We start from the raw sequence: 115,343 nt of genomic DNA, 5'->3' as shown, positions 1-115,343 counted from the left end.
TCAGGGCGGTAGGCGGCAATGCGATCGAGCAGCATGGCCGCTGCCCGCTGACTGACGTAGCGATCCTGAGTCCAAATTCCCTCAAACCGGCGGGTTTGGTCAAGGTGGGGCCCATCTATGGCCGGAACCGGCGATCGCTCTCGACAGATCAAGCAGGCGCTGTAGTCAGCTCCCACCACCACTAGATGCCACTCCTGGGTCAGGGTATCGTCGGGTTCAAAGGCAATGGTTTCGTAGTTCTCAGATCGGCTGACAAAACTAGTACCCAGAGCCGACAGCACATAGACCTGATCGGTCAGCTCAGCAATGCGCAGGTAGCGATTGGCTTCCTGCAAATAAAACCGCTCCTGCTGAAAGCTAGCGATTACCAAAAACTTCGCCGTCCCCGCCAGCACGTGATCTTCCATCGCGTGGGACAACGCGGTTAGAGAGGTTTTAAAGTAGAGGCTAGGTCTTAGCTGGGGAATTGCGGTCAGCAATTCTTCCACTACAGAGGTGGAATGGCTCATGGTTCAGTTTGGGGAGCCGTCGATTCAAGGGTTCTGGCCTGGCGCTCTCTAAAGAACCCCCAGCAGACCCGGTCGCATCGGCAGCAGTTACTCCCACCTAGACTACCAGTTGCCCCCTTTCCCAAGAGACATATTGTAACCATTTGCCAAAATCAGCCCTTGTTCGCGCAAAATCCTTGTTCCAAGTAGCCCGATCGGCGACTAAAAAGCACCCGCACGTACCGCACGGGTGCCTACAACACTATGGCTCTAAACCAAGGCGTTAGCTTTTGCCTTGGAGAAGGCTACATCACACCAGTCATATCGCTGGTGTCCTTGAGAAAGCCACTGTAAGCTTCCATGCCGTGCTCGCCAATGTCGAGCCCTTTCATCTCTTCTTCGGCGCTGACCCGCAAGCCCAGAACAGACTTAACCACCAGCCAGAATATGGTGGACAGCACTACTGTAAACAAACCAACGGTCAAAATGCCCAGGATTTGAATCCCTAGCTGACCTAGGCCGCCACCGTAGAACAGACCAGCAATACCCTCGCCCCCTTGGGTGAAGTTGTTAGGGTTGGCAAACAGACCCACAGCTAGGGTGCCCCAGACACCGCAGACCAGGTGTACAGAGGTTGCACCCACGGGGTCGTCAATTTTGATGCTGTCAAAGAAGCCGACGGCAAACACCACCAGGATGCCGCCAATCAAACCGGCAAAGAAAGCCCCTGCATAACCAAAGACAAAGCAGCCAGCCGTGACCGATACCAGACCAGCCAAAATACCGTTGATGGTCATAGACAGGTCGGGCTTGCCGCTCATCACCCAGGAGACCAGGGTAGCGGCTACGCCACCGGCAGCAGCTCCCAGGTTGGTAGTAACCGCAATATAAGCCGCCGCCGGATCAGCTGCTAGCTGAGAACCGGGGTTAAAGCCAAACCAGCCTAGCCAAAGAATCATGCAGCCCAGAGTTGCAATGCTCAGGTTGTGACCCGGCAGAGCATTTACCCGGCCATCGGCGTTGTACTTACCCATGCGGGGGCCCAGAAAAGCCGCCCCCATAAGAGCTGCCCAACCGCCCACAGAGTGCACGATCGTAGACCCAGCAAAGTCGTGGAAGCCAAGCTGAGCGAGCCAGCCACCACCCCAGAGCCAGTGGCCTGTGATGGGGTAAGCAACAGCGGTCAACAACACGCTGAAGATGAGAAAGTCAACAAACTTGATGCGCTCGGCCACAGCCCCCGACACAATGGTGGCAGCAGTACCGGCAAAGGCAACCTGAAACAGGAAGAACGTATCCTTGGTGAGGTTTATGCCATCAGGCCCTAAACCGTATAGCTCAGGGGCACCGCCGAGGAAGAAGCTCCCCCAGCCTACCCAGCCATTGCCGTTGGCACCAAACATCAGCGAAAAGCCAATGAACCAAAAGGCTAGGGTAGCTAGAGCAAACACAATCAGGTTTTTGGTCAACACGTTGACGGCATTCTTTTGCCGACAAAAGCCAGTCTCCACCATGGCGAAGCCAGCATTCATGAAAATGACCAAGAAGGCACAGACCAACACCCAAATATTGTTGAGGGTGACTTGCACATCGGCAGCCGTTAGCTCCTCTTGAGCGTGAGCCGCTACTCCCCAGGTGGCCAAAATGATCAACGCCAACGGAATACAGGCTACCCAAGCCCAGCCGCCAACTCGGGCGAACAGACGCTTAAACACCTGGTCAAAGGGCGGCACATTGGCGTTCCAAAAGCTGGGTTTAGACCGCCTCCGGAACTTAGAACGATTACGCAACACTAAATTAGACATCTCAACAGACGTTCCTTCAACACAATCAGACAGTGAACACGGCCTACCGCTTTTCGGATCTGTGCTCTCAGTCGCATGGCGCTGAGACAAATCCGCATGGGAGCTAAGGCCCACAGAATAGATGCATTCTGCGAACCACATACAAAAGTTGCAAGTTTCTAACGGCAGCTACGTCAACCGAAAAACACCTTTAGAAACCCACACCGATCTGCCTAGACATTTTTGACCTTACAGGCAGAGGAATTTGCGCGTAAATAGAACAAGTTGATTCCATCAATTCTGAGGCAAGCAATCTGTATCAAGCGATACACAACACCCCATAAGGCGGCTACATTCCTCAGGTAGTCCCTAAAACATAGGCTTAATTAAGTACAAATTCATTGTTGTCAAAGACGTTTTAAGGAACATTACAGTCAAAAAAGGTGCCGGTATCTTCTAAACCTGATTCGCTAAGTAGCTTTGAGGGCCAAGCTGGTCGAGTTTTTGCTGTTTGGCGAGCACCGAAGTTTCAAGAGCGCGGCGATAGTGGGCGACTTGATCGAGTAGGGCTGGGCGATCGGTGGCCAAAATCTGCACTGCCAGCAGCCCAGCATTCGTGGCGTTGCCGATGGCGACTGTGGCCACCGGAATGCCCGCTGGCATCTGCACAATCGAGTAGAGCGAATCAAGCCCCTGCATAGTGCGGCTGACCACGGGGACGCCAATCACCGGTAGCGGGGTGAGGGCGGCCACCATACCGGGCAGGTGGGCGGCCCCTCCGGCCCCGGCGATGATCACCTTGAGGCCGCGATCGCGGGCAGTCTGAGCATAGGTAACCATGCGCTCGGGGGTGCGGTGGGCCGACACAATGGCTACTTCGTAGGCGACTCCAAACTCAGCACAAATCTCAATGGCGGCGGCCATGGTGGGCAAGTCTGAGTCGCTGCCCATAATGATGCCAATTTCAGGGCTGTTGTCAGGGCTAATTTCAGAGCCAATCTCAGGAATAGTCATCGCCTTTGCTGCCGTCGAAAAGTGCCTACCCATCATGCCACCGGAGGGTTTTAGGCGATGACCCCAGAGGCAGTGGGGAAGGTTGAGTTTCGTTGCGGGTCGTTTTGGCGCAGCAAAACATCATAGAATTTTACAGAAATTAGCAAACCCCGAAGTCTTCCCCATGACTGCCACTGACGATAAAACCGTAGTTCGTGAATACTTCAATGCCACTGGCTTTGACCGCTGGCAGCGCATCTACGGCGATGGCGAGGTCAACAAGGTGCAGCTCGACATTCGCAAAGGTCACCAGCGCACGGTAGACACGCTGATGGGTTGGCTAGAGGCCGACGGCAACCTGGCTGGGCTCACTTGCTGCGATGCGGGCTGCGGCGTCGGCAGCCTGACGATTCCTTTGGCTCAGGCGGGCGCTCAGGTCTATGCCAGCGACATCTCCGCCAAAATGGTCGAGGAGGCCCGTCAGCGGGCTGAGGTCGCCCTAGAGGGCAAAAATTTGCCTACCTTTGAGGTCAAAGACCTAGAGGAATTGGCCGGTCGCTACCACACAGTGATTTGCTTAGACGTCTTGATTCACTATCCCCAGGACAAAGTACAGGGCATGATTAACCATCTCGGCTCTCTAGCCGAGTCGCGGCTGATCATGAGTTTTGCGCCCAAGACGCTGTTCTATAGCGCGCTTAAGAAGGTGGGTGAATTTTTTCCGGGGCCGAGCAAAACTACCCGCGCCTACCTACACCGGGAAGCCGACATTGTGAAGGCGCTGGAGGCCGACGGTTGGCGGATTGAGCGGCGCACGTTGACCAAGACCCAGTTTTACTTTTCGCGCATGCTAGAAGCCGTCAAAGACTAGAAGCCCGCTATAGGCGGGAACGAGACCATGATTGTAGAGCGGCTATGGATTGCGATCGCAGCAGTGCTGGGCGGCACCGCTGTAGCTGCTGGAGCCTTTGCCACCCATGCCCTTAAACCTCAGCTCAGCGATCGGCTGCTGACCGTGTTTGAAACCGCAGCCCGCTACCAGATGTACCACGCCCTAGCCCTGCTGCTGGTGGCCCTAGTGCGGCACCAAGGGCTAGGGCCACCAGGATGGCTTGCCGCCTCAGCGTGGGCCTTGATAGCCGGTACGGTCGTGTTTTCGGGCAGCCTCTATGCCCTGGCACTGACCAATCAAAGCATGCTGGGGGCTGTGGCCCCGATTGGCGGCGCGGCTCTAATGGCGGGCTGGGCCTGCTTGGCCATAGCCGGGCTGCTGGGAACAGGTGAAGGGTAGGGAGTGAAGGGGGGAGACTCTTACCCCCTCACCCCCTACCCCTTACTCATCCACCCCCTTACCCAGGCGGGCAGGCTATGATAACCCTGTGTCACGCCGGGCCGCTATGTTTGAATACCTATCGCCGCGATCGCTGGCTACGCCCCAGGAGGTTATTGAGTACCTGGAACTCCAGCAAGCCGCCCAAGATTTTCGCCTAGAGGTCGAGCACCGGGTCAAGCTGGAAGCCTACTACCAGTGGTATGACCAGGTTGCCGCCGAGAATCGGCGCGATCTGGAGCAGATGCGATCGGAGGCAAACCTCCTGACCTGGTTTAGCCGCCGCCCCGTTTAGGAGAACGACAGGCTAGGAAAGCAGCAGAGCCGACACCAAATAAATTTTTGAGTGATTTGCACCCAGGACTAGAGCGTTTCTAGCTCATCTTGCTTGAGGTGGGCGCGCATGGGCCGCTTGGCCCCCTCGACCTCAAACTCCACCTGAACTGGAAAGTTGGGGCTGATGGGACGGCCTTTGTAGTCGGTGAGAATAGTCACAACGACTCCCTCCAGACCTTTGGCATCGAAGGCTTCGTTGCGGTGCAGCGGGTGGTGATAAAAAATAACCGATTCTTTGATTCGGACGCGTTCGCCAACATTCATAGCACACACTCGCTCTTACTCAATCCTCCCTAGCGCCTGGTAACCAGGTGGGAACTTGCTTTTTTGTAGCCTTATTATCTTTGCACAGGATGGGCGCTTGCACGTGGCTGCTGCCGATTAGGTCGAGCTATTCCCTGGCTGAGAGCCGTAGGGCTGCATGATTTCATCTAGGCGCTGGGCCATGGCGGCCATTTCGGGGTCACGGCGGGCGACCGATTGGGTGCGGTCTTGAAACGCCTGGCCAATTTCGGTGTCGTAGAGCAGGTGGCGGGCCTGGTTAAGGAGTTCGGGAGCACGCTCTAGGGGCTGAGGCTGCTTTGACATCAGCACCTCGTCGATCTGCACAATCAGCTGAGAGATGGGCCGCAGCCAGCTAAATTGCTCGTGGTTGAGCACCAGACGCAGGTAGTCGCCCTTGTTAGCGATCGCCCCGTGGTTGGCCTCGTAGCGGTCTTTCTCAGCATCCATCAAAATTTTGTGGGCCTTCAGCAGCAGCGGTCGAAACTGGCGCAGGGATTCAAAGGCTGGATCAGAAGCAGGATTACCAACAGTCATGTAACTCTCGCGCAGGCGTGCAGTACTCCCTTCACCATTCCACGAATAGAGAGCGATTTCAAGCCGCCCGGTGCTGAGGGGCGATCGCCCCCATGGGGTGACTGGGTTTGGTGTCACAATAGCCCTACGTTCCTTTTACATGGTCATGGACTTTACCACCGTTCGCCCTGGGCAGCTTTCCATCATTGCTAACGATTTCGATGCCCGTCCGATGAGCTTTGTGCAAGACGGCGATCGCCAGGGCTACGAACCGGCTGTGGCGCGGGCGGTGAGCGAGGCGCTGGGGCTGGTGCCGGTGTGGTTTGACTGCCCACCCGAAGCGTTTTACCCCACCCTTAGCACTGGTGATTACGACGTGGTGTGGTTTAGCCAGGCTATTACCCAAGATCGCCGCGCCTGGGCCGATTTTACCCGTCCCTATGGTCGCTTCGACGAGGCCGTGCTGGTGCGCGAAGACAGCCCCATCCATACGCTGGAAGACCTAGCGGGCAAGCGGCTCGGCTCCTTGGCGGGCAGCAGTCCCCTGATTCTCACTGAGGCGCTGCCCGACCTAGAATGGGTGCCGTTCGAAGGGGCCGACCATACCCGGCCTACCCTGCTGACGGCCCTGGGCCAGGGCGCGATCGATGCCCTGGTGGGCGATGCCCTGCTGCTGCTTACCGCCGAGGCCGACACCACTAGTCTGCGCGTAGCTTTTCAAATCCCCACCCAGCACCCCTTTGGCATTGGTGTATTGCCGGGCAACCGAGAACTGCTGGAGGCCCTCAACCAAGCCATCAATCAGCTGATTATGAACGGCACCCTGGCTAAGCTGTGGGCCCAGTGGATTCCCTACAAGCCGTTTCCGTTTTAGCGGAGCCAGGGCTGGAATCAGGCAGTTCGGCAATGAACGCCGTCGCATCCTCCACCGGGAGGGGCGACGAGAAGTAATAGCCCTGCCCCCCCTGACACTGGTGGGCTTGAAGGTAAACCGCCTGCTCGGCAGTTTCAATGCCCTCAGCCACCACCGTCAAATTGAGGTTGGTGGCCAGGCTGATGATGGCTTTGACAATTTCGTAGTCGCCTGTGCTGGGGCCAGAGCGATGCAGGTTGGTAATAAACGACTTGTCGATTTTGAGCACATCAATGGGAAACCGATGCAGATAGCTGAGGGATGAATAGCCGGTGCCAAAGTCATCCATACAGATTTGGATGTGGCGCTGGCGTAGCTGCTTGAGCAAGTCAATGGCCATCTGAGCATTTTGAATCAGCACGCTTTCGGTGATTTCGACCTTCAGATGCTGCCCCTGTAGGTGATGGCGGCTCAGGGCGGCATCAATTTGCTGAATTAGGTCAGGACGCACAAATTGCTTACCGGAGAGATTGACGCTGATGGTGAGGGGGGAACTGTGGGGAAGCTCCTGATGCCAGTAGCTCAGTTGACGGCAGGCCTCGTTTAGAGTCCACAGGTCAAGGGTAGTAATCAGCCCGGTGTTTTCGGCGATGGGGATGAAGTCGAGGGGAGGCACCAGCCCCCGGCGAGGATGCTGCCACCGCACCAGCGCCTCAAACCCCTGCAGGGTGCCGGTGGCCAAATTGATGATGGGCTGGTAGTAAAGTCGCAGTTCACACCGCTCTAGGGCGCGGCGCAGGTCGTTTTCAAGCTCCATCTGCTGCACCACCAGGGTGTGCATGGGGGCGTCAAAGATGGCGTACTCGCGGTTGCTGCCCTTAGCTTTGTACATAGCGATATCGGCATCGCGTAGCACTTGGTTGGGGTCGGTGTAGGTGGTGGCGCTCAGGGCGATGCCGATGCTGGCGTGGATAAAGACTTCGTGCCCTTCGAGCAGCACTGGGCTTTCGAGAATGGCGTGAATGCGCTGGGCCATAGTGACGGCAACGGCAGCATCGCTGAGGTTAGAGAGCAGCACCACAAATTCGTCGCCTCCCAGGCGGGCGGCCACATCGGCTGGACGCAGGCAGGTTTGCAATCGCTGGGCCACCACCTGAAGCAGCCGATCGCCCATGGCGTGGCCCAGGCTGTCGTTGATCACTTTGAAGCGGTCGAGGTCGAGAAACAACAGGGCAAACTGGCAGTCGCAGCAGCGATCGGACTGCCGCGTGGGCGTGGGGGGAGCCAGGGGCGTGTGGTTCTCGCAGTGGTCGTGTAGCTGATCGAGCGCCTCGGATAACCGTTCTAGGAACAGCGTGCGGTTGGGCAGCCCGGTGAGGCGATCGTGGGAGGCATCGTAGCGCAGCTGGGCTTCCAGGCGCTTGCGCTCGGCCAGCTCGACCTGAGCCTGGGCATAGAGCTCGGCCTGGTGAATGGCGATCGCCAAATGATCGGCCAACCGCTTGATCAGCTTGATTTCGGCCTCGCTCCAGCGGCGGGGGCCAGGGCACTGGTGCACGCTCAAAATGCCCTTGACCACCCCCCGATAGCGAATGGAGACGGCCAGAATTGCCCCGATTTTCAGCTCTTGAGCCAGGGCCAGGTTGGGCAGCAGCATCGATTCAGCCCTGACATCGTCTACGACCACCGGCAGCTCCTCAGCCAGCACCCGCTGGGCATGGGGGTTGCCCTCAATGGGAATCACCTGCCCCTGCAAACTATCGAAACCGGGCATGCTGGCCGTGTTGGTGTGCACCAACACCGGGTCGGTCGCCTGACAGAGAATCACCAGGCCGCGACTAGCGGCAAAAGTGTGCAGCATTTCAGTCGCCGCCCGCTGGAGCAGTGTCTCTAGCTCTAGACTGTCGCTGATAGCGCTGATGATGTTGTTGAGCAACGTTTCCTGTTGGGCCAGGGTGCTGGTCTGAGCCAGCAGATGACTTTGCTGGAGGGCGATCGCCACCTGGTCAGCTAGCTGCGCCAGCAGGGCGCGCTCCTTAGGTTGCCAATCGCGGGGCCCTCGGCAATGATGCACGCACAGCAACCCCCACAGATTGCTGCCACAGTTGATGGGCACCACTAGATTGGCCTGCACTTGAAAGCGGGTCAGCAGGGCACGATAGCAGGGGTCAATATTGGCCTTAGCCACATTGTCGATGTAGTGGGTGCGGCCTCGGCGGTAGCGGTGAGCCAAGCCTGGCTTAGTCAAAAAGCAAGTGTCTTCGACGGTGATGCCTAGGGTTTCAACCCAAGGGGGCAGCACCGCCTCGACCACCATCGTGCCGCTGAGGTCAGGATTGAAGCGATAGATGAGCACTCGGTCGGTCTGCAAAAACTGCCGCACTTCGGTGACTGTAGTCTGCAAGATCTGCTCGACCTCCAGCGATTGGTGAATGTGCTGGGTAATCGTGCGAATTAGACGCTCTTCTTCAGCCTGGCGGCGCTGCGCCTCCTGAGCTTGGGCTAGAAGCGTAATGTCGGTGGCCACGGCCCCCAGAATGGGGGTGCCATCGGCCTCTACACTGACGGGGAACAGTACCGAGCTAAATACCCGTTGCTCCCCCTCAAGGTGCAGCGTATCTTCTACCGTTAGGGGAGTTTGAGTGGTGACGATGTGCTGTACCCGCTCCATAAAAACGCTCAGCACCGAGGGCGACAGCACATCGGCAAAGGAACGCCCCACCATATCCTCAGGACGCAGGCCAAATTGGGCCGCCGTGGCCTGATTGACCCGCCGATAGTGCCCAGTGGCGTCGAAAATGCTGACCAAAACCGGAGAATTGTCGATAAAGGCCTGCATCTGCTGGTTAGCGCTGACCAGTGCCTGCTCGGTTTGCTGATGTTCGACGTCAAGCCGCGCCCTTTCGCTGATATCGAGCACGACAATATCCCAAGCAGTGTCGCCGTTGGCCAGACGTTCGGGGTGGCCCATGCCCTGGAGCCAGGCCTGTCGCCCCGAGGGAGCGAGCAGACGCCACTCGCCAACCCAGGGAGTCAGGGTAGCGCCAGAATGCTGAAGCAGCCCCTGCACGGTGCTGCGATCGTCGGGATGAATGGTCAACCACAGCCGCTGCGGTTGGCCGCACAGCTGATGGGGCTCTAGCTCCCACAGGTCAACACAGCCGAGGCTGACGTGGGTGATGTCGTCGGCTCCATCTGGGTGGCGCACGTAGCGCAGCACAACCCTCGCCAGGGCCATGGTTTTGATCACCGCCTGAAAATGCTGCTCTGATGCCTGTAGATCGTCGACCTGGCCATCCCCTGATCGGGCATCGGGGTCACCCGCTAGGGGATTGGGGTCAGGCACAGGGCAAGCATCGGTCATTACAAGACGTGTTTAGGGGCGAAAGCAGCCCGTCAGGGCTACGCAAACCAGAGGCATTCCCAGCTCATTTTTCCCACCCCGCAACCGTTTACTGGGGTAATCGTTCATAGGTCTTAATGATTCTATGGTAGCTAACCCTGGGTGACTCTGGTGGCTGCCAGGGTTGGGCGATCGCCAGCATAGAGTGGCCCTGGGTGCGATCGCACCCAGGGCCACAATCCCAATATCTTTACCAATGGCTGGGGCAGGCCGCCCAGGCGCAGGCTAGAGAAACTGCTGCCAGTTTTCACTACGAAACAGGGCGCGCTCAGCCTTGCGGCGGCGCTCCAGGCCAGGCATGATGTTGCCCCCAGCGTAGATCCACTTGGCAAACTCCTCCGATGCCCCGGCTACGTCTCCGGCATTGAGCTTCTTGAGCAGGGTAGAGGACTGCAAATTGCCGGGGCCGACGTTAAACGTAAACGACACCAGTGCCGAAAACTGATCGCTGGTCAGCGTCCGAGTCACGGCATCGGAGACGGCCTTTTCATACTTTTTGAGGTCGCGCTTGAGAATCTCCTCGGCCTCGGCTCGGGTAATGGTGAGCCCCTTGTAGACCTGCGGTGCCCCCGCCGAGGAAGTATGACCGTAGCCAATCGTCCAGGGTTCGCCCCCCGTGCCGGGATCGGGGTAGGCGCTGAGGCTGAGACCCTCAAACCCCTTAACAATGGCTAGACCCGCCGCGTTGATGGCGCTGCCCGGTAGCGGTGGGGGTGGCGGGGGCGGCGCTGGCGGCATGGGCTGGGGTTCTGGCCCTCCGGCACCGATCGACACCGTCATGGCACGGGGGTAATCATCCCGCTGAAACCATGTCTTGATGCTGCCAATATTGACCACCTGCTCCTTCGGGTTTTTACTCGACGGATATTTGGTGATGCGAGAGATCCAGTAGCCTCCCTGCATCAGGTAGATTGCAATGTCTGTTTCTTTAATCCAGGTTCCCATTTGACCTCCCCGGAGCAGTCCGCATAGCAGGAATTTACAATACTTTCGGAAGAATGGGCCATTGAGTTTTGACCAAGTGCTACCATTCTGCCCACTGCGTGACATGATTTAACCCCTCTAGCCTGGCAATTGCTCTAGACCGGGGGTGCGATCGGTAGAAGCTATGCCCTAGCGGTTTAGTTCGGTATCTAAAAGTTCGCCCCTAACCAACGTTTCAACCCCTGACCCCGCCGACTCAGCAGCATTTTTTATCTACCCCAAGCTGAGGTGGCGATTTGCCCTGGGCAAGGCTGAGCCAACACACCCTGACAAACCCAGCGGAACGTTTCTCCCAGGCAGACGATTCAGTCGTTAAGATATTCAAAGCTTAGTACCTTTGAGCTTAGTGTTTTTTCTGGTGGCTTGTTGTCTCTATGGCTTTGCTCTCAGCAACCGCAGATTTGCCCTCGCGCCTGGTCTCTCCCACCATTCGTCGCCTACCTAACGGCCTTACGGTCATCGCTGAGCAAATGCCCCTAGAGGTGGTCAACCTCAGCCTGTGGCTGCGGGTAGGCTCAGCGGTAGAAAGCGACGCCATCAACGGCATGGCCCACTTTCTAGAGCACATGATTTTTAAGGGCACCCAAGAGCTGCAATGCGGTGAGTTTGAGCGCCAGGTGGAAGAGCGCGGGGCCTTGACCAATGCCGCTACCAGCCAAGACTACACCAAGTACTACATCACCGCAGCGCCCCAAGACTTTGCTGCCCTGGCCCCGCTGCAAATTCAGATGGTGATGGCTCCGCGCCTCAGCGACCACGACTTTGAGCGCGAGCGCCCGGTGATTTTAGAAGAAATTCGCCGCGCCGACGACAATCCCCGCCGCCGCACCTACTCGCGCACTATGGAGCTGGTGTTTGACCGGCTGCCCTACCGCCGCCCCGTTCTTGGGCCAACCGCCGTGGTTGAGGGACTCACCCCGGCACAAATGCGAGAGTTTCACAGCACCTGGTATCAGCCCCAGAGCATGACGGCAGTGGCGGTGGGCAACCTGCCAGTAGAAACTCTGATTGCCACGGTGGCCGAGGGCTTTGAGCAGGCTATGGCCCAGCGCCCCACACCACCAGATATTGCCAATTCCACTGAGCGGTTCAAGCCGCTGTTACCCGACGACCTAGAGCCTCCCTTCACGGACGTGCGGCGGGCGACGCATACCGATCCGGCTATGACCCAGGCGCGGCTGGTAATGGCCTGGAGAGTGCCAGGAGTGACCCACCTCGAAGACACCTACGGCCTCGATATCTTGGCCTCGATTTTGGGGCGGGGGTTGACCTCGCGTCTGGTGCGCGACCTGCGAGAAGATCGCAAGCTGGTGACCAGCATTAGCTGTAGCAATATGACTTTGGCCCACCAGGGAGCGTTTATGGTGTCGGCTCAACTGCCCGCCGAAAACTTAGACCAGGTAGAGGGGGCGATCGCCCAACACATCGCCACCGTGATGGAGGAGCCTGTCAGTCTTGCAGAACTGAGCCGGGTGCAAACCCAGGTGGCCAATCGGTTTATTTTTGCCAACGAAACGCCGAGCGATCGCGCCGGGCTCTACGGCTACTATCACACCCTGACGGGCGGCATCACTGAAGGGCTTAACTACCCCGCCTACATTCAAAAGCTGGGCGTGAAGGATGTATTGCAGTCGGCCCAGCGCCATCTCTCCAGCGATGCCTATGGAGTGGTTGCCCTCCAGCCAGCAGCTTAGGACGGGCGGCTATGTGGACTGCGATCGCTCAGCACATCGGCGCTAAAACCGGCACTGCTTTCGCTATTGAAGATCGGCGATCGGTGGGGGGCGGCTGCATCAACCAGGCCTACCAGGTCAGCGACGGCAGCCAGTCTTATTTTCTCAAGCTCAACCAGGCGTCGCAGGTGGCGATGTTTGAGGCCGAGGCCCTAGGCCTCAAGGATATGTATGACAGCCAGACGATTCGCGTACCCAAGCCGATCTGCTGGGGCACGGTGGACGGGTCGGCCTACATCGCTATGGAGTGGCTAGAGCTGGGCAGCGGCGGCGGCGACGCCTGGGGCCGCATGGGTGAGGCATTGGCGGCCATGCACCGAGTCACCAGTGAGCAAGGGTTTGGCTGGCATCAGGGCAACACGATCGGAGCCACCCCCCAGCCCAACCCCTGGACGGCGACCTGGCTGGAGTTTTATCGTGAGCACCGACTGCGGCATCAGTTTCGCCTGGCAGGCCGCAGGGGTGGACGGTTTCCGCGTCAGCACGAGCTGCTGATGGCGCTGCCCGATTTGCTGGCTGGTCACGACCCGGCCCCTAGTCTGGTTCACGGCGACTTATGGTCGGGCAATGCGGCGGTGACTAAAGACGGTGAGCCGGTGATTTTGGATCCAGCAACGTACTATGGCGATCGCGAGGTAGACATCGCCATGACTGAGCTATTTGGCCGCTTCCCCAACGCCTTCTACGACGCTTACAACACCGCCTACCCGCTCGACGCAGGCTATCAGACCCGCAAAACGCTCTACAACCTCTACCACATCCTCAACCACTTCACCCTGTTTGGCGGCAGCTATGAATCGCAGGCCAACCGCATGATCGACCAGCTATTGCGGTGAGCTGTCGAGCATCCTTGCTGACCCGACAGGCTGTTTTTAAAAGGCTAAAATCGATCGCTTGTAGTAAGCCAGCTTTCAGGTTTCAAAAATTTTGGCTTTCCACTCCAGCAAGAGGTCGGCTATCTGGCGATCGCGCTCCCGATTATGCCCCAACCCCATCGACTGGGTCGCAACTTCAGTGAGGTAGTCTGCAATCTCGTCGGCTCCGGCCCCAGCCTTGAGCAGGCTAAATACTTGGGGAATGTACGCATCATACTCATCCCGCGCCCCTGGAATGCCTGCTACCCCGACGGGATCCCAAAGGTAGTGCAGCACTTCATCAGTTCTGCGATAAAGCTCTTCGTCAAGAGATGACATATTTCTATCCACCCAAATAGTCATGCCACTAGCAGCGGATGGTTGAGCTTCCGCGATGCGTACATTAGGGCAGCTTTGAGATCATCTGCTTCCAGATTTGGCATTTCTTCTAATATCTCTTCTGCACTCAAACCCACTGCAAACAGGTCAAGCACATCTGACACTCGAATTCTCATACCTCTAATGCAGGGACGTCCACCGCACTGCTTAGAGTTAACCGTAATTCTAGCGAGCAGTTCAGACATGCTAAGAAATCTCATATAGCCTGGACAACGAAAAAATCAGAGCTTGACGAATATCCTCATCTTCTAGCTTAGGAAACTCTTAGCGCAATTATTCACGACCCAGATAAGTAGTCAACAGTCACATCTAACAAATAGTAAACTACTGCGCTAAGACTGTAATACTGCAAACAGACCCGCAATCTAAGCCGGGAGAAATTTTGTCACAATCATAGGCATTATGTCCTCAACTTCCGTTTTAGTTGCAGAACCTAGACGCGCTTCTATGTTAACAAGAAAAGGAGGAACTATGTCTACTTTATAGGGCTGCCGTCTTAACCCGTTTAAAATATTAAGTCGCTGGCCTTCCGGCGCAAGCTGCACAAGTTCTGCCAATCTCTCAAAGCCGAAGTCAAAGGAAAGCGCAAATTCGACTCCATCAGGAGCTAAATTCATAAGTATAGAAAGTGTTTCATCGGTAACTCGATCTACGTGATCAATCGGGAGATTGTAAAAGAAGTGATCAACTTCTTGATCGGTATAACCTAGTTTATACAAATGCAAGCCATAGTCAGGATATAGATTTTTGGGCTTAGGGCGGTAGCTGAGAACTGTGTAGGGAGATAATAGATTCTCAACTTCTGGCCACTTGCTCTCAATGTCTCGTAAATCGATTTGAAGGATTGGTTCGACGTGACCGATGTGAAACACAGCCAACTCAGATCCATTGCATAAAGCGTATAAGTTTACTCTTACTTCGGGATGAATAGCATAACTGTAGACTTGCTCAACATTAGTGTCATTGACCACCTTTTGATTTGGATGCTTTGCATCCAGAACCCAAGCAAAATTATTTTTAACTCGCAGTAAGCAATCTGGAACTATGTTGATTTTATGTCTTTTCGAGCCAATCATCACAAATGGATGTGTCAGTGACTTGCTACGCAAAATTTGAAATTCACCACGAACTTGATAGCCCAAGGCATGTAGCAACGGTGTTATAAGTTCTTCACGCACAGAGTCTTCTTTAAAGTCTGGCGAATCAAGAAGATTGAAATCAAAATTTTTGAACAAGCCTGGTGCCATGTACTAATCTCCGCAAAGTAAATCTTTATTTTGACGAACTGATTTTAGTTGGCAATTAGGGATAATATGCCTATTTTATCGTTAAAGATTTAGCAGCAAAAATCATTATTAAGTAATAGTTCAGTCTGATGTCTTGCAAGTAGACTAGGTAGAAGTTTATTTAATTAATCATGTAGAAAATTTAACACGATCTCCTCCTTATCCAATGTTTTTTGTGCACAGTATTTATTCCCCGATTGATATAGCTATGGCCAAAGAGATTAGGACGTAGACTAAACGAGAGAGTCTCATTGTGTGGGAGTAAGATGGCCAAACCCTACAGCCTTGATTTGCGTCAGAAGGTGATCGACGCCATCGAACTCGATGGGTTGAAGAAGCGTGAAGCCAGTGCGCTGTTTCAGATCAGCCGTAACACCATCGACCTGTGGCTGAAGCGCAAAGCCGCGACAGGTTGCCTTGAGCCCACCGTCAGGGTAGCGTCTCCGGTTCAGGGGAAGATCCAGAACTGGGAGGCGTTTCGAGCCTTTGCTGAGCAGCATCGCTCCAAAACCCAGGCCGAGATGGCCGAGCTTTGGCCCAGTGATGTTAGCCGACGGACGATCTCACGAGCGCTGAAGCGGATTGGTTTTACGCGAAAAAAAAGACCTACGGCTACCGCCAGCGCGATGAGACAAAACGGAGCGCGTTTCTAGCTCAAGTCTCTGACCCCCAAGCGCCTCATTGGGTCTACGTCGATGAGTCTGGAATGGATGAGCGGGACACGTATGGCTTTGGCTACTCGCCAGCAGGCGAGCGGTGCTATGACCTCAAGTCGGGACGGCGGCAAGGGCGGGTGAACATGATTGCCGGGTATCGGGGGCATCAACTGATTTCCCCGTTTACCATCGAAGGAGCGTGTAACCGGACGGTATTTGAACTCTGGCTCGAGACCTGCTTGATTCCTACCCTGCGGCCTGGGGATGGGGTGATTCTCGATAATGCCACCTTTCACCACGGCGGTCGGATTGTTCAGTTGATTGAGGCCGCAGGCTGTCAGGTCGTTTACCTGCCCCCCTATTCCCCCGACCTCAACCGCATTGAAAAGTGCTGGGGGTGGTTGAAAAGCCGGATTCGAAAAGCCCTCCCCCATGAAAATGGCTTGCGGGCTGCCATTGAGGCCGTCCTCAAGCAAGCTGCGTCCTAACCTAGATGACCACAGCTATAACGTTTTAGAGGATGTTTTAAAAGGGTCAGATTGAGCAACAAAAGTTACCTGTACGGATAACCTTGATCCTTAAAACCCTCATTCCTTCGTAGTAGTTCCTCGGTGGTCAAGGTAGTTCAGGCTACCCTATGGGACTTTTCAAACGCCCTCCTAGCAACCTTGGCGCAGCAGTAAGGAGTTGACCACTACTGCCACTGAGCTAAACGCCATCATGCCTCCTGCTGCTGCGGGGCTGAGGCTAACTCCGGCAGTGGGCAGCAGCACCCCGGCGGCTAGGGGAATTGCCACCAGGTTGTAGGCAAACGCCCAGGCCAGATTTTGGCGAATTTTGTTGAAGGTGGCGCGGCTGAGGGTGAGGGTTTCGAGCAGGCCCGAGAGGTGGTCGCCCATGAGAATGACATCGGCGGTTTCCATGGCAATGTCGGTGCCGGAGTGGAGGCTGATGCCGACATCAGCCTGGGCGATCGCAGGCGCATCATTTATACCGTCGCCCATCAGCGCTACGGTGTGCCCCTCGGCCTGGAGCTGGCGAATCGCGTCAACCTTGCCCTGGGGAGAAACTTCGGCAGTGACCTGGCTGGGGTTGAGGTGGAGTTGGGCCGCGATCGCCTCTGCCACTTCCTTTCTATCGCCCGTCAGCACCCGCACCTGGAGTCCCTGATCTTGCAGGTTTTTGACAACGGCGGCGGCGTCGGGGCGCAGTTGATCGGCGATCGCCACCAGCCCCACTACAGCATCTCCTAACGCCACATACACCACCGTCTGTCCCGCTTCCGCCAGCGCCTTCGCTCGGTCTTGCACATTGGCATCCAGCACCATCTCTCGCTGGGTCATCCACTGCTGGTTGCCCAGGGCGCAGGGCTGCACGGTGTCTTGCCAGGTGATTTGAGCGGCGACGCCGAGGCCGGGGTGAGTATCAAACTCGTCGGCTTGCACCAGGTCGAGTTCTCGCGCGGTTGCCGCCTGGTGAATGGCCTTGGCCAGGGGGTGGCGGGTGCCGCTTTCGACCGTGGCGGCGAGCTGCACAATGTCGGCCTCGCTCAGCCCCTCGGCAAGGACGTGGATGGCTGTGACGGTGGGCTGACCCAGGGTGAGGGTGCCGGTTTTGTCGAAGACTACCGTGTCGAGGTGGTGGATGGTTTCGAGGCTGTCGCCGCCACGAATCAGCAGGCCGCGCTCGGCCCCCAGCCCAGAACCAACCAGAATGGCGGTGGGGGTGGCCAGTCCCAGGGCACAGGGGCAAGCGACGACCATCACCGCGATCGCTAGCTTCAGACTCACCAGCAGGGTCGAGGAGGTGTAGGTCATGGTGTGACCCATGTGGGCCATGCCTAGGGCCGAGTGCATCACCTGAGGCCAGTGGTGCAGGCCAATGAAGTACCAAAACAGAAAGGTGAGTGTGGCCAGAGACATCACCCCGTAGGTGAAGTAGCCCGAGATCAGGTCGGCCAGCCGCTGGATGGGGGCTTTGCGGCTCTGGGCCGTTTCTACCAAGCGAATCATCTGGGCCAGCACGGTGTTTTGGCCGGTGCCGGTGACTTGCAGGGCGATCGCCCCACTTTGATTAACAGTCCCCGCCGTCACCCCATCGCCGGGCTGCTTCAGCACGGGCATCGACTCGCCGGTCAGCATCGACTCATCTACAGTGCTCTGGCCAGAGACCACCGTCCCATCGGCAGAAATTTTCTCACCGGGCAGCACCTGCACCCACTCGCCCACCTGTACACAGCGGGCGGGCACCTCGACGCCAGTTTGGGCAACCCCAGCGGTGGCGGGGTTTGAGATCAGCCGGGCCACGGCGGGCTGGAGTTCGACCAGCGATCGCAGCGCATCTGCTGCCTGGTACCGCGCCCGCTGCTCCAGAGTGCGACCCAGCAAAATAAACGCCAGCAGCATCACCGGCTCTTCAAAAAAGCACTCCCAGCCCAGCCCGGGGAACACCAGCGCCACCACGCTAGCCAGGTAGGCGCTGACGCTGCCCAGAGCCACCAGCGTATTCATGTTGGGAGCCAGCCGCCGCATACCGGCCCAGCCATCCACCAAAATTTCCCGCGACGGAAACGCCAGCGTCACCGTCGCCAAAATGGCGTGGAACCACAGGTCGCTGAGCACAGGAATCGTCAGCCAGCCGAAGTGGTTCAGGTGGCCAATGGTAGAGAGGATGAGCAGGGCGATCGCCACCCCTAGCCGCTGCCCCTGCTGCTGCTGCTCGGCCCGCTTGGCTTCGACCCAGGCTGTCAGATCATCGCCGTCGCCATCGGTGGCTCTGGGCGTTGCCGCAAAGCCCGCCTGAGTTACCTGGTCGGCCAACTGGTCGGCGCTCACCACGCCAGCCTCGGTCTCGACCACCGCCACCTCGGTCACCAGGTTGACTGTGGCCGATCGCACCCCTGCCACCTGGGCCAGGCGATTTTCGACGGCCCGCACGCACCCGGCACATTTCATGCCGCTGATGTTGAGCACCACGGTCTGGCGGCTAGATGGCTCTAGCTCTGTTTCTGAAGCAGTGGTCTGAGGCGAAAGAACTTGCATGGGCGCAACGCTAGGGGCAGTAGTGGATCTAGACTACCAAGCCCCTTCTCTCCTGCGTATCTCCCTGCTTAACGAAAAATCGAACCGGCGCTTCCCAGTGGCTCAAATTTTGCCAAGGCCAGAACCTCGCAATTCCCCGTTTGGTGCGGGTTAAAGGAATAATTGAGCAATGGCTTTAGCCGTAAACCGCCACTGCTTTGCCCATTAGCGCCTTCAAATGCCCCAGCAATACTCACAAAGATCATAGAATCTTGCCCTGCATCTCTCCCTAGGCATAGGCCTATGCCCCTGGGCAGTTGTTGGCCTAGGGCCAGATATCTAGACTGGCTACGTACATAAACAGCCCGCTTGAGCGACTGTTTCCCCAATGTGGCAACCCTGCCTGAGGATTTTTCCCTTTGAATTCAGCGCAGCGGTACTAGAAAACTGTCTTACTGGCGATCGCAAACCCCGACCCCTCAAAATTCATGCGCGACCTGCAAGCCCTCACCAGCCAGCCCTTCGACTTGATTGTGATTGGCGGCGGTATCAACGGTGCCGCCACAGCACGCGATGCGGCCCTGCGCGGATTACGCACCATTCTGCTTGAGAAGGGTGACTTTGGTGGCGGCACCACCAGCTGGTCGAGCCGCCTCATCCACGGCGGGCTGCGATATTTGGAATACTTTGAGTTTGACCTAGTGCGTGAGTCGCTCCACGAGCGCGAGGTGCTGCTACGCAATGCCCCCCATCTGGTCAAACCATTGCTGCTGACGATTCCCATCTATCGCGGCGGCGCGCGCAGCTACCGCATCGTTCAAGCGGGCATGGTGCTCTACGACCTGCTCAGCTACGACAAGTCGCTACCCAACCACCGCATGCTGTCGCGCCGCAGCACCCGGCAGCTATTTCGCGCCATCGACGCCGATGGGCTGGCGGGGGCCGCCCAATACTACGACGGCCAAGCCGAGTACGCCGAGCGGCTGTGCTTAGAAAATATTCTCGATGCCCAGCAGGCCGGGGCCACGGTGCTCAACTATGCCCAGGTCGAAGACATTCACCTCAGCGAGCAGCGCATTACCGGGTTGACCTGCCGCGACGGGCTCAGCGGCGACTCTTTTGCTGTAACGACCCACGATCGCACCGTAGTCGTCAACACCTCTGGCCCCTGGGTGGACGAGGTGTGCGGCCTCAGCCAGTCGCCGGTCAGCCAAAACCGCAAGATTGGCGGCACCAAGGGCAGCCACATCATTGTCGATGCCTTCCCCGGTGCGCCCGACTCCGCTCTCTATGTCGAAGCCAAGTCAGACGGACGGCCCTTTTTCATTTTGCCCTGGCTGGGCCAGTACCTAATTGGCACCACCGATGAACGCTACACAGGCTCCCTGGATCAGGTCAAGACCGACGATGCCGAGATCGACTACCTGCTCAAGGAAACGAACGCCGTGCTGCCCGCCGCTCACCTGACTCGGGAGGACGTGCGCTTTACCTACGCCGGGGTGCGGCCCTTACCCTACGCCGAGGGCAAAAAGACCGGCAGCATTACCCGCGCCCACATTCTGCACGACCACAGTCAGGAGGGGGCCAAGAATCTGATCTCGCTGATTGGCGGCAAGCTCACCACCCATCGTCAGGTGGGCGAAGAGCTGGTGGATGCCGCCTTTCGCCAGCGCGGTGAGGCGGTGCCTGCCTGCCCCACCCACGATCGCCCCCTGCCCGGAGCCCTGCTGCTCGACGACCCCAGGGTGGGCGAATGGCGCGATCGCTACCACCCCCACCTTCCCAGCCTTGACCACCTGATCAACCTCTACGGCGCTCGCACGGGCGACCTGCTAGCGCTAGTCGATCGCCACCCGGCCCTGGCCCAGCCCATCGTCGGCTACGCCCCCGACATCCAGGCCCAGATTGTGTTTGCGGTGCAGACCGAACTGGCCCATACGTTCGTCGATATTCTGCGCCGCCGCACCACTGTAGCCATGCACCACAACTACGGCTTCGAGGCATTACCGGTGGTGGCCCAGGTGCTACAGGAGTATTGTGGATGGAGTGAAGAGCTGTGCGATCGCAACATCCGCGCCTACCACCAGTTCATGGCCGCCAACTGCATCCCCGACTATGCGCTGGGGCAGGAGAGGGCGTCGTTGCAGACCGCATAGTCAAGAAAGTTTTGAGTTTTGAATTTTAAGTTTTGAATTAACGTCACAGGACAGAAACTCAAAACTAAACACTCAAAATTCAAAACTTCCCCCCTACACCCCCCACCCCCATGCCCGTCGCCCCAGCCGCTCAGCAAACCATCGCCACCTACAAAAACCGCCCGATCACCCTCGCCATTTTGGGATCTGGAGCCTGGGGCAGTGCTTTGGCCCACATTGCCGCTACCAACCACCACACCGTGCGTCTGTGGTCGCGATCGGGCAGCGTTTCTCTAGCAAATGCCGTCGCTGGGGCGGAGGTAATTTTGTCGGCCATCTCCATGAAAGGGGTGCTGAATCTGGTCACCCAGCTCAAAGCGCTGGATATTCCTGAAACCACGGTGCTGATGACGGCGACCAAGGGCTTTGACCCCGAGACCACCCTGACGCCCTCGGTCATTTTTCAGCAGGCGTTTCCCCACCACGCAGTGACCGTGCTCTCTGGCCCCAACCTCTCTAAGGAAATCGAGGCCGGGCTGCCCGCTGCTACGGTGATTGCCTGCGCCAACGAAACCGCCGCCGAGGCCGTGCAGCACGTGTTTGCCTCTGACCACTTTCGCACCTACACCAGCACCGACCCTCTGGGGGCCGAGCTGGGCGGCACGCTCAAGAATGTGGTGGCGATCGCCGTCGGGGTCTGCGAAGGGCTCAAGCTGGGTTCTAACGCGCGATCGGCCCTGATCACCCGCGCCCTGCCGGAGGTTATGCGCATTGGCACCCACTTGGGCGGCCAGCCAGAAACCTTCTTGGGCCTCTCGGGTCTGGGGGATATGCTGGCCACCTGCACCAGCGCCCTCAGCCGCAACTATCGGGTGGGCTACGGCCTCGCCCAGGGAAAATCTTTAGGACAAATTCTAGAAGAATTGGGCAGCACCGCCGAGGGCGTCAACACTGCCTACGTGCTCCACGATATTGCCCAGCGAGAGCAGCTTTCCGCGCCGATTTCTCAGCAGGTGTATTTGCTGCTCAAGGGAGACATCTCAGCCGCCGAAGCTGTCGCCGCCCTGATGGAACGCAAGCTCAAGGCCGAAGACTATCAAGAGGTCTTGCAGTGCGACTGAGTTGTTTCTCTAAACGGGCTCCGGAAACGTAGAGGGCGAAAACATCTTCAGCATGGCAGTGTAGTGTGGTTCGTAGTGCTTGACATGGTTCTCGCCGACGCAGGCCGACAGTTCTTGGTCAAGCAGGTTGACCATCAGCCGCACGAGGCCCCAGTTCACCTTGAGCGTGGGGTACAGCATGACGCAGAGGGGGAATAGCTCCTGGGCGATCGCCGCGATGTTGTTCTCTAGCATGCAAGTCCACAGATAAATCTGAAACATCTCCACATCGCGAACGCTGGAGGTGCGCACTGTGGCCGCGCCGAGTGGCCCTGTGTAGCTCGTGTAGTCAGGGCACAGCGCAATTACTTGATTCACAATGCTCTTAGCAATGCGGTTGGTGGCTGGCAGGGCTAGCCGCACCGTCTCTAACCGTGGGTCATCATAGTCGTAGTTCGCGGCAGCGGCGTAGGCCCGGTGCAGCGGCATATACAACAGATCGTCAACCACCTTAAAGTAGCTTTGCAGGGTCGATTGCTCGGCCTCAGGGGCTTCCGCCGAGAGCATCTGACCGCAGTAGTGAAACTGCATGCTGACAAACCCAATCACCCTCGGGTCTACCGCCGTGTGGGTTTGGCGAATCGCGCCCAACTGCTTGGAGGCCGCCACCGAAAACCGTTGAGGTGTTACCCCCTTGGCGTAGGCCGCCAGCGCTTCTTCGTAGACCGAATGCACATCTTTGGAAATGATCCAGGGGTCAATTAGGCTAGGGCTAATCTGGTGCCGACGAACTTCGTGGGACAGTAGCGTTTCCGTTTTATTCCAGGCTCGAGCGCTGATAGAGCGCAGGATATCGACGAGCTTTTGGGCAACATCCGGTCTAGATTGGGACTCATCTAAGCTCAGGAGCACCTGATCTTGACGATGCAGGTCTTTGATATATTTCTTTGCCCAAACTTCAGACAGAGAAAGCACTTCGGCCCTGTCTAGAGCACCAATTTTTTCTGGACGGCCCACTTTCAGGCTGGTCGATACCGAGCAGTCTGTCACCATAGGAAGACAACCACAATGTTAGGGAAACTGGAACGACGTGACGTAAAGAGACATTTAAAAGCCATATTAAGCCCAGGCTGGTCAGCAAACTTGATAACCCCCCGGAAACTGGTGAACTGAATTCACCAATCTTTATTCTTCGCAACGGTTCGCAAAATAAGCAAGTTTTTCCATGGAATCTACGCAATTCTAACGATCCTAGGTTTGGAGCAGGTTTTGCTCTCTAACGGTTTGGGATGAGTAGCCATAGGTGTTGAGCTGCGCTATCAGCGGTGGCGGCCCTGCCGGAGCGATCGTAGGGGGCTCCTGGGCCGCTAGCAGCCGCAGCTCGTCATCGGCTTCCACGGTGCCCAAAATCGATCGCGTAGGGCGAAGCGGTTCGCGCGGCACTCCCGGCAAGAATCAATTTTGTTTGTCGTCCTACCAGGCCTGACCTCAACACCTCATTCACTATTGTTTACGCTTGAGTGGATTAAGGGTAGAGGGGCGATCGCGCCCTTAGCAAGCCAGTCCTACAGCCAACGCGTCAGTCATTAAAAGGATGGCTTGGCTCGTGTCAAACCCACTGAGAAAATAGATTCTTAGCTGCTAACCCAATCGAACAGCAGGTTAGTCGGGTAGCGCCCAATACCATTTGCTCATCTTTAGAAAATAGCCTCACCATAGTTAAAATCACTAACCATTGATGCTTAAAAACTCTTTCTCAAGCGAGATATTGCAGCAAGCTTTCTACTCCATTTGACTCAGAAAACCATCAAAGTTAAAACAACTGCACAAATATTTTTGAATTTATGTTGACAGCAAGAATATCGACAATGCCTTGCCTGGCAACGAATTGGAAAGAGATGACTTGTCTGAAACTCCACCTTGATAACTTTTTTGTTCAAGAAAGAATATATGCCGGTTGGCGGTTAGCGGCTTTTTTGGGGATTATGCCCGCTGGTGGATGAGATTTTGATTCCCACCCAGTAGCTTGAAGTCATTGATGCTGATAGAGGTAATCTATGACTAATTTTTCTGAGCAAGCCGATAATTTTGCTAATCAGACTGCCGACCAAGCTCAAAGCCTGACTGAGCAAGCAGGAAACGCTGTCGGCCAAGTTCCTGAGAAAACCGAAGAATTTGCGCGCAAAGCCGATGATGCGTCCCATGAAGTTTCTGATCAGGTTGAATCGGCTAAGGCTACAGTAACTAAGCCCTTGCCCAAGCCTCCCGCGATGTCGGCTAACCAAGCCCCTGCCGAAGAACTGCTTAAGCGCCTGCAATGGGGCGAGCCAGCCCTGACGATTATCGACGTGCGCAGCCGAGAAGACTTTAACAACGAGCGGATTACTGGCGCTGTGCCCATGCCCGTTGAACAGCTTCTAGGCAATGCTGAAAATGCCCTAGAGCACAAGCGTGATATCTACATCTATGGCGACAGCGCTGACAACGCCGCTAGCCAGCTCCGTCAAGCGGGCTATGGCAGTGTAGCTGTATTGCAGGGTGGGCTTTCGGCATGGAAGGCCGTTGGTGGCCCCACCGAAGGCGTCTACGCTTTTTCGTCGCCGCTCAAGGATTAAGCGTTTTTGGCAGCAATTTGAACCCAGAGGAGTGCTTTGCGGTAGGGTGATGCGATCGCTCTCCTAGATCACTCTTACAGCCCAGGCCCGTTCACATTAGCCCTGGCAAAAATCAAATCCAAGCAAGTCCATAGCCCTGATTAACCAGTTCCCTCATGCTTTCTTCAGTGGAGAAAAGTATGGGGGAATTGGCACTTTTGCACATAACCTAGAAAGCCAGAAACGACTAGTACGCAGCAGCAAAAATGACCTGACTGTTCAACATGCTTGAAACACCTCTACCCTAAGAATTTTTCCCTTTGAATTTTGCATTTTGCACTCCGTGTAGCGGTACTAGGGTAGGCAGTCTAAATAGTTCTCCATATCCCAGTTAGTGGTGGTGGCCAAAAACCGCTCCCACTCGTCGCGCTTGTACTGGTCAAAGATGCGGTACATTTCTCCCGGCAGCGCTGACTGAATCACCTCGTCGGTGGCGAGACAGTCGAGGGCTTCACCCACGTCGGGCTTGCCGTCTGGCCCCTTTTTGAGCCACATCATCTCCGGTTCGCAGCCGTGGCGTAGCTGTAGCCCATGTTTGGCCTGAAACTCGGCATGAATGCGCTTGAGGTTGCCCCGACAGTCGCCCGTCAAAAATGCCGCTGCGTCTTCCTCCTCTTCGCGGTTGCGGAAGCAGACGCAGTAGACCCGCGCCACCCGCTGATCCCACCGCAGTTGGCAGAAAGTTTCGGGGTCGGGGATGACGACTAGCTCTGCCGCTTCGGGGCCGTAGCCGAGGTACTGGCTGTGGCGATTCATTGCCAGGTTAGCGGTGGCCCCATAGACCAGCTGAAAGCCTTTCTCGGCAGTGACCTCCCAATAGTCGGCGGGGATGCCCTTACCCACAATGCGCCCCGTCACGGAAATGAACTGGTAATAGATGTATTGAATGCCCAGCTCGTCGATTTTGGCTCGCACCTGCTTGACTAGCTCATCGCGCCCCTCGGCGGCGACGTAGCGCTCTAAATCTGTCGAGGTATCGACCCGTGTTAACACTCAGTCACCGTGAGACCTCCTAGTTTGCAGCGCAGCGGAATGGTCTTAGTAAAGTCAACTTATTATGACAAGTTTGTAGCCATTGATAGTGTACTAGAACTCAGCATTGCAGTTAGCCCTACTCTTTCCCAGCCGGCCACCCAAGGATTTGTAACAAAGCTTCAGCGGTGGCTCGGTCAAACGTTGTGCGATCGCATACTCTAAGAGTCCGGCGAGAGCTAACTATTTATTTAATAAAGCGCTGGGGTGCGATCGTACTCTCCCGATCACTCAGGGCTTAACCTGCGGAACCTACAATACCTGTAGCGTTTATGCAGCCCAACTATGGATTTTCTCTGCCAGGCGATCATCTTTGATGTCGATGGGGTGCTGATTGACTCAGACCCAGTTGCAGAGCGCCATTGGCGAGCTTGGGCCGATCGCCACGGGGTTGATTTCGAGGCGATCGCCCGCATTCACCACGGTCGCCCTACGGTCGAAACCATTCGCCAGGTTGCACCCCACGTGGATGCTGCTCAGGAGGCTCATCTCAAAGAAACCGCTGAGGCCGACGATACTGAGGGGTTGAGACTGTATCCGGGTGTGAAAGAGCTGTTGGCTGGGCTGCCGCGCGATCGCTGGGGAGTGGCTACCAGCGGCACCCGCCGCACCGTTTCCCTGCGCTTCCCCCATCTAGAGTTGCCAGAGCCCTCGGTGATGGTGACCGCCGACGATGTGCAGCGGGGGAAGCCAGCGCCCGATCCCTATTTACTGGCGGCTGAACGTATGGGATTAGCTCCGGCTGACTGCTTGGTGATTGAAGATGCTCCCGCTGGGGTGGAGGCAGCCAAAGCTGCGGGGGCAAAGATAATTGCGGTGACGACAACAAATAGGGCCGAAGATTTGGGGTTGGCCGATGCGATCGCCCCCGCCCTAGACGCCCTTCAAATTACTGTTGGCCCACAGGGACTACGGGTTCATGTGAACGGTGCAGTATAAAACTTGACCGCAAAAGCAGTTTCAGTTTTTGTAACCATCCTGAGTTGGGCACCCCCATCGCGTAGGTTAGGGGCATAGCTTTGCGAGGGCCTGAGGATGGAACACCGCTGGAATGTTTGGTTACTGGGCGCGATCGCGGCAGGAGCCCTGCCCCTAGCCCTCGCGGCCCCAACTCAGGCCTGGGACCCGATCGCGCCCAACCCTAACGCCAATGCCAATGCCAACCCGACAGAAAGCTCTCCTACGCCACCAATCGTGCAGCGCCAGGCTTTTGACCGCTACCGACAGGTGATCGAGCGCACCCAGGCCATGGTGCAAGACCCCATTGCTCGTCAACTGGCAGAATCTTTCGATTTAAACGTGCTCAACGTCACCTGGGAAGACACCGGGCGCTTCTACGGCTCCTCCGTTGGCCCCAACATCAGCGATATGACCATTCAGGTGCAGCAGCAGGATCCTGTGACCCGGCAGTACCAACTGCATCTGATGCCGGTGATTCGCCATCCCAACTTTGAAGACATCAGCGCCGACATTCCCCTGGAGAGCTTTTTTCTTCAGGTGGGCAACGAGAACGGCGAAGACCTGCGCCGGGTGGCTCTGAGCGAGGTCCTGGGCGATCTTCGCAGCTACCTCAGCACCCCAGACTCTTGGAGCGGACGGGGGCTATCGCTCCTTGCCCCCCAGCGCGATAGCCATGTGCTGGTCAGTGCTCAGGCCTGCTTTTTGCCAATTCCCCAGGAGGGTTCGGCCACGTTTAACCCGGTGCTGTTTAACTATCAGTCTCGACCCGGTGACCCAGCGGTGCTGACCATTCTCGCCACCCGCGAAGGCACCAGCGTCACGGTGATCGACAACCAGCGCGACGGTTTTGAGGCCGGGCAAACCTGGGGCCAGCGCCTGTTCTTCAACAAAAATGGCGAACGAGCCAGCTTCACCGGCCAGCGGCTCAGCGATTTTCAGGCGGTGGAGAATCCTCGGCGACCTGGAGAAACCGCTGAGGACGACACCGAGGGGCTGAACATGGTGCTGCTGATTCAGGTGCCTCTCAAACAGCGGGCGCCCATGCGGCAGCAGTCATCGTTTGACACCATGGCTCCGGCAGCCCCCATGGCCGCCGCCCCCCTGATGGAATCCCGTGGGGCTAGCGATGTGGAGGCCGCCGTCATCGGCCACGGCGCGGTAGAGGGCCCATTCACCGAAATCGACAACTTGGCCATTGAGCGCGACCCAGACTATCCGATTCGGGTCACGGTGCAGTTCTACAAAGCCACCAGCAACGGCGTAGTGTCGGAAGCCGACATGGCCGAAATTCGCGAGCAGATCGATCGCGTCTATGCCGAGGCCGATTACGTGGGCAGTCTGGTGGTAGACGGCCCCAGCGATGGTCAAGGACCGGCCAGAGGCCAACGCCCCACCGAGCACGACGGCCCCAAAGATGAGCCCGCCGACTGGTGGCAGCGCTTCTGGGAATTCCAGCGCAACCTGCGCGATCGCTAGGACTGCGGGGCGTAGATCGCCTGCACAAAGCGATCGCGCCCCGCCAAATCCAAACAAGTTTGAATATCGCGATAGCACCCCTGCGCCTCCAGCAGTTCTCGGACTGCATCTCCCTGGCCCACCATCATTTCCACCAGCCAGAGCCCGCCCGGCACTAGAAATTCGGGAGCCAGGGCGGCGAGCAGGCGGAGATCATCCAGGCCATCGTTACCCCCATCCAAAGCACTGGCAGGTTCGTGGTTGATCACCTCAGGTTGCAGCGTCGGCAGCAGCGCCGAGGGAATGTAGGGCGGGTTCGACACCACCGCGCTGATCTGTCCACGGTAGGACGTTAGCGGTTCAAACCAAGAGCCTTGGTAGAAGGTGATGCGGTGGCTCAACCCCGCCCTGGCAGCATTCTCCTGAGCGATCGCCAGTGCCTCAGCGCTAAAATCCACCGCCAAAATTCGAGCGAACGGCAAGGCTTGGGCGAGACCTAGTGCGATCGCGCCACTTCCCGTTCCCATATCCACCCAAACGCCCTGGGCTAGCTGATCTCCAATGGGACTGCGGGCGATCGCCGCCTCAGCCAGATCAATGATTAGCTCGGTTTCAGGACGGGGGATCAGCACCGCCGGAGATACGGTCAGCATCAGGTCACGCCAAGGAGTTTCGCCCACCAGGTATTGTACGGGAGTGCGCTCCGTGAGCCGCTGCTGCCAGCGACGCTCCAATTCGGCTAGAGAATAGCGAAGGGTGATGTGCGATCGCTGTCGCAACGTACCCAACCGCAGCGACAGCCGATCCACATTCGCCACCGCCATCAGCAGCCAATCGACTTCGCCAGCGTCAACCCCCGCTGCCTGGGCATCTACTAATGCCTTATCGCGCCAAGCCCACAGCTCAGTTCCTGCAATGGAATCGCTTTCTGCCATTGACTTCGCAAGTCTCAATTGATGTGCCAAAGACAACGCCAGGTTGCCGGTACTCCCTACCCCCTCACTCCCTACCCCTTACCCCCACTCCCCTAACGCGTCCACCGCGCCTTAGCCCCCCGCGCGTCCAAATGCACCAGTGCCGGAAACTGACTGTAGCGCCCCAACCCTCCCGGCCACCAGGGATCCAGTGCCCAATAGACCTGGTTCCCAGTTAGCCCTGTGCAGTAAAAGTCGATAGCGTCACCTACGATGTGACGGCTCTCGGAGGCATCACCGACTCGACTGTCGATCGCAGCGGGGCGATACCAGTTGGTGATCATGAACGGGCGGCCAATGCGATCGCGGGCCTGCTGGGCCAGGGCGGCAATGCGCACAATGGCATCCACCGTGGCCTGGTTAGAGGGCATGCGGGCACCGCCACGAGTTGCCTCTGCCCAGGTAAAGTTGCCGTTGGACACAATGCTGGCGTCGAGCTGAATATTGTTAGGCGTCCACTGGGCGGGGCGCGGCGGCGGCGGGGCAGGCACCGGAGCGGGCATGGCTTCAGGTGACGGGAGGGCCGATCGCTCCAGCCGCCGCAGATCTTCAAACAGCGACTGAATCGCGGGAATCCGCCCCTCCAGCCGCCGCCACAGCTGCACCAAGCGAATCAACGCCTCCCGCTGGTCTTCGCTGGGAGTGTAGGTGGTGGGAATATGGGCAGCAAAGTCGAGCAGGGCGCGATCGAGAGTGCGAGCGGTCATCACCAGGGCATCTGGTTTGTCGGCAGTTTGCGCCAAATCATCGGGGTTGAGCCCCAGCTGCTGAATGGCGGTGGTGCGCGAGTCGAGGCCAAACCAGCGGCGGTAGCCCTCGGTCAGCGCAAAGCGCAGATCGCCCTGGCCGTTGTAGAGATTGGGTATTTTTTGCACAAAGGCAAGCAACGCTGGGTCGAGAGTTTCCAGGTTCGTTTCATGGGCAAAGGGGTCGTTGGTGAGCAGCCAGGCGATCGCATCTTCCCGCGCATCCATCGCCCGCCACAGCTGCACCAGGCGAATCAGCGCCTCCCGCTGGTTGGGGTAGCCCGTGTAGTAGCGAGCCACCGACTGCATAAAGCCCACCAGCGCATTGTCCAGAGCCGCTTCGTCGGGCACTTGGTCAACCACCGGCACGCTCAACACGTCGTATACCGCCGCTGCCGTGTCAAGCTGTCGCCATAGCCGCACCGCCTCGACCATGGCCTGGCGCTGAAAATCGAGCCGTCCGTAGTTGGGTGGCACCCGTTCGGCAAAGGCCAGCAGGGCCGGATCGAGCTGGCCCACCGTTTGGGGCAGCTGCGCCCCGCTGTAGTCGGTACTGAGGTCTTCGAGGTAAGCCTGCAAAAGGGCGGCAGCATCGCTGGGTTCGAGCTGGGCGGCATCGCGATCGCCCTCCGTCGGTGTAAAGCCATTGGCTACCGCCTGCAGAAAGCGATCGCTGTAGCGTCCCACGCTGGCATCCCAGATGTCGGCCCCGCTCCAGCCCTGCTCAACGAGGCCATTGGTGAGGCTGCGCAGGGTATTGGCCGCGTACTGCACCTGGGCCGCAAACGTCTCGACCTCGGCCATATCCACCTGGTTCACCGGGGCAATGCCCAGGCCCGTTTCGCCCTCGGTGAGCTGGGGCTGGTTATGCACGGCATAGAGGGCTGCCAAAATAGGCTTGTGCACCCCCGCTCGGCCCCCTTCCAGTAAGTAGTAATAGTTGCGTTGATCGGGTGCTAACGTGCTCATAGCGTGCATTCAGCCACAGTGACCTGTCCACAGTAACCACAAAGTGTAAACTCGATGGGCGAAGTTCAACCATTACCCAGCCACGGGTTTTCACCCCGGCCCCAGCTACTAGCCACCGACATGGATGGCACCCTCACCCGCCAGGGCAAGTTTACCCCTGCCCTGCTGCAGGGGCTAGAGCAGCTCCAGGGGTTGGGCCTGCCGGTGATGATTGTCACGGGGCGATCGGCGGGCTGGGTGAATGGCCTGGCCCACTATCTGCCCGTAGTCGGAGCCATGGCCGAAAACGGCGGCATCTACTTTCCCCACAACGGCCCGCCAGAGCCGCTCGTTGACATTCCCAACCTGGTCGCCCACCGCCAGCTGCTGCAACAGGCCTTTGCCCAACTCCAGTGGCGGTGGCCCCAGCTGCGCGAATCAGACGACAATCGCTTTCGCCTCACCGACTGGACGTTTGACATTGAAGGCCTGACCCAGGCCGATCTAGATGAAATGGCGCAGCTCTGCCAATCGCTAGCCTGGGGGTTTACCTACAGCACCGTGCAGTGTCACCTGTTTACGCTGGGCCAGTCTAAGGCGGCGGGCTTGCAGCGGGTGGTCGAGCGCTACTTTGCGCCGATCGCCGCCACTGAAGTTTTAACCGTGGGCGACAGCCCCAACGACGAGAGCATGTTTAACCCAGCCCTGTTTCCGCAGTCGGTGGGGGTGGCCAACGTGACCGACTATTGGCCTCGGCTCACCTATCACCCCACCTACGTCACCCAAGCCGCTGAAGTGGCAGGATTTTTAGAACTGATAGAAGCCCTAGTGCAGTTTTTTTAGAATTGGCCGAGGAAAGACTCGTTTTGTAACAAAAAAAGATGTTATTTCCTATCGCTGACAACCGCCCCCCGTAACGTTGTCAGACATAAAATATTTTGGAAGTTTTGACCCTTGGGGGTGGGCGATACTTTTACCATGCCAAATAATGGACGGAGATTTTCTGCCAATGCTTTGCCAGGGGATCGCACCCTGAAGTGTTTCATTTTGTTGAAATCAAAAAACAATCTGAATATCTAGACCATCTAGGTCAATAGGGGAGATCGTAGTAGTCAGCAGAATGGGGCAATTTTGTAGAAAATCCATGTAAAACCAGGCCATTTAGACTGATTAACAATTCTGGGCATTCCTTAGAAGCCGGGGTTGTGTGGCAGCACAGCCCCTTTGCCACTGCCTGAAACCTTTAGGCCTCGACCGTGCAATTCCCTTTGAGACGGCAAAGCCGATCGCCCCTCCCACAAACAACTTCACTGCCTCGCGCTCGCTGAGCCTGACGCAAAATTTGACTCTCTCTCGATCCCGTTTCCCTAGCGCTAAGGTTGGGATCTTTTTTATCGTTATTCTCCCGTCTACCGCCTGCGTTTTTGTTTAAGGCCCTTTCCCTCGAAACTCCCTATGACCATTGCAGCACCCAAAGACAATTCTGTAGCCGCTCCCCTAGATACCGCCCCCACTGGGCTTAAGGTGGGCATTCCAAAGGAGGTGTTTGCGGGCGAACAGCGGGTCGCCGCTACCCCCGAGACTGCCAAAAAACTGCAAAAACTAGGCTTTGAGGTCTTGGTCGAAACCCAGGCCGGAGCCGGAGCCAGCTTTACTGACAGCGCTTACCAAGCCTCTGGCTGCACGGTGATGGTCGATGCCGCTAGCCTGTGGGAGGCTGCTGACGTGGTGCTCAAGGTGCGATCGCCCCAGCACCATCCCACCCTCGATCGCCACGAGGCCACCCTACTCAAGCCCGAGCAAACCCTGGTCAGCTTTATCTGGCCCGCCCAAAACCCCGAGCTGCTAGAGCAGCTAGCCCACCAGGGCGGCACTGTCCTAGCAATGGATTCTGTCCCCCGTATTTCCCGCGCCCAAAAGCTGGATGCCCTCAGCTCGATGGCCAACATCGGCGGCTACCGAGCCGTGATCGAGGCCGCCAGCCACTTTGGCCGCTGCTTCACCGGGCAGATTACCGCCGCTGGCAAAATGCCCCCCGCCAAAGTGATGGTGATTGGGGTTGGCGTGGCCGGGCTGGCGGCGATCGGGGCAGCCAAGAGTTTGGGGGCGATCGTTAAAGCCTTTGACACCCGCCTAGTGGTCAAAGAACAGGTGCAGAGCCTGGGCGCAGAATTTCTAGAGCTGCACTTTGAAGAAGACGGCAGCGGCGAAGGCGGCTACGCCAAGGTGATGAGCCCGGCCTTTATTGCCGCCGAAATGGCTCTCTTTGCCCAGCAGGCCAAGGATGTTGACATCATCATTACCACAGCACTGATCCCCGGCAAACCAGCGCCGCTGCTGATTACCCAAGAGATGGTCGAGAGCATGAAGCCAGGCTCGGTAGTGGTCGATCTGGCCGCTGAACAGGGGGGCAACTGCGAAGTCACCGAGCCCGGCCAGGTGATTTCGCACAACGGCGTCACCATCATCGGCCTGACTGATCTACCCAGCCGCATGGCCTCCCAGGCCAGCCAGCTCTACGGCAACAACCTGGTGCACCTGCTCAGCGACCTGGGCGGAGCCGAAAATTTCATCGTCAACATGGAAGACCAGGTGATTCGCGCCACCACCGTGATTCACAACGGCCAAGTCACCTGGCCCCCTCCCAAGGTAGAAGCCCCCGCTCCCAGCGTCTCCCCCACCTCCCCTACCTCCCCAACCGCTGAGGAAATTCCCGCTGCTAAGTCCTGGTTTAGTCAGCTGCTCTGGCCCGTGCTAATTGGCCTGGCCTGTGTGGCTATCGGCCTCTGGGCTCCCGCCTCGTTTATGACCCACCTGACGGTCTTTGTCCTCGCCAGCTTCCTCGGTTGGAAGGTGATTTGGGACGTGTCGCCCAGCTTACACACTCCCCTAATGAGCGTCACCAACGCCATCAGCGGCATCATCATCATCGGCGGCATGCTGCAAATTTCTAACAACATCGCTTCACCAATGACGATTTTGGGAGCGATCGCCCTCTTCCTCGGCACCGTCAACATCGCCGGGGGCTTCATGGTGTCGCAGCGCATGTTGAACATGTTCCACAAGTAAGCCGTGAAGGGTAGGGGGTAAGGGGTAAGGGGTCTTGAGTCCCAAACCCAAGCGTCCAGCAGAATTCCCTACTCCTCACTCCCCACCCATCCACCCCTTACCCTTCCACCCCATTCCCCCTCGTCCCTTCATCTCCCCAGCAATGGAAAACAACCTCGTAACCACCGCCTACATCGCCGCCAGCGCTCTCTTCATCCTCAGTCTGGCGGGGCTGTCGCAGCCAGAAACCGCTAAGCGGGGCAACCTGCTGGGCATTCTCGGCATGGCGATCGCCTTTGGGGCCACGGCGCTGATCTGCCAGGGCTACCCCGTCCAGATTGGCTCCATCGGCCTCGGTGTGCTGGTGGGTGTGCTGGCCGCTGCCCGCGTGGCAATGACCGATATGCCCGAAATGGTGGCGCTGCTCAACAGCTTTGTGGGCTTGGCCGCTGTTCTAGTCGGCTTTGCCGAATACCTCCAGCCCAGTGCGGCGCTCACGGGCACAGATATTACCGTTCACCGGGTGGAAATCTATATTGGCGTGTTCATTGGCATCGTCACCTTTACCGGGTCGATGATTGCGGTGGCCAAGCTGCGAGGCTGGGTGCCCAGCCGGGCGGTGCTGCTGCCCGCACGCCACGTATTCACGCTGGGAATGCTGGGGGCGATCGCCTACCTTCTAGTACCCTTTCTCACCGCTACTGGCAACCCAGGGATGTGGATTTTGGCAGCGATGACGGCGATCGCAGGCGTCTTTGGCATTGTGATCGTGATGGCGATCGGCGGGGCCGACATGGCGGTGGTGATTTCGCTGCTCAACAGCTACTCGGGGCTGGCTTCGGCAGCAGCGGGTTTTATGCTCAACAACGACCTGCTGATTATTACCGGGGCACTGGTGGGCAGCAGTGGAGCCATTCTCAGCTACATCATGTGCAAAGGCATGAACCGCTCCTTCGTCAACGTGCTGCTGGGGGGCTTTGGAGAAACCGCTAGCTCCGGCAAGGCGGCTGCCCTGGAGGGCAGTGCCACTAGCACCACCACAGGCGAAGTTGTCGAACTGCTGGCCAACGCCCAGAGCGTGGTCATCGTCCCCGGCTACGGCATGGCCGTGGCCCAAGCCCAGCACCCCGTGGCGGAGATTACCCGCCTGCTCCGCGCCCAGGGCAAACAGGTGCGGTTTGGCATCCACCCCGTGGCGGGCCGCATGCCTGGCCACATGAACGTGCTGCTGGCCGAGGCCAACGTGCCCTACGACATCGTGCTGGAGATGGATGAAATCAACGATGACCTGTCCCACACCGATGTGGTGCTAGTGGTCGGTGCCAACGACACCGTCAACCCCAGTGCCAAAAATGACCCCAATAGCCCGATCGCCGGCATGCCCGTGATGGAAGTCTGGGAAGCCGATACCGTAGTGGTGCTCAAGCGCGGCATGGCGTCGGGCTATGCTGGGGTAGAAAATCCGCTGTTCTTCAACGACAACACGCTGATGCTGTTTGGCGACGCCAAAACCAATGTCAACGGCATTCTGGCCCAGCTCTCTACCTCAACGGCTCCCGCCCCCGCTCTCGCCGCAGCTTAGTTCATCTCGGATATGCTCTGAGCCAAGTGCATCCGAGATGAACAACATCGGCTAGTGACAGATAAACCTCGATACAATCAGCCTCCCAAGTCGTAGGATGGATCAGCACAGCAGGATTTATCCTACGACCTGGGAGTTTTGGTGAGCGGGTATGAAGCTTAAGCGCAGTACGGTAATGCTGGTCGGGGTGGCTTTTTTGCTGGGGGCCGGGGTGCTGATTGCTGAGTCGCAGCGATCGCAATCCCCCGAATCAGCTACCGAAACCGAGTCCACCGCGCCTATCTTCACCTTTGAAGAAGCCGATGTCGCCACCCTCACCGTCGATCGCGGCAACGAAACTCTGGTCTTTACACAGGGCGACGACGAAACCTGGCAAATGACAGCGCCGGACAAAGCCTTGGCTGAACCGGGGGCGATCGCCTTCCTTCTCAGCCGCCTCAACACCGACTCGCCCCTACAAACTGTCACCATGGGGGCCGATCAGGCTACCGACTTTGGCTTCAACGCTCCCCTCGGCATCGTCACCGTCACCCTCAAAGACGGTACCGAGCACGAGCTGATTTTGGGTGGCCCCGACTTTAGCGGCAGCGCCAACTACGCGGTGGTTGATCCTGATCCCTGGCCCCCTGCCGGAGAGTCAGAATACTCCGTGCTCGTCGTCACCCGCGATGTGGCCAACGGCATCAATCGCCCCCTTGCCGAGTGGAAGATGCCGGTAGAAACCCCAGCCCCAGCCAATCCGGGAGCCAGTTCAACCCCAGAGAGCAGCACACCAGCGGCAGCGCCGCCCGCCCCAGCCCCCACTCCGACACCCGCTCCAGCACCTACTGTAGAGCTCCCGGCGGGTGAAGCTCAGCCTACGCCTGCGCCTACTGCCAGCCCTGCTCCTGAAGCTGCAAACTGAGTGTGTCGCGGGTGCTAGGCTAAGCCAGCAATTCTTTTTTCTCCCCATGGGCTCTCCCACCGCTATTTTGCTGTTCTCTTGCCCCGACCAAAAGGGTCTGGTGGCCAAGATTGCCAACTTTATCTACGCCAACGGCGGCAACATTCTCCACGCTGACCAGCACCGCGACCCTGAGGCGGGGTTGTTTTTATCGCGCTTAGAGTGGGAGCTAGAGGGGTTCAACCTGCCGAGGGAGATTATTGGAGCGGCGTTTGGGGCGATCGCCCAACCTCTCGGCGCTACCTGGCAACTTCACTTTTCTGACGCCGTGCCCAAGCTGTCAATCTGGGTTAGCCACCAAGACCACTGCCTGCTCGACCTGCTCTGGCGGCACAAAGCGGGCGAGTTCAAGGCCGAAATTCCGCTGATCATCAGCAACCATCCCCACCTCAAACCCGTCGCCGACCAGTTTGGCATTGCCTTCGAGCACCTGCCCATGACCAAAGACACAAAGGCTGAGCAAGAACAGCGGCAGCTAGAACTCCTCAAGAAATACAACATTGACCTGGTAGTGCTGGCCAAATACATGCAGGTGCTCAGCTCCGGCTTTCTGCATAAGTACGATCGCGTCATCAACATTCACCACTCGTTTTTGCCCGCCTTTATGGGGGCCAACCCCTATCAGCGGGCCTTTCAACGGGGGGTAAAAATTATCGGGGCCACTGCCCACTACGTCACCTCCGACCTCGATGAAGGCCCAATCATCGAGCAAGATGTGGTGCGCATCAGCCACCGCGACGACGTGAAGGAACTAATCCGCAAAGGCAAAGATGTGGAGCGCATTGTGCTGGCCCGCGCCGTGCGGCTGCACCTGCAAAACCGAACCCTAGTCTACGGCAACCGCACCGTGGTGTTTGCGTAATCGCCACAGCGTGCTGTTGACTACTCAATCTTCCCAAACTATGGTTTTGTCTAGATTTAGAAAGCCATCTCACCCAAGTATTGTCAATGCCTACCGTACTTCAGGTCGGGCCTTACAGCTTTATCTTCTTCAGTTCTGATCGAGGTGAACCCGCTCATATCCACGTTAAGCGCGATCGCCAGATCGCCAAATTTTGGCTCAGCCCAGTTACATTAGAGAAAAATCGTGGTTTCAAAGACCACCAACTCAACAAAATTGCCGAAATTGTCGAGGAAAACCAAGACATTCTTCTAGAGGCTTGGCATGACTACTTTAATCCTTGAAACTGAACCACTAGCTACCTCCGTAGTCATAGACCAGGAAAAACTGGTGGTTGAGTTGGCCGACGGTCGCAGCCTAGCAATTCCCCTAGCTTGGTACCCTCGGTTGCTGCATGGGTCTCCCAAAGAAAGAAGCGACTGGCAACTGCTGGGCGACGGCTATGCCATAGAATGGCCGCAGCTAGATGAACATATTGGTACCGAAGGCTTACTGGCTGGCAGGCGCAGTAGCGAAAGCCAGCGATCGCTAGCCCGGTGGTTAGCAGCTCGCCAAGCTTAAATTGTGCCTGGCTGGCCTGCCCTACCGATTTTGCCCGCCACTGAGCCAGGTTTGAATTTGATTCCATATGGCGTCGGGGCCGATGCCAAAGAGAAAGTAGAGCGCCAGCAGCAAAAAGGCCACCACCAGCACCGTTTGAATGGTGTTTTTAATCAGCTTAAACACCCAGCCAAACACCACGATCGCAATCACGATCGCCCCCAGTACAATCAGCAGTTCCACGGGTATCCTCCTATCCCATTGAAACGACAGTGGCTGGGGTCAACGACTCGCTGACGCTGGTGGCTTCGGCCCTGGCCCACTGGTCGGCAGCGAGAATGTCGGCCAGCACTGGCTGGGTGACATTGTGGGAGCGGTGGCGATCGCACACCCCTTCAATCACTTTCGGAATCTCCAAGAAATGGATCTTCTCGTCTAAGAATAGCGCCACCGCCTGCTCGTTGGCGGCGTTGAGCACGGCGGTCATCGTGCCGCCCGCTCGACCAGCGGCGTAGGCCAGATCCATGCAGGGATACTTGGCGTGGTCGGGCTCGCGGAAGGTGAGGTCGCCCGCTTTGACCAGGTCGAGGGGTTCCCAGTCGGTGTAGATGCGATCGGGCCAGGAGAGGGCATAGAGCAGCGGCAGGCGCATATCGGGCCAACCCAGCTGAGCCAGCACCGACGTATCTTGCAGCTCAATCAGCGAGTGAATAATGCTTTGGGGATGGATGACGATATCGATCTGGTCGTAGTCCATGCCAAACAGGTAGTGGGCCTCGATTACCTCTAAGCCCTTGTTCATCAGCGTGGCCGAATCGACCGTGATCTTGCGGCCCATCGACCAGTTGGGGTGCTTAAGGGCGTCGGCCACCGTCACCTGAGCCAGCTTTTCCACCGGCCAGTCGCGGAAGGCACCGCCCGAAGCGGTCAGCAAAATTCGCCGCAGGCCATCCCTGGGCACTCCCTGGAGGCACTGGAAAATGGCGGAGTGCTCAGAGTCAGCGGGCAGCAGTTTCACGCCGTGCTTTTCGACCAGGGGCAGCACGGCGGGGCCACCGGCAATCAGGGTTTCTTTGTTGGCTAGAGCGATGTCTTTACCGGCCTCGATCGCCGCCAGGGTGGGCAGCAGCCCGGCGCAGCCCACAATACCCGTCACTACGGCCTCAGCGTCGCCGTAGCGAGCCACTTCCACAATGCCGTCGTCGCCCGCCAGAATCTGAGGCATCGGATCCATCCCTGCCAGGGCATCGCGCAGTTCACCCAGCTTCTCAGGGTTGCAGATGGCGACGATCTCGGGCTTAAACTGGCGCACCTGCTGGGCCAGCAGATCTACGTTGTTCCCTGCGGCAATGCCCACCAGGCGAAACTGGTCGGGGTGGTGCTCCAAAATGTCGAGGGTCTGGGTACCGATAGACCCAGTTGATCCAAGCAGGGTGATGGCTTTCACAGCAATCCTCAGGGTGGGTGAACGCTATCTTTAAGAATCTCACGGCGGGGGCCATGGCCCAAGGTCTTGGCAAAATCTCGTTGCCTGAAGTTCGATTAAACCCCACGGGGATCAGGGCTAAGCAATTGACAAGATTTGATGACTGTATCGCTATGCATAACTGCAAAAATACAATAGTTGTTAAGATTACTGAGAATCGTTCGCACACACCCGAGCCTACCCCCTAAACCCCGATGGACTCTGTAGAACCGGTTTCAGTTGAAGTTGTGCAGCAGGTAGCGGAGTATTTCAGCGTCCTCAGTGAGCCGATGCGGCTACGAATTCTCAACCTGCTGCGGGAGGGTGAAAAATGCGTGCAGGAGCTAGTTGAAGCCACTCAAACCAGCCAGGCCAATGTCTCTAAGCACCTCAAGGTGATGCTCCAGGCGGGCATTCTCAGCCGCCGCACCGAGGGCACCTCCGCCTACTACAGCGTTGCCGACGAGCTGATTTTTGACCTGTGTGGCCTGGTGTGCGATCGCCTCGCCTGCCGCATTGAGGCCCAGGCCCAGCACTTTCGCAACTTCAGCCTGGCCAGCCGCAGCTAGGGCGCTGCCGCAGTCTGGTTGGCTTTGAAGTAGGCTTCTAACACCTTCAACACCATGGGGGCTGCCACCTTACCGCCGCCGCCGCCCGAGTGTTCGGCAAAGGCCACCACCACCACCTCGGGGTTTTCCATTGGGGCGTAGGCCCCAAACCAAGCGTGAGAAAGGCCGGGAGGGGCTTCGGCGGTGCCACTTTTACCTGCCAGGGGAGGCAGGTGGGGTACGTTGAGGCTCTGGCCTGTGCCGCCTGTAATCACCTGCCGCAGCCCCCGGTGCAAAATATCGATGGTTGCATCGCTCAGCTCCAAAGACTCTTTCCAGTTGCGGTGCTCTTCATTGTCTTTGAGCAGGTGGGGCTTGATGTTGTAGCCGTTATTGGCAGCCACCGCAAACATGTTGGCCACCTGTAACGGGGTAGCCTGCATGAACCCTTGGCCAATCGACATGTTGATGGCATCGCCAATCACCCAAGGGGTATCAAGGGCTTCGCGCTTCCAGGCGTCGTCGGGCACCAAGCCAGCGCTCTCTTCGGCCCCTAGCTCAATGCCAGTTTTGCGGCCAAAGCCAAAGCGGCGGGTCATTTCAATCAGGGTGGGGCCACCCAGGCGCATGGCGACCTGGTAGAAAAAGGTGTCGCTACTCCAGGCCATCGCGCCAGGAAAACTCAGGGGGCCGAAGCCCGCCCGGTTCCAATCGCCGAACTGAATGCCCCCCACCTGAATGTAGGGGTAGGTCGGCAGAACCGTGCCCGGATCGTATTTGCCCGACTCCAGGGCCGCTGCCGTGGTGACGATCTTGAACGTACTGGCCGGTGGAAACGCTTGCAGCGATCGGTTGAGGAAAGGGTGATCGGCTCCCTGGAGCTGCTGCCACTGGGCCTCGGTAATGCGGGTGGTAAAAATATTGGGGTCGTAGGTGGGCCAGCTAGCCATGGCCAGCACCGCGCCGTTGCGCGGGTCGATGGCGACGATCGCCCCCTCGCGGTTGCCCAGGGCCGCCTCTGCCGCCCGCTGGAGCTCAATGTCGATGGTGAGCTGAATGTCTTTCCCCGCAACGGCAGGTTTATCGCCCAAAATGCTGATGATGCGTCCGGCGCTATCGACCTCCACCTGCTGGCCGCCCCAAGCCCCGTGGAGCGTGCTCTCAAAGGCGGCCTCGGCTCCCATCTGCCCCACCACATCCCCCAGGCGGTAGCCCTTCTCGCGGCGGGCCTTGAGCTGCTCGTCAGTGAGTTCGCCCGTATAGCCAATCACATGGGCAGCTAGGTCGCCGTTGGGGTAGTTGCGCACCGCCTCAGCCTCCAGACGCACCCCTGGCAGCTCGTTGGTGTATTCGGCCAGGGCCGTGGCCTGGGCAGGGCTAATGCCGCGAGCGATGGTAATCGACTCAATCGATTCATAGCCCGCCTGCTCTAGACGCCTTTGAATTTCGTCGGGGGGCATGCTGAGCACCTTGGACAGGCGATTGATCACCATTGGCCATTTGTCGCGGGGCAGGGCAATGGGCCAGATTGACACGGTGTGCGACAGGCGGCTACCGGCTAAAATCTTGCCATTGCGGTCAAAAATAGTGCCTCGGGCCGGGCGCTTGGGCACCAGGCGAATGCGGTTGGTGTCGGCTAGCTGACGATTGCGATCGCCCTCCACCACCTGAAGCTGAAATAGCCGTAGCCCAAAGGCCCCTAGCAGCAGCACCGATACCATCGCCAGTAGAAACACCGCCTGGAAGCTGCGCCCAACGGTGCGTCCGCGCAGAGTATCGGATACCTGAGGTAAATTTTGGAGTAGAGCCATAGGTATGTATTTAAACCCAATCCAATTCCAGAGGTAGAGTTCCGCCGGTGGAAAAGCTATCAATCCTGAGCTGGATTTGGGTTAGCTCCCACGGCAAAATTGGCCAATCCCCATTTTATATCGGCCCAGGAGATCTATGCAGGGAAAGCTTGTCTTGCCGGTGGTGGTGCTGAGTCTAGTGGGGGTGGTGGCCTCGGCCTTTTTTTTGGTGCGCGAGCACACCCGCACCTACCGTCTGGTGCTGGCCTCAGGCGGCAGCACGGGCGAATATTACGCCTTTAGCCAGGCCTTTGCCGAGGTGGTGGCCCGCAACCACCCCACTATTGCCATTGAGGTGCTCGAAACCAATGGCTCTCTGCAAAATATGGATTTGCTTAAGACCAATGCGGCCCAGCTAGCCCTGGTGCAGAGCGATACGCCGGTGCAACCACCGGTGCGGGCGGTGGCCTTGCTCTTCCCTGAACTGTTTCATCTGCTGGCGCACACCGATGCCGATATCAACGGCGTAGCCGATCTGCGGGGCAAGCGGGTGGCCCTGATGCCCGAGGGCAGCGGCTCCTATGCCCTGTTCTGGCCGCTGGTGCAGCACTACGGGCTGGGTGCAGACACCATGACGGTTTTGCCTATGCCCGCTGACCAGGCCCACGCCGCTCTGGCCGCTGGGGAGGTGGATGCCCTGTTTCGGGTGATTACCCTGGGCAACCCCGCCGTGGGGGAACTACTGCAAACCAGCACCACTCGCCTGATTCCTATTGATCAGGCCGACGCCCTCCAGCTATCGCTGCCCTACCTTGAGGCTCAGATAATTCCTAAGGGCACCTACAACGGCGGTCGGCCTGTGCCCGCCGCCGACCTGCCGGTGGTGGCGGTGAATGCCCTGCTGGTGGCCCACGAGGCTCTGCCCCCCAAGGTGGTGAATGCCCTCACCCGCACCCTGCACCAAAATCGCAACGAGCTGGTGGCTCTATACCCACGCGCCGCCAGAATTCGTCTGGATACTTCGGGAGACTTGGGCCTGCCGCTGCACTCAGGGGCTGAAGCTTTCTACAGCCAGGGAGAGCCGGAGTTTTTGGTGGAGTATGCCGAGCCGATTGGGCTGCTGCTGTCGGTGGGGGTGCTGGCCATGTCGAGCCTGTGGCAGCTGCGATCGTGGCTGTTGGGCAAGCAAAAGAATCGGGCCGACACCTACAACCTAGAAATTCTGGCGCTGATCGATGAGGTTGACAAAGCTCAATCGCTGGAAGAACTGAATGCCCTGAGAGAAAAGCTGTTTGACATTCTCAAACGGGTGGTGAGCGATCTAGATGTCGATCGCATCACCAGCGAGTCCTTTGAGTCGTTCACCTTTCCGTGGGAGATCGCTAACAACACGCTTCGCCACCAGGAGATGGTGCTGCGCAGCAATGCTGGCGAGGCCGATCGACGGTAGAGCCATGGGTCAGCGCTGAACCCGGTCATCAATACCCGTTGATCAATATTCGGGATCAATATCCGGCGTAAAGCGCTCCCGAAACCAATACGTCGGTATTGTGACTGGCGGCAGGGGGGAATCCCATCGGCGCACGGGTCAGGAATTCGGGCTGGGGCTGGGCCGATATGACTGGGGCTATGGGCTGCGTCGCCTGGGGTTCCCCAGCGGGAGCCGCCGCCGGATCGGGCATGAGTTCGAGGGGTGGGGGGGCTGGGGCTGAGGGTGCCACCAGCGGTGGGGGCGGCATCGCTGATGGTAAAGGAGCCGGAGCGAGATCCACCGGGTTGGGTTCTGCCGCAGGAGCAGTGAGAGGCTGGGGCGATCGCGGCAGCTCTGGGGCTCCTGCCTCAGCGGGAGCCGCTGCGCCAGGGACGGTGTCAATGCGATCGGGCAGGGGGGACTGCGGCCAGCGCGAGTCGGAGGTGGCTGGTGCGGGGGCGATCGGTAGGCCCTCTTCGAGGGGCGAGGTCGTCGCCTCCTCAAGGGAGGCTTCAGCGGCAGTCGCCTCCGTGGCCGCATCCTCTTTGGCCGCTAGCGCCTCGGCCTGACGGGCGGCGGCCCGCTCAACGGCGCGCAGACGAGCCCGCTCAGCGGCGGCGATCTCTCCCTGCCAACCGGCGATCGCGGCTCTGGCTTCATCGTAGAGGGCGCGTCCGGGCTTGACGCTGCTGGCTTCGACAATGGCCTGGGACAGCTGGCCCCGCTGGGCAAGCGATCGCGCCCGGTTGAGCAAAGGCCGGTCTTCCATCACCTGGATTTCGCTCGTCCAGATATAGATCCAGCTCTGGGCCTCGCTGCGCAGGGCTCGGTGGAGGGCAATGCCGCTGGCGGTCTGAATCGCCTCCTGCAAGCTTTCAAAGGTTTTGGCGCTGGCCAGCTCGTGGGCTTTGACTAGCTGGGGGCGATCTTCTAACCGCTCGATCTCCTGTCGCCAGTGGGCCACCATCGTCTGGGCCTGCACCCGGCGGGGATGCCCCAGGGGCACCTGGGCGGCCTGGCCAATGGCCGATTTCAGCGTGTCTTTAGTGCGCACCTGGCCCATAGCCTGGGCGGTTTGCAGGCGGGCCAGCTCGCCCATGTGGCTGCGCCAGCTCACCACGCTCGACTGGGCCTGGGGATAGTAGGGGCTGTCGGCGGGTAGGCGGTTAGCCAGCAGCATAGCCTGGTAGAGCGTCACCAGCTGGTCGGGGGAGGTGCGCCAGGTGGTCAGGCTTTTTTGAGCCATCTGGCGGGCCTGGCTAATCCAAATCAGCTCTTGGGCGGCTTTGGCACGGCTGGGGTTGAGGGCGGCGCTACGGCCTAGGGCGATCGCCGCGTCGAGTTCCGAGGCATACCACTTGTCCTGACCCAGCTTGAGCAGCAGATCGCTCCAGCGATCGAGGTAGGGCTGCACCTGCTGGCGGGCGTAGGTGCTCTCATCGATCTGGCTGGCGGTGCGCAGAGCGGCGGCGAGGCGATCGCTGCCACCGGGGACAGCAGTGGCCACTGCCTCACCCAGCAATTCTTGAGCCCGACGCTCCAGGCGAATTTGGCGCGACAGAGCCTGTACCTGGGCCACCCGCCAGTGAGAATTATTCAGCTCGCCCAGGGCCAGCACTTGCTGAGACGCTGTGGCCCAATCTTTTTGCTTCAGCGCGGTTTGGGCCGTAGCCATAATCGCTTCGCCCTGTTCCCACTCGCCCTGCCAGGTCTGCATGGTCTCTTGGGCGGTGGCAAACACCGGACTCTCGACTGGAATGTGGCTGACCAGCGCCTGGGCCTGCTCCATGCTGCCGTTGCTGCGCAGCTCCTGCTCAGCGGCCTTGAGCACTACCCAAGACCACTGCTCAATTAAAGGCTGCACTTCATAGTAGAGCGGGTGTCCGGTCGTCCAGCTGCCCGCCAGGTCGAGGGCAGTCAGCACGTCGGGCAGTTCACCCGACTCAGCCGCCACTTGGGCACAAAATAGCTGGGCGCGATCGGTCGTTACCGAGGCTGGGTTGTCACAGTTGGCCGTGGGAGGCAGATTAATCAGCCAGAAAAATGCCCCTAATGCTGCGCCACTGGCGGCAAAGCAGCCCAACAAAGTAATCAGCAGCAGCCGCCAAGACTGGTTACCACTCTGGGGTACCGGCACCATCACCTCAGACAGTCCCAAGGCCGAGTCGGCCTCATCGATGATCAGACTAAAATCTTTAGCGCCCCCTTCGGCCAGGGGTTCTCCCCGCTGGGGGCCAGACTGCTGTTGACTCAGCATATACCCGTAAGCTCCCGCGCAACCACCTCCTCCACTCTACCCAGATTCAAAGGAAGACGGGAAGCGTCAGTTACGATTTCTTAGCGCTGGCGGGTGATTTGCCTCGGTTTTGTCTTCAAACCTTGAAATCAGCGTTGGACTAAGTAACGTTAGGACACAGGCAGCTGACAAAGCTAACTGAGGCGCTACCTGGCTCGCCCTAGTCTGCCAACGTCCACCAGCCCAAGCTGGGGCCAACAAACCGAAGCGTAATCCAAAAGGCGATGATCAGCACAATGGCACCCCAAGTGCCCCGGCCAGTCCACTTCATGAACTGCTGCGACTGATCTTTGGTAATTGGCAGCCAGGGTAAAATTGGCTCTGACTGACCGTACTTCTCACCTAGCTGTTCTTTGCGTCGTTTTGATTCGCCCATGGGTCTACCCTGTCACGTCCTAAACAGTTGCGATCGCTATGTTCGTTCTTTATAAAGAATAGCGAACTGGGGACGCCATAGAAGTCCTAAAGCCCCCACTGGGTGGGCAGCGATCGCGTGCAGGCCGCCGGGCTCAGCGCCTCTAAGATTTGCGCCCCATAGCTGCGGTAGTGAACGCGAGTGTCAAGCAGAGCTACGGTGCCCCCGTGCAGCCGCGAGGGGGCCACAGCCCGCTGCAACTCCGTCACCGCCGTGGGAAAGAGGTACAGCCGAAACCAGTCCTGCCGCCGCCGCTTGTGATAGGCTACCCGCCCCGCCACCATTGGGTTCTCTAAAGAAGGCAGGGGCAGGGTCGCAATAATCAGCAGCGCCGGAGGCGGCAACCGCGCCTGGTGCTGCCGCCAAAACGCCCAGCCGCTGACCAGAATGCCGTTGGCGTCAATGGCGGCATTCTCCACCTGCACCCGTGAGCCAAATTCTCCAGCTAGCATTGCTCCTAGCTGTCCCTTCAGGGGCAAATCATCCAGCAAGATGACCGTGGGGCCAGAGATCTGAGGCCGGGCGACATTCAGCAGGCGGCGAATTTCTTGGTGCAGCACCCCCTGAAACTGGGGGGTGTTAGGCAGAGGCAGGTGGGTGGGCAAGTAGAGCTGAATAGCGTCGTTTTGCCGATTGGGGGTGAACTGGAGACAGGTGAGATCGCCCAGGCCCAACCGCTGGCGAAAGTTTTCGGCTGCTTCGTCAGGGTCAAGGGCGGCACCAATTAGCACCACCGGCTGGCGGGGCCACACGGAAGTCATCGCGGTGGCGAGTTCGACCGGGGCGCAGTGCAGCGCCATCTGGCCGCGATCGCGATCGACCGAAAACCACAGCAGGTGATCGGGCGGGTTAAACCGCTGCCAGAACGTTGCCCATTGGGGCGGCATCGGCCCCTCGGTCTGGGGGGAGCTGGCGCGGTTGGCGGTCAACACCTGGTGTAGCCGCTGGAGCTGCTGGCTATCGCCTTCTTCGAGCAGGTAGCGGTGGTAGGGGTTGGCCGGGCGTTGAAAGGCGGCATGGGTCAGCGCCACGTGGGTATCTTGAATGAGGCTCTGGTGGTCGGGGTAAGCCAGGGCCAAATGAGTCCAGTCGAGGGTAATGAGGTTGGCGGTGAACTGCTGGTGCAGCCACAGTTCGAGGTTGTCGGCATCGTCAATCAGCGTGGGGGTGCCGTCGGGGAACTGGGTGCCTGACCCCAGGCGATCGCCCAGCCAGGCCTCGGGCGTGGTAATCAGCAGCCCGTCGAACCCGTCGCCCGGCCAGCGATCGCCTATCTGCACCGGCTTTCGCAGTCGCAGCTTTTCTTGCAGCCGAGGAATATCAACCATCAGCACCCGCTGGGCCGTGGGGTCGGGGGCCACCACCACCGCCGGGCCGGGCCACATCATCAGCGCGATCAGATAGCTGAGGCGATACTCGCCCTGGTAGGCCGACAGGCCACCTACCTGCATCAACGCGCTGCGCCCCAGCCGCAGCGCCCGCGCCACCAGCCTTGCCAGCGTCAGGTGGTGGGGCCAGCTTGGCTCTCCCCATTCCCGCAGCAGCGCGCGCAGTTGTTGGTGTACTTGGGCTTCTATCACGGGGGGAAACGCCGCAGCGCCACGAAAGAATTAATTGGAACGGTTGACGACTGAAGTAAGTGGAGGGTTGCCCGCTCAAGCCACAGGGGTTCATTGTCGCATAGATGACTGGTTGAGGTCTTTAGGTATCCCCCCACCGATATGCTGATAGGGTTTGCTGTGGATACGGGGTTACAGCTATGGAACGCATTGCCATCATTGGCCTGGGCCTAATCGGCGGATCGCTGGGGCTCGACTTGACTCGGTACGGTCATCCCGTCGTGGGCATTGCCCGGCGCGCAGAAACGGCTGAGCAGGCCTTGGCCATGGGAGCTGTCACCGAGGCTGGCACAGACTTGGCGCTGGTGGCGGGGGCCGATGTGGTGTTTATCTGCACCCCGATTGATGCTGTGGTGGCGACGGCGACGGCGATCGCCCCCTATCTATCTGAGGGCGCGGTGGTCACCGATGTGGCCTCGGTGAAAGGGGAACTGGTGCCCAGTCTAGAGGCGCTGTGGCCGGGCTTTGTGGGTGGGCACCCGATGGCGGGTAAGGCTGAAGCTGGGCTGGCGGTCGCAGAGGTGGGGTTGTTCCGCGATCGCCCCTACGTGCTCACTCCAACTGCGACAACGAATCCAGAGGCTTTGGAACGGGTGAGGGCGATCGCCACCTCCCTCGGCGCGAACCTCTGCCAGTGCCACCCCGACCAGCACGATCGCGCCGTCGCCTGGATCTCGCACCTGCCGGTAATGGTCAGCAGCAGCCTCATCCTTGCCTGCCAGGGGGAAGCTGATCCCGCTATTCTTGCGCTTGCTCAAACCTTAGCCAGCTCTGGCTTTCAAGACACCAGCCGCGTCGGTGGCGGCGTGCCTGAGCTGGGCACACTGATGGCCCGCCACAACCGCGCGGCACTGCTGGATGCCTTGACTAGGTACCAGCAGCAGCTAGAGCAGATGAAAGCCCTGATTAAAACAGAGAACTGGGATGCTCTGCACAGCCAGTTAACCCAGTCGCAAGCTGCACGACCTGCCTACTTAAGCTAGGTAGACCGGGTTGCCGATCGCGAGCTGTTTACGCCCGCCTGGCAAGGTCTGCGAAGAGTACGTTTGAAGCCTGAAAGCTAGCAGAGTAGCGGATGGGTAGAGGGGTGATGGCAGAATTAGATATTGAGAGCATTCAGGAGAAAATTCGCTCTGAGGAATATGTCTATACCTCCCATGCAGACATTGAGCGCAAAGCCAATGATTTGACCTTGATGCAGATAGAAGAAGCTTTATTAAATTGAGAAGTTCTAGAGCAATATCTAGATACAGGCCGTGGCGAAAGCTGCTTAATTCTCGGTTATTCCAGTAACTTTCCCATTCACGTTGTCTGCGGTTGGCGAGAGGAGCAAGTTGCCGTCATCATAGTCTACATACCAGGGCCGCCCAAATTTATTGACCCAAAAACAAGGGCTTAACGGATGCGAGATATCAAATGCAACACCTGCGGTAGGGCGGACTTCGAAGAACGCCAAATTACTTATCTATGCAGTCATCAAGGGCAATATTTAATTGTCCCCAACACCCCAGTAGAGATTTGCAGTGACTGTGGCACAGTCTATTACAGCGCTGCAGCTCTGAAGAACATCGAGCGTCAGTTTTTTGCTATTCGCAACCATACTGAAATGCCTGATCAATATCTCCAGGTACCTGTGAAATCCCTGTGAAATCTGCGAGTCACCCGTTGGTGATTCTTTCGTAAATTCAAGGATGCCACTTACTTCGCCGGATACACCGGCTCTTTGTCGATCACCACCGGCTTCTGGTAGAGCAGTGCCGTAAAGGTCACCGTCGAGCCTAGCCCTTCGCCCATGCTGATGAACTGCACCACGCCGCCCATGGCCTCGACTAGGCGCTGGGAAATCGCTAGCCCTAGGCCAGTGCCACCATACTGGCGGGTGCGATCGCCATCCACCTGACTAAAACTTTGAAACAATCGATCCTGCTTTTCTAGCGACACGCCGATGCCCGTGTCGGCCACGCTAATTTTGACCAGGCCGGGCCAGGTTTTGCCCTGGTATTCCACCTTTTGGGGCTTTACCTCGGCGCTGATGGTGACCCCGCCCTCGTGGGTGAACTTAATAGCATTGCCCACTAGATTGATTAGCACCTGGAGTAGGCGCTGGTAGTTGCCGTTGACAGTAATATCGTCGCGGGTGGCGGGCAGCAAAATGTCGAAAGCCAAGTGCTTCTCGTCAGCCTGGTGGCGCATGAAGTTTTCTAGATCGGCCAGCAGCTCCTTGAGGCTAATTGGCCCCATGTCAATCTGCATTTTGCCCGCTTCGATCTTGGCGATGTCGAGCACATCGTTGATTAGCTGTAGCAGATGGATGGCTGACTTGTGGGCCTCTTCAATGAATTCTTCTTGCTCGGCGGGGTCGTCGGCCATGCCGTCGAGCACAAGTCTGAGAAAGCCGATCATGCCGTTGAGCGGGGTGCGTAGCTCGTGGGAGGTGTTGGCTAGAAACTCGCTCTTCAAGCGCGAGGCTTCTTCGGCCTGCTGGCGCGCTTCTTCGGCCTGACGGCGGGCCTCTTGAAACTCAAGCTGCTTTTCGAGCAGGCTGGCGTTGGCCTGCTGGAGTTTGATGGCGAGGGCGTGGCTTTCGCCAAACAGGGTGGCGTGGGCGATCGCTGTCCCCACCTGATCGGCCAGGTCAGTGAGCAAATTTAGCTCAATGTCTGACCAGGGGCGATCGGGGCGATCGTGGAGCACGATAAAGCCGTTGATGGTGCTTTGGTAGCGAGTGGCCACCGCCACAATGGATGGATCGGCGGGCTGTCGCGGCGGCACCACTGCCACCGACGACTGGGCGGCAGCACTGAGGCAAGGCGTTTCGGCCAGTGACCACACCTGCCCCTGCCAACTGGGCAAATCGCCCGATCGCACATACTCGGCGGTCACCGTAGCGGTTTCGGGGGCCAGATTGGGGGCGGCGGCACAGCTGCACACTAGGCAGCGGCTCACTCCAAACAGGTCGCCCAACCCCTCCACCGTCTGCTGGCGAATGATGGCCAAATCCAGCGTCCAGCGAACGTTGCGAGTAATTTGGGTGAGCCGGGGCGAGTAGGTTTGCAGCTGGGCGCAGGCCCCGGGCAAGTTGTCCTGAACCCCAGTGGGCACGTCTAAGGCCCGCTGCCATAGCCCACCGGTCAACCCGTTTAGGTCAGTCAGGTAGCCTGTGGCGGCAATGCGAAAGAGCTGACCGTCTAGGCCGATGAGGGGTTGCAGCACCCACTGCACATTGATGCTGTGGGAACCCAACGGGCAGCGCCCCGGCAGATGCACCGGTTCGTGGCGGGTGGCTAAGCTTTCGAGCGCCTGCCCCAGAGCCTGGGGGGTGGCAAAAGAAACAATTTCGGCCAGCGATCGCCCCACCCAGTTCGCCGTTAGCGCCTCTGGCAGAGATTTTATCCCTACGGTTTGAATTGACTCCACCACCGCCGTAGGGCTGAGCACCATGATCCAGGCGGAGATAGCCTCCGCTGGGCTGGCCGCCGCCAAGGTCGGGAAAGAAGGTCGCGATCGCATAGGGGTAAGAGGCCAGAACGCTCCTATGTTAACCAACCACCCACACCGATGGCTCTAGTTGAGAGGGAATTAGAACGGTTTAGGTCGATAGGTACAGGGTTCGAAGGGTAGCCTTAGCCCCTGTACCCCTATGCCTTGAATCCTCGTTCTGCCTATATTTAGTCGTTCCACTCACCTTTGGGGGGCACCGTTGGGTTGCGGGGCAGGTGGCGCACCAGGTCGTCTTCATAGCGGCGATCGCCCCTAAGCCACTGGCGCAGGGCAACATCGATCACCTTGCTGGGGTCGGGGGAAAGGTGGGTAACCTGATCAAGCAGGTCTTTGTCAATTTGTACCGAGAGGTCGACTTTTTCCGCCGACCGTTCGCCGGAAGGAGAGGCAGAGTGTTGCATAGTGAGTGGCCTAACTGCCGGGTATGGGGTGGATTAGAATCTACCATTCAGTCTAAGCCCTGGCATGGGTGGGTTTAACACCAACGCCCACAACCCCTGCCAGATTAGGTCTAAAGACCTTGACATAACAAGCCTACCCTTCCTCACCTAACCCCCTCTCCTCACCTTCCCTAACCCCTCACTCCCCAAGCATTCGCCAAACGAGGGATTACAATATTAAAGTCTGTAAACTACTGCCGCTGGTAAGCCTTGTATGACAGAGGTTCCCGTCTCTCAGATTCGCAATTTCTCGATTATTGCCCACATCGATCACGGCAAATCGACCCTGGCCGACCGGCTGCTCCAGCGCACCGGCACCGTCAGCGATCGCGAAATGAAGGCTCAGTTCCTCGACAATATGGATCTGGAGCGCGAGCGGGGCATCACCATCAAGCTCCAGGCCGCCCGCATGAACTACAAGGCCAAGGACGGCAAAGACTACGTTCTCAACCTGATCGACACGCCCGGACACGTGGATTTTTCCTACGAGGTGTCGCGTTCTTTAATCGCCTGCGAAGGGGCGCTGCTGGTGGTCGATGCCTCCCAGGGGGTCGAGGCCCAAACCCTGGCCAACGTTTATCTAGCCCTAGAGAACAACCTCGAAATCATCCCTGTTCTCAACAAAATTGACCTACCCGGTGCCGAACCCGAGCGCATCCGGCAAGAAATTGAAGACATCATTGGCCTCGATTGCAGCGGTGCCATTCTCGCCTCCGCCAAACAAGGAATCGGCATTGACGAAATTTTAGAATCGATCGTTTACCTGGTACCGCCCCCCGCGGACACGGTCGATCAACCTTTGCGAGCGCTGATTTTCGACAGCTACTACGACAGCTACCGGGGCGTGATCGTCTACTTCCGCGTCATGGATGGCACCCTGCGCCGCAAAGATAAGGTGCGGCTGATGGCCTCAGGAAAAGAGTATGAAGTTGACGAACTGGGCGTGCTGGCCCCCACTCAAATCGAGGTGGATGAACTTCACGCCGGGGAAGTGGGATACTTCGCCGCCTCCATCAAAGCCGTGGAAGATGCCCGGGTGGGCGATACCATCACCCTGGTGCAGAATCCCGCAAAAGAAGCTTTGCCCGGCTATGCCGAAGCCAAGCCCATGGTCTTCTGCGGTCTGTTCCCCACCGTCTCTGACCAGTTTGAGGAACTGCGCGAAGCCCTCGAAAAACTTCGCCTCAGCGACGCCGCTCTGCAATACGAGCCCGAAACCTCCAGCGCTATGGGGTTTGGCTTCCGCTGTGGCTTCTTGGGCCTGCTGCACATGGAAATTGTGCAGGAGCGGCTGGAGCGCGAGTACAACCTCGATCTGATCACCACCGCGCCCTCGGTAATCTACCGAGTCACCACCATTCAGGGCGAAGTGCTTGAGATCGACAACCCCAGCACCCTGCCCGACCCTCAAGCCCGCGAAAAAATTGAAGAGCCCTACGTGCAGCTCGACATGATCACCCCCGAAGAATACGTGGGGGCCTTGATGGAGCTGTGCCAGGGTCGCCGAGGCGAATTTAAAGACATGCGATACCTGGCCCAGGGCCGCACCACCTTAATCTATGAATTGCCTCTGGCCGAAGTGGTCACCGACTTTTTTGACCAGATGAAGTCGCGCAGCAAGGGCTATGCCAGCATGGAGTACCACCTGATTGGCTACCGCGAAAACCACCTGTCACGGCTCGACATTCTGATCAATGGCGACCCGGTCGATTCATTGGCATCCATCGTTCACCGCGACAAGGCCTACTACGTGGGTAAAGCCCTGGTCGAAAAGCTCAAAGAACTAATTCCGCGTCACCAGTTCAAAATTCCCATTCAGGCGGCGATCGGCAGCCGAGTGGTGGCCAGCGAGAGCATCCCCGCCCTGCGTAAGGATGTGCTGGCCAAGTGCTACGGCGGCGACATCTCGCGTAAGAAAAAACTGCTGCAAAAGCAGGCCAAGGGTAAGAAGCGCATGAAGGCTGTCGGTACGGTTGATGTGCCCCAGGAAGCCTTTATGGCCGTGCTCAAGCTGTCCTAATTGCTGGTCAGTCGCGGTCTGCTAAGGGAACGCTAGCCCTGTAGGTTAACCTGGAGCGGGCCGCGATGAAATTTAGCTTGGTGATCACCACCTACAACCGGCTGGAGTTGCTGAAGCGGGCGATCGCCTGCGGCCTCAACCAAACTGTACCCTGCGAAGTGGTTGTTGCTGACGATGCCTCCACTGACGGCACGGAGGAGTATGTGCGCAGTCTGGGCGATCGCGTTGTCTACCACCGCAATACTCAAAACCTCAACCACGCCGCCACCGTCAACCACGGCGTCGCCGCCGCCAGCGGGGAGTGGGTCAAGTTTCTCGATGATGACGACTATCTAGCACCTGACTGCATTGAGAAAATGACGGCGGCGATCGGCCAGCATCCCGAAGCCGTCCTGTGCTCCTGCCAGGCCATCCAGGTTGACGAGCACGGTGCTGAAATTCGCCGCACCCTCGCCACCGGCCCTGGCCAAGTCTTCTACATTCCCCAAAGCGCCATTCACTACGGCATGTTGATGGATCAGGTGCCCTTTGGCACTCCGGCCCAGGTAGCGGCCCGCCGCGACGCCTTTTTACAAGCGGGCGGCTGGGATACCACCATGACCACCAACTACGACGACATCGATGCCTGGGTGAAGCTGGCTGACTTTGGCGACGCACTGTTTATCAACGAGTGCCTGGCCTACCGCACAATCTGGGCCGGAGGCTATGAGCAAAAAATGTCGCTCAGCCGCCGCATGGCGCTGAATTTGACCATTAAAGAACGCATCTATGGGCGGGTGAGTGAGGGATACCGCGATCGCATCCCCACTCTGGCCGCCATTGGCCAATACCTGCATCTGCACTGGGGCTTAGTTGCCCTACGCCAGCGCCAGGTCGCGACTGGACTCTCCCTGTTGGCCCCCGGTGCTCTGTCGCCTGAGGCGTGGCAACTGCTGGCCCAAGCCCGCAAACTGCGATCGCAGCCAGCAGCGAGTAGCCTAGTCCCCCGCACCGTTCTGGTTCCCTAAGGCGTTAGGTATGATAGAAACACCGACTCACTGGATTAGGTGATGCAGGCCAGCGAAACACCCGAAGGATTTCAGCAGCAGATCTTGTCAGAGCTGCGGCAAATCAACCAGCGACTCGACCGGGTAGAGACCGACATCAGCAACGTGAAGACTGATATCGGCAGAGTAGAAACCGATGTTGAGAAGCTCAACTTCAAATTTGACACTTACCAAAACGCCTCTGACCAGGTCACGCGGCTGGCAACAACCATTGTGATTGCAGCCGCCTCGGTGGTAATTTTGTCGCCGGTTTTGCAGGCTATTACCCCCGCGATCAGTGCTCTGGTGACTGGGATAGCTCCTGGCAATGGCTAAGGAGCAACCTGCAAAACTTTTGGGTTGTTTATAGAGCTGAGCTAATCGACACCGCCAGACTGACAATCTGCCAGGGATCTACCTTGTGCCATCCCTTCGCTTCACAGGGTTCTTCTAGCAAATTTACTCGCCCCGTCACCTCCATGGGGATAGATCCTTGAAGCTTCAGGGATGTTTCTAGACCATTACTTTCGTAGCCGCGCAGAATGTAGTGATCTGCCGATCCTTCTGCCTGCTTGAAGGCTGAAAGCACAAACCCAGTGTCTCCTAAATCGAGGAAGCTGTTGCAGGACTGAGCCTCTTCAGATATGGCAGGGCATGACACCACCCAGGGCTGAATGGGCAGGTTGAAGTTGCGAGCGGCCTGCACGGTCTTGGCCTGCTGCCAGCTATGAGCGTGGGGATAAATAGCGTAGCTGAAGGTCTGAATGCCACGATCGCACCCCGGATCTGGCCAAATAGGAGCCTTGAGCAGCGTCAGCCGCAGCTGATTGGGCGTGGCATCGAACCCGTGCTTGTAGTCGGTCAGAATGCTCACACCGCGTTCCCCATCGCTGATGTCGGCCCAGCGCAGGGCGGCCACTTCCCACTTGGCTTGCTCTTGGGGAGTAGTGGGTGTGGTGGAGCGGGCGATCGCCCCAAAGGGAATTTCATAGGTCGCCTCAGCTGCCGACACCGTCAGCGGAAACGCCGCCTTCAGCACCACCTGAGTTTCCTGCCAATCGACCTCGGTGTGAACCGCGAGCACGGGTGAATTTACCTCTAAGCGGTAGTCTTGGACGATGGTGGACTGATTGAAGCTATGAACTACCCGGAGAGTCTGCCGCACGGGGCCATACTCAATCCAGCTAATACTCTTGAGCACAAACGCATCTAGGGGATGGTCTTGGTAGTCGGGGGCAATGTTCCACGCGTCCCAATACTGGCCCTCGTCTTTGAAGGCCTGGAGCTGGTTTCCACGGCCTTGGAAGGTTTCGGTGCCGGTGGCTTTGTGGATCAGGCTAGCGATGCCGCCCGTGGCTGGGTCGATGGTGGCTTGCAGATGGGCATTCTCTAAAATCCACTCAGCGGGGGCTGCACTGGGTGGGGCCGTCTCAGCAGGAATCAGCCAGATCAGGCGATAGCCCACAGAGGGAATAGCGGGAACGTAGACCAAGAGCGCGGGAGAGCCAGTTTGTTCAGGCTGGGTAAGTAGCGTTTGGCCCTCAACATTCTGCGCTTGCCAGGAAGTTTGAGCCAGGGTAGGGGACAGCGCGATCGCCACCACTTCGCTGCGCTCCCAATTCAGCGGGTTAAACAGCATCACGGGCACAGCCTTGGGATGGGGAGGCGAGGGTAGGGGACAGCGCTCGGCGAGAGCCTGGAGAGAGGTTTGCAGAATGCGATCGCCCATCTCCAACGCCGCCTGCCATTCCTCGTTCGCCTGCTCAAACACCTCGGGGATCGACGACCCCGGCAAAATATCGTGGAACTGGTTAAAGAGAACGTGCTTCCAAGCAGCTTCTAGCTCGACAGCGGGATAGGGCTGAAGCTCATAGATCGCGGCGATAGAGGCGAACAGCTCGGCCTGAAACAGCAGGTCTTCGCAGCGGCGGTTGTACTGCTTTTGATCGCCGTGGGTGGTGTAGCAGCCCCGGTGGAGTTCGAGGTAGAGTTCGTTATGCCAGGTGGGAAGTGAAGGGGTGGGGGAGTGGGGGAGTGAGGGGGTAAGAGAGTTTTGAATTTTGAATTTTGAATTTTGAATTGAAGACACCGGGGTGGTGAGCCGGTCGAAGAGGGGAACGGCATGGCCCCAGGTGAGGGTGGGAAAGAAGGGAGAACTGGCCCAGCGCTGGGCTTTGAGCAGCATGTCGCGGGTGGGGCCGCCGCCGTGGTCACCGACGCCGGGGAGCCAGAGGGCATCCACGAACCCTGTATTGGTTTCCCATTGACAGGCATATTGAGCCATCTCGACTGGGGTGATGTCGGTGCCGATGGGAGGCAGGGTGACGCCCGTAATCTCGGTGCCATCTAGCCCCTGCCAGCTAAACAGGTCGTGGGGGAAGGGGTTGGTGTCGTTCCAGCGCAGTTTTTGAGTGGCGAAATAGCGAATGCCGCCCTGGGTGAGCAGCTGGGGCAGTTGCCAGCAGAAGCCGAAGGTGTCGGGCAGCCAGGCGATCGCACTCACCTCCCCAAATTTCTCAGCACAGTAGCGCTGGCCGTAGAGAATCTGTCGGGCGATCGCCTCTCCCCCCGGCAAATTCAGATCAGGCTCAACCCACAGCCCCGCATCGATCGCCCACCGTCCCGCTTTTACCTGTTGCTGAATGGTGGCAAATAGCTCCGGGCGGTGCTGCTCTAGCCAGGCAAACAGCGCTGGGGAAGAGTGGGTAAAGGTCAGCTCAGGAAAGTCTTGCTGCAACGCCAGCACCGAGCGAAAGGTATTTTCAGCCGCTACCCAGGTTTCAGGTACGGGCCAGAGCCAGGCTAGATCTAAATGGGCGTGGCCCAGGCAGTGGAGGGTGCGCTGCTTGAGCCAGGGAGAAAACTGCTTTAGGGCATCTCGCACGCGCAGCAGGGAGGTGTGAAAGCGATCGCCCACCCCATCCCAATCAATTTCTTCAAGAGCCTGAGTGAGAATGTCGAGCTTTGCTCCATCAAACTGAGCTAGATAAGTGGCCAACACCGCCAGTTCGTCAGCCACAAAGCCGGGTTCGGGGCAGTCGCCTGCCATAGCCTCAAACACCAGTTCGGCCTGCACCAGCGCCCCTTCGTCGTGGCCAGGGCTCAGCAGCTTCAGGGAGACATCCACCGATTCTCCCGGCAAAACGCAGTCCGTCAGCACAATCCGCGTCCAGCAGTCGAAAATATCCCCCGTTTGCACCAGTTCGCCATTGATGAACATATCGGCCTGGTCGGCCCACCAGCGCAGGGCCAGCCGTGCTGTTAGTCCTTGAAGGGGATAACCGTTGCGATCGCTGGGCCAGGTAAAGCGCTGGTGCAGCCATAGGGGCACTTTGCCCTTGGGCCAAGCGATGTGATGGCGATCGTTTAGCGGTGCTAGCGGCCAGGTTTGCCAGGCATTGCCAAGGGAAAGATCCAGATTCTCCACAACTTCGGGACAGCGGTGCCAGGTACCCCGCACATCCAGTTGACTGAGGTGACGGAGGCGATCGAGGGTGGCTAAAATCTGCGGCGGTAGTACGGGGAGAACGGTGGCAGGGGGCATGGCTCCGGTATGATCAAGGCAGTCTTCCCAGTGTAGGCAGAGTTATGGCGACTTCGTCGCGCTCGTTTCGCAGCCAGACCGTAGCCCGCTTGGTGGCGGGGTATCGGCAGGTGGCCCACAGCACCGGGCATTGGCTGCGGCAGGGGCGTACCGCAGCGGTGTGGGGTCTGCAAGTGGCCGTTTACCCCCTCTATGCAGCGGTGCAGGGGTTGAGAATGAGCGCTCGGCGGCTGCAAGCTACTCGTCCGTGGCAACCGGTTTGGGCCAGACTCACCGGAGCACTCCCGCCAGAACTGGTAGCAGCAGACACACCTATTCGCGCTTTGCTGTCGGTCATTCAACCGCCGGTAGTCCACGGTCAGATGGTTCGGCCTGGCGGACTACAGTTGGTCAACGTCCATGGGCCATGGCTCAAACAGTCGAAGGCGGGGGCAGTGCTAACCCCCGGCCAGTGGCACCTAGTGCCGCTCAATGAACCCATTCGCGGTATCGCCTCAGACTTAGCTAGTCGGCAGCTAGTACTCGTGACCGTTGACAACGGGATTTTTGCTGACCTGACCGATGACCAGCAGCAGCGACTTCAGCGGGCTTTGGTGCTCATGCTGGCAGAATATGCTCGGGTGCAGCGCCGCCGTAGTCTTCACTCTCAGTTCCAGCAGCCTGGGCTGCCTCTACCCCAAACCAACCCAGCGGTGCTGCCCCCCCTGCGCTGGCTACCCGCTGCGCTGCGCTGGCTGCAAACCAGCCCCCTGGCGGCGGCCACCAATCTGTTTGGCGAAGCCAGCCAGTCGGCAATGACCCCGGCGTTGCCGAAGTCTGGCCTTGGGCCGATCGCCCTGGGCAGACGCATCCTCGGACGCGCCATTGTGTCCCAACGCCCCCACGCCGAACCAACGGAGCTGGAAGCGATCGCGGGTCAACACCCGCCGCAGTTGAGCGGTCAGTTTGCATTTAGAACCCTGCCAGCGACGACCTCGGTTGAGCAAGCCGCTGAGTTGGCGGTAGCGGTGGCTGGGACGGTATCCTTAGCTTCTAGAGAATCTAATTTCTCTGCCCTGGGAACCCAGCAGGGACAGGATGGGGCGATTGACCAAAGGCCAGGCTCCGTCAACGCCCCGAGCCGCCAGCGTTTACCCATCGAAACTGTCACTGCTGACCGTTTGTCCGACTCAACTACACTCACGGGAACGAACCAGTATCAACTCGATTCCCCAGGCGCTCTAGACGTCAAAGTCACCCAGATCAACTACGTTGACCCGCCTTTGGTCACCGTGCTGCGGGGTTTAGACTGGGTGCTCTACGTGCTCGAAACTTGGCTACGAATGGCGTGGGCCTGGCTGCGATCGCTTTGGTAGATTGATCAGGGCCAGCAGATAGGCGAACGTTTGGCGATATGATAGACCCAGCTTAGTCCTGCACCGGGGCCGTTTCCGTCAGCGGAATGTGGCTACTGTTTGGGGCAGGTCTTGGGCCTACTCTGCTACCGGTTTGGAGACCTAACTCATGCTCACCCTCAAGATTGTGGTTTACCTCGTAGTCGCCTTCTTTGTGTCCCTGTTTGTGTTTGGCTTTTTGAGCGGCGACCCCTCCCGCAACCCCGGCCGCCAAGACATGGACTAGGTCTACCTGGGTGACAGGTTGATGTTTACCAGATGGCAAATGCCCCAGGAGTTGCTCCGGGGCTTGCCACTTAGCGTGCCCTGCGGAACCTGTACCGCCAAAAGTAGTCTGGGAATTGGCGGCCCTGCCCTGGGTTGCCCGTCTGTGCCCTAGGGCTGCTACATCAAGGTTAATAGCCTGGTGACAGCGGCCTGCTTGAGCCCGCTTGCCGGGCTTTGTTTTTGCTTTGGTGATGCCAGCCCATGCCTTTGCCGCCTATGTTGCCCGCTGTGCCCCCGCCCCCAGAATCAGCCGAAGTCGTGCTGGTCTCAGCGGTAGCGGCCTCCCATCCAGGGCTGGAGGCGGTTGCGTTGGTGGAGCCTGGCCTTTGGTCAATCGCCCCAGCCGATAGTGTCGTCGCACCCCTGACTTTAAGCGGAGTTAGCCTGCTCTCACCGCTGTTGGCGATTGATGACGACTCTGAGCCTTTGGTGCCTGAGCCCACCGAGAGCGCGCCGCTGGTGCCTGCTGACCCCGCGATCGAGGACACCGAAGACCCTGTTGAAGTTGATTCAGAACCGCCTCAGCCTGAACCTGAGCCTGAAAGTCCTCAACCCGAAAATTCTGAGCCTGAACCGCCTGAGCCTGAATCACCCGCTGCCCCCGTCGAAGATACCCCTGTCGAGACCGAACTGCCGACTGAGGGGGTAGGCTCTATATTGCTGCGGGCCGATCGCCAGGAGTTTGAGCCCGTTCGCCAGATTGTGACCGCGACCGGCGACGTGCTGGTGCAGTTTGGCACAGGGCAGCTAGCCGCCGATCGCCTCTGGGCGAACTTAGTCAATCGCCATCTGCGGGCCGAAGGCAACGTTTTCTTTAACCGCAATAATCAAATTATCGAAGGCGCAACCGCCACCTACAACCTGTTGCAGGGGGCAGGCACGATTACCGAAAGCCGGGGCGAGCTAGAGCTGCCCGCCCTAGAAGACGATTTTTCTACCGATTCGGCTGGTCTAGGGCAGGGGACTAACGTTCCCCTCGACTATCGGCTGCAAAATCAGCGCTCCATTTCTCAGGTCACCAGCCCAGGCGGAATTGCCCTGGCGACGGGCGATCCCCAGGTGCTGCTGGGGGGTGAGCAGCGCCCCATTGAGCGGGTACGGTTTGAGGCCGAGCAAATTTCCTTTGATGCCGACGGCTGGTATGGCGAGCAGGTGCGGCTAACCAACGATCCCTTCTCGCCTCCAGACTTGGAGTTTAGGGCCGATAGTGTGCGGCTCACACCTCTCAACGAGTTAGAGGACGAGCTGGTGTTTGAGCGCCCCCGGCTGGTATTTAACCAAGGCCTCTCCATTCCGCTGTTTAGGAACCGCTTTGTGCTCACCCGAGGGCAGCTGCCGCCAGAAGCCCTAAATCCGCTGCCCACGGGCATTGGCATTGATGGCCGCGATCGCGGCGGCCTGTTCGTCGAAGCCCCAGTGCCGATCAACATAGCGGGGCCTTTGAGCATTACGATCGCGCCGCAGTTTTTTGTCTCCCGCTGGCTGGGTGCCTCAAACTACAACCTTGCTGACCCGGCTAACTTTGGTTTGGCAGCCCAGGTTGAGGGCCCCCTGGGGCCGCGCACCCAGCTCCTGGGCTCGCTGAGTTTAGCAGGGTTTGACTTGGCCAACTTCAGCGAGCGGTTTCGGGCCAGCTTTCGGGCCAGACAACTGCTTGGCACCCATCGCCTCACCCTGGAGTACAGCTACCGCGATCGCCTCTTCAACGGCTCCCTCGGGTTTCAGGATGTGCAAAATACCATTGGTGCCCTGCTTGAGTCTCCTGTGGTGGCCCTGGGCAACAGCGGTATTAACCTCACCTATCAGGTCTCTGGGCAATACATTACCGCCAACACCGATCGGCCTGATCTCCTCAACCCTGGGGAAGGCATAGGCTTAACTAGCCTATTTCGGTTTCAGGGTAGCGCTGACCTCACTCGCAACTTCTTGCTGTGGCAGGGGCAACCACTACCCGCTACCCCCACCGAAGGGTTGCGCTATTCTCCCCGACCGCTGGTGCCTAACCTGGTGCTAGGGGTCGGGCTGCGGAGTGGAGCCACCTACTACACCAGCAGCGACTTACAGGAGTCGCTAGAAACCAGAGTTGTTTTGTCGGGTCAGTTGGGCCACCTGCAGCGCAACACCTTCGACTACACCCAGTTCAATATTGGCTTTAACCGCACCATTATCGGTGGCGATACATCCCCCTTTCTGTTCGATCGAACGGTTGACCAAAACGTGCTGTCGGGGGGCATCATTCAGCAGATCTACGGGCCTTTTTTAGCTGGGTTTCAAACTTCGATTAATGTTGATAGCGGGCGCACCATTGATAGCAACCTCATTTTCGAATACCGCCGCCGCGCCTACGGGCTGCTGCTAACCTACAGCCCCACCCAAGAAACCGGGTTTTTAGGATTTCGAATTAGCGGTTTTGATTGGGTGGGGCGCACCGCTCCCTTTGATGCGCCTCCAGATACCCCCAGCGATGTGGTAGTGCAGTAGCCCTGCCTGCCAGGAAAGGTAATAAACCTTACGATGGTAGTCTTTACGTAGGCTTAAGATTAAGCTAAAAGGCGATGACTACCTAAATACCCCGCTTAGTGGGGATTAGCGCGTAGGCAAACCATTATGACTCACCTCGGCAACACTCCAGATGTTGAGCCCATCTACCAGTTGCTCACCAGCTACAGCTTTGATGCTGAGGACTACCCTACCAAAGCTGTTATTACCGATTGGTTGGCAGAGTTTGGCCCGGTTTGGGTGAGCCATGCTATTACCGAAGCGCTATATCAGGGGCGCTACAAGGTTATTTCTATCGACCAAATTCTTAAGCTGTGGCAGCGACGGGGCCAGCCCATTCGCCACTTCAATCGCGAGTTTGAGTCGATTATTTTGGGCCAGTCGCTGCTCTGCCCGACCGGCTATGGCGATGGCACAGAGTCCTCATCCTTTCGTCGGCCTCTGCCGTCGATCGCACCGCCTAGCCTAGACCTAGAGGCTGATGCATCGCTAGAGCCTGACGCACCGCCCTTTGACGATGCATCTCATATCCCAGCGCCTACCGGCTTGGCCTCTGACTCGCTTGCAACCAGTCTAGAAGTAGAGGTATCTACTGACTCACTGGACGGCGGTGAACTGGATACTGAGGTTGCAGGCGAACCGGCGATCGCCTCTGCACCAAACACCCCCAACATCCCCGATTTTCGCCCGCTGCCTGCGGAGGCTGCATCCCCCTGGCATCAAGCCGACATTATTCAGCCCTTTGTACCCCGGCGCGATGGGTCAGAGCTGCACGAGCGGTTGCGATCGGTGGTGCAGGGGGGTATGCGAGAATAGTTGCTTGCCTGGGAACCCGGTGGCGTATACTGATCTAGTACGCACGATCTATATTAATGGTTCAATACACCCTGGCCCAAAGCCCAGATGTCGTTTTAACGGTATCGGGCAAAGATTCTCGCAAAGCCCGCGACAAAGCGATGGATCAGCTCATGGCCATGCTTGACGACGGCGAACTGCCTACTGCTTTGGCCGATGGTTTTAGCGTCGAGCAACTCGTAGAAGTACAGCCCCCTATCTCCTCCGCAGCCGTGCAGCAGCAAGAAGACGCCGTCGTAGAAGCCATTCAGGTTTTAAACCAGTTGGCCACGCTCAAGGTAAAAGTGCAGTCATCTCGCGATGAAGCACTCCAGGTGCGTGACCTAGTAGATCTGCTGTTTACCGATGACCCCATGACCGACGACCAGGTGACTGAATTGAAGGACGGTTTCAAGGTTTTGAAGTCGTTTGCCCAGAGCAACCTGCGCTTCAAAGAAGCCAGAACTCAAGCAGAATCAGCCCGCCAGGTGCTAGATGAGGCATTGGAAAATTAGTTCTCATGCTCTCTCGCCGTCGCCGACAGCAGCTATCCCACAATTCTGCTGGAGTTGCTCTAAGCCAGATCTCGATGGGTGAAGGGTTTGGCGTTGCTGCCGCTATAGGTTGTGGAAACGTGACCGTCGCCAACCATCTGATACTTGTAGGTGACCAATCCCTCTAGCCCCACTGGCCCGCGAGGGGGCATCTTTTGGGTGCTGATGCCAACTTCGGCCCCAAAGCCGTAGCGAAAGCCGTCGGCAAAGCGGGTCGAACAGTTGTGATAGACCCCAGCAGCATCGACGCGATCCATAAAGTGGGCGGCGGTGACGGGGTTCTGGGTCGCAATCGCTTCGGTATGACGCGACCCGTAGGTGTTGATGTGGGCGATCGCCTCCTCCACCGACGCCACGACCTTGATCGACAAAATCAGATCGCTGTACTCTGTGGCCCAGTCTTCCTCAGCGGCAGGAATTAAATCAGGCAAAATCTGCCGCGCCTGCCCGTCGCCCCGCAGTTCCACTTGGGCTGCCCGCAGCGCCGCCGCTAGCATTGGCAATCCTTGAGCGGCCATGTCTTGGTGAATTAGTAGGGTTTCGATCGCATTGCAGGCCGAGGGATAGGCAGTTTTGGCATCGACGGCAATGGCGATCGCCTGCTCCAAATTCGCCTCGCTGTCGATGTAGAGATGGCAAATGCCGTCGGCATGGCCCAGCACCGGAATGCGCGTATTCTCTTGCACAAACCGCACAAACGCGTTGGAACCACGCGGGATAATTAAATCCACGTAGCCCTCTAGATCTAGCAGAGCGCGGGTTTCTTCACGGGTGGTGAGCAACTGCACCGCCGCTGGGTCTACCCCAGCATGCTCAAGCCCCTGCTTGATGGCTTCTACCAGGGCCGTGCACGATCGGACCGCCTCTTTGCCCCCTTTGAGAATCACCCCGTTGCCCGACTTAATCGCCAGGGCCGAAATCTGCATCACCGCGTCGGGGCGCGACTCAAAGATTACCCCCAGCACCCCCAGGGGCACCGCCAGCCGCTTGAGTACGAGTCCCTCGTCTAGCTCGCGGTGAATTTGCACTGTTCCCACCGGGTCGCTCAGGCGGGCTACGTCGCGCACGCCGGCGATCGCCCCCGCCAGCTTCACCCCGTCTAGCTTGAGCCGCCCGTAGAGCGGCTTGGCCAGGTTGTCGGCCAGGGCAGCTTCGCAATCGGCCTGGTTGGCCGCCACGATGCGATCGGTATTGGCCTCTAGAGCAGCAGCCACCGCCTCGATCGCCTGATTCTTGGCCTCAGCCGACAGGCTAGCTAAGGTTTGCGCCGCCTGACGTGTGGCCTGGGCGATCGCCAACAGCGGCTGAGTAGCAGCATCCTGAGCAAGGGGAGAAACAGTCATAGCAATACGACAACCCGGCAATACTCCAGTCTACCGTTTCACTGGAAACAGGTTCACGGTCTGAGGCTTACGGTCTGAGGTTCAAAAATACTTCTACCCAACCCATCCACCCCCTACCCCCTACCCATCTAATCCTCTGACGGTTCATCCAAGTGATCCGAAGCTTCTCGATACAGATTAAAGACGTGATCATCCTTGAGGCAGTAGAGCACGTTGCGCCCCTGCTTGCGGTAGCTGACCAGGCGAGTGGCGCGTAAAATCCGCAGCTGATGCGACACCGCCGACTCGCTCATGGCTACAGCCGCAGCCAGTTCGCCCACCCGCATCTCCCTCAGCGCCAGGGCCGAGAGAATGCGCCAGCGATTGGGATCGCCCAGCACGCCAAAAAACTCGGCCATGCGCTGGGCCTTTTCTATGCTCAAAATCTCGTCCACAGGTGACGGGCCAGCGTGGTGGCAGGAAGGGTCGTCGAGCGGGGGGCGATCGCTAGCCATACCAGTCATCTCTGAAGCATAGCCAGGGCCTAGGGGCATATTCCAAACATCACAACGAACTATCGTGACCATTTAACCCATGAACACTTGTTCATATGTTATGGTTTATCCATGAACAGGTGTTCAAGTATTTGACCATCAGTTTAGTTCACCTAGCCCAAGAGGAAACTTGCCATGACCACCGTTACCCAAATGAAATGTGCCTGTGACTCGTGCCTGTGCGTCGTTGACACCAGCCAGGCCGTAGAAAAAGATGGCCACTATTTTTGCAGCGAAGCCTGTGCCAACGGTCATCCCGAAGGGTCTGCGGGCTGCGGCCATCCCGGCTGCGGCTGCAACAGTTAGCCCACTGCGACGGCGGGGTATCGGCGGGGAATGCTGATGCCCCGCCGCCCTCTACACTGCGAGAAGCCTAAACCCCATTAAAATCAGGAAAGAGGCAAATCGAGGGACAGGTCTAAAAATGGCGCAAAATGACCCAAACCGGGTGCTACGGCTGCTGCCGCTGGTGACGGGAGGCTTGGGCGGCACTCTGCTGCTGCTCAATCGAGTGCTAACCCCTGCCCTGACCGAATCTCAGGCGCGATCGGATGTGATGGGTGTGATTCTCAGCGCTCTCCTGATTTTGACCGGCCTGCTGTGGCAGCGCGTGCAGCCGACTCTGCCCGAAGCCGTTGCCTTGATTGGAAAAGAAGGGTTAGAGCTAGATGCCACTCTGTCCGATGCCGTCCAAACTGAACTGGCCTGGGCCTCCCATTTACTGCTTACTAATACTGTTACGCGCTCTGTCGTTGTCTATCGTCAGGGCAAAACCCTGCTGCGGCGAGGAATTTTATCCCCCAAGGCCGACGTTACTCCCGGCCCGATTCTAAAACGGGTGTTGGAAACCGGCAAAGCCGTGTATTTAGTAAAACTTAGTATTTACCCAGGCCGGGTGGAGTTTGATTATCTGCCCGAAAATACCCAAGGCGTGATCTGCCAGCCCATGGGCCAGGGCGGCGCGCTAATCTTGGCCGCCAACGCCCCCCGTAGCTATACCCGCCAAGACGAAGCCTGGATTGAGGGCATTGCCGACAAGCTAGGCCACAGTCTAGGTGAATTGGCTTGGGAAGAAGAGGCTGCCGAGGTAACGGTGGTAGAGAGCTAGCTTTGAATTGCTTAGGAAGTCCTAAAGGACTTTCTACCTTAAGATCTCCCTAATACAGTTCATACTTGAGCCACTGGCAGGGGAGCGTGCCGTTATAGACAGCCACTCGCTGAGCCGACTTGAGGCCAATGTGTTGCGACAGGGCTTTGTTGCCGCTGAGCACGAAGGCCGTCCAGCCTTTGAAGCGCTGCTTCAGCACGTTCCCCAGCAGTTTGTAGAAAGCTCCTAGATCTTCGTCGGCACCCAGACGCTCGCCATAGGGCGGGTTACACAGCAGAAAGCCGCTGTCGGCAGGAGCCTCTAGGTCAGCCAAGTCAGCGGCCCAAAAGTTGATCTGTTCGTCCAGATCGCAGCGTTGGGCATTGAGACGGGCCTGGTGAATGATATCGGGATCGCGATCGCACCCCCCCACCCAAACACCTAAATCGTCTTTACGCGCTGCCTCGGCCTCCTGCCACAGGTCATCCCAAAGATCGCCATCAAAGTCAGGCCAGGTCTGAAAGCCAAACTCTTCGCGAAAAATGCCTGGGGCGATATTGAGCGCCGCCATGCTGGCCTCTAGCGGCAGCGTGCCCGAGCCGCAGAGGGGATCCAGCAGCGGCACATTGCCGGGCCAGTCCGTCAGCTTCACCAGCGCTGCTGCCAGGGATTCTTTGAGCGGGGCGGCCCCCACCGCCGGGCGATAGCCTCGACGGTGCAAACTTGACCCTGAGCTGTCGAGGCTGACGGTGGCCATGTCGTCTTGAACGTGGACGTTGAGCCGCACCTCAGGGTGCTGAGTGTCGATGGTAGAGCGATCGCCCCAGTGCTGCCGCTGCTGATCAACCACAGCATTTTTCACCTGAAGGGCGGTGAAGTGGCTGTGGTTGAGACTGCGGTTTTTGCCGGTGGCATCGACGGCAAAGGTGAGCTCAGGGGTCAGGTAGGGCCGCCAGTCGATTTTTTGGATGCCTCGGTAGAGATCTTCGGCGTCGTAGCAGGAAAAGTCACCCAGCTTGACCAGCACCCGAAAGGCTAGCCGCGACCAGAGGTTGACCCGATACAGCAGGGCCAGGTCGCCCTCAAAGGCAACGCCGCAAAAGCCCGGCTCGATCTGCTGGGCACCCAAATCTTTGAGTTCGGCGGCGGCTAAGGCCTCTAGCCCACGGGCAACGGTGGCGAAATATGCGGCCATGGGGCTTCCCCTACGAGTTCTGTTGTACGCCCCAGCATAGCGGGATCAAAGCCCGACTTGATAAGGCATCTACCGTTTTGTTAAGACCGGATATTTCGACACAGCTCTAGCCTAAAAGCTAAGCTATTCTATGGATAACATGATGGATAATACCCTTCTAGGTGTATTAGGTGTATGGTTGCTAGGCCAAGCAGCCCTAGGGTCACTTCTGTCCTTAGCCATCGCCCCCGGCCAACTGTCGAATTTTGAGAGGAACGACTTATTTCTAAGACGCAACTGGTAAACCGGCAAATTCGCTCACCTCAGGTGTTCTTAATCGACCAAGAGAACCAAAACCGGGGTCTCATGGAAACTCGCGAGGCGCTTACGCTGGCCGAGGATGCAGGACTTGACCTGGTGGTGGTCTCTAACGGCAAAGATGCCCCTGTGGCCAAAATTCTGGACTACGGCAAGCTTCAGTACCAGCAGAGTAAGCGGCAGAAGCAAAGCTCTAAGCCGTCTTTGAAAGAGGTCAAGCTGCGCCCCAACGTGGGTGAGTCTGACTACCAGCTCCGGATTCGCCGCTCGGTCGAGTGGCTGTCGAAGGGAGACTCGGTCAAGTTTTTGGTGCGCCTGCGCGGGCGTGAGCACCAGCACCGCGATCGCGCTGGAGAGCTGCTCGACAGAATCGTGAAGGATATTGGCGACGCGGGCAAGGTGCAGGCCCTCGATAAAAAGGCCTTGGTGCTGATGATTACCCCCGCCTAGGGGCAATCCGCTCGTTTTTTTCGGCTGCATTGCTGGCGACTGGTTAGTCATCCTCGTTAGCTTTGCTCCTGAGTTCTTTGGTCAGATGGCCCAGTCTAAGATCTGGGCCATCTGTTGCCATACCGTCACTGGGTTAAAGGGCTTAGCAATTACTCCAGCCACACCCAGGGTACAAAAGCGATCGCGATCGCTGCTCAACACCTTAGCGGTGAGCAAAATCACTGGTATAGACTGAGTTTTGCGGTTAGCCTGAAGCTGCTCATAGACTGCAAAACCATCCATCTCGGGCATTGAGACATCGAGCAAGATAGCGTCCCATGGGGCGGCTAGGGCTTTGTCCAAGCCCTCCTGTCCTGACCCGGCACTGTCGGTTTGCCAGCCGCCAAACTCCTCCAGCGAGAGGCAGACTACTTCGCGAATGTCCAGTTCGTCGTCAATGACCAAAATTCGCTTGCTCATGATCCCTTCAGCGGCAGCGTAAAGAAAAATGTACTGCCATGGCCGACCTGGCTCTCTGCCCAGATTTCCCCGCCGTGCTGCTCCACAATCTGTTTGCAGATGGCCAGCCCCAGCCCGGTACCCCCGCGCTGCCGTGAATCTGACACATCCACCTGCTGAAAGCGCTCAAAAATCGTCTCCAAACGCGCCGCTGGAATACCTCGTCCCTGGTCTTTGACTGCAACCCGCGCCCAACCTGGCTGTTCCCCAGCTATGTCAGAAGCAGCCATCACTCTAGGAGTGGAGACCAGGGTCGCCGTCAGCCAAATTTTGCTCTCCGCCTCAGAAAATTTGATTGCGTTGCCCAGCAGGTTGGTGAGGGTCTGCACCACCGCATCGGGGGCGGCCAGCACTGTAGCGGCGGCGGGAGTGACCTGAATGGTGACGTTGGCCTCCACGGCGATCGCCTCTACCCCGTTGACTGCTAGCACCATCAGCTCGTCTAAGGGGCAGGGTTCCAGCTTGAGTTCAATGCGGCCCGACGTTAGGCGCTCCAGATCGAGGATGTCGTTGACCAGCCGAATCAGTCGCTCAGTATTGTTGAGGGCCATGCCCAGCATCTGTTGGGCTTTCTGGGGCCGGTTGTGCAGCACCCCCGACTCTAAAATGCCTAGAGCCCCACGAATAGCCGTTAGGGGCGTGCGCAACTCGTGGCTGATGATGGAGATAAACTCATCCTTGAGGCGATCGATGCGGTAGCGATCGCTGATGTCGCGCACCACCACCAGCACCTCGTCCTGGGTCACCGGAATAATCCGTGCCTCTTCGTAGAACGTCTGGCCCCCGGCGACAAACTCGTACTCCTGGCGCTGAATGCTACCCGTCTCTAGGGCCAGATTGACGCAGCGCTGGCGCTCCTGGGCAATGGGGCTAGGCAGGTTGTCATACATGCTCTTCTCGTAGAGCTGGCTGCGATCGCCCAGCCAGTTCACCGACTCTAGGTTATAGATCGCCAGCGGGAAACCCTGCCGCCCCAGGCGCATCAGTAGGTCAGGAATGGCGTTGATCAGAGCCTTTTGGGTGGCCTCACTGGCCGCCAGTGAAGCCATTTGCTGAGCTACCTGATGCTCTAGCTCGCGCTGGTAGTCAACCCGAAATCGCTCGACCTGTCGCCGTTCAGTAATGTCTTGGAACGTATTGATGCTGTAGAGCACCTGCCCCAGGCTGTTGAACACTGGGATCGTGTGTACCTCTAGGGGAATGCGGCGATCGCCAGCTTCGACCTCAATGTCATCGGTGTAGGCGGTTTCACCCCGCAGCCCGCGCACCACCGGCAGTTCGTCGGTGGGGTATAGCTCGTCGCTGCCGGCCCGGTAGAGCCGATAGGTTTCTGCGAGTTGTCCAGAGTCGGCGGGCATAATGCCATTCACCAACAGCTCTTTGCCCTTGGTATTGAGAAACAGCATTTGCCCCGACTGGTCGTGTACGCTCAGGGCCACGGGCACCCCGTTCAAAAAAGTAGCCAGCGTGTTCTCTCGATCCTTGAGAGCGTAAAATGACGACACCAGCTGACCCACCATGCGGTCAAACCCCTGGCGCAGGGCTTCGACTTCCTGAATGGTGCTGGGCTGGGTGGGCGGCACCACAGCCAGCCCAGCAGTCATGGCCTGGGTTGCCCGCTGTAGCGACAAAATCGGCTTGGCGATATATTCCGCCGTCCAAATGCCTAGGCAGATCGATCCCATCAGGGCCAGGGCGCACAGCAGGGCCGTACGGGCTGTGTTGGCATAGATGTTGGCCATAAATTCAGAGGCCGGTACTACGGTGACCAGTAGCCAGTTCAAGTCGCCCTGGAGCGGTGTTGTCTGGACAAAATATTGTTTTTGGTCAAACTGGAGGTGGGAAAAGCGGGGCGATCGCACGTTCACAAAGCTGCCATAGTCGGCAACCAAGTGGGCCGCCACCGTCCGAGTGAGTGGATTACGACTTTGCCCCACCGCCAGTCGGCGAGACTGCAACGCTACATTCTGCGCCGGATCAGAACGCGGCTGTTGATCAAAAGGCAGCTCTCCAGTGGAGGTCGCCACCAGGTGACCGTCGGGCTCAATCAAGAAAATCTGACCCTCGCCGCTTGGAATTAGCTGCTGCAAAAACTCCCCTAGCTGCGTGAGCAAAATGCCGGTGCTAAAGACACCGCCAAACTCTCCCTCTGGGGTTTGAAAGGGGACAAACCGCACCATCACCAGTTGAGGCTGTTCGTCGCCTCGCTCTAGGCTCACCACTAGCCGCCATAGGCCCTGGGGGCTAGATTGAGCTGCTGCATACCACGGGTTATCTGGGGGATCACGGTGGGGGTCGTAGCCCTGCCGAATCGGCGGCAGCAAAGTCTTAGATTGGTCAGCGACATCTAGCTGGTAGCGGTAGAGCCGGTTGTCGACCACGGTCACATTCCGCTGCCGCACCGAGAAAAATCCTGGTGGGGCTTGACGAGCGATGTTGAGAAACGCACCGGCCTCGTTGGCAACGACCATGCCCGTCAGCTCCGGAAATAGCTGGAGCTGTTCTACCAGGTGACTTTCCAGGGTAGCTAGGTCGGTGCTGCTGAGCGTCCCGGTTTCGAGCAGATAGGCATTGGTCTGAGCCACAAAGCGAGACGTTTGCAGGTAGGCGTCGAGATTTTCCCTGGCCCGCTGACCTGTGATCCTCATCATTTGACGGGCGATATCCTGCACGGCCCGCTCTCCACTGCGGTACGACAGGTAGCCCACCAGCCCCGTAATGCCAATCACCTGGAGCAAAAACGGCACGATGAGCAAGTTGCGCAGAGAAAACTTCATGGCAAAGTCGAGTCAACTCAGCACATTGGGTACAGGCAAAAGGTGTTGCCGCCGCGCCCTTTGGCATCCTTAAGGGCCTGGTCGGCGGTTTTCAATAGCAGATCGCTGGAGAGACTGCCGGTGGGGGTAGTGCCGCCAATGCCTAAGCTTAGGGTAATGTAGCTGCCCCCGTCAGGGCTGGGCTGAGGAATTTTGAGATCGGTAACGGCCTGCTGCATGCGCGAGACCACCCGCAGCGCCCCATCTAGGTTGGTGTTGGGCAGCACAACGGCAAATTCATCGTCGCCGCAGCGGGCCACCAGGTCAATGTTGGGGTTGATGGTGCGGTGCAGGGTGCGAGCAATGCGGCGCAGGGCAGCATCGCCCGCCTGCTGTCCGTACACTTGATAGTAGGTATAGAGGCGATCGGGGCTGCACAAAATCAGCGAGATCGGAGCCTGGTCGCGGCAGTGACGCTCCCACTGCTGCTGTAAAAAGGCGTCAAAGTGCAGGCCGTTGGCCACCTGGGTAAGGGGGTCGGTGGTTTCTTGCTGAGTCCAGTAGAGAGCCTGATGGTGGCGCATTTGCTCAATTTGCTGGCGCAGTCGCGATCGCTCAATTCGGCTTAGCACCCGCGTGACCAGCTCTGGCCCCACGATGGGCTTGCCGATCAGGTCGTCGGCCCCCATCTCAAATACCTGGCGCACGGTCACGGTGTCAGGATGGGCCGCTACCATCAGAATGGGCAGGTTGCCAAATCGCGAGTCTTGGCGCACCACCTGGCACAGGTCGATGCCGCTAAAGGTGGGCATTTCTAAGGCCAAGAGCAGTAAGTCGGGCTGCACCTGGCGCAGCACCTCCCAAAACTGGCTGGGGTCACCCAGCTCTGTGACCTGAAGACCCCAGGGGGTGAGCAATTCTGTAATGGCACCCCGAGTGATGGGGTCGTTGTCAACCACCATCACCTGGGCCTCGGGCGCTTGGGTTTCCGGCAAGAGGTGGTTTAGGATATCGAAAATTTGGGTTGGGGTGGCTGGTGCTACCAGGTAGCGATCGCCCTGGAGACGTGCCACCTGCACCCGTTCTTCTAGGCTGTCGTGGCCGGTCAAGACCAGCACCGGCATCCGGGGAAAGCGGTGCTTGACCTCCCGCAGGGGGGCCAGCTTCTCAGCCAAAGGGGCGCTCTGGTCGAGGGTGAGCACCACCGCCTCCGCTCGGCCCTGGGCCAAGGTCTGCAAAAGCTCGCTCAGGTCGGTGGCTTGAGCGAGGTGCCAGCCATGGCTGGCGGCATCGACCTGCAAGCGGGTGAGCAATTTCGGCTCCACCGCCAGGGCTACCCCCAGATGGCGCTGGATCGGCGCGATCGCCCCGTCGATCTCGGTCGAGATTGGTTTAGGGGTTAAAGCTAGCGTCTGCTTGAGGTCGAGCAGGTGGCGAGAGAGCTGGTCAACTTCTGTCGTTTGTAGGGGGCGATCGCCCAGTAACTGCTCGATCTGACGGGCATGGGTCGAGCCTTCGTCATAGCCAAAGGTGCCCAACCCACCGGCTAGCCGATGGGCCTCATCTTGAGCAATGGCCCGTTGCTGGGGCGGCAAGCTGCCCGCCTGGAGCGATCGCACCGCCGCCTCGACCACCGCCAACCGCTGCTGAAGCGACGCCTGAAACCGAGCGGCGATCGCCTCTAAAGCCTTGCTCTTGGGCGTGGTAACCAGCGGCTTAGTCTCTGCCTGAGCCCCACCACTAGGCCCGTGGAAGCCGTTATTGACTGTCCCTAGAACCAAACTTGGCGGCAAATCGCGAAGGCGATAGCCTAGCCCATATACCGTCTGAATTAAGTTTTCGACCACGCCGCTGCGCTTGAGGCGATTGCGCAGATCCTTGACCAGGTTGGTCACCGCCCCTTCAGTAGGCGAATCGTCGATTGTCCACAGGTGGTCGAGAATGGCACTGCGGCTCAGCACTCGCTGGGGATGGCGCAAAAACAGCTCCAGCAGACTGTATTCCTTCGGTGTGAGGGGCACGACTTGGCCGCTAAAGGTGACCTGGGCCAGGGTTGGGTCAAGGCATAGCTGCCCCCACACCAGCGGCGGAATGGTGGCCGCTCGCGCCCCTCGCCGCAGCAGAGCGCGAATGCGAGCTAGCACCTGAGATACCTCAAAGGGCTTAGTTACGTAGTCGTCGGCCCCGGCGTCTAGCCCGGTGATCACATCTTCGTCTTTGGCCTGGGCAGTGAGCATTAAGATCGCGGTAGAGACACCCTGCCCCCGCAGGTAACGGCACAGGCTAAGGCCATCCAGCCGAGGAATATTCACATCTAGCAAAATTAGGTCGTAGTTCCACAGGGCCGCCAACTCCTGAGCAATGAGGCCGTCAGCCGCCTGTTCCACGGTGTAGCGGGCCGCAGTCAAGTGAAAGACCAAAAGTTCTCGGGTAGAGGGGTCATCCTCAACAAGTAAAATTTTCATCGGTTGGGCATAGCCAGAACAGTAGATGCTGCCGATGCCAAAAGACAGTAACCAGACTGGACCCGCCACAGGGCCAGGCCGCTTAGCATCTGTCTATGGAGCTACTATGAGCCAGTAGATTAGGTAGATTTGCCATTCGCCACAAAAAGCACTGCCCTTTTGCTGATAACAACTACAACCCTGTTTAGGCTCTTGGCGACTTGCCTAACGGCTTAAAGGAAAGAGCCGATCCATCTAAGCTAAATGTTTCTTAGCATATCGTTAAGTATTCGTCTTCTCTACTGCCTGAGCTACAAAGGGGTCTGCCAAGTGCCTGGTTGCAGAGCCGCCTGCACGGCATCAGTGCAGGGTGGCGCTACCCAGGTGGGCCTCAGTCTGGGCAACCGATCAACCTGGAACTCCGTCTCCTGCTGGGGTCAGATAGTTGGCTCAGCTAAAGCGGTGCTTGATTGTCTAGGCAGCAATCCCATTGGCCTCGCGCTCAATCTGCTTGAGTCCGGCTGGGGTAGCGGGCAGCGTGAGGGGAATGCGCTGCTGTTGGGGCCGAGTTTTGATGCTGTCGCGGCGGTAGGGTGCCCCACAGTTTGAGGCGATCGCCCCGACGCTCTACCTGGAGCCCCAGGCGGGCGGCTTTGAGGCGGTTGTTGAGCGCTGCGATCGCGTCATCTAAAGCCGCGGGGGAAGCCATCAACGTCGGAAACCGTTCATTCAGCTTGTAGAATAATTGGGGTATGAGTACTTACTTTAGAGCCACTACAGTGCCATGGGTCGTGTTGGGGTCTTATTACTAAATCTGGGGGGGCCAGAGCAGCCCGACGACGTTCGCCCCTTTTTGTTTAACCTGTTTGCCGATCCAGAAATTATTCGTTTGCCCTTCCCCTGGCTCCAGCGGCCCCTGGCCTGGTTAATCTCAAGCTCGCGCGCCAAACAGTCGCAGGCCAACTACCAGCAGATTGGCGGTGGCTCGCCCCTGCGCCGCATCACCGAAGAGCAAGCCGACGCTCTCAAGCAGGTGCTAGCTGACAAAGGCACCGAGGCCAATATCTACATCGGCATGCGCTACTGGTACCCCTTCACCGAAGAGGCCGTGGCTCAAATCAAGCGCGACGGGGTCGAAAAGCTGGTGGTGCTGCCCCTATATCCCCAGTTTTCGATCAGTACCAGCGGCTCCAGCTTTCGTCTGCTAGAGCGGCTGTGGCTCGAAGACCCGGCTCTCCAACGCATTGTCTACACCGCCATCCCCTCCTGGTACGAGCGCCCTGGCTATAGCGAGGCCATGGCTGACCTGATTGCCCAGGAGCTTGACAAACTCGAAAACCCCGACCAGGCCCACATTTTCTTTAGCGCCCACGGGGTGCCCGTCAGCTACGTCGAAGAAGCCGGCGACCCCTACCAGCGCGAGATCGAGCACTGCACCGAGCTGATCATGCAGTCTCTCAACCGCCCCAATCCCCACACCCTGGCCTACCAGAGCCGGGTGGGGCCCGTCGAGTGGCTCCAGCCCTACACCGAAGATGCGATCGAGCAGCTCGCCCAGCAGGGGGTCAAAGATCTGGTGGTGGTGCCCATCAGCTTTGTCTCCGAGCACATTGAGACCCTGCAAGAGATCGACATTGAGTACCGCGAAATTGCCGAAGAAGCAGGTATTCATGGGTTTCACCGCGTGCCCGCCCTCAACACCCATCCCCGTTTTATCGCCGACATGGCCGACATGGTTACTGAGGCTTTAGAAGCCCCATGCCAGCTCTTCTCCGACGTAGTGCAGCCCGACAAAAAAGTCAAAATTTACCCCCAAGAGCGATCGGCCTGGGGGCTCACCCCTGTCGCCGAGGTATGGAATGGGCGACTGGCTATGGTAGGCTTTTTAGCCCTGCTGCTAGAGCTGGTTAGCGGCCGTGGCCCACTGCATTTTGTGGGCATTCTCTAGGACCGCGATCGCCGGGGCCAGTGCTGCCATAGGTAAGAGGTGCGAATCACCAGCCACAGCAGCAGCAGCGCAATGATGCCCCCCTGGTTAGGGGCGTCAAAGGCCAGTATGGCGAGCACTATGCACAGCCCGTCGACTACAAAAAAGCTCCACAGGGGTGGGCGACGAGGCCGGAAAAACAGCCCCATCTGCAATAGCTGAATTACCAGGGCCAGCAGGGCGCTGATCAGGCCAATCAGGGGATAGATCCAGCCCTCTAGGCCGAAGGTGCGAGCCACCCCTAGCCCCGCCAAAGCCCCGACACCAGGGCTCAATATCAGCTCCAAACCCTGAAAAAATCGCTGGCTGGCACTGCTCTTCGAAAGCATCAGCTCAGCTATCGACCAGCTCACCAGCACTCCCAGCACCAGGGCCGGGGGCAACTGGGACAGCAGGGGCACATTAGACCAAAGCTGAGGGCCAGACAGCAGGCCAATCAGCAGCAGCGGCAGCGCCAGCCGCAGCCCCGTCGCCGCCGCGATCGACAAGATAGCCAGTAGCTCTGTAATAATCACGCTTTTCCCTTCTCGGCTCGGGCTGCTCCCAGGGATACCTCACTCGCTAAGAGCAGTAGATAGGTAATCGGCTGCCGCCTTGACCACCGCTACCGCATTCTCGTAAACCATCCGGGTTGGCCCCAAAACCCCCACACTACCGACAGAAGTATCGTGGCGGGTGTAGTTAGACACTACCAGGGCGCAGCCCTGCATCGGCTCTAAGGGGTTTTCAGCGCCAATCCACACTTTAACGTCTACGCCCTTCAGCGTCTGAGTCGCCACGGGCGGGGTGGCAAAAAATAATGGCCATAGCTGCGACTGGTCTTCTTCTAGCAGACGCACGATCGACTGAATGCGCTGGGCATCGGAGAACTCGGGCTGGCGCAGCACCTCCGCTAGGCCGCTGATCACCAGCTGGGGGGTTTCGGCTGCCTGCGATCGCTGCGCCAAATGCCCTAGCGCCTGACACAACAGCACGCCGTAGTGCTCAAATTCGGCATCGAGATCGCCCCAGTTGAGCGTAGTCACATCGGCCAGGGGCCGCCCCCGCAGGTGATGGGTCAAAAAGTTAGACAAAATTTCCAGATCCCGCCGACCGGGCTCTCCGACCGCCCCCGATGTGGCCGCACCCAGGACAGCGGGCAGCTGCACCACCACCGATTGGGTGGCCAGCGAGTCAAGCAGCACCACCATTAGCACCTGCCCTCCGTCTACTGCCACCAGCTGAATGTGGCGAATGAGTACAGTATTAGCCTGGGGTACGGTCACCAGCGCCAGGTAGCCACTGATCTGAGCCAAAATCTGGGTGGCCTCCTTCAGCAGCGACTCCAGGCTACGGCCCATCCAGCGCAACTCTTCTGACAATGCCGCATCAACCCGGCGACCCACCCGAGCCGACGGCGACATCAGCCGGTCGACGTAGAGTCGATAGCCAAAATCAGAGGGCACTCGCCCTGACGAGGTATGGGGCTGATAGAGCAGTCCATATTTCTCGAGCAAGCCCATGGTGTTGCGCACCGTAGCTGGGCTCACCCGCAAGTTATATTCCTGGGCTAAGGCCCGTGACCCGACCGGCTCTGCTGTGGCAATGTAGTGACGAATGGTGGCCTGAAGCACCTGCTCATGGCGAGCACTCAGGGGAGGGGCAGGGTCCATAGGGGGTTGGTATAAAACTCAACTACGGCATTGCCCTACCATAACAGATGTTTTCTGGGGTTCGGCATTGCCCCTCAGCCCACAGGCTCAAGCCTACAAATCTTTGCTCTGGCTAAAGAATTCGCCCACCTTAAAGCTAGCGCTGCTCTCGAGCTGGGCCATTGTCGATCGCGTAATCAGCTTGCCCTGCTCCACCAGCACCTCACCGGTAATGGGGTGCAGCAGATCTTGGTCAGCCCGGCGGCCAATCAGCGCCTCAATGTCTTGGAGCGAATTGACGTACATCCCCGGTGGCAGCTCGACGATGACACCGTTGTTCACCACTCGGGCCTGGCAGGCCAACCGCGAATTGGGCTTACAGGAGGTGATGACCTCTAGGGTACGCTGCTCGCGGCGGTTGATCGGGGTCAAGGCCTCCATGCCCGACTGCACGTAGATATGGCAGGTAGCGCACATCCCTCGGCCACCGCACTCCTTGAGTACATCTAAATCTTTGTTTAGAAGCACCGAAAGCAGGTTGCCGTTGGTTTCAACGGAGGTTTCTTGGGCAATAGGCTCTAGGCGAACAGTTTTGGCCATGGGTACAACGGGGGTTAAAGAATAGAGGAAAGAGCCTGGTCATAGCTCAAGAGCATAGCGGCAACCACGGGAACCGATTCAGCCTCGCCCAGCTAGCCGCTGGGGGACTCCAGCAAAATCCCCTGCTCCTGAGGGGTAAGGGTTTGACCAGTAGCCAGGGTTTGAAAATTACGGATAGTTCTGCCGCCGCGACCCAAAAAGGCTGTCACCCAGTCTTTCATCCACTGGTGTTGTTCGGCTGTCAGCGGCGCTTGACCATCGGCAGCAACAGTAAAGTGGCCATCCTTTTGAATTTCAAACTGCTCTAGCCAGGAGTGAGCTGGGCGCGATTGCTTCCAAGTATTGATCACCATGGTTTTTCCCAGATATTGGGTAGCGCCATCGCTGAGGTGGTTGAGGGCCGCAATGACCTCCTGGCAGTTTGGAGTTAGGGTACCCCGTTTGGGGGTTGCAGGCTCCAGCGGCGGGGCTGCAACCCCGGAGACCGTGCTAGCCCCGCCGAGGGTGACGCAGCCAGCCAACAGCCGAAAAGTCGGCACTGCATTGTGGGGAGCTTCTACCAGGGTGGCCTTGAGCTGACTAATGGCCGTACGATAGTCGGCTAGGGGCATTTGGTCGGTAATCAGCACCAGCAAAATTAGGCCTTGATCGAGCTTGTAGATATGGGCCAGCTGATTAGCAAAGCGAAAGGTAAACGTGTCGAAATGGGTGGGAGTGGTTTCGACCACCTGCTGAATACCCTGGGCGAGGGCATCCTGCTGATGGGAGTTGAGGCTGATGTCTGGCCCAAAGAAGAATGGGCGGTTGCGTCCGTCAATGAGCGCCATCCCAGAGATGCCGGGCAAATTCAGGACATTCTGGATCACCTGACGTTTCATAAATCCTTAGGGTCTCGCTCTAAATTTTGGTGTTGAGTGTCCCGAACCAAGTAATCTAGGGATGGCAGACTTAATTTAGCACCGGCCTTAAAAGGCATGGGCTTGGGTCATTAGTTTACCCAGGGGTGGTGCGGTGGCACCACGGGGAGTAGCCTGTATTACTATCATGGTTTGTTGGCAGCCCAGGATTATCGTACGTTAGGGTTAATGCCCATGTCTGACCTTCCCTTTACCCTCGATCAGCTGCGTATTCTCAAAGCTATTGCAGCGGAGGGCAGCTTCAAACGAGCGGCAGACAGCTTATACGTGTCTCAGCCAGCGGTCAGCCTTCAGGTGCAAAACCTAGAGCGCCAGCTAGATGTGCCGCTGTTTGATCGGGGTGGACGACGGGCGCAGCTCACTGAGGCCGGGCATTTGCTGCTGAGCTACGGCGATCGCATCCTGAGCTTGTGTCAAGAGACCTGCCGCGCCATTGAGGATCTGCAAAACCTGCAGGGGGGCACCTTGATCATCGGTGCCAGCCAAACTACCGGCACTTACTTGCTACCCCGCATGATTGGCCTGTTTCGCCAAAAGTACGCCGATGTGGCGGTGCAGCTGCATGTGCACTCCACCCGCCGCACCGCCTGGAGTGTGGCCAACGGTCAGGTTGACCTGGCAATCATCGGTGGCGAACTGCCTCCCGAACTACAGGACTCTTTAGAAAGAGTGCCCTACGCCGAGGATGAACTCGCACTGATCATGCCGATGTATCATCCGCTGGCCAGTCAGGCGGTAATTCAGCGGGAAGACCTCTACAAGCTACACTTCATCGCCCTTGATTCGCAGTCGACCATTCGTAAGGTGATCGACCAGGTGCTGACCCGCTGCGGCATCGAAACCCGCCGTCTCAAAATCGAGATGGAGCTCAACTCCATTGAGGCGATTAAAACTGCTGTGCAGTCAGGGTTGGGAGTGGCTTTTGTGTCTAACTCGGCGATCGAGAAAGAGTTGCAGATGGGGGTTTTGCACCGGGCTAAGATCGATTCAGTGGTGGTCAACCGCACCCTGTCAGTCATCTTCAACCCCAACCGCTATCGTTCTAAGGCCGCCGCCGCTTTTACCGCCGAGATTTTGCCCCAGTTCACCAACCTACCCCTAAACTTTAAACCCATAGGCGCGGAGAAATCTGGGGCCGACAAGAACGGTGCCAAGCCCACCGCTCCACCGCCAGAACCGCTTAACCTCAGCCCTTAGAAGCTTTCTGTACGAGTCTAACCTGCCTATGCCTCCCGGACTGCTGCTGGGTCGCCCGGAATCGCAATCAAGCCATCTTTGTGAATGTGAATCAGCTTGCGCTGGCGCAGCTTGCCCATCAGACGGGTCACTGTTACCCGAGTGGACCCAATGGCGCTGCCAATCTGGGCGTGGGTGAGGGACCAGGGCAGGTAGTAGCCAGACTCGTAGGGCTCGCCAAATTCTTCGATTAGCAGGGTGAGAAAGCCGAGCAGGCGATCAATCGTGCGCCGCTGGCCTAGGGTACTCAACCACAGCAGCTTGCGCTGGTGCTGGTAGCGAAAGGCGTCGAGGACCTCACGCCGAAAGTGGGGCCAATTTTCGAGATCGCTCCAATATAGCCAGATTACGGTGGTTTGATCGACGTGGGCAAAGCTCTGTAGTAGAAAGGGCGACTGAGCCACAATCTCAAAGGGCTGACCGGCTCCGACAAATCCTAAAAATGCCTCTTCACTTAGCCCGACCGCTAATCCGTTAGAGGTGTCGTCATCGCCGGATTCATCTAGTTCTGGGTCAGCCAACTCGGGGGCCGCCTCTGCCCCCTGGGCGCTGCCTACCAGGCGCACGGAGCCCCGCTCAACCAGATATAGCAGCCCAGACCGAGCGGGAATGCGCTCGTCTTTGTTAAAAGTTCTAGCCCTATAGTGGGCATGGGCCCAGTCGGTAATGCGCTGCCAGGTCAAGAACGGTCGGGCATTGTCGGAGCGAGGAGATGATTGCATAGCAATAGCTGGGCTAAACGGTACAGACCGTGACCATGGGGCAAGGGGTAGGTGCGATCGCTCAGGACGAGTGAGTAATGTCAGCAGCACTCACTGGGTAGACTACCACTCCATTGGGGACAGGCGGGTTGTCAGCCGCTTCGACTGACCTCGTCACAACGGGCATGGGTTTTCGGATTTAAACGCTTCCTCCAGTTCAAACAGTCCTACGGCAGCAGCAAACCTGACTTGTTTCAGACTCTTGTAAATTTGTCATCGTGAAGGTTACGTAAACCATCCAATACTAATACAGAGATCCCGTAATTTCCCGTAGCGCCTTTAGCTAATCGGCGACATTCTTTGGATCCTTTCCTTTAATCTTTATTATTAGACAGCTTAGCCAGTTGAGCTCAGTTTGCTATCTCTCTAAAGCTCTGTAGCCAGCTAATAGGTCGCGTGATAAGGCGATCGCCCACTAAGTAGCTTTACTTCGGAAATTCCTATAAGAAAAACTGTTCGTTTATCTGGGTTTTGGGGGGTGACATTTCCCTAAGATGAGCCTATAGTATGAATGTGTGAGGAGCGAACCAGAAGAGATGCCGAGACGAAACACGGCCAGTCGTCGGCATCTCTTTTGTTTTGTATCTAAGCTTTAAAAACTGTCGTGGCTCATGCAAATCGTTTCACGCTGATCCTGGCAAAACCGACCACTTCTCCCAGTGCTATCGGCTCGTTTGAGTCTGAAGCAAGGAATTTTTGAGAATACTTTGCAGAGCTTGGGCGACCATTTGAGGCTGCTCTAGCATAGCCAAATGGCCACAGTTTTCAATCTCAATGACAGGGAGTTTTCCCTGATGAGCGCCCTGGAGATAGCCCGCGAGGTGATGCACGTAGCGCAGATTCATCACCTGGTCTTGACGGCCCGCAATAAAGTACACCGGCTGCTTAAGCGTGGCCACTAGCCGGGGCAGCAGGTGCACTTCGGCTTCGGTGGTTGATTCTAATAGGGTGCCCAGGGCGGCGGCGGGGTCTGCCTGGAGCAGGTCGAGGCAGCGATCGCGGCCCCAGTGGTAGGCCAACGGCTGGTGCACCATCATGCGAGTGAGCAGTAGAGGCAACAGCGGCAACCGACCTAACCAAGGTCGTCGCCAGCCCACAATGTACTGCCCCGCCTGGCGAAACTGCTGGAACTCTCGGTCTAGATAAAGACCACCGCCCGCATTTAGACAGACCACTCCCTGCACCAGATGAGGGTAGCAGTGGGCCATCCACAGCGCCACGCTACCGCCAAGAGAATGGCCCACTAGCCACACCGGACCCAGGTTGAGCTGCTCTAGCAGCGCCGCCAAGTCACGGGCATAGGCTCCCAAGCCGTAGGGCGATGCCGACGCTCCCCAACTTTGGGCAGCGGCAGGAATGCCTGGATCGTAATGCTCAAGGTCGTGGCGAGATTCGCCAAATCCCCGCAGGTCGTAGGCCAGGCAGGAGTAATCGATACTCAGCCCATCAATTAGCGGTTGCCAATACCGATGGCTGAGCAACCAGCCATGAATAAAAACTAGAGGCGGGGCTTTACCCTCGTTGGTGAGGTGGTAGTAGTGGGGTACACCAAGGACTGTGGTGATGGCCATAGGGTCATGGCCTCAGAGGCTGGGCTACGACCATCGTACCCTAGCTCATTAGGCGGTAGCGCATGCCCTCAGCAATTTTTTGCCCCAAGTAGTCTGGAATCAGGCTCTCGTTAGGCCCAAGTAAGTAAAGAATGAGTCGGGTACGCCCCCGCCACACCAGTAAGTTAGCGTTGACCACCAGCAAATCTTCTTGCCAGATGGCGTACATCACCTTGTAAAAAAGTCCTGGCTGGTTATCGGCTTCAATCAATAGCGCCGGCAGATGAAAAACCGGATCCACATAAAATTCTGTCTCTACCCGTTCAAGCCCAGCGTTGAGGTTAAACTCCACTGTCAGCATTTCTTCTACTTCAAAATGCCCTGCCAGAGTTTCTTGAATAGCGCGGCAGACATTGTCAGTCGTCTTAGGGCTGAGGGCTTTGCCCCCCCGCGACACGACTAACTTAATAAACACCAGCATAGGTGGGTAGATCTGCCCATAGAGACTGAGATTGTGAATGGTCAGCCCGTAGGCCGCCAGCACCCCAAAAATATCGCTCAGCAAAAATGACTGGTTGCGATAGACAAAGTGCAGCGCGCTTTTGTTGCCCTCGGGCTTAATGTCGAGCACAGCCTTGCGCTGCTTGTAGAGCTGATAGGCCAAGCGCAAGTTTTGCAGCTGAATCTCGCTGCTGACAAACTGCTCATAAAACTGGGGGAAAGCTCGGTTGAAGCGCTTTAACAGCTCAACCGTTGAGGGGTTTAAGCCAGCGGCCATGGTGGGAAGGATGGAACTCCATGGAGGTAACGTTAGCATTTGCCGCATCAGGAAACCCTAGCAAAAGCAAGAATCTATCCCCGTCCTAACGCTTTTGGCCGCCGTTGTCGTCGGGGGAACCTCCTAAGTGCTGGGGCAGAGGCATCAGACACCCAAAACCCAAAGGAATTAGAGGGTGCATTCAAAGCTGGGGCTGCGATCGCCCGCCCGTTTCCCAAGACAAAGCCTTTTCAGCAGCCCACATAAATCTCCAGGGTTGCCAGAAGCATAGGGATTTTATGGGGATATACTATGAGAAACGGTCGTCAGGCATTTAAGTCTAACCCTTAGCCGTAGCCAATGTGCCGCGCTATTGAGGTGCTTAACTTATACTGCTGAACGTTGTGCCACTTCATTATCAGACAGGGCCTGCATGGGTTTTTGGAAAAGTCTTTTTGTCGGATCTGATGGCGCTGCGTCTGGGGAAACAAAGTCGGCAGGTAGTGTCTTAGACGCTCTGCCCGAGCAGGGTGAAGGGTCAACTATCGTGTTTAGCACCGATCGCGACCTTGACCTCTACGAACTTGAAGAGTTGTGCAACGCCGTGGGCTGGGCTCGCCGTCCCATTCGCAAAGTTAAAAAAGCCATTCAGCACAGCTATCTGGTTGTCACCATGTGGGAGCAGCGCGGTGCCCGCCGCCGCTTAGTCGGCTTTTCTCGCGCTACCTCCGACCATGCCTTCAACGCCACAATTTGGGATGTGGTCGTGCATCCCGACTTTCAAGGGCGTGGTCTAGGCAAAGAGCTCATGCGCCAGCTAATCAAAAAACTGCGCAGCGAAGACATCAGCAACGTGACGTTATTTGCTGACCCGCAAGTGGTTGAGTTTTATAAAGGGCTAGGCTTTATGCCCGACCCTGAAGGCATCAAGGGCATGTTTTGGTACCCAGATTAGGGCCAAGACTTAGGCTGAGCGCGCAAGGACTTTGGCCTGTTGAATCCAGAGACTGACTTGGTCAGGGGTAGGGCACAGGTCGTTGCGTTGTAGGGTGGCCACGTGCAGCCGACGCAGCCGGGTATAAAGCCCTTGGGCCGTAGCATCAGCGAGCTGCGCCACCGAGATAATGCCAGCGTGCAGCAGCAGCCCGTTAAACTCACAACCCACAGCTGGCACCCGAGCCAATTCTGCCAAAATAACCCACTTAGTGACATAGCGCAGGGGTACCTGTATCTTCTTGGCCAGGGTTTGGCGATGGTCTATGGTGGCCCCATAGCGGCGGAGTTGGTCGGTGCTGGTTAAGCCCAGCCGAGCCATTCCCTGGGCATGGGTGGCGCTCAAGCCAGGCAGTTGCTCAAGGGGATAGGCTGGGCTAGCCATAGGAGACCTGTATTGATGAGGAATGTTCATCTAAGCATGAGCCATGCTGTAGCGGCAAAAAAGCAGGCTATACTGGTGAGCATGTTGGTCTACGGGATGTAGCGCAGCTTGGTAGCGCGCCTGCTTTGGGAGCAGGATGTCGCAGGTTCAAATCCTGTCATCCCGATTTTGAGTATAGTGGCTTGCCTTAGGCAGATAGTAGGACTGTCACAGGGAGCCATAAAACATATTGTTGGTTTGTAGTATTTATAGTCAGGATGTTGACAATCATCCGCCCGCTTCTTTGCCGTTACGCTACGAAGAAATACCCTATGAAACACCTCTTTTCCTCCCTTTTACGGCCTCTTCCTCTGATGACTCTAGTTAGCGGCAGCTTGCTGGGAGGGAGTCTGGCGATGCCTCTGCCCGCCTCCGCTTTAGGTGAAGAGGCCATTGTGGACAAACTTGAGCAGGTGCCGGTCTTTGTAATTTTAAACTCTGACGGTCAGCCTCTCACCGCTGCTGCCGAGGTCGACGACCAGGAGGTTAAGGTGCCCGTAGTCTTTATTGATGGCGAGGCGGCTGAAGAATTTTTGACCCGTGCCCAAGAAGAAGATCCCAGCGCTGAGGTGGCTCTGGTGGATCTCGGGACGTTGTACCAGGAGACAGTCCTTGGCGATGAAGAGAAGGTGCCGCTGCTGTATCTTCCCATTGGCGATGAGCTGGATACCGCGATCGCCCTCCAGTCCAATTTTCAAGGGGTGCCGTTATTCATAGCCCGCCAGGGTGCAGACGGGCCTTATCTGACCATCAACCAGGATGGTCAGGCCTCGCTGCCGATGTTTTTCTCGCGCAACGACCTGCAAACGCTGCTCGATCGCTACAGTGAGTCCAATGCCGAAGCCGCCGACGATATTGTGGTACAAGTGCTTTCGCTGGAGTGGTTGCTCGCTACTATGACCAGCAACAGCGACCCTGAACTTGACGCGCAACTTCAACAGGTGCGGCTCTTTCCCTCTACCGAAGTGCTCAACTACATTCGCGCCCAAGATTCAGAGCCTGCTGCTGGAGAGTAAGACTCTTAACTACCGTGGAATGTCCAACTGAGAGTAGGAACTAGCAGGCTGCAAAATAGCCGATGGCTTCGACTCTGCTCAGCCATCGGCTATTTTTGTCTTTAGGGCCGCTGTGGCTGTAGAGACAATTGGGAGCTGACCTTAGCCCAGCAGCGCCGTGGCCCTGGCCACAAACTCATCGGCGGTAAGGCCGTTTAGCGCCATAATCTGGCCAGCGCTGGCGGTGGTTTCGCCCCGTCTCCAGCAGAAGGTGTCGCGGGGAGCGGTACTGCGCAACATGATGGGTTCGAGCATGGCGCTTGAACCCCCCGTTACCCCAATCAGCACGTCGCCACCAAACAGCCGCTCGAACCCAGCGTCGTCCAAGAAACTGCTGTCCGGTTCAGAGCACATATCCCAAGCCACGTCGGTAGGGCGATAGAGCTGACGGGGGTTGACCACTGACACAATGCGGCTGCCAATGCCCTTAACCGCTAACTGTTCAGCCGCTTCAAAGACAGGTATCAGGGTCATATCGCCAATTACGGCAAACACGACGGTTTTATCGCCAGCGATGCTGGCCAAGGCTACCGCTCCCTCGGCTAGGGCGCGGCGGGTCTGCTCAAAGGTGGTGCGAACGGGCAGCGGCGACTTGCTGGCCGTGATCGTGATGCCTTTGTTGCGGGTGGCCAGCGCCCAGTCGTAGCACACCTGAATGCCGTTGGCGTCGGTGGGAAAGAGCGCGTACACGTTGCCGTTGCGCAGCATGCCCGCGAAGTAGTTCTCCACCTCAGGGCGCTGGTGAGTCCAGCCGTTGCGGCCCTGTTCTAATGCTCCGGCGGTAAATAGGGCGATCGTAGACGGGGTCGGGCGGCGCAGTTCAGCCATTGCTTGGGTGACAGTCTGCCAGATGGGCAGGCCATTGATCGCAAAAGATTCGTAGGAGCACCAGAGGGTGCGAGCGCCAAAGAGAGCCTGGGCGGCGGCGAGCCCGGCGCAAGCGTCTTCACTGAGGGGTTCGTACACCTGGCCCTGGGGTTGCTGGGAGTAGGTGGCGTCGGTGGTGGGGTGAATGATTTTGAGCGCCTGGTTGATGTTGTTGAGGCCAGAGGCGGCATTGCCGTCGGCGTTAGTAACTACAAACTGGGCGTCTTGCTGGCCCACGTAGCCCACCAGGGCTCCCATGGCGGTGGTGGCCACCTGCTTGTCGCCCTCCACGGGGAATTCGTTCAAGGGTAGGTTGCCCAGGTCGGCCAGGGGCAGCACCGATTCTGTGACCGCTGTTTTGGCCCCGGGGCCGCCCATGGAGCGCTCATAGTTGGTGCGCACCAGCGCCCAGGCGTCGGGGTGGAGGGCGCGGGTAGTGAGGGCGCTGACGATGTAGTCGCGCTGGAGGGAGTCGCCGGGGTAGAGATTGTGAGACTGAGCGCCGCGCTTGTGGACACCGGCCCCCTTGAGTTGCTTGACGATCAGCACACTGAGGGTGCCACCTAGGGCGAGCTTAGCCGCTTTGTCAGTGGCTTCGAGCACGGCCTGGGTAAAGGCAAACCGCTGGGGAAAGGAGAATGCGGTGCTATCTACGTAATCGCCGGGCTGGTCGGCGTCGTCAAAGTCTTTGGCATCGACGAGGACTACCTCCTGGAAGCCGTTGCCGCGCCAGTAATCCACCATGGCCTGGTTGGACTTGGTAGAGACCATGCTGTGGTGTTCCTGGCTGTAGCCATTCCACACTAGGATGGGCAAGAAGTTGGTGACGGTGGGGTAGGCGGTGTTGAAGTGGCCAAAGCTGCTCATGATGTAGGGTTCGCCCAGGCCGCCGTCGCCGATGGTGACGGGGAACAGGACGCCGGGGTGCAGTTTGGCCCCGACCATGGCGAAGTGCTGGCCCTGGCCCAGCGGCCCGGCGGGGTTGAGCAATCCGGGGATTTGGCCAGACAGGTGGCCGAGCAGACCGTGGGTTTCGCGGAAGCGATCGCACAACTGCTGCACGGTCTCAATTCCCATATCCTCTAGCGATCGATCCAAAAACACATTGCTGTAGAAGCCGGGGGCGTGGTGGCCGACCTCGGTAATGATGTTTTTGTGGCCCAGCATGACCAGAGATGCGATCGCCTCAGCAATGCTGGCAAACCCGCCGGGGTGACCCGACTCTTTGCTGGCGGTCACTTGCAGGGTGAGGTAGCGCAGCGCATCGGCAGCCAGCAGGGTTTGGTAGACGGCAGTCGGGTCGCTGGGAGACGAGACGGCGGTTTGCTCGGGGGCGATCGCCGCAGACTGACCATAGGCCGCAAACTCGGGGGGCAGCTCCCCAAAGTGCTGAATGCCTTCGCAAAAAGCCGGAATTGATTGCGTGGTGGCCATCGTCATACCTTAAACCCCCTAACTAGCGTCAAAAGAACTATGGCTCCCCAGCCTTGTTTGCGCGCCCGGTTAACTGAGCAGCGTCTGTCCAGCAAGCGCAATTGTATGCAGTTGGCAAGGAGCTGTTAACCATCCTACACAGCGATGGGGCACCGAGGCGGTGGACACCATTACGATTCTGGAGGGCTGAGATTGGGGTAAGCCGACACATTTATATGGTTGAGAGCTTAGAGGTGCGCACCATGGATTGTGGCCGATCGCAACAGGACAGGGAGCCAGCTCAATGCCAGTCCTAGGAGCGCCAGGATTGACAGCCAAACAAAGGCGACCGTGTCTTTGTACCCAGCGATCAAATTGTCGACCCGAGCCAGCAGCGATACGGCGATGAGCATGACGAAGTAGGCAAACCTTTGAAACTGGCTGACGGCAGCCACTGCTAGCGAGGCGGTGGTGAGCGCCATGACGAAATAGCCCAGATCAGACTGAAAACCCAGTAGCAGGAGCTGCCTCATTTTGGGCCAGCCCAGGGTAATTGCCCAGGCCCCCCAAATTGCTAGCAGAGCGCTCACAGCCCAGCCTCCAGGAGATGTCTCGCCGTGGTGCAAAAAACCACCGTAGGTAGCGTAGGCCATGATCAAAAGCGTCCATGAGAGCCAGTGGCTCTGGAGCACGGTAGATAGGGAGCGGCTGGGTCTCATGGCGATCGCCTCACGGGGAACGGCTAAAGATTGGTAGAAATAGCCTGCACCGGGCAGGTGGGCACGCACTGCTCGCAGACAATGCAGCGCGATCGCGCAAAGGTCAGCCGATAGGTCTCTGGGTCGAGGGTGAGAGCGCGGGTGGGGCAGACGCCGGTACACAGACCGCAGTGCACGCAGAGGTCTTCGTCCACGACAATTTCGCCGCTAGCGCTCGACACCTCAATGCCCTGCACCTCTAGCCAATCGATAGCGTCATTGAGCTGGTCGATGTCGCCCGACAGCTCAACCACCAGGGTGCCCACCTGGTTGGGGGCCACCTGGGCGCGAATAATGTTGGCGGCAATATTGAAGTCTTTGGCCAGTCGGTAGGTAATGGGCATGTGCACCGACCGCTTGGGGAAAATTAGCTTGACCCGTTTTTTCATGGCCGCCTCTACACCCCGATTCTTTTACACTAAATACTAATGGCCTACCTCTATCCTAACCGGAGAGCTAGGGTGTCCCGCCTTCATCCGATTTTGAGACTGCCGTCGTCCTATGTCAGACCCTTCTCCTAGCCCTACAGAACTTCCGACCAGCCGCGCCCGCAATCTGGTAGTCGCGATCGCGGCCATTGGGCTGGCGATCGCCATGGTCTTAGGAATTCGCACCCAATCGACCACGCCTTCGTTGAGCGAACTGGCCGCCAATGCCGTGCCCTACGAGGTGGCCCAAACCAACGGCAAGCCCACGCTGCTAGAGTTTTACGCCAACTGGTGCACTAGCTGCCAGGCGATGGCGGGTGACATGGCCGAGCTGCGGGATGGGTACGGCGATCGCGTCAACTTTGTCATGCTCAACATCGACAACAACAAGTGGCTGCCCGAAATGCTGGCCTACCGCGTTGAGGGCATTCCCCACTTTGTCTATATGGGGGCCGACGCCCACCCCATTGCCACCGCTGTTGGCGAACAGCCCCGGCAGATTCTCAGCGACAACCTCGACGCGCTGATTGCCCAGGCTCCTCTACCCCACCAGCAAACCTTTGGCCGCGTTTCAGAGGTAGAGGGCGATTTCCTGTCGCGGCAGAGCGCTGTGAATGATGATCCTCGCGCCCACGGCAGTGCGATCGTAAATTAATTCAGGTGGGCCGCCATCCCCCTCCCTGGGCAGCCGTCAATGTGAGGATGAATACCGTGGATCAGTCGCTAAATAGCCGCCAGAGGGGCCGCCGATTGAGTCGCTAGATCGGGAAAAACATCGCGCACAGCTGGGTGAATCAGTTTTCCGGCTGAAACGTTTAGACCGCCCTGCAATCCGCTGTCAATGGCGAGCGCATCTAGCCCGTGGCGCGCCAGTTTGAGCACGTAAGGCAGGGTGGCATTGTTTAGGGCCTGGGTGGCCGTCCAGGGCACGGCACCGGGCATATTGGGCACCCCAAAATGCACTACCCCCTGCTCCACGTAGGTGGGCTGGCTGTGGGAGGTGGGGCGCAGGGTTTCGATGCAGCCCCCCTGATCCACGGCAACGTCGATAATGACTGAACCGGGGCGCATGGTGGCTACCAGCGCCTTCGACACCAGGGTGGGAGCCTTGCGACCGGGCACCAGCACCGCGCCAATCAGCAGGTCGGCCTGGGGTACGGAGGCAGCGATTTGGGCAGAACTGCTGTAGAGCAGCTCAACGCGGGAACCAAACAGGGTTTCGAGGTAGGCCAGCCGCTCGACGTTGAGATCGATGATTTGCACCCTGGCCCCCAGCCCCACAGCCATCTTGGCGGCCTCGGTACCGACCACACCGCCACCCAAAATCACTACGGTGCCAGGGGCCACTCCAGGGATGCCGCCCAAAAGCACCCCTCGCCCTCCCTGCTGGCGCTCCAGGTAGCGAGCCCCAAACTGCACCGATAGCCGTCCGGCGATCACGCTCATGGGGGTGAGTAGGGGGAGCCTGCCGTCGGCGGCGGTGACGGTTTCGTAGGCGATCGCCTCAATGCCACTAGCCATCAGCGCTTCGGTGAGCGATCGCTCAGCGGCCAAATGCAGATAGGTAAACAAAATCAGGTCACGGCGAAAAAAGCCGTACTCCGAAGGCTGGGGCTCCTTGACCTTCACCACCATGTCCTGGCTCCAGGCGGTGGCCGCATCGGCCACCAGTGTGGCTCCGGCTGCATGATAGTCGCTATCCGCAAAGCCCGACCCAGCTCCAGCCCCGGTTTGCACTACCACCGAGTGCCCCTGCTGAACCAAGCTCTGCACCGCCGCTGGGGTCAACCCCACGCGAAATTCCTGGTCTTTGATTTCCTTGGGGAGCCCGATGCGCATAGTGTCGCTGTCAGTTGGTGGAAGGGTAATTCCATCCTAGCTAACCCAGATGAGGCCAACCCCTAGGAAACCGCAGAATTCCCTAACTCTGTGCTCCCGAGCTGGGGTAAATAGAGCGTAAAGCAACTGCCCTGGCCAGCTTCAGACGACAGGAAAATAGTACCGTTGTGAAGCTTTGCGATCCGCTGGGACAGGTGCAAACCCAAACCATGGCCCGCCCGCGCATGGTTGCCCTGGCGAAACCACTCAAAAACCCTAGTCTGCTCGGCGACGGGAATGCCGATACCGGTATCGGCTACAGACAGCCATACCCAGGGGCGATCGCGAGGGTAGCCAGTCGCCTCAACCTCGGGCGGCAGGTGCGGCTCAGTGCCCACCGTAACGGAGACGTGGCCAACATCGGTAAACTTAATCGCGTTGCCGATCAGGTTGGTGATCACCCGACGCAGCTCTAGATGGTCGCCCTCTACGGTAAAAGCATCGTCGTTCAGCAGCGCATTGCCCCGAGTAACCCCCCCTAGGGTGGCAGCACCGTTGAAAGTAGCAGCAGAAACAGCGGTGCGCGGAGTCTCTACCTGGTCAGCCCGACACAGCATCGCCGTGAGCGACTTCTCGGCGGCAATGGGGGCCAGCTCAGTGACTACCGTTTCGGCCAGGTTGAAAAGATTGACGGGTGATAGGGTCAGCGCCTTGTGCCCGGCCTCATGGCGGTAGACCTCAAGCAGCGTGTTAACCATGCTGAGCAGGTGGCGGTTGCTGTCAATAATGGTAGCGATCGCCGCTTTACCGTCGTCAGGCATGGGGCCAAAGGCATCGTCTTGGCACAGCTTGAGCATACGATTGGCGGCCACTAGCGGAGTGCGCAGGTCGTGGGTGAGGCGGGCCACAAAGTCGTCTCGCTGGCGAATCATATCGGCCTGAGCATCCATGCTGCGCTTGAGCCGTAACAGCGATCGCACCCTGGCCCGCAGCTCATTGACATCTACGGGCTTGCGGATGAAGTCATCTGCCCCCGCGTCAAGCCCCTGCACCAGACTCGACTGATCGTGGGCCGTAATCAGCAAAATGGGAATGTAGGGCAGGCTCGTATCGTCGCGAATCTTTTGGGTCACCGCATAGCCATCCAGGCCCGGCATCATGACGTCGAGCAAAATCAGATCCGGGGGAGGCACCTGCCGTACTACATCCAAAGCCGCCTGACCGCTCTCTACACAGGTCATGCGGTAGTCAGGGTCATCCAGAATTGATTCGATCAGGAACAAATTGTCCGGAGAATCGTCTACAGCCAGAATAGCGAAGGAGTCGTCGGGAAAATCCGGGGGCATTGCGGGTTCAACACTCTTGGCAGGGCACTTCCTATGAAATTTTTGCGGCGTTTTACAAAACGTAACCAAGGTAGCAAAAGGCTCAGCGATCTAACCTTAGGAATGCCACAATACTATGCCAACAACCTCTACCTGAGGGCATAAGCTCCCGGTTAGCGCCGATTTCTACACGAGAGTTTTAAGCGAAGGTAAACAGCTCAAGCTCCTGGGCCCGCCCTCGAATAGGGTGCACACCTACCGATTGTAAAGGCCAAGAATCGGCCCGCTGTCGGGTGGCATTGCTCACCAGCACCCCATACCCCAAGGTTTTCGTTAAAGCTTCGAGCCGGGCGGCCACGTTGACCGTATCGCCAATCACCGTAAACTCAAGGCGACCGCTAGTGCCCAGGCAGCCCGCGACCACCGGGCCAGAGTGCACCCCAACTCCCATGGCCAAAGGCGAAATTTGCGTCACCTCCCGCACCATGGCGGCGGCGGCGGTCAGGGCGCTGCGGGCGTGGTTTTCGAGCGGGTCAGGGGCACCAAAGACCGCCAGCATGCCGTCGCCCATAAACTTGTCCACCCAGCCCCCGTGATGCTCCACAATCGTGGCCAACAACCCCTGATAGCGATTGAGAAAATCCAGGACCGTCTGGGGTTCTAGGGCCTCTGAAAAGTGGGTAAACTCGCGCAGATCGGTCACCACCACAGTAACGTCGCGCTTTTGGGACTGTTGCAGCAGTTCTAAGGGCGACTCAAAGGCAGCTTCGACAATGGTTTTGGGCAAAAACTGCGCCATCAGTAGGCGACCCGACTCGTTCTTGACATGGCGGCGCACGATGACCGCCATGCGCATGCCTAAATAGCCGGTGCCAAACACCGTAATGCCGGCAAACAGAGCCAGGGCCAGGTTGAGCTTAAACAGCACCGCCGCGTAGCCAAAGTTAGCCAGAGCCAGCAAGGAGGTGAGCAGCGCGGCGCGGCGGCTCAGGCGCAGTCCTCCCGATACAGCCACCAGGCTGCAAAACGCTACCACGTTGGTCAAAATCAGCGGTTGGCTAGCCCCCAACACCCGCCAAATGTTGGTGATAAAGGCCCACAGCAGCAGGTTGTCGAAGATGGGAATGATCACCTGCCAGCGCTGCAGGGCCTCCATTGACAGGCCCTGGCGCAAAATGACCACCAGCCCGAGGGCAAACAGGTTGGCGCAGAGGCTAATGATCATCACCGTGGGCGGCACATGGTCTTTGCCTAACAGCAACTGGGGAAACAAAAATACGGCCACGTCGAGCAGCAGGGAAATCAGCAACACCCCCATGCGCACGTAGGACAGCTGAAGTTCGTTGCGGTGGGCCTCTCGGGATACTACCTGGTCGAGGGCGGCCTGGATGCTGAGGCGACGGGAGAGAGTGGTTGCACCCGAAGGGGTTTGAAAGGTCATCTCCACTAACGGTTGAGGGGGAGCACAGAAGCGATGTCCCTGGGGCGGCGAGGGGCGGCGATGGTCGAGGAGTGGCCCCCTGGGGCGATCGCGCTGCCACCTAACGGCTTAGTTCATTAAAGCACGGCTCTTTCTGTGCTTCTGGGCTTGAATTGAAGGTTAACCTTGGGAAGGTTGCGCTGGTTTTGGAGCGACTTCAAGCTGCCCGACCACGACTGCTTCGGCATGATCTGCGATCGTACAGTGCAGCTCGTAGGTGCCGGGGTGCTCGAGCACAAACACCGCCGTCGACCCACTCGCTGGCCCACAGCACCGATTCCTGCAACATGTCTGCTTTATAAATACCCCAGGGGCAGACCGTCGGGGTACACCGTCTTGAGGGATTCGATCGCGCGCTGGGTGGTAGGCCCCATAATGCCGTCGATCGCCCCGCTGTAGACCCCCACCCGCTTGAGGTAGGCCTGAAGGGCTTTGGTGCGGTGCTGCAAATCGTTCCACAAGCTATCGACCCAGGTGTGACCCAGGGTGCGCTGGAGCCGGTGCTGCTGCTGTCGCAGCACATCATCGGGCATGAGGTTGAGGTGTTCGCCTACCCAGACATCGGCCTCGTCGAGCCAAAAGCTGAGCAGCGGGTCATCGACGGCCCGGTCTAAAATAGTGCCCAAGCGAGCCTCATCAGCGTCAGACAGCCGGGGCTGAAGGGCCAGAGTGCAGTAGTCAACCAGCGTCTGGCGGTGCTGCTCTAGGCCCCGCCTGAGGGCGTCGAGCGGGGCATGGTCTCGGGCAGTGAGTAGATCGACTACGGCGGAGCCGGGAGCGCCTGCCATAGAAGGATAGTCTAGGGGTGCCGTCGCGTGTTCCGTGTTCATGACTCCTCGCGTGCCTCCGGAGGGAAAGCAAAATAGACAACCGAGCTTGGCTAGCTGCCGCTGCTGTGGTGCCGCTGCAATGGCCCTAGGGGGCCGGTCTAGCCCCTCTGGGGCGGCTATGCCAACGACCATCGCAGAGCAGAATGCCACAGGCTTACGCCCGCTAGCTGCCAAGCCGTCAAACCCAGGCAAAGCCCCAAACTGAACCTGAATTAGCCGGGGCCAACGGGGTTTAGGGTTTGCCGCACTAGTGTATTAGTGACCTCAGGCCGCCGCTTGTGACAGGCCAATCCAAAACTTTTTGCCAGAATTCTCTAAAAAACTTTGAGCGCTAGTTTCCGAAATTGGGAATGTCACAGTGGAGCCATTGATATCACTAAAAAGTGAGTGATGCCGCACCTAATGCCTAGGGAATATGAGCCAACCTGACGACACTAGTGGTTTTAATGAGTTCCGCCCACCCGCTGATGCTCCAGCCCAAGATGTGTTCGATCAAGCACTGAGTGAAATTCTCAGCAAAGACAATGCCCATGCTTATACCCTGCTCAGCGCCATTCAGAGAACCCTTCAGCAGTACCACCTAGAGGCCCAGTTCGAGGCCCACGAGATCCTCCACGAGGCCTACCTGCGCGGCAAGAAAAAGCTCCAGACCGGAGAAGTAATTCGCAACCCCTACGCCTGGCTCAAGGCTACGGCCGTCCACGTGATCTATGAACGCAAGCGCCAGCATCGCGCCAGCGCCACTGACCCCCAGGTGATCGAGGCGATTTTGCCTGACTATCGCCTCAACCTGATGCAGCAGCAGATGCTGATTGAAGAGTTAGACCTGCTCTATCAAGCCTTGCATCTGCTCTACCAAGAAGACCCCACGGCCACCTGTCTGCTCTATCTACGCACCGTGCGCGGCTGGTCGTGGGATCAAATCAGTCAGTGGCTGGCTGCTGAGGGACAGCCACTGGCCAGTGACGCTGCCCTGCGCCAGCGGGCTTCGCGAGCTAAGCGCCGCCTGCAAACCATCGTCTGGCGACGCACTGATTAGGGCACTCCACCCGCTGGGCCGCTGTCTTGCCGGTAGGCAACGTTGCTCTGAGAAAAAGCTGGCTAGGCTACCCCCAGAACGGCATGATGGGGGGTAGTCCTAGCACGGAAAAGGAAGCCCATGGATCAGGTCTTGGCGCGACTGCGCGCATCCAAACTGCTGCGGTGGGGCATTGTTGCCGCTCTGCTGGTGGGAATAGCGGTGCCAATGCTGATTTTCTTGCCTCGGCGCAACCAGGCCAGCCCGCCCCCTAACCCTGAGGCCCACCAGGCAATTGTCACCGAGGTGATCACCTCAAGCGATCGCGCCAGTTTACTCGGCTCCTCGCCTACCAAGGGCAACCCCAACGCGCCGATTGTGTTGTTTAAGTTCTCTGACTTTGAGTGCCCCTACTGTGCCGTGGCGGCAGGCAACATGAAAGAGTTTGTGGGCCAGCACGAGGATGAAATTCTCTACGTCTACAAGCATTTTCCCCTCACCCAGATTCACCCCGAGGCGATGCCGTCGGCCAAGGCGGCCTGGGCGGCGGGGCAGCAAGGGCAGTTTTGGCTTTACCACGACGGTTTGTTTGTGAACCAAAATCGCCTGGGCGAAGACCTCTATGTTGAGCTAGCCGAGGCCATGCAGCTCGATATGGAACAGTTCAATCGCGATCGCACCAGCGCCGAGGCCACTGCCGCCATTGAGCAAGACCTAGCCCTGGCTGAGCAGCTTCAGCTCCAGGGCACGCCCTCTTTCATCATGAATGACCTGCTAATTCCGGGCGGTGCGCCCTTGCCGCTGTTTGAGGAAATCTTTGACCAAATCAATGCGGCTATCCAGAGCCAGCGCGAGCCCCAGTAGGCGGCTAGGGCAATGGTGATGGGGTGGAGTTGAGGGTTGAAGGCGTACGGTGTAGGGAGTAAGGTCTGAGGTCGGCCTTAAACCTTAAATCCTGGTATCCCTAAGCTTGGGCCGCCTCCACCTCGGTTAGCTCGGCTAAAAGGGTTTCGGCTACCGCTGGCGTGACCGGGGCATTAAACAGATACCCCTGGCCCAGTTGGCAGCCTAGCGATCGCAGCTGTTGAAGTTGTTCTGGGGTTTCAATGCCTTCGGCGATGGTGGTCAGGCCGAGCTGCTGAGACAGATTGATAATTGTTCGCGCCATGCTGAGGTTGCGATGACTTTCAGACAGGTTGCTGACAAACGACCGATCGATTTTGAGGTTGTTGACTGAGAGCCGGTGCAAATAGCTGAGGGACGAAAACCCGGTACCAAAGTCGTCAATGCTGATCTGAATGGCCCGCTGGTTGAGCTGCTGGAGCCGCTGGTTGATGACTTCAATATCTTCCATAAACATGCTCTCGGTAATTTCGAGGGCGAGGCAGTGGCCCGGCAAACTGGTTTCAGCCAAAATCTGCTCCACTAGATCCACCAGGTTGGCTTCTTTGAGCTGAATCACTGAGAGGTTAACGCTCATTTTGAGAGCTGCTGCCTCAGGGAACTGCCTCTGCCAAGTGGCCAACTGCTGACAGGCGGTCTTGAGCACCCAGGTGCCGAGGGGCACGATCAGCCCGGTATCTTCGGCAATGGGGATGAACTCGACAGGGGAGATCATGCCTTGCACCGGATGTTGCCAGCGCACCAGGGCCTCAAAGCCCACCAGACCGCCCGTGGCCAAATCGACGATGGGCTGGTAGCGCAGAGTCAATTCCTGCTGGGCGATCGCCAGGCGCAGGGCGTTTTCCAGTTCTAGGCGCTGCAATGCCTTTTGATGCATGGTTTGGTTAAAAATCGCATAGCCCAACTGGCCCGTTTGCTTAGCAGAGTACATGGCAATCTCGGCATCGCGCAGCATATCGATGCCCTCGCTGTAGCTGCGATCGCCCAGCACAATGCCAATGCTGGCCCCCATGACGACCTCTTGGCTGGCCAGTGAGATCGCCGTTTGAAAACTGCCTAACACGCGCTCGGCGGTGCGCACCGCCGTCGCCAGATTGTCGATGTCTTCAATCAGCAGCACAAATTCGTCGCCGCCCAGGCGGGCCGCCAGATCAACGCCGCCAATGGCCGCCTGCAGCCGCTTGGCAATGAGCTGGAGCAGGCGATCGCCCACCTGATGCCCCAGGCTATCGTTGATCACCTTGAAGCGATCGAGATCGATCAGCAGCACCGCAAACTGCGCGTCATCGTACTGATGAATCCGCTTGATGGCTAGATTCAACCGCTCCAGCAGCAGGCTGCGGTTGGGCAACCCGGTCAGGCAGTCATGGGTGGCGTCGTGCTCCATCTGATGCAGCATCCGCACTTGGTCGGTAACGTCGCGCGAGCTGGTTTGCAGGTAGGTGGGCAATCCCTCGTCGGAGTAAATCACCTTGATCAGCGTTTCGAGCCAGATGTAGCGTCTGTTTTTGCAGCGCACCCGATAGGTGATTGAGCCAGAGGCTGGATCTTGAAGGGCCTGCTGAAACTGGGGCCGAATCAGGGGGCGATCTTCGGGGTGGCACTGGCGGTAAGGGTCGCTGCCCACCAGTTCTTCGGGCTCAAACCCCAGGAGCGCTGTGCAAGAGGGGCTCAGGTAGAGAAATTTGCCTGTCAGGTCGTGCAGACAGACTAAATCTTTCACATTCTCGGCCAGCAGTCGAAAGCGGGCCTCACTCTGTTGCAAGGCCGCTCTGGCCTGCTGACGCTCTAGCTCAGCGGCGGCCCGGTTGGCAAAAATTTGCAGAATGGTGGCGTAGTCAATGCGATCGCGCAGGGGCCGCTTGCTCATCACGCAGAGTAGACCCAGCACATCGCCCCCGGCGCTGGTCATCGTCACCCCGACATAGCCCTTAAGCCCCAGACGCTGCAAAAAGGGGTTAGAGGGGAACGACTCGGCAACCTGGTCAGGGCAGCGATGAAAACCCTGGTTGAGCACCAGGGCACAGGGCATCTCCGTAGAGGCGATCGTGATATTGGGCTGGAGTTCGCCCTCACACCAAAAGGCTAGGGTGTGCATCCCATCGGTGTGGCTTTCTGCCACATAGACGCAGTCGGCATCTAGGGCCGAGGCCAAATGCCTTACCAACTGTTGAAAAAATGCCTCCCCGGTGACCGCCGCCGTGCCCGCCATCAGCTGTTGCAGGGCGTCGGCGGCCTGCTTGATCTCCGTAATATCTCGCTCAATGACGACGTAGCGGTAAACCTCACCCTGCTCATCACGAATCGGAAACGAGCGATTCCAAATCCAGCGGGTGTGGCCATCGGCTCCCACAAACCGGTATTCATCGTTGAAAAAGTCTTTGCCCTGAAGTTCGTCCTCAAACTTCTCAGCCACCCAGGCGCGATCGTCAGGGTGCACATACTGAAGCCAGGCCCCAGGGGAAGAGTTGTCGGCCACAACATCTTGGTAGAGATCGGCAAACCGATTATTGGAGTAAATCAGCTTGCCCGTGCTGACCTCGCGCAGCAGCAGCGAGTCTTCGATGCCATCGACAATCTGCCGCAGCTGTTCGTGGCTACGTTTTAGCGATCGCCCCATGAGCCGTTTGGCCTGAAGCTGCTGCCTGAGCTGTGAGTTACTCGTGCGCAGCGCCGTTTCCTGGGCAAACAAGTTGGCGATTAGCTGGGTAAATGCCTCCGTGAGCCGAGAGACCTCGTTGTGGCCCTTGACCCGAGGCAGCGGCACATCGCGGTTGCCGTCGCGAATTTGATCGGCGGCAGCGGCAATTTGCAGCAGGGGCTTGGTGATGCGGTAGGCCGCGAGCCAACCCACCACCACAAACCCACTGCCGAGGCCCAGCCCCCCCAGCAAAATTTGCCAAAACAGGGCGCGAGCTGGGCTAAACGCGGTAGCTACCGGCTCATGCACTAAAATCGTCCAGCCCAGGCCGGGGTAGCTGCTATGCCCCTGGCTGCTGACAAACCCCACCAGGTAGCGCTGACCATCGGGCCAGCGCTCGACGGTAGACCCCTTGGACTGGCTCTGGGCCAGACGCAGGCTTTCTAGAGCGAGCTGCTGACCCTGCCAGGCCTCAGGGCCAAGAATAACCTTGCCCGCAGCATCAACAATAAAAACCGCCTGGTTGCTGGCAGTGGGCTCCTGCATTAGCGAGGCCGCCACCTCTTCTACCCATTCCCAGGTGATGTGAGCCCCTAAAACGCCGTAGAGTTCTCCGCGATCGCTATAGACAGGCGCGGCCACATCCAGCAGGCGCAGCGGGGCTCCATCGGCCTTGGGGGGCAGCAGTTTGCTCAGCAATTTGGCATCGTGCACATCGCCCACAAAGGGTTCATTTTTAGCCGCAACAAACCAGTCGCGCTCAGCTACGCTCACCCCCTCTAGCAAGTCCTGGGTGCTAACTTGCACGACACCCTGGTCGTCGGCAAAGCCAATCCACGTATAGTCGGGGTAAGTGCTCTGGAGCCGTTCAAGCAAGGTCTGCCGCTCGACCGTGGGCTGGGCCAGCTTTCCCACCAGCTTGAACTCGGCAATGATTTGAATCTCGCGGTAGCGCTCAAACAGGCTGCGGTCTAATTCTTCTGCCAGCTGGTCAGCCATCAGGGCCAGTCTATCGCCCATGTCGCGCTCGATTTGATCCTCCGCCTGCCTACCAGCCACGCCGCCCAAAACAGCCGACAACAAAAGCGTGATGCTGCTAAAGGCAATGCCCAAGCGGATACCCAGGCTGGTGTTGACCCAGGATGGAAAAAATCGCTGCATAAACTCAGAGGTGAGGGAGCTAAGAAACCTAAAAAGGCCATATAGCTTGAACTTTGCTGCCCCTAGGGCACAGAGTCAAGGCAGATGGAGTTGAAATAGACGGGTATCACTACTGCAACGCCATCAGAGCCCAATGGGAGAACCTGGCTGGGTTGTAGTCGCAAGGCTTGCCGCAAAAAAAAAATAACGAAATGAACTGTCTAGTGCGCCCTCAAAGTTTGAGGCTTTAGTTGTCTAGAGACATTTACTTCACGGCTGAGATCCTAGAAAATACCTAGGTACATACCTAAAATTAATTGTGGAATGCTAGTTTTCAAAGGTTTTAATCCGTATTTTTAGGGGTTCAAAGAGCGCGATTGCGTCTTTTGAGTGTGCCCACTTTATGGTTTTTTTATACCGCGATGAAACCGCAAAACTTTTAAGCAAATCTAAAAGTTAGTGCGTCCAAATCATCTGCCTTTGAGCCAGCGATCTAGCCCCTGCTTCAAGGTCGGTCAACGATGATTAACTCGATTAAAACTATATAGATTTGTCTATGTAAAGCTGTGCAGGCTGCCAAACAAGTTGACCAGTGCTTCAATCGCTCCAGGACTATCTCAGTCAATTGAATCTAGATAGATTTGTCTATGTAAGTGTGCGATCGGTGGCTAAATTGCCCAGCGCCCAGCGCCCAGGAAGCTATGCCAGTTGAGTGTGCCAGTTGGACGGTCTGCCTGCCATATCCCCTTAATTGAGACGAGTGGGGCAAAGGCTTGAGTGCTCATTTTTGCTGGTTCTAAAGCTGAAAATGCTTGTGAATAAAAGGATTCTGCTTACTAGCGAGGTCTCCTCGACTGTTAGGCCAGTGTCACCCACTCCATAAAGTGTCATGGCCTCGCTAAGGGGTGCCTAGCCCCTAGCGCTACAACAGTGTCATGGCGAAAGCGAAGACAACTGCTTCTCTGCCAGACCCATCCCGACCTAATGGCATCGACTCATACATCGCATTGGCCGTTTTGGGTGGGCTTCTCAACAAAAGACCGTCAACAACACACAGTTTGCATTTGGAGAATGACCATGAAAACCCGTTCTATCGCTGCGATCGCCTTGAGTCTTACCGCTGCTTCTATGGCTGCCCTTCCCATGGCCGCTAATGCCCAGAATGCCAGCACTGACCTCAACTACATCGGCGCAGGCGTCGGCATCAGTGACGATATTGGCCTCTCTATCAACAGCAAGGTTACTGTAGCCGACAACATCTCAGTGCGCCCCGGTGTCATCAGCGACCTCGACTTCAATGGCGACGATGGTGAAACCGTCTTCCTGTTGCCCGTGACCTACGACTTCAACGCCATTACCGACAACGGTCGTATACTGCCCTACGTTGGCGCTGGCCTGTCGGTTTCTACCGAAGGCTCTACCCAGGTTGGTCCCATGCTTACCGGTGGGGTTGACTACCGCATCACCGAGCGCATCGTAGCCAATGGTGGTGTCAACGTGTCGTTCTATGACAACACCCAAGTCAATGGCTCTGTCGGTCTAGGCTACGCATTCTAGGTTACTAGACCTCCTGCTCTGAACCAGCAATAGAGGGATCGGTGGAACGTCCGCCGATCCCTTTTCTTTGGATTGCTCTGCGGTAGTAATGTTCTAGCCTTAGTTTTTAGTATCGGCAGCGATAAAGAGTTCTGCCACTGTGATCCTCGGCGCGCCCAATTTATAGGGCTCGCTGCTGTGGGTTTACTCATAACTGCGCCGCGCATGGAACCATAAGTGGGTCCTAGAGAGCGCTGAAAGCATTGTAACACCGTCAAGAATTCAATGCCTCCTGGAAGCATAAGCGTACCGATAGTTTAATTTGGAAGCATAAGCGTACCGAGAATTTAGAAGGACTCTTCTCTATCCAAGTTCTCAATCTTGGCTTGATGGTGAGTAATTGTACTCAGTCAATTCCATCACTGCTCCATTCGGTTTAGAAACTGCTTCGACAGATTTGATGTATGGCTCTGGCAACACTCGACAAAGATACGGTCACTGTGGTCACCTCAGGGCAAAGCCCAACTCTGCGAGCCGTTCACGCTTTGGGTGGCATAAAAGCACCTAGCGCTACAATCTCGTGCTAGCCAATGTCAGAAGTGTTAAGCAGCGTAGACGTCATCACTGATGAGACGCCTACTTCCTAGCAATACAGATCGAAGTTTAAAGTCAAAAAATTCTTTCTAAATTCGAGATTAGTTTTTACCTCGAAGCACTTATTAGCACCTCTGCCCTGGCATTAAAGCGGCTCGACTTTATTGCCGTCGTTGCCATCATCTATCGCCCCTAGGAGGTATGTCTATCTAATCAATGTCCTCCATAAGCAAATTAATTCTTACTAGCGTGAAAACTGAGCTACTCAATGTAGCCCTGGAATAGCACAAGGGTGTAGTTATGAGGGAATAGTGGTTGTTCCATCCCATAAAACGCTGTTTACTACCAACCTACAGATTAGCTCTGACTGTAAACGTTTAGAAGCTCGGCAATTATGACTACTTCTAATTATCCAGATCTAATGCTTCACATCTTTAACATTGCTGCTAGAAGCGTGCAAACAATGTATCAGACAATCAGATTAAGCCAAGCATGGCAAATTACATATTAATTTGAATTTCCTATTGAAATCTCCCAACACACATAAATCTGAAAAAGAAAAACATTTTACTTTTGAAGAATTGAAAAAATCAACTTTTTAATCGGTCAAAAAATGGCTTTTAAGGACAAAGTTATACAATCGTATATACACGATTGTATAACTTTGCGATCTTGGCTAAAAAAGGTCGTTTACATAACTCCAAAAAGATTGACAAGTAGCTTTTTATCGACTAATCTCCCCTGATACCGAGTAGGGAAAATCATGTTAACTGAGCTAGGATTTAATTCTTGGTGCAGCCGTATCAAGCTCTCAGTCGAGGCAAAAGAAGAGATAAGTAAAATCAGAGCATCCCAACCATCTCGAAAGGTTGGAGGCGGTTATAAAAATGTATGCGGGCAATATCCAAGTCGAAAGATGGGTGTCTCAATCCAATTTGAATCTCATAAAAACGAATTGCCGGTAATTTATAAATTAGAATACGACGACAGCGTTTTAGAGTATTACGATCAGCCAAATCAGATCAAGTTCTCTTCCGAAACCAGTCAAGGTAAGAAAGTAGTTTACTTGGGAACTCCAGATTTTTTTGTACTTTGGAGTGACTGTGCAGGTTGGATTGAATGCAAGACCGAAAAAGATCTAGAGAAACTTCACTCAAAAAACCCAAAACGGTATTACTTCGGAGATGAGCAGAAATGGCATTTTGCGCCAGGTGAAGAATACGCAACAAAAAAGGGGTTGGATTTTCATGTTTGGTCAGACTCAGAGATCGATTGGATTCTTTACAGGAATTTAATTTTTCTTGATGACTATTTCTCCAGTGATCAAGCAGATAGAAGAGAAGAAAAAGAGCTTCTAATATCATTAATTTCCGGGAATCCTGGCATAAGCCTGGCTGAAGTATTCAGCCATAAAAACAATTTTCTCAAGGATCTAATTTATTCCTTAATCGCCCAAAGAGAAATATATATAGATCTAAGTGTTGCGCCATTAGTGGAATCTGAAAAATGCCTTCTTTTTTCCAATAAGGAAGTATCAATAGCTTACAGAATAAGTATTGACTCAATGAACAGCTTCCAAACAGCCCAGTTTTCTCAGGTAAAGCTTCAGCCAGGAGAAACATTACTCTATGAGAATAAAGAGCTAGCCATTCGTTTTGTTGGTTCTGAGAATATAGTTCTTATGGATGAAAACCAACAATTCCTTGAACACAAAATCTCAGAAATTGAGTTGTTAATTACTCAAGGAAAGATTAAATCATTAAATTCTCAATCAGAAATATCTAGTAAAAGTGAGATTTTCGAGTGCTTGTCTAGAGCAAGCAAGGGTGACTTAGCAATAGCTAACATGCGTTTTAACTGTATTCAAGGAAATATCGAAGGGAATTGCGCAACAGAGACAATAAGAAAATGGAAGAGGAGCTTTAAGCTGGCTGAAAAAAAGTGTGGAGTAGGGCTTATAGGCCTACTCCCGAAAAATCACAAAAAAGGAAATAGAACAAGAAAAATACTTGAAGAAAAAATAGATTTAATGGGACAGATTATTGCTCAAGTGTATGAAAACTCTAAGCAATCGACAATTATGAGTGCCTATAGTTGTTTCATTCATGCATGTAAAGAGAAAGGATTTTCTATTGATGATATTCCAAGCTATAAGACTTTTTCTAAAGAAGTTAAAAAAAGACCTATTTATGAACAAGAAATGAAAAGAAGAGGACATAAAGCAGCGTACAAGCATCAAGAGTTTCAGTATAAACTAGAATTCAACGTGCCCAGTCATGGAGATAGGCCACTTGAGATTGGCCACATAGACCATACAGAATTAGATATAGAACTCAGATGCTCTAGCACAGGAAAGAACCTGGGTAAACCATGGCTCACAATTTTAACAGATGCTAATACAAGGAGATTTCTTGCTCTTTATATAACTTTCGATTCACCATCATACCGCTCCTGCATGATGGTAATTAGAGTTTGCATTCAAAGGCACGGACGTTTGCCTCAGATCATTGTTACTGACAATGGTGCTGAATTTCATAGTATTTATTATGAAACTCTCCTAATTTATCTGGGTTCTACAATCAAGTATAGGCCACCGTCAAAATCACGATTTGGCTCGGTGTGTGAACGTTTATTTGGCACTTGCTCTAGACAGCTAATTTATAACTTATCTGGAAATACTCAAATCACGAAAGACGTTAGAGTAACTACAAAATCTAATAATCCTAAAGATCTATCCACGTGGAATTTAGGCGATCTGTATACCTGTTTAAGCATCTGGGCATACGAAGTTTACGATGCGAATTTTCATAGTGCTCTTGGAATAACTCCTCAAGAGGCATGGCAAAATGGCGTAGCAAAATTTGGCTCTAGAGATCACAAATTTATAGTGTACGACCGAAATTTGAAAATTATCACCATGCCTGGGCCAAGAAAAGGCACTGCAAGAGTCCGAACAAGTAGAGGTATTCGGATTCAAAATATTTACTACTGGGCTAACGACTTTAGAGATCCTGAATTAGAAGGAGCAGATGTAGACGTTCGATATGATCCATTCGATAGAGGCATAGCTTATGCATTCTTGAAAGGTCGATGGGTTGAATGTAGAAGCGAGCTTTACAGCATCTTCAAAGGTAGGTCAGAGAAAGAAATACAAATGGTTTCGGCTGAGTGTCAAAAGAGAAATGAAAGAAGTAATAAAAAACTGAAGCTTAATGCTTCAGCAATTGGCAACTTCTTGAAAAAGATTGAAGCCGAAGAAGCTTTTTTAAAGCAGCGGCTCAAAGACTTAGAAAGCCAACGAATTTCAGAAGATTCAGAAAAAGATTTTAATGGATTTATTGAAGTTGAAAAAAGTGATGAATCTTCTGATGAAAAAACGCTAGATATGTACAATAAGGACAAAAAAGAAGAAATTCAAGATGATGACGACTCTTATATATTTCAACCTTTGGAGCTTATTTAGATATGACCCGACTGTTTCCTGAAGACTTGCTAAAAGCTGACAAGGTTGAAAGAAGTCGATATTTTCAAGGCGTCATAGTGAACCATGTAAAGTTGTCAGAAGTTGCCCAGAAGGTTTACAAATTAATAATTAATCCGAGCTCTCAATCTTCAATTATCACCGTGATCGGACCTACAGGAGTTGGAAAGTCTACTTTAATACCACAAATTGAAGAAATGCTATTTAAGAGATCTCTTGAAGATAAGAATTTTCATCCAGGAAGAATACCTGTTGTTTCACTAGAAGCAGCCTCCCCATCTTCAGGGATTTTTGATTGGAAAGATTATTACTATCGTGCTCTTATAAAAATGGAAGAGCCATTAATTGACTATAAGATTGACTATTCAACTCAAGAAATTTATAGAGACGCAAATGGGAAAATAAAAGTTAAGCCTACTACATCAACAAACAGACTACGCCATGCCCAAGAAAACGCTTTATGGCATCGTCAGCCTTACGCGGTTATCTTAGATGAAGCGCAGCACATTCAGAAGATGTCTAGCGGCAGGCGACTGCAAGATAATATGGACTGTTTAAAGTCCATTGCAAATATAACTAAAATTCCTCATGTTTTAATAGGAACCTATGAACTTTTAATGATGCGCAACCTTAGTGCTCAGCTAAGTAGAAGGAATCAAGAAGTTCATTTTTCACGTTATACGGCAAACTTCGAAAGCGATAAAAAAAATTTCCGAAAAGTTCTCCACTCTTTAGGTTTTCTTTTTATGCCTATGGCTCAAGAAAATGATTTGGATTCTGAGTGGAAATATTGTTATGAGAGATCACTGGGGTGCGTTGGTATATTAAAGGATTGGCTTAGTAGAGCATTAAATTATGCCTTGGATGAAGGAAGCGAGAAAATCACAAAAACTCACTTAGAAAATACAGCTTTAACAGTCGATCAATGTCAGAAAATTGCTATTGAAATTATTGAAGGTGAGCAGTCGATGGAAGAGTCTCCATCAAAAGTTGATAGACTTAGAGAACTTTTAGAATTAGACGAGAAGTTCACCAAAGAACCTGAAAAAAAGTCTACGCCCAGTAAGAGAGGCAGAAGGGTAGGAACTCCAAATCCAGTTCGTAGAAAGAGTCATGTTGATGAATAACACTAACTCTATTAGTAGCACTGGCATTAATCAGAACCAGCAAGTTAGCAGGCTCTATTCAATACAACCTATTGGCTGCGGCCTTCCAAACGTCGAAAGCTTAATTAGCTATATTTCAAGGTTGTCTGAAGCACATTGTGTGCCTACAGGGCTTTTGGTGATGAGAGAAATTGCTCCTTTAGTAAAACCTGAATATAGTTCTCTCGGAGAGTCTCGTGCAGGAGGGTTAGATAAAATATTTGCGAATCAAACTCGTGCGGTTAATGGGTTTGGTGATTGGGCTTCTGGAATGGTTAATGCTGTTGAGGAGCTTACTTGTAGAACAGATCTATCTCAACTAACTTTGCTGAGCTGGCAAAAGGCTATCCCTCTTAAGAATCTGTTAAAGCAGCAAAGAGCCTGGTGTTCTATCTGTTTTGAAGAACTACTTGACAATTCTAGTGTCTTGTATGAGCCCCTTAATTGGAGTTTAGACGTACTTAAATTATGTTCTAAGCACAAGATTCCTCTTTCCAATGTTTGTCCTCATTGTCAAAAAACAAATAGACCCCTTTCATGGCATAGCAGACCAGGATTTTGCTCGAAATGCCGGGAGTGGCTAGGAGCAAGTGCTTACATATCTACATCGCTTGAGTTAAGACCCAAAGCCGTTGAAAGTGAAGAACAACTTCACTGCATTAAATGTGTTAATGATTTATTTTGTATTCCACCTGATCAATTTACAGACAAGATTAGATTTTTCATTGCAAATCATTTGTGTCACTTTGTAGAAGGTGTGTCAAGTGGCAAATTTTCGTATCTAGCTCAAGTTTTAGGAACCAGCATTACTCAGGTTGAGAGATGGCGTAAAGGCCATAGTACTCCAACGTTAGGTTCAATGATAAATATCTGCTACAAGCTTAAAATTGACTTTCCCACCTTATTTGAGACTGTTGATACCGAGGCTATTGAGAAAAACTATCGGGTAGTCGAGACTCAAAAACATGCAAACAAGAAATCTACTATTCATGTATCCTCTCGGCGAGTTACTCAAAAGCAAAAATTAGCCACATCAGTGTTGAAGATGGCGCTTTTAGAAAATCCGCCTCCATCAGTTAATGATATTGCAGCCCGATTGAAGTACCGTACAAGCTCAATCCTTTATCACTATGATTCTGAGACGTGCAAAGAAATAGCTAAAAAGCACAAAGAATTTTTGAACGAAAAGCAGTCAGAGCATATTCGAGAAATATTAGAAAGGGCTTTAAATGAATATCCTCCGAAGCCTTTGGAAGATGTCGCTAGTGAGTCAGGTATAGATTCACATACACTGAAAAGCTATGAAAAAAAACTTTGTAGACAGGTATCTAATAATTATTTCCAGTTTAGAACACAAAAGAAAGACAAGAGGGTGGAGAAACTTTTTGAAGAGATGAAGCAAATTGCTCAATCTCTTCATAGCAAAGGTGTTAGACCCACCCCTAGTCGTATAGCACCCTATCTAAATACTCCTAGAGCAATTTTGCAAGTTGAACCTCGAGAAAAGCTTGAGCAGTTTCTTCAAGATAATGAGTGGGTTTGAGGTGTTGTCGTAATGTCTTCGCCCACATCAAACTTAAACGTGAGTTTGGACCTAGACTCAATGGCGATAGGTCTAGCCTCAAAACCTATGAGTAGGCTCTACCATATTCTTCCTAAAGGTATTGATACTGCCTACGCAGAAAATCTAACTAGCTTCATATGCCGTTTAGCTATGGCTCATTGTGTACCTGCAGGAGCATTGCTTGAGAAGCTAGTGCAACCTATGCTAGGGAAAGAGCATGGAAGTGCAACGCTGCACAAAATTTATAACTATACTGCTGCTATAAATGGGCCGGGCACTATGGCTCAAGACTTGATTTTCTGTTTAGAAAACCTTACGCATCGAGATGCTCTTTCCAGAATCACCTTAGTACCTTGGGCTGAGGTTCTTACTACAAGAAATCTCTTGCGATCCCACAGAGTTTGGTGTCCTTGCTGTTTGCAAGAACTTAGAAACCGAGGGCTTGAAGTTTATGAAGCGTTGCTCTGGACAGTTGAAGCTGTCAAGGTTTGCAATAGGCATCGTCTTTATCTACAAGAAAACTGTAATACCTGTAGTAAATCAAGCATTTTTTTGACTTGGCAGGGTCGACCAGGGTATTGCTCTCACTGCTCGTCGTGGTTGGGCCTAGAGCAGAGTCAACTTATCATAGAAGAGGGATGTCGAGATGATAGACAGTTAAGTCGACAGCTTTGGATCTCAAACTCTGTGGGTGAAATTTTGGCTGCTGACAGTAGCGTGCTCAAACCTTCTAGGAAAAAGTTGGCTAAAGGATTATCGAATGCTGTTAGTCATTTTGCTGACGGTAATATTGCAGAGATGGCAAGACAATTAGGATTACCTAGAAATACTCTTTGGCTTTGGTGTAATGGCGAAAATAATCCTACTCTCAGATCCGTATTAGACATTTGCCACAAATTAGGAGTCAGTCCTCTAAATCTTTTCTGCGATGAGGATTTAAAGTTTCCACCACGTACTGTGCTGAAATCAACAATATTCCAAGAGCATAAAACTTCTAGACAGAATCCAAGAAGTTTTCCTAGAGTTACAGTCGAAAAGCACCTTCGGGCGTTGTTATCCATTGAAACTGGCCCTTTTCCCTCCTTGGAGGAGGTCGCTCGGCAGCTTAAGCAAGATAGAAGAACGATATTGAGGCACTTGCCAGAGCTAAGTCATGAGATATCGAATCGCTACAGAGCCTACCGGCGGAAGGCAAAGGAGGAAAATATAAAAGCCTCTTGTGAGGATGTAAGGCAAATCGTTACCAAACTACAAAAAACAAACCAATATCCATCGGAAGCTCGAGTGGCATCACTCATGGCTCATCCTGGGTTTTTACGCTATGAGGTTGTTCGAAGTACCCTTAAGGCTGCACAAAAATCGATGCATTTCTCTGATTCTGGTGACTTCTAAGAAAGCTGTGATAGCTCGTGCACCTGCGCAGCCTCTTTTGCAGCCGTAATTCTGCATAAATGGTCGAAGGGTTTACCTAGGGGGATTTTGGGAGCTGGGGTGATGGGGATGGAAGTTTGGATCTAATATGCTCACGATATTAGATGTATCGAATTTGGTAGGGTCTACTGGTTCTCCAGGTATGAAGCGGTATGGCTGAGGTTCCCAGTCAAATAGGGTCGGCACATAGCCTACGTCATTGCCTTGCCAACTAGCCGTGTCTTCAGCCAACCTGGTACAAAAGCTTTCAATGAGCTCTTGGGCTTCGTTGATCTGACCTTGCGAGCAAAATTCTGAAAGCTGATCGACTAAGCGATTCATGACATCCTCAAGCTCTTCTGCCACCATGGGATACCTCTAGTTACTTGATACAAGGGTACTCAATTTTCTGGGGGCAGTTCAACTTCAAAACTCACTCGGCTTTCTAAAGCCTTATCCAGAGGGGCTTTCGAAGTCTACGAAGTACACGAGAGGCTTGTTGTAGATGGACGCAAACTCAAGGAGCTCGATGACGTCGACGCGTCGCTCGCCGGACTCGCACTTGGAAATGAAGGACTGAGGGACGCTGAGGCGGGCAGCAACCTGCTGCTGGGTGAGGTTGGCATCTAGGCGGGCAGCTTTCAGCCGAGCGAGGAACTGTTGGTAACGAAGTGAATAGACTGAGCTGCTCATGACGAGCAAGCTACAATCAGCGGTTAAAATATCCCAAAATCGGATATTTGTAGGGATCTAGCCCAATGCTGAGATTATTTGTTGAATGGGATGGAGACGCAGCCAACCTAAAACTATTTTTGAGGTGTTCCTCTTGTGGTGGGATCATTGAGGACTCAGACCTTGCTGTAGCGCTTTACCCGGTCAGGATCCAGTCTCGGCGAGAGGTGTATGGCGTACCTATCACTGACCTGGATTGGACTACTGTGTATACGGTTCACTCAGGGGCGTGTGCTTATAGAGCAAGGACTCTGGCCGAGAAAACCTACAAGCGACTTGAGGCAGTGCAGCTTTCAGTGTTTTTATCTCTGCTCATGACAAGCACAGATGCCCTTCGTGATACTAGGCCAGAGCTTTGGGAAGAAATCAAGCGGGAAATGGAGTCGGATACGATGAGTATTTAGCTCTGTAGTATGCCCAGCCACTTAGTTAATTTAAGAATTAGGGTTGGTTAATTGCCTGGTTGCTCTGTAGTCAGGTAAAGTTTTCGCTGAAAAATAAAGAACTCGTTAGCTGGGACTGTATTTGGAACTAGAACGGGAACTATCAGTGGAAATACCTGCCTCGCCAACGGAGTATGGTGGGTTAGATCGACCAGCGATAAGGATTGAGTGAATGCCGCGCGGCAAGAAAAACGGAGCTAATGGCCAACCTAGTAACGGAACCCACCTGGGTTTTGAGCAGACCCTCTGGGCCGCTGCTGACAAGATGCGCGGCCACATGGATGCGGCCGAGTACAAGCACGTCACCCTGGGGCTGATCTTCCTCAAGTACATCTCCGATGCATTTCAGGAGCTGTACGACGACCTGGCGGCGCGGGCCGACACCGACTACACCGACCCCGAAGACCGGGACGAGTACATGGCGGAGAATGTCTTCTGGGTGCCGAAAGAAGCCCGGTGGAGCCACATTCAAGCCAGCGCTAAGCAGCCCACCATCGGCAAGATTATTGATGAGGCAATGCTGGCGATTGAGAAGGAGAACCCTAAGCGGCTGAAGGGGGTGCTGCCTACCGGCTATGCCCGTCCAGACTTGGATAAGACCCGCCTGGGGGAACTGATCGACCTGATCAGCACGATTGGATTGGGGGATAAGGCCAGCCGCTCTAAGGACATTCTGGGGCGGGTGTATGAGTATTTTTTGGGCCAGTTTGCGGAGAAGGAGGGCAAGGGCGGCGGCGAGTTTTATACGCCACAGTCGGTGGTGAAGCTGCTGGTAGCGGTGATGCAGCCCTATAAGGGGCGGGTGTATGACCCCTGCTGCGGCTCGGGCGGTATGTTTGTGCAGTCAGAGAAGTTTGTGGAAGCCCACGGCGGGGTAAAGAGCGACATTGCCATTTATGGGCAAGAGTCGAACCCGACGACGCGACGGCTGTGTTTGATGAACCTGGCGATTCGCGGCATTGAGGGCAACATTGGCGACCGCAATGCCGACAGCTTTACCAGCAACCTACACCCAGACCTGAAGGCTGACTATATTCTGGCAAATCCGCCGTTTAACATTAGCGACTGGTGGAATAACAAGCTAGCGGAGGATGTGCGCTGGCAGTATGGCACCCCACCCAAGGGCAACGCCAACTATGGCTGGGTACAGCACATGGTGCACCACCTGGCCCCTAACGGCATGGCGGGGTTTGTGTTGGCGAATGGCTCGATGAGTTCGAACCAGTCGGGGGAAGGGGAGATTCGCAAGGCGCTGGTGGCGGATGACCGGGTGGATTGCATGATCGCGCTGCCGGGGCAGTTATTTTACACGACGCAGATACCGGCCTGTCTGTGGTTTTTGGCGCGGGATAAGTCGGGTAAACCAACGGCGGGGCACCAGCCCTGCCGCAACCGGCAGGGAGAGACGCTGTTTATTGATGCCCGCAAGTTGGGGGTGCTGATGGACCGCACCCACCGGGAGCTGACGGATGAGCCTGATGGTGGAGAAATTGGCAGAATTGCTAGAACGTACCATGCGTGGCGGGGAGAGCCAGGGGCAGGGGCTTATGCGGATGTACCGGGGTTTTGCAAGAGCGCCACGCTGGAGGAGATTGCATCGCATGGCTATGTGCTGACGCCGGGGCGTTATGTGGGGGCCGAAGAACTGGAGGAGGACGATGAGCCGTTTGAGGAGAAGATGGCTCGGCTGACGAAGACGCTGGAAGCGCAGTTTGAGGAGTCGGCACGGTTGGAGAAGGCGATTCGGGAGAATTTGCAGGGGCTAGGTTATGGGAGCTAACCACTGGAAGGAAGCTCAACTCGCAGATCTGATTGACATTATTCACGGATTTGCTTTCAAGGGTGAGTACTTCAGGGAAGAACCACCTGGCGATATTTTGCTGACTCCCGGAAATTTTGCCATTGGAGGAGGTTTCAAGGGTGACAAATTGAAATATTACGATGGCCCTGTACCTGAGGATTATGTGTTGGATGAGGGCGATCTGCTAGTAACAATGACAGATTTGAGTAAAGTATCAGACACATTGGGCTATCCTTCTTTAGTTCCCAAGGCTTCTCCAAATTCTCATTTTCTCCATAACCAAAGACTTGGAAAAGTTTTGGTTAATCCAGATGCTCCGTTACATAAAGAATTTCTTTACTACTTGCTCTGTAGCCATCCCTATCGACATGAAGTTCTAGCAAGTGCTACAGGAACGACTGTAAAACACACATCTCCTGACAGAATCAAAGCATTTAGATTTGCCCTCCCTCCACTGGATGAGCAGAAGGAAATTGCCCATATTCTCGGCACCCTCGATGACAAGATCGCACTCAACCAGCAGATGAATCGGACGTTGGAAGGCATTGCCCGCGCCCTCTTTAAATCCTGGTTCATCGACTTCGGCCCTGTTCGCGCCAAGCTCGATGGTCGGCAACCCGCAGATATGGATGCCGAAACCGCTGCCCTCTTCCCCGACTCCTTCGAGGACTCGAACTTGGGAGAAATTCCTAAGGGGTGGAAGGTAGGCAAGTTAGGAGACCTTGCTGAAGTTATCATGGGGGCTTCCCCCAAAGGAGATACATATAACGAGGATGGTATTGGGATACCCCTTGTCAACGGACCAGTGGAATTTGGTGATTACTTCTTAATTAAGCGAAAGTGGACGACAGCACCTACTCGCTTAACTCAATTAGGGGATTTAGTTTTTTGTGTACGTGGTTCGACCACTGGGCGTCGCGTTATAGCTGATGATATTTACTGCTTGGGACGTGGAGTCTGCGCTATTAGGGGGCTTGCTAATAATCAAATTTTTATCAATCAAACTATTGAACTGGGGCTAGAGAGACTGCTCGCCAAAACAACTGGTTCTGTCTTCCCAAACCTAGGCTCCTCAGCATTTAAAGAATTTGAGATATTAAATCCAACAGATTCAGTCGTCCACAATTACTGCAAATTAGTCAAGCCTTTGAGAAATAAAATTGAGGCCAACATTTACGAAAAAGGGGAATTGCAGAAAATCCGAGACGCTCTTCTTCCAAAGCTATTATCTGGTTATGCCTAGGTGGTTGGGAAATGGATTTTTCACCGGTGTTTGAATACAATAGTGAAACAATAAGCTATGAGGAAAATTCCGATTTTAACGAAGAATTCGATGAACAAGAGGGCGGTTATGTGGCAATTGGAGGATACCAGTTCAGACCTAGCTTCATATTGTTCACAGTTGAGCCTGTCGGGTATCACACAGCACTTGTAGAGTTTAGGCAAGATGCTATTGAGAAGTTCAAAGAGTTTGTTTATTCAAAGTTTCCAACTCCAATAGCTTTTGTTTTTGAGAGGTTTGAGCGAGGTTATGAGAATCAACAACAGCGCCTCAAACTTCTTCAAGATACTTGGGAATCAATCATATATCTATTATATGCATTAATTGTTAGTGAATACAGGCATTTTCGCTTCTCAATGACAGAAACGGCAATTAAGCCAAAACAAATTGTTTCCAATAAAATAGATGATCGGCTTTCTATTATTGAGCAGTTGATAACTCTAGCTATTGATAAAAATCATCCTCTTCCATGCTTAAATTATATATCTAATGATGTAGTGGACAAGCTGAGAGAATTAAACCGCGTTCGAAATGAATTTTCTCATTCGTTTGCCAAAACAGATTTGCAGTGCCGACAAACCATTTCTAGGTATCAAGGTGATG

101 protein-coding genes, 1 tRNA gene and 1 pseudogene (2 of these 103 cut by a window edge) are annotated in these 115,343 nt (G+C 56.4%); 52 read left to right on the top strand and 51 right to left on the bottom strand.

The genetic code is table 11. The features are described 5' to 3' along the window. The 3 genes from H6G07_RS05700 to purE form a co-directional block, all read right to left on the bottom strand. Positions 1–509, bottom strand: the beginning of a protein-coding gene (locus H6G07_RS05700; RefSeq protein WP_073607143.1) for a DICT sensory domain-containing protein. It extends 1,516 nt beyond the left edge of the window; 509 of the gene's 2,025 nt are visible here — the first part of the coding sequence; the start codon lies at positions 507–509; its stop codon lies off the left edge, out of view. A gap of 284 nt (positions 510–793) precedes the next feature. Further along, a complete protein-coding gene (locus H6G07_RS05695; RefSeq protein ID WP_084172882.1) occupies positions 794–2,293 on the bottom strand; it encodes an ammonium transporter in 1,500 nt (499 codons plus the stop codon). 435 nt (positions 2,294–2,728) lie between these two features. Then, positions 2,729–3,286: a 5-(carboxyamino)imidazole ribonucleotide mutase gene (gene purE, locus H6G07_RS05690; RefSeq protein ID WP_073607145.1), complete on the bottom strand. Its 558-nt coding sequence runs from the start codon at positions 3,284–3,286 to the stop codon at positions 2,729–2,731. 163 nt (positions 3,287–3,449) lie between these two features. Here purE and bchM point away from each other — a divergent pair, with 163 nt between their 5' ends. From bchM to H6G07_RS05675, 3 genes are all read left to right on the top strand, one after another. Further along, entirely contained in the window at positions 3,450–4,136 is a 687-nt protein-coding gene (gene bchM / locus H6G07_RS05685; RefSeq protein WP_073607146.1) for a magnesium protoporphyrin IX methyltransferase, read from the top strand. A gap of 27 nt (positions 4,137–4,163) precedes the next feature. Further along, a complete protein-coding gene (locus H6G07_RS05680; protein WP_073607147.1) occupies positions 4,164–4,556 on the top strand; it encodes a DUF423 domain-containing protein in 393 nt (130 codons plus the stop codon). 88 nt (positions 4,557–4,644) lie between these two features. Further along, positions 4,645–4,890 carry a hypothetical protein gene (locus H6G07_RS05675; RefSeq protein ID WP_190740686.1) on the top strand — a complete coding sequence of 82 codons (246 nt, stop codon included), beginning with the start codon at positions 4,645–4,647 and terminating at the stop codon, positions 4,888–4,890. 68 nt (positions 4,891–4,958) lie between these two features. Here the strand turns inward: H6G07_RS05675 and H6G07_RS05670 are convergent, their stop codons facing one another. Both H6G07_RS05670 and H6G07_RS05665 read right to left on the bottom strand, forming a co-directional pair. Further along, positions 4,959–5,195: a ferredoxin-thioredoxin reductase variable chain gene (locus H6G07_RS05670; RefSeq protein WP_073607149.1), complete on the bottom strand. Its 237-nt coding sequence runs from the start codon at positions 5,193–5,195 to the stop codon at positions 4,959–4,961. Between the two features lie 117 nt (positions 5,196–5,312). Continuing rightward, positions 5,313–5,867, bottom strand: a complete 555-nt coding sequence (locus tag H6G07_RS05665) for a hypothetical protein (protein ID WP_139296922.1) — start codon at positions 5,865–5,867, stop codon at positions 5,313–5,315. A gap of 28 nt (positions 5,868–5,895) precedes the next feature. Here H6G07_RS05665 and H6G07_RS05660 point away from each other — a divergent pair, with 28 nt between their 5' ends. Then, positions 5,896–6,603, top strand: a complete 708-nt coding sequence (locus H6G07_RS05660) for a substrate-binding periplasmic protein (protein WP_073607151.1) — start codon at positions 5,896–5,898, stop codon at positions 6,601–6,603. Here H6G07_RS05660 and H6G07_RS05655 read toward each other — a convergent pair. The 3 genes from H6G07_RS05655 to H6G07_RS05645 form a co-directional block, all read right to left on the bottom strand. Then, positions 6,557–9,946, bottom strand: coding sequence for a bifunctional diguanylate cyclase/phosphodiesterase (locus H6G07_RS05655; protein ID WP_073607152.1), 3,390 nt, complete (start codon positions 9,944–9,946; stop codon positions 6,557–6,559). The genes H6G07_RS05660 and H6G07_RS05655 overlap by 47 nt on opposite strands. 131 nt (positions 9,947–10,077) lie before the next feature. Continuing rightward, positions 10,078–10,236 (bottom strand): hypothetical protein, encoded by a 159-nt coding sequence (locus H6G07_RS05650; protein ID WP_190740684.1) that lies wholly within the window; start codon positions 10,234–10,236, stop codon positions 10,078–10,080. Then, the gene (locus H6G07_RS05645; RefSeq protein ID WP_084172883.1) at positions 10,211–10,930 is read right to left on the bottom strand and encodes a lysozyme; all 720 of its coding nucleotides are present in this window, start codon (positions 10,928–10,930) and stop codon (positions 10,211–10,213) included. Before H6G07_RS05645 ends, H6G07_RS05650 begins: the two co-directional genes overlap by 26 nt. Before the next feature lie 413 nt (positions 10,931–11,343). Here H6G07_RS05645 and H6G07_RS05640 point away from each other — a divergent pair, with 413 nt between their 5' ends. Next, positions 11,344–12,663 carry a M16 family metallopeptidase gene (locus H6G07_RS05640; protein WP_073607153.1) on the top strand — a complete coding sequence of 440 codons (1,320 nt, stop codon included), beginning with the start codon at positions 11,344–11,346 and terminating at the stop codon, positions 12,661–12,663. A gap of 11 nt (positions 12,664–12,674) precedes the next feature. Then, positions 12,675–13,538: a fructosamine kinase family protein gene (locus H6G07_RS05635; protein ID WP_073607154.1), complete on the top strand. Its 864-nt coding sequence runs from the start codon at positions 12,675–12,677 to the stop codon at positions 13,536–13,538. Between the two features lie 75 nt (positions 13,539–13,613). On the opposite strand, the gene H6G07_RS05630 is transcribed toward H6G07_RS05635, so the two are convergent. The 3 genes from H6G07_RS05630 to H6G07_RS05620 form a co-directional block, all read right to left on the bottom strand. Then, entirely contained in the window at positions 13,614–13,895 is a 282-nt protein-coding gene (locus H6G07_RS05630; protein WP_073607155.1) for a hypothetical protein, read from the bottom strand. Positions 13,896–13,915: 20 nt separating this feature from the next. Beyond that, the gene (locus tag H6G07_RS05625; protein ID WP_073607476.1) at positions 13,916–14,140 is read right to left on the bottom strand and encodes a DUF433 domain-containing protein; all 225 of its coding nucleotides are present in this window, start codon (positions 14,138–14,140) and stop codon (positions 13,916–13,918) included. Between the two features lie 180 nt (positions 14,141–14,320). Then, positions 14,321–15,202, bottom strand: a complete 882-nt coding sequence (locus H6G07_RS05620) for a type I restriction enzyme HsdR N-terminal domain-containing protein (RefSeq protein WP_073607156.1) — start codon at positions 15,200–15,202, stop codon at positions 14,321–14,323. A 305-nt stretch (positions 15,203–15,507) separates the two neighbouring features. Here H6G07_RS05620 and H6G07_RS05615 point away from each other — a divergent pair. Then, a protein-coding gene (locus H6G07_RS05615; protein WP_242026636.1) for an IS630 family transposase occupies positions 15,508–16,385 on the top strand; the annotation gives its coding sequence in 2 pieces (ribosomal slippage) (positions 15,508–15,837 and positions 15,840–16,385; 876 coding nt in all). Positions 16,386–16,556: 171 nt separating this feature from the next. Here the strand turns inward: H6G07_RS05615 and H6G07_RS05610 are convergent. Beyond that, the gene (locus H6G07_RS05610) at positions 16,557–18,938 is read right to left on the bottom strand and encodes a heavy metal translocating P-type ATPase (RefSeq protein ID WP_073607159.1); all 2,382 of its coding nucleotides are present in this window, start codon (positions 18,936–18,938) and stop codon (positions 16,557–16,559) included. Between the two features lie 467 nt (positions 18,939–19,405). On the opposite strand from H6G07_RS05610, the gene H6G07_RS05605 reads away from it, so the two are divergent. Then, entirely contained in the window at positions 19,406–21,073 is a 1,668-nt protein-coding gene (locus H6G07_RS05605) for a glycerol-3-phosphate dehydrogenase/oxidase (RefSeq protein WP_073607160.1), read from the top strand. A 110-nt stretch (positions 21,074–21,183) separates the two neighbouring features. Continuing rightward, positions 21,184–22,173 (top strand): NAD(P)H-dependent glycerol-3-phosphate dehydrogenase, encoded by a 990-nt coding sequence (locus H6G07_RS05600; RefSeq protein ID WP_073607161.1) that lies wholly within the window; start codon positions 21,184–21,186, stop codon positions 22,171–22,173. Between the two features lie 9 nt (positions 22,174–22,182). On the opposite strand, the gene H6G07_RS05595 is transcribed toward H6G07_RS05600, so the two are convergent. Further along, positions 22,183–23,205 carry a hypothetical protein gene (locus tag H6G07_RS05595; protein WP_073607162.1) on the bottom strand — a complete coding sequence of 341 codons (1,023 nt, stop codon included), beginning with the start codon at positions 23,203–23,205 and terminating at the stop codon, positions 22,183–22,185. A gap of 198 nt (positions 23,206–23,403) precedes the next feature. Continuing rightward, positions 23,404–23,595: a hypothetical protein gene (locus H6G07_RS05590; RefSeq protein WP_139296923.1), complete on the bottom strand. Its 192-nt coding sequence runs from the start codon at positions 23,593–23,595 to the stop codon at positions 23,404–23,406. 614 nt (positions 23,596–24,209) lie between these two features. On the opposite strand from H6G07_RS05590, the gene H6G07_RS26230 reads away from it, so the two are divergent. Further along, positions 24,210–24,767, top strand: coding sequence for a rhodanese-like domain-containing protein (locus H6G07_RS26230; RefSeq protein ID WP_084172884.1), 558 nt, complete (start codon positions 24,210–24,212; stop codon positions 24,765–24,767). Positions 24,768–25,100: 333 nt separating this feature from the next. Here H6G07_RS26230 and H6G07_RS26820 read toward each other — a convergent pair whose 3' ends face one another. Next, positions 25,101–25,799 (bottom strand): hypothetical protein, encoded by a 699-nt coding sequence (locus tag H6G07_RS26820; RefSeq protein WP_073607164.1) that lies wholly within the window; start codon positions 25,797–25,799, stop codon positions 25,101–25,103. A gap of 324 nt (positions 25,800–26,123) precedes the next feature. Here H6G07_RS26820 and H6G07_RS05575 point away from each other — a divergent pair, with 324 nt between their 5' ends. Beyond that, positions 26,124–26,777 carry an HAD-IA family hydrolase gene (locus H6G07_RS05575; RefSeq protein ID WP_073607165.1) on the top strand — a complete coding sequence of 218 codons (654 nt, stop codon included), beginning with the start codon at positions 26,124–26,126 and terminating at the stop codon, positions 26,775–26,777. 96 nt (positions 26,778–26,873) lie between these two features. Continuing rightward, a complete protein-coding gene (locus H6G07_RS05570) occupies positions 26,874–28,274 on the top strand; it encodes a hypothetical protein (RefSeq protein ID WP_073607166.1) in 1,401 nt (466 codons plus the stop codon). Here H6G07_RS05570 and prmC read toward each other — a convergent pair. Next, positions 28,271–29,188, bottom strand: a complete 918-nt coding sequence (gene prmC / locus H6G07_RS05565; protein ID WP_073607167.1) for a peptide chain release factor N(5)-glutamine methyltransferase — start codon at positions 29,186–29,188, stop codon at positions 28,271–28,273. The two genes, H6G07_RS05570 and prmC, sit on opposite strands and share 4 nt — an antisense overlap. 92 nt (positions 29,189–29,280) lie before the next feature. After that, positions 29,281–30,942: a D-Ala-D-Ala carboxypeptidase family metallohydrolase gene (locus H6G07_RS05560; RefSeq protein ID WP_073607478.1), complete on the bottom strand. Its 1,662-nt coding sequence runs from the start codon at positions 30,940–30,942 to the stop codon at positions 29,281–29,283. 54 nt (positions 30,943–30,996) lie between these two features. Between H6G07_RS05560 and H6G07_RS05555 the strand changes: the two genes are divergently transcribed. The 7 genes from H6G07_RS05555 (at position 30,997) to H6G07_RS05525 (ending at position 37,956) form a co-directional block, all read left to right on the top strand. Further along, positions 30,997–31,764, top strand: coding sequence for an HAD family hydrolase (locus H6G07_RS05555; protein WP_073607168.1), 768 nt, complete (start codon positions 30,997–30,999; stop codon positions 31,762–31,764). Between the two features lie 612 nt (positions 31,765–32,376). Next, entirely contained in the window at positions 32,377–33,990 is a 1,614-nt protein-coding gene (pntA, locus tag H6G07_RS05550; protein ID WP_073607169.1) for a Re/Si-specific NAD(P)(+) transhydrogenase subunit alpha, read from the top strand. Between the two features lie 34 nt (positions 33,991–34,024). After that, complete coding sequence (locus H6G07_RS05545; protein WP_277882048.1) at positions 34,025–35,551, top strand: NAD(P)(+) transhydrogenase (Re/Si-specific) subunit beta; 1,527 nt, start codon at positions 34,025–34,027, stop codon at positions 35,549–35,551. Positions 35,552–35,702: 151 nt separating this feature from the next. Beyond that, positions 35,703–36,455 carry a hypothetical protein gene (locus tag H6G07_RS05540; RefSeq protein WP_139296924.1) on the top strand — a complete coding sequence of 251 codons (753 nt, stop codon included), beginning with the start codon at positions 35,703–35,705 and terminating at the stop codon, positions 36,453–36,455. A gap of 46 nt (positions 36,456–36,501) precedes the next feature. Next, positions 36,502–37,356: a formyltetrahydrofolate deformylase gene (purU, locus tag H6G07_RS05535; protein WP_073607172.1), complete on the top strand. Its 855-nt coding sequence runs from the start codon at positions 36,502–36,504 to the stop codon at positions 37,354–37,356. An 86-nt stretch (positions 37,357–37,442) separates the two neighbouring features. Further along, positions 37,443–37,679, top strand: coding sequence for a DUF4160 domain-containing protein (locus tag H6G07_RS05530; RefSeq protein ID WP_073607173.1), 237 nt, complete (start codon positions 37,443–37,445; stop codon positions 37,677–37,679). Further along, positions 37,660–37,956, top strand: coding sequence for a DUF2442 domain-containing protein (locus H6G07_RS05525; RefSeq protein WP_073607174.1), 297 nt, complete (start codon positions 37,660–37,662; stop codon positions 37,954–37,956). The genes H6G07_RS05530 and H6G07_RS05525 overlap by 20 nt, the downstream gene beginning before the upstream one ends. A 21-nt stretch (positions 37,957–37,977) precedes the next feature. On the opposite strand, the gene H6G07_RS05520 is transcribed toward H6G07_RS05525, so the two are convergent. Continuing rightward, on the bottom strand, positions 37,978–38,178 hold the full coding sequence (locus H6G07_RS05520) for a hypothetical protein (RefSeq protein ID WP_073607175.1): 201 nt from the start codon (positions 38,176–38,178) through the stop codon (positions 37,978–37,980). 10 nt (positions 38,179–38,188) lie between these two features. Continuing rightward, positions 38,189–39,382: a 1-deoxy-D-xylulose-5-phosphate reductoisomerase gene (gene dxr / locus H6G07_RS05515; RefSeq protein WP_073607176.1), complete on the bottom strand. Its 1,194-nt coding sequence runs from the start codon at positions 39,380–39,382 to the stop codon at positions 38,189–38,191. A gap of 233 nt (positions 39,383–39,615) precedes the next feature. Between dxr and H6G07_RS05510 the strand changes: the two genes are divergently transcribed. Next, positions 39,616–39,969, top strand: a complete 354-nt coding sequence (locus tag H6G07_RS05510) for an ArsR/SmtB family transcription factor (protein ID WP_073607177.1) — start codon at positions 39,616–39,618, stop codon at positions 39,967–39,969. Here the strand turns inward: H6G07_RS05510 and mrdA are convergent. Continuing rightward, positions 39,966–41,759, bottom strand: coding sequence for a penicillin-binding protein 2 (mrdA, locus tag H6G07_RS05505; protein WP_073607178.1), 1,794 nt, complete (start codon positions 41,757–41,759; stop codon positions 39,966–39,968). The two genes, H6G07_RS05510 and mrdA, sit on opposite strands and share 4 nt — an antisense overlap. A 136-nt stretch (positions 41,760–41,895) precedes the next feature. Here mrdA and H6G07_RS05500 point away from each other — a divergent pair, with 136 nt between their 5' ends. Beyond that, positions 41,896–43,188: a TAXI family TRAP transporter solute-binding subunit gene (locus tag H6G07_RS05500; protein WP_073607179.1), complete on the top strand. Its 1,293-nt coding sequence runs from the start codon at positions 41,896–41,898 to the stop codon at positions 43,186–43,188. Positions 43,189–43,243: 55 nt separating this feature from the next. Here the strand turns inward: H6G07_RS05500 and H6G07_RS05495 are convergent, their stop codons facing one another. The 3 genes from H6G07_RS05495 to H6G07_RS05485 form a co-directional block, all read right to left on the bottom strand. Then, entirely contained in the window at positions 43,244–45,466 is a 2,223-nt protein-coding gene (locus H6G07_RS05495; RefSeq protein WP_073607180.1) for a hypothetical protein, read from the bottom strand. Between the two features lie 199 nt (positions 45,467–45,665). After that, entirely contained in the window at positions 45,666–45,881 is a 216-nt protein-coding gene (locus H6G07_RS05490; RefSeq protein ID WP_073607181.1) for a DUF2839 domain-containing protein, read from the bottom strand. Between the two features lie 86 nt (positions 45,882–45,967). After that, complete coding sequence (locus H6G07_RS05485) at positions 45,968–47,500, bottom strand: ATP-dependent DNA helicase (protein WP_073607182.1); 1,533 nt, start codon at positions 47,498–47,500, stop codon at positions 45,968–45,970. A 179-nt stretch (positions 47,501–47,679) separates the two neighbouring features. Here H6G07_RS05485 and H6G07_RS05480 point away from each other — a divergent pair, with 179 nt between their 5' ends. The 4 genes and pseudogenes from H6G07_RS05480 to H6G07_RS27010 all read left to right on the top strand — a co-directional run bounded on the left by H6G07_RS05480 (position 47,680) and on the right by H6G07_RS27010 (position 49,187). Further along, the gene (locus tag H6G07_RS05480; RefSeq protein ID WP_073607183.1) at positions 47,680–48,522 is read left to right on the top strand and encodes a prephenate/arogenate dehydrogenase; all 843 of its coding nucleotides are present in this window, start codon (positions 47,680–47,682) and stop codon (positions 48,520–48,522) included. A gap of 107 nt (positions 48,523–48,629) precedes the next feature. Then, positions 48,630–48,764, top strand: a complete 135-nt coding sequence (locus H6G07_RS26615; protein ID WP_277882047.1) for a hypothetical protein — start codon at positions 48,630–48,632, stop codon at positions 48,762–48,764. A gap of 12 nt (positions 48,765–48,776) precedes the next feature. Then, positions 48,777–48,938: pseudogene (locus H6G07_RS27015) on the top strand (DUF4258 domain-containing protein); the annotation flags it as partial. Between the two features lie 3 nt (positions 48,939–48,941). Next, positions 48,942–49,187: a type II toxin-antitoxin system MqsA family antitoxin gene (locus H6G07_RS27010; protein WP_073607184.1), complete on the top strand. Its 246-nt coding sequence runs from the start codon at positions 48,942–48,944 to the stop codon at positions 49,185–49,187. 50 nt (positions 49,188–49,237) lie between these two features. Here the strand turns inward: H6G07_RS27010 and H6G07_RS05465 are convergent, their stop codons facing one another. Together H6G07_RS05465 and H6G07_RS05460 are read right to left on the bottom strand one after the other, a co-directional pair. Beyond that, positions 49,238–51,049 (bottom strand): ATP-binding protein, encoded by a 1,812-nt coding sequence (locus H6G07_RS05465; protein ID WP_073607185.1) that lies wholly within the window; start codon positions 51,047–51,049, stop codon positions 49,238–49,240. 158 nt (positions 51,050–51,207) lie between these two features. Then, complete coding sequence (locus H6G07_RS05460; protein ID WP_073607186.1) at positions 51,208–51,441, bottom strand: hypothetical protein; 234 nt, start codon at positions 51,439–51,441, stop codon at positions 51,208–51,210. 253 nt (positions 51,442–51,694) lie between these two features. On the opposite strand from H6G07_RS05460, the gene lepA reads away from it, so the two are divergent. The 3 genes from lepA to H6G07_RS05445 all read left to right on the top strand — a co-directional run bounded on the left by lepA (position 51,695) and on the right by H6G07_RS05445 (position 54,861). Then, the gene (lepA, locus tag H6G07_RS05455) at positions 51,695–53,500 is read left to right on the top strand and encodes a translation elongation factor 4 (protein WP_073607187.1); all 1,806 of its coding nucleotides are present in this window, start codon (positions 51,695–51,697) and stop codon (positions 53,498–53,500) included. Positions 53,501–53,565: 65 nt separating this feature from the next. Beyond that, positions 53,566–54,507, top strand: a complete 942-nt coding sequence (locus H6G07_RS05450; RefSeq protein ID WP_073607188.1) for a glycosyltransferase family 2 protein — start codon at positions 53,566–53,568, stop codon at positions 54,505–54,507. A gap of 42 nt (positions 54,508–54,549) precedes the next feature. Beyond that, positions 54,550–54,861, top strand: a complete 312-nt coding sequence (locus H6G07_RS05445) for a ssr2422 family thylakoid membrane protein (RefSeq protein ID WP_073607189.1) — start codon at positions 54,550–54,552, stop codon at positions 54,859–54,861. 28 nt (positions 54,862–54,889) lie between these two features. On the opposite strand, the gene H6G07_RS05440 is transcribed toward H6G07_RS05445, so the two are convergent. Then, positions 54,890–58,069: an alpha-mannosidase gene (locus tag H6G07_RS05440; protein ID WP_073607190.1), complete on the bottom strand. Its 3,180-nt coding sequence runs from the start codon at positions 58,067–58,069 to the stop codon at positions 54,890–54,892. Between the two features lie 44 nt (positions 58,070–58,113). Here H6G07_RS05440 and H6G07_RS05435 point away from each other — a divergent pair, with 44 nt between their 5' ends. The 5 genes from H6G07_RS05435 to H6G07_RS05415 all read left to right on the top strand — a co-directional run bounded on the left by H6G07_RS05435 (position 58,114) and on the right by H6G07_RS05415 (position 63,578). After that, the gene (locus H6G07_RS05435; RefSeq protein ID WP_073607191.1) at positions 58,114–59,424 is read left to right on the top strand and encodes a hypothetical protein; all 1,311 of its coding nucleotides are present in this window, start codon (positions 58,114–58,116) and stop codon (positions 59,422–59,424) included. Between the two features lie 148 nt (positions 59,425–59,572). Continuing rightward, positions 59,573–59,689, top strand: a complete 117-nt coding sequence (locus H6G07_RS05430) for a photosystem II reaction center protein I (RefSeq protein ID WP_073607192.1) — start codon at positions 59,573–59,575, stop codon at positions 59,687–59,689. A gap of 242 nt (positions 59,690–59,931) precedes the next feature. Then, positions 59,932–62,211: a DUF3769 domain-containing protein gene (locus tag H6G07_RS05425; protein ID WP_084172885.1), complete on the top strand. Its 2,280-nt coding sequence runs from the start codon at positions 59,932–59,934 to the stop codon at positions 62,209–62,211. A 126-nt stretch (positions 62,212–62,337) separates the two neighbouring features. Further along, positions 62,338–63,045, top strand: a complete 708-nt coding sequence (locus H6G07_RS05420) for a DnaD domain-containing protein (RefSeq protein WP_073607194.1) — start codon at positions 62,338–62,340, stop codon at positions 63,043–63,045. A 56-nt stretch (positions 63,046–63,101) separates the two neighbouring features. Then, positions 63,102–63,578 (top strand): hypothetical protein, encoded by a 477-nt coding sequence (locus H6G07_RS05415; protein ID WP_073607195.1) that lies wholly within the window; start codon positions 63,102–63,104, stop codon positions 63,576–63,578. A 59-nt stretch (positions 63,579–63,637) separates the two neighbouring features. On the opposite strand, the gene H6G07_RS05410 is transcribed toward H6G07_RS05415, so the two are convergent. Both H6G07_RS05410 and H6G07_RS05405 read right to left on the bottom strand, forming a co-directional pair. Further along, entirely contained in the window at positions 63,638–64,960 is a 1,323-nt protein-coding gene (locus H6G07_RS05410) for a glutamate-5-semialdehyde dehydrogenase (RefSeq protein WP_073607196.1), read from the bottom strand. Between the two features lie 128 nt (positions 64,961–65,088). Then, positions 65,089–65,493 carry an ArsR/SmtB family transcription factor gene (locus H6G07_RS05405; RefSeq protein ID WP_242026635.1) on the bottom strand — a complete coding sequence of 135 codons (405 nt, stop codon included), beginning with the start codon at positions 65,491–65,493 and terminating at the stop codon, positions 65,089–65,091. A 135-nt stretch (positions 65,494–65,628) separates the two neighbouring features. Between H6G07_RS05405 and H6G07_RS05400 the strand changes: the two genes are divergently transcribed. Both H6G07_RS05400 and H6G07_RS05395 read left to right on the top strand, forming a co-directional pair. After that, positions 65,629–65,799, top strand: coding sequence for a metallothionein (locus H6G07_RS05400; protein WP_073607197.1), 171 nt, complete (start codon positions 65,629–65,631; stop codon positions 65,797–65,799). A 118-nt stretch (positions 65,800–65,917) separates the two neighbouring features. Continuing rightward, on the top strand, positions 65,918–66,601 hold the full coding sequence (locus tag H6G07_RS05395; RefSeq protein ID WP_073607198.1) for a cofactor assembly of complex C subunit B: 684 nt from the start codon (positions 65,918–65,920) through the stop codon (positions 66,599–66,601). A gap of 49 nt (positions 66,602–66,650) precedes the next feature. Here the strand turns inward: H6G07_RS05395 and H6G07_RS05390 are convergent, their stop codons facing one another. After that, positions 66,651–67,775, bottom strand: a complete 1,125-nt coding sequence (locus H6G07_RS05390; protein ID WP_073607199.1) for a THUMP domain-containing class I SAM-dependent RNA methyltransferase — start codon at positions 67,773–67,775, stop codon at positions 66,651–66,653. Between the two features lie 261 nt (positions 67,776–68,036). On the opposite strand from H6G07_RS05390, the gene infC reads away from it, so the two are divergent. Further along, a complete protein-coding gene (infC, locus tag H6G07_RS05385) occupies positions 68,037–68,522 on the top strand; it encodes a translation initiation factor IF-3 (protein WP_084172886.1) in 486 nt (161 codons plus the stop codon). A gap of 81 nt (positions 68,523–68,603) precedes the next feature. Here infC and H6G07_RS05380 read toward each other — a convergent pair whose 3' ends face one another. From H6G07_RS05380 to H6G07_RS05365, 4 genes are all read right to left on the bottom strand, one after another. After that, the gene (locus tag H6G07_RS05380; protein WP_073607201.1) at positions 68,604–68,981 is read right to left on the bottom strand and encodes a response regulator; all 378 of its coding nucleotides are present in this window, start codon (positions 68,979–68,981) and stop codon (positions 68,604–68,606) included. Beyond that, positions 68,978–71,797: an ATP-binding protein gene (locus H6G07_RS05375; RefSeq protein ID WP_073607202.1), complete on the bottom strand. Its 2,820-nt coding sequence runs from the start codon at positions 71,795–71,797 to the stop codon at positions 68,978–68,980. Before H6G07_RS05375 ends, H6G07_RS05380 begins: the two co-directional genes overlap by 4 nt. Before the next feature lie 17 nt (positions 71,798–71,814). Then, a complete protein-coding gene (locus H6G07_RS05370; RefSeq protein WP_073607480.1) occupies positions 71,815–74,241 on the bottom strand; it encodes a response regulator in 2,427 nt (808 codons plus the stop codon). Between the two features lie 481 nt (positions 74,242–74,722). Then, on the bottom strand, positions 74,723–74,929 hold the full coding sequence (locus H6G07_RS05365; RefSeq protein WP_073607203.1) for a hypothetical protein: 207 nt from the start codon (positions 74,927–74,929) through the stop codon (positions 74,723–74,725). A 75-nt stretch (positions 74,930–75,004) separates the two neighbouring features. Here H6G07_RS05365 and hemH point away from each other — a divergent pair, with 75 nt between their 5' ends. Beyond that, a complete protein-coding gene (gene hemH, locus H6G07_RS05360) occupies positions 75,005–76,168 on the top strand; it encodes a ferrochelatase (RefSeq protein ID WP_073607204.1) in 1,164 nt (387 codons plus the stop codon). Here the strand turns inward: hemH and H6G07_RS05355 are convergent. From H6G07_RS05355 to H6G07_RS05340, 4 genes are all read right to left on the bottom strand, one after another. Then, complete coding sequence (locus H6G07_RS05355) at positions 76,165–76,722, bottom strand: DUF4126 domain-containing protein (RefSeq protein WP_073607205.1); 558 nt, start codon at positions 76,720–76,722, stop codon at positions 76,165–76,167. The two genes, hemH and H6G07_RS05355, sit on opposite strands and share 4 nt — an antisense overlap. 39 nt (positions 76,723–76,761) lie before the next feature. Next, positions 76,762–77,859, bottom strand: coding sequence for a heat-inducible transcriptional repressor HrcA (gene hrcA / locus H6G07_RS05350; RefSeq protein ID WP_073607206.1), 1,098 nt, complete (start codon positions 77,857–77,859; stop codon positions 76,762–76,764). Between the two features lie 93 nt (positions 77,860–77,952). Next, entirely contained in the window at positions 77,953–78,438 is a 486-nt protein-coding gene (locus tag H6G07_RS05345) for a 2Fe-2S iron-sulfur cluster-binding protein (RefSeq protein ID WP_073607207.1), read from the bottom strand. A gap of 92 nt (positions 78,439–78,530) precedes the next feature. Continuing rightward, a complete protein-coding gene (locus H6G07_RS05340) occupies positions 78,531–79,316 on the bottom strand; it encodes a hypothetical protein (protein ID WP_073607208.1) in 786 nt (261 codons plus the stop codon). A gap of 213 nt (positions 79,317–79,529) precedes the next feature. Between H6G07_RS05340 and H6G07_RS05335 the strand changes: the two genes are divergently transcribed. Next, positions 79,530–80,552 (top strand): LysR family transcriptional regulator, encoded by a 1,023-nt coding sequence (locus tag H6G07_RS05335; protein WP_073607209.1) that lies wholly within the window; start codon positions 79,530–79,532, stop codon positions 80,550–80,552. A gap of 26 nt (positions 80,553–80,578) precedes the next feature. On the opposite strand, the gene H6G07_RS05330 is transcribed toward H6G07_RS05335, so the two are convergent. The 3 genes from H6G07_RS05330 to H6G07_RS05320 all read right to left on the bottom strand — a co-directional run bounded on the left by H6G07_RS05330 (position 80,579) and on the right by H6G07_RS05320 (position 83,680). Further along, entirely contained in the window at positions 80,579–81,313 is a 735-nt protein-coding gene (locus H6G07_RS05330; RefSeq protein ID WP_073607210.1) for a Crp/Fnr family transcriptional regulator, read from the bottom strand. 701 nt (positions 81,314–82,014) lie between these two features. Then, positions 82,015–82,923: an alpha/beta fold hydrolase gene (locus tag H6G07_RS05325; RefSeq protein WP_073607211.1), complete on the bottom strand. Its 909-nt coding sequence runs from the start codon at positions 82,921–82,923 to the stop codon at positions 82,015–82,017. Positions 82,924–82,963: 40 nt separating this feature from the next. Beyond that, positions 82,964–83,680 carry an ACT domain-containing protein gene (locus tag H6G07_RS05320; protein ID WP_073607212.1) on the bottom strand — a complete coding sequence of 239 codons (717 nt, stop codon included), beginning with the start codon at positions 83,678–83,680 and terminating at the stop codon, positions 82,964–82,966. A 412-nt stretch (positions 83,681–84,092) separates the two neighbouring features. Here H6G07_RS05320 and H6G07_RS05315 point away from each other — a divergent pair, with 412 nt between their 5' ends. Next, on the top strand, positions 84,093–84,614 hold the full coding sequence (locus tag H6G07_RS05315; RefSeq protein WP_073607213.1) for a GNAT family N-acetyltransferase: 522 nt from the start codon (positions 84,093–84,095) through the stop codon (positions 84,612–84,614). Positions 84,615–84,623: 9 nt separating this feature from the next. Here H6G07_RS05315 and H6G07_RS05310 read toward each other — a convergent pair whose 3' ends face one another. After that, the gene (locus tag H6G07_RS05310) at positions 84,624–85,037 is read right to left on the bottom strand and encodes a DUF4332 domain-containing protein (protein ID WP_084172887.1); all 414 of its coding nucleotides are present in this window, start codon (positions 85,035–85,037) and stop codon (positions 84,624–84,626) included. Positions 85,038–85,129: 92 nt separating this feature from the next. Between H6G07_RS05310 and H6G07_RS05305 the strand changes: the two genes are divergently transcribed. Both H6G07_RS05305 and H6G07_RS05300 read left to right on the top strand, forming a co-directional pair. Then, a tRNA-Pro gene (locus H6G07_RS05305) sits at positions 85,130–85,203 on the top strand. 187 nt (positions 85,204–85,390) lie between these two features. Then, complete coding sequence (locus tag H6G07_RS05300) at positions 85,391–86,092, top strand: Tic22 family protein (protein ID WP_073607215.1); 702 nt, start codon at positions 85,391–85,393, stop codon at positions 86,090–86,092. A gap of 141 nt (positions 86,093–86,233) precedes the next feature. Here H6G07_RS05300 and H6G07_RS05295 read toward each other — a convergent pair whose 3' ends face one another. From H6G07_RS05295 to H6G07_RS05285, 3 genes are all read right to left on the bottom strand, one after another. After that, positions 86,234–88,438: a phosphoketolase family protein gene (locus H6G07_RS05295; RefSeq protein WP_073607216.1), complete on the bottom strand. Its 2,205-nt coding sequence runs from the start codon at positions 88,436–88,438 to the stop codon at positions 86,234–86,236. 221 nt (positions 88,439–88,659) lie between these two features. Further along, the gene (locus tag H6G07_RS05290) at positions 88,660–89,130 is read right to left on the bottom strand and encodes a hypothetical protein (protein ID WP_139296925.1); all 471 of its coding nucleotides are present in this window, start codon (positions 89,128–89,130) and stop codon (positions 88,660–88,662) included. Positions 89,131–89,153: 23 nt separating this feature from the next. Then, positions 89,154–89,558 carry an NIL domain-containing protein gene (locus H6G07_RS05285; protein ID WP_073607218.1) on the bottom strand — a complete coding sequence of 135 codons (405 nt, stop codon included), beginning with the start codon at positions 89,556–89,558 and terminating at the stop codon, positions 89,154–89,156. A 112-nt stretch (positions 89,559–89,670) separates the two neighbouring features. Between H6G07_RS05285 and H6G07_RS05280 the strand changes: the two genes are divergently transcribed. Continuing rightward, entirely contained in the window at positions 89,671–90,252 is a 582-nt protein-coding gene (locus H6G07_RS05280; protein WP_073607219.1) for a thioredoxin family protein, read from the top strand. Between the two features lie 68 nt (positions 90,253–90,320). On the opposite strand, the gene ald is transcribed toward H6G07_RS05280, so the two are convergent. The 4 genes from ald to H6G07_RS05260 form a co-directional block, all read right to left on the bottom strand. Then, complete coding sequence (ald, locus tag H6G07_RS05275) at positions 90,321–91,436, bottom strand: alanine dehydrogenase (RefSeq protein WP_073607220.1); 1,116 nt, start codon at positions 91,434–91,436, stop codon at positions 90,321–90,323. A gap of 62 nt (positions 91,437–91,498) precedes the next feature. Further along, entirely contained in the window at positions 91,499–92,761 is a 1,263-nt protein-coding gene (locus tag H6G07_RS05270) for an ATP-binding response regulator (protein ID WP_073607221.1), read from the bottom strand. A 178-nt stretch (positions 92,762–92,939) separates the two neighbouring features. Further along, a complete protein-coding gene (locus H6G07_RS05265) occupies positions 92,940–94,181 on the bottom strand; it encodes an adenylate/guanylate cyclase domain-containing protein (protein ID WP_073607222.1) in 1,242 nt (413 codons plus the stop codon). A 335-nt stretch (positions 94,182–94,516) separates the two neighbouring features. Next, the gene (locus H6G07_RS05260) at positions 94,517–95,050 is read right to left on the bottom strand and encodes a peptidoglycan-binding domain-containing protein (RefSeq protein ID WP_171972959.1); all 534 of its coding nucleotides are present in this window, start codon (positions 95,048–95,050) and stop codon (positions 94,517–94,519) included. A gap of 415 nt (positions 95,051–95,465) precedes the next feature. Between H6G07_RS05260 and H6G07_RS05255 the strand changes: the two genes are divergently transcribed. After that, a complete protein-coding gene (locus H6G07_RS05255; protein ID WP_073607224.1) occupies positions 95,466–96,089 on the top strand; it encodes an RNA polymerase sigma factor in 624 nt (207 codons plus the stop codon). Between the two features lie 120 nt (positions 96,090–96,209). After that, entirely contained in the window at positions 96,210–96,932 is a 723-nt protein-coding gene (locus H6G07_RS05250; protein ID WP_073607225.1) for a DsbA family protein, read from the top strand. A 100-nt stretch (positions 96,933–97,032) separates the two neighbouring features. On the opposite strand, the gene H6G07_RS05245 is transcribed toward H6G07_RS05250, so the two are convergent. Further along, positions 97,033–100,773: an EAL domain-containing protein gene (locus tag H6G07_RS05245; RefSeq protein ID WP_073607226.1), complete on the bottom strand. Its 3,741-nt coding sequence runs from the start codon at positions 100,771–100,773 to the stop codon at positions 97,033–97,035. A 1,056-nt stretch (positions 100,774–101,829) separates the two neighbouring features. Between H6G07_RS05245 and H6G07_RS05240 the strand changes: the two genes are divergently transcribed. The 5 genes from H6G07_RS05240 to H6G07_RS05220 all read left to right on the top strand — a co-directional run bounded on the left by H6G07_RS05240 (position 101,830) and on the right by H6G07_RS05220 (position 110,464). Further along, positions 101,830–102,309, top strand: coding sequence for a hypothetical protein (locus H6G07_RS05240; protein WP_199311920.1), 480 nt, complete (start codon positions 101,830–101,832; stop codon positions 102,307–102,309). Positions 102,310–103,645: 1,336 nt separating this feature from the next. After that, positions 103,646–106,345: a TnsB C-terminal domain-containing protein gene (locus H6G07_RS05235; protein ID WP_084172889.1), complete on the top strand. Its 2,700-nt coding sequence runs from the start codon at positions 103,646–103,648 to the stop codon at positions 106,343–106,345. Positions 106,346–106,347: 2 nt separating this feature from the next. Further along, on the top strand, positions 106,348–107,490 hold the full coding sequence (locus H6G07_RS05230; RefSeq protein WP_073607229.1) for an AAA family ATPase: 1,143 nt from the start codon (positions 106,348–106,350) through the stop codon (positions 107,488–107,490). Continuing rightward, a complete protein-coding gene (locus H6G07_RS05225) occupies positions 107,483–109,051 on the top strand; it encodes a TniQ family protein (RefSeq protein WP_171972960.1) in 1,569 nt (522 codons plus the stop codon). Before H6G07_RS05230 ends, H6G07_RS05225 begins: the two co-directional genes overlap by 8 nt. 12 nt (positions 109,052–109,063) lie before the next feature. Next, the gene (locus H6G07_RS05220) at positions 109,064–110,464 is read left to right on the top strand and encodes a TniQ family protein (protein ID WP_084172890.1); all 1,401 of its coding nucleotides are present in this window, start codon (positions 109,064–109,066) and stop codon (positions 110,462–110,464) included. Positions 110,465–110,536: 72 nt separating this feature from the next. On the opposite strand, the gene H6G07_RS05215 is transcribed toward H6G07_RS05220, so the two are convergent. Both H6G07_RS05215 and H6G07_RS27005 read right to left on the bottom strand, forming a co-directional pair. Beyond that, positions 110,537–110,851: a hypothetical protein gene (locus H6G07_RS05215; protein ID WP_073607232.1), complete on the bottom strand. Its 315-nt coding sequence runs from the start codon at positions 110,849–110,851 to the stop codon at positions 110,537–110,539. 84 nt (positions 110,852–110,935) lie between these two features. Beyond that, positions 110,936–111,175, bottom strand: coding sequence for a helix-turn-helix domain-containing protein (locus H6G07_RS27005; RefSeq protein WP_073607233.1), 240 nt, complete (start codon positions 111,173–111,175; stop codon positions 110,936–110,938). 654 nt (positions 111,176–111,829) lie between these two features. Between H6G07_RS27005 and H6G07_RS05205 the strand changes: the two genes are divergently transcribed. The 3 genes in view from H6G07_RS05205 to H6G07_RS05195 are tightly spaced (at most 11 nt apart) and all read left to right on the top strand, a layout consistent with a single transcriptional unit that may run on beyond the window. Then, positions 111,830–113,437: a class I SAM-dependent DNA methyltransferase gene (locus tag H6G07_RS05205; RefSeq protein ID WP_073607235.1), complete on the top strand. Its 1,608-nt coding sequence runs from the start codon at positions 111,830–111,832 to the stop codon at positions 113,435–113,437. Continuing rightward, complete coding sequence (locus H6G07_RS05200) at positions 113,427–114,701, top strand: restriction endonuclease subunit S (protein WP_073607236.1); 1,275 nt, start codon at positions 113,427–113,429, stop codon at positions 114,699–114,701. Before H6G07_RS05205 ends, H6G07_RS05200 begins: the two co-directional genes overlap by 11 nt. A gap of 11 nt (positions 114,702–114,712) precedes the next feature. Further along, positions 114,713–115,343: the 5' portion of a hypothetical protein gene (locus tag H6G07_RS05195; RefSeq protein ID WP_073607237.1), read on the top strand. It continues 452 nt past the right edge of the window; 631 of the gene's 1,083 nt are visible here — the first part of the coding sequence; the start codon lies at positions 114,713–114,715; the stop codon falls past the right edge of the window.

It is taken from the genome of Phormidium tenue FACHB-1052 (assembly GCF_014696675.1).
In the GTDB taxonomy this organism is placed as follows: Bacteria; Cyanobacteriota; Cyanobacteriia; order Phormidesmidales; family Phormidesmidaceae; genus Nodosilinea; species Nodosilinea tenuis_A.
Note: the sequence above shows the minus strand (reverse complement) of the source record. Positions and strands in the feature narration are given on the sequence as shown.

Bases quoted from the DNA above. Each gene is read 5' to 3' on its own strand.
- H6G07_RS05695 (WP_084172882.1), bottom strand. From the start codon at position 2,293: ATGTCTAATTTAGTGTTGCGTAATCGTTCTAAGTTCCGGAGGCGGTCT.
- purE (WP_073607145.1), bottom strand. From the start codon at position 3,286: ATGACTATTCCTGAGATTGGCTCTGAAATTAGCCCTGACAACAGCCCT.
- bchM (WP_073607146.1), top strand. From the start codon at position 3,450: ATGACTGCCACTGACGATAAAACCGTAGTTCGTGAATACTTCAATGCC.
- H6G07_RS05680 (WP_073607147.1), top strand. From the start codon at position 4,164: ATGATTGTAGAGCGGCTATGGATTGCGATCGCAGCAGTGCTGGGCGGC.
- H6G07_RS05670 (WP_073607149.1), bottom strand. From the start codon at position 5,195: ATGAATGTTGGCGAACGCGTCCGAATCAAAGAATCGGTTATTTTTTAT.
- H6G07_RS05660 (WP_073607151.1), top strand. From the start codon at position 5,896: ATGGACTTTACCACCGTTCGCCCTGGGCAGCTTTCCATCATTGCTAAC.
- H6G07_RS05655 (WP_073607152.1), bottom strand. From the start codon at position 9,946: ATGACCGATGCTTGCCCTGTGCCTGACCCCAATCCCCTAGCGGGTGAC.
- H6G07_RS05645 (WP_084172883.1), bottom strand. From the start codon at position 10,930: ATGGGAACCTGGATTAAAGAAACAGACATTGCAATCTACCTGATGCAG.
- H6G07_RS05640 (WP_073607153.1), top strand. From the start codon at position 11,344: ATGGCTTTGCTCTCAGCAACCGCAGATTTGCCCTCGCGCCTGGTCTCT.
- H6G07_RS05635 (WP_073607154.1), top strand. From the start codon at position 12,675: ATGTGGACTGCGATCGCTCAGCACATCGGCGCTAAAACCGGCACTGCT.
- H6G07_RS05630 (WP_073607155.1), bottom strand. From the start codon at position 13,895: ATGTCATCTCTTGACGAAGAGCTTTATCGCAGAACTGATGAAGTGCTG.
- H6G07_RS05625 (WP_073607476.1), bottom strand. From the start codon at position 14,140: ATGTCTGAACTGCTCGCTAGAATTACGGTTAACTCTAAGCAGTGCGGT.
- H6G07_RS05620 (WP_073607156.1), bottom strand. From the start codon at position 15,202: ATGGCACCAGGCTTGTTCAAAAATTTTGATTTCAATCTTCTTGATTCG.
- H6G07_RS05610 (WP_073607159.1), bottom strand. From the start codon at position 18,938: ATGCAAGTTCTTTCGCCTCAGACCACTGCTTCAGAAACAGAGCTAGAG.
- H6G07_RS05605 (WP_073607160.1), top strand. From the start codon at position 19,406: ATGCGCGACCTGCAAGCCCTCACCAGCCAGCCCTTCGACTTGATTGTG.
- H6G07_RS05600 (WP_073607161.1), top strand. From the start codon at position 21,184: ATGCCCGTCGCCCCAGCCGCTCAGCAAACCATCGCCACCTACAAAAAC.
- H6G07_RS05595 (WP_073607162.1), bottom strand. From the start codon at position 23,205: ATGGTGACAGACTGCTCGGTATCGACCAGCCTGAAAGTGGGCCGTCCA.
- H6G07_RS26230 (WP_084172884.1), top strand. From the start codon at position 24,210: ATGACTAATTTTTCTGAGCAAGCCGATAATTTTGCTAATCAGACTGCC.
- H6G07_RS05575 (WP_073607165.1), top strand. From the start codon at position 26,124: ATGGATTTTCTCTGCCAGGCGATCATCTTTGATGTCGATGGGGTGCTG.
- H6G07_RS05570 (WP_073607166.1), top strand. From the start codon at position 26,874: ATGGAACACCGCTGGAATGTTTGGTTACTGGGCGCGATCGCGGCAGGA.
- prmC (WP_073607167.1), bottom strand. From the start codon at position 29,188: ATGGCAGAAAGCGATTCCATTGCAGGAACTGAGCTGTGGGCTTGGCGC.
- H6G07_RS05560 (WP_073607478.1), bottom strand. From the start codon at position 30,942: ATGAGCACGTTAGCACCCGATCAACGCAACTATTACTACTTACTGGAA.
- H6G07_RS05555 (WP_073607168.1), top strand. From the start codon at position 30,997: ATGGGCGAAGTTCAACCATTACCCAGCCACGGGTTTTCACCCCGGCCC.
- pntA (WP_073607169.1), top strand. From the start codon at position 32,377: ATGACCATTGCAGCACCCAAAGACAATTCTGTAGCCGCTCCCCTAGAT.
- H6G07_RS05540 (WP_139296924.1), top strand. From the start codon at position 35,703: ATGAAGCTTAAGCGCAGTACGGTAATGCTGGTCGGGGTGGCTTTTTTG.
- purU (WP_073607172.1), top strand. From the start codon at position 36,502: ATGGGCTCTCCCACCGCTATTTTGCTGTTCTCTTGCCCCGACCAAAAG.
- H6G07_RS05530 (WP_073607173.1), top strand. From the start codon at position 37,443: ATGCCTACCGTACTTCAGGTCGGGCCTTACAGCTTTATCTTCTTCAGT.
- H6G07_RS05525 (WP_073607174.1), top strand. From the start codon at position 37,660: ATGACTACTTTAATCCTTGAAACTGAACCACTAGCTACCTCCGTAGTC.
- H6G07_RS05510 (WP_073607177.1), top strand. From the start codon at position 39,616: ATGGACTCTGTAGAACCGGTTTCAGTTGAAGTTGTGCAGCAGGTAGCG.
- mrdA (WP_073607178.1), bottom strand. From the start codon at position 41,759: ATGGCTCTACTCCAAAATTTACCTCAGGTATCCGATACTCTGCGCGGA.
- H6G07_RS05500 (WP_073607179.1), top strand. From the start codon at position 41,896: ATGCAGGGAAAGCTTGTCTTGCCGGTGGTGGTGCTGAGTCTAGTGGGG.
- H6G07_RS05495 (WP_073607180.1), bottom strand. From the start codon at position 45,466: ATGCTGAGTCAACAGCAGTCTGGCCCCCAGCGGGGAGAACCCCTGGCC.
- H6G07_RS05490 (WP_073607181.1), bottom strand. From the start codon at position 45,881: ATGGGCGAATCAAAACGACGCAAAGAACAGCTAGGTGAGAAGTACGGT.
- H6G07_RS05480 (WP_073607183.1), top strand. From the start codon at position 47,680: ATGGAACGCATTGCCATCATTGGCCTGGGCCTAATCGGCGGATCGCTG.
- H6G07_RS26615 (WP_277882047.1), top strand. From the start codon at position 48,630: ATGGCAGAATTAGATATTGAGAGCATTCAGGAGAAAATTCGCTCTGAG.
- H6G07_RS27010 (WP_073607184.1), top strand. From the start codon at position 48,942: ATGCGAGATATCAAATGCAACACCTGCGGTAGGGCGGACTTCGAAGAA.
- H6G07_RS05465 (WP_073607185.1), bottom strand. From the start codon at position 51,049: ATGCGATCGCGACCTTCTTTCCCGACCTTGGCGGCGGCCAGCCCAGCG.
- H6G07_RS05460 (WP_073607186.1), bottom strand. From the start codon at position 51,441: ATGCAACACTCTGCCTCTCCTTCCGGCGAACGGTCGGCGGAAAAAGTC.
- lepA (WP_073607187.1), top strand. From the start codon at position 51,695: ATGACAGAGGTTCCCGTCTCTCAGATTCGCAATTTCTCGATTATTGCC.
- H6G07_RS05450 (WP_073607188.1), top strand. From the start codon at position 53,566: ATGAAATTTAGCTTGGTGATCACCACCTACAACCGGCTGGAGTTGCTG.
- H6G07_RS05445 (WP_073607189.1), top strand. From the start codon at position 54,550: ATGCAGGCCAGCGAAACACCCGAAGGATTTCAGCAGCAGATCTTGTCA.
- H6G07_RS05440 (WP_073607190.1), bottom strand. From the start codon at position 58,069: ATGCCCCCTGCCACCGTTCTCCCCGTACTACCGCCGCAGATTTTAGCC.
- H6G07_RS05435 (WP_073607191.1), top strand. From the start codon at position 58,114: ATGGCGACTTCGTCGCGCTCGTTTCGCAGCCAGACCGTAGCCCGCTTG.
- H6G07_RS05430 (WP_073607192.1), top strand. From the start codon at position 59,573: ATGCTCACCCTCAAGATTGTGGTTTACCTCGTAGTCGCCTTCTTTGTG.
- H6G07_RS05425 (WP_084172885.1), top strand. From the start codon at position 59,932: ATGCCTTTGCCGCCTATGTTGCCCGCTGTGCCCCCGCCCCCAGAATCA.
- H6G07_RS05420 (WP_073607194.1), top strand. From the start codon at position 62,338: ATGACTCACCTCGGCAACACTCCAGATGTTGAGCCCATCTACCAGTTG.
- H6G07_RS05415 (WP_073607195.1), top strand. From the start codon at position 63,102: ATGGTTCAATACACCCTGGCCCAAAGCCCAGATGTCGTTTTAACGGTA.
- H6G07_RS05410 (WP_073607196.1), bottom strand. From the start codon at position 64,960: ATGACTGTTTCTCCCCTTGCTCAGGATGCTGCTACTCAGCCGCTGTTG.
- H6G07_RS05405 (WP_242026635.1), bottom strand. From the start codon at position 65,493: ATGCCCCTAGGCCCTGGCTATGCTTCAGAGATGACTGGTATGGCTAGC.
- H6G07_RS05400 (WP_073607197.1), top strand. From the start codon at position 65,629: ATGACCACCGTTACCCAAATGAAATGTGCCTGTGACTCGTGCCTGTGC.
- H6G07_RS05395 (WP_073607198.1), top strand. From the start codon at position 65,918: ATGGCGCAAAATGACCCAAACCGGGTGCTACGGCTGCTGCCGCTGGTG.
- H6G07_RS05390 (WP_073607199.1), bottom strand. From the start codon at position 67,775: ATGGCCGCATATTTCGCCACCGTTGCCCGTGGGCTAGAGGCCTTAGCC.
- H6G07_RS05380 (WP_073607201.1), bottom strand. From the start codon at position 68,981: ATGAGCAAGCGAATTTTGGTCATTGACGACGAACTGGACATTCGCGAA.
- H6G07_RS05375 (WP_073607202.1), bottom strand. From the start codon at position 71,797: ATGAAGTTTTCTCTGCGCAACTTGCTCATCGTGCCGTTTTTGCTCCAG.
- H6G07_RS05370 (WP_073607480.1), bottom strand. From the start codon at position 74,241: ATGAAAATTTTACTTGTTGAGGATGACCCCTCTACCCGAGAACTTTTG.
- H6G07_RS05365 (WP_073607203.1), bottom strand. From the start codon at position 74,929: ATGGCTTCCCCCGCGGCTTTAGATGACGCGATCGCAGCGCTCAACAAC.
- hemH (WP_073607204.1), top strand. From the start codon at position 75,005: ATGGGTCGTGTTGGGGTCTTATTACTAAATCTGGGGGGGCCAGAGCAG.
- hrcA (WP_073607206.1), bottom strand. From the start codon at position 77,859: ATGGACCCTGCCCCTCCCCTGAGTGCTCGCCATGAGCAGGTGCTTCAG.
- H6G07_RS05345 (WP_073607207.1), bottom strand. From the start codon at position 78,438: ATGGCCAAAACTGTTCGCCTAGAGCCTATTGCCCAAGAAACCTCCGTT.
- H6G07_RS05340 (WP_073607208.1), bottom strand. From the start codon at position 79,316: ATGAAACGTCAGGTGATCCAGAATGTCCTGAATTTGCCCGGCATCTCT.
- H6G07_RS05335 (WP_073607209.1), top strand. From the start codon at position 79,530: ATGTCTGACCTTCCCTTTACCCTCGATCAGCTGCGTATTCTCAAAGCT.
- H6G07_RS05330 (WP_073607210.1), bottom strand. From the start codon at position 81,313: ATGCAATCATCTCCTCGCTCCGACAATGCCCGACCGTTCTTGACCTGG.
- H6G07_RS05325 (WP_073607211.1), bottom strand. From the start codon at position 82,923: ATGGCCATCACCACAGTCCTTGGTGTACCCCACTACTACCACCTCACC.
- H6G07_RS05320 (WP_073607212.1), bottom strand. From the start codon at position 83,680: ATGGCCGCTGGCTTAAACCCCTCAACGGTTGAGCTGTTAAAGCGCTTC.
- H6G07_RS05315 (WP_073607213.1), top strand. From the start codon at position 84,093: ATGGGTTTTTGGAAAAGTCTTTTTGTCGGATCTGATGGCGCTGCGTCT.
- H6G07_RS05310 (WP_084172887.1), bottom strand. From the start codon at position 85,037: ATGGCTAGCCCAGCCTATCCCCTTGAGCAACTGCCTGGCTTGAGCGCC.
- H6G07_RS05300 (WP_073607215.1), top strand. From the start codon at position 85,391: ATGACTCTAGTTAGCGGCAGCTTGCTGGGAGGGAGTCTGGCGATGCCT.
- H6G07_RS05295 (WP_073607216.1), bottom strand. From the start codon at position 88,438: ATGACGATGGCCACCACGCAATCAATTCCGGCTTTTTGCGAAGGCATT.
- H6G07_RS05290 (WP_139296925.1), bottom strand. From the start codon at position 89,130: ATGAGACCCAGCCGCTCCCTATCTACCGTGCTCCAGAGCCACTGGCTC.
- H6G07_RS05285 (WP_073607218.1), bottom strand. From the start codon at position 89,558: ATGAAAAAACGGGTCAAGCTAATTTTCCCCAAGCGGTCGGTGCACATG.
- H6G07_RS05280 (WP_073607219.1), top strand. From the start codon at position 89,671: ATGTCAGACCCTTCTCCTAGCCCTACAGAACTTCCGACCAGCCGCGCC.
- ald (WP_073607220.1), bottom strand. From the start codon at position 91,436: ATGCGCATCGGGCTCCCCAAGGAAATCAAAGACCAGGAATTTCGCGTG.
- H6G07_RS05270 (WP_073607221.1), bottom strand. From the start codon at position 92,761: ATGCCCCCGGATTTTCCCGACGACTCCTTCGCTATTCTGGCTGTAGAC.
- H6G07_RS05265 (WP_073607222.1), bottom strand. From the start codon at position 94,181: ATGACCTTTCAAACCCCTTCGGGTGCAACCACTCTCTCCCGTCGCCTC.
- H6G07_RS05260 (WP_171972959.1), bottom strand. From the start codon at position 95,050: ATGAACACGGAACACGCGACGGCACCCCTAGACTATCCTTCTATGGCA.
- H6G07_RS05255 (WP_073607224.1), top strand. From the start codon at position 95,466: ATGAGCCAACCTGACGACACTAGTGGTTTTAATGAGTTCCGCCCACCC.
- H6G07_RS05250 (WP_073607225.1), top strand. From the start codon at position 96,210: ATGGATCAGGTCTTGGCGCGACTGCGCGCATCCAAACTGCTGCGGTGG.
- H6G07_RS05245 (WP_073607226.1), bottom strand. From the start codon at position 100,773: ATGCAGCGATTTTTTCCATCCTGGGTCAACACCAGCCTGGGTATCCGC.
- H6G07_RS05240 (WP_199311920.1), top strand. From the start codon at position 101,830: ATGAAAACCCGTTCTATCGCTGCGATCGCCTTGAGTCTTACCGCTGCT.
- H6G07_RS05235 (WP_084172889.1), top strand. From the start codon at position 103,646: ATGTTAACTGAGCTAGGATTTAATTCTTGGTGCAGCCGTATCAAGCTC.
- H6G07_RS05230 (WP_073607229.1), top strand. From the start codon at position 106,348: ATGACCCGACTGTTTCCTGAAGACTTGCTAAAAGCTGACAAGGTTGAA.
- H6G07_RS05225 (WP_171972960.1), top strand. From the start codon at position 107,483: ATGAATAACACTAACTCTATTAGTAGCACTGGCATTAATCAGAACCAG.
- H6G07_RS05220 (WP_084172890.1), top strand. From the start codon at position 109,064: ATGTCTTCGCCCACATCAAACTTAAACGTGAGTTTGGACCTAGACTCA.
- H6G07_RS05215 (WP_073607232.1), bottom strand. From the start codon at position 110,851: ATGGTGGCAGAAGAGCTTGAGGATGTCATGAATCGCTTAGTCGATCAG.
- H6G07_RS27005 (WP_073607233.1), bottom strand. From the start codon at position 111,175: ATGAGCAGCTCAGTCTATTCACTTCGTTACCAACAGTTCCTCGCTCGG.
- H6G07_RS05205 (WP_073607235.1), top strand. From the start codon at position 111,830: ATGCCGCGCGGCAAGAAAAACGGAGCTAATGGCCAACCTAGTAACGGA.
- H6G07_RS05200 (WP_073607236.1), top strand. From the start codon at position 113,427: ATGGGAGCTAACCACTGGAAGGAAGCTCAACTCGCAGATCTGATTGAC.